Here is a 113,334-nt window from a genome sequence, read left to right as displayed (position 1 = left end):
GTATTGGCAACGTGCCGTTCCATCCGCAGAGGCAGCGTTTCGATGCCTTGCAGCAGCTGCCACGCGGCCTGCGGATGCAGGCAGGCGCCGAAGTCGCGCAGCCCTTCGCGGCGTGCTCGCAGAAGGAACGGTGCGACGGTGCTTTCCTCGCTGAACACCATGCCGTGAAAGCCGTCGTAAGGCTCGGTGAACTCGGGGAAGCGCCCGGAGGCTTCGAAGTCGAACGTGCCACCGTCCACCAGCACGCCGCCGATCGTCGTTCCGTGGCCACCGAGGAATTTGGTGGCCGAGTGATAGACGAAGTCCGCGCCGTGCTCGAACGGTTTGAGCAGATAAGGCGTGGTGAAGGTCGAGTCGACCAGCAGCGGCACGCGGTGCTCGTGCGCGATCTGCGCTACGGCGGCGATATCGAGCACGTCGAGGCCCGGATTGCCGAGCGTTTCGCCGAACAGCAGCCGTGTGTTCGGGCGCAGCGCGGCGCGCCACGCGTCGAGGTCGCCGGGTTTGACGAAGGTCGTCTCGATACCGAAGCGCCGCAAGGTGTAGTGCAGCAGATTGTGCGAGCCGCCGTACAGCGCACTGGAGGCGACGATATGCGAGCCCGCGCCCATCAGCGTGGCGATTGCAAGGTGCAAGGCCGCCTGGCCGCTTGCCGTGCCGATCGCGCCCGCGCCGTTTTCCAGCGCGGCGACGCGTTCCTCGAACACGGCGACGGTCGGGTTCGAGATGCGTGAATAGACGTGGCCGGCGCGCTCCATATTGAAGAGCGCCGCGGCGTGGTCCGAGTCGCGGAACGAAAACGAGGTAGTCTGGTAAATCGGCGTGGCGCGCGCGCCGGTTGTCGGGTCGGGAGCAGCGCCGGCGTGCAGCGCAAGCGTGTCGAAACGGTTGGCGGACATGCTGGGCGGCGAGGCCACGGACGGCCTCGCGAAAGGTGAAAGTGGCGGCCATCCTATCACCGGCATGCGGCGCATCAAGCGCGGTTTTCCCGATGCGCGTGCGCGCGCGAGCACGGCTTCGAACCTGCGAAAGCCCGCTGCGCCTTGGTGGGCGGGCCGCTTTCCTTTTATGGGTCTTTCCGCTAGGATCGAAAAACATCAATGCATTACCCTGCTTAGCGGGCATTACGGGAGACAGATCATGCGAGTCAGCGACATCCTCAAAGTCAAAGGCAATACCCTATTCACGGTCACGCCGGATACCACGCTGCACGACGCAGTCAACGCCATGGCCGAGCACGACATCGGCTCGCTGGTGGTGATGGAGTATGGCGACCTCGTCGGCATGCTCACGTTTCGCGAAATCATGCTGACGCTGAGCAAGAACGGCGGCAGCGTCGGCACGTCGACGATCCGCAAGGTGATGGACGACCATCCGCTCACCTGCACGCCGGAAACGGACGTCAACGAAGTCCGCCGCATGATGCTCGAGCATCACGTGCGTTATCTGCCGGTGCTCGAAAGCCGCACGCTGATGGGCGTGATCTCGTTCTACGACGTCGCCAAGGCGGTGGTCGAAGAGCAGGGCTTCGAAAACCGCATGCTGAAGGCCTATATCCGCGACTGGCCGGAAGAACAGCAGGAACAGCAGCCGGCGCGTTAATGCGCGGCGATTCACTGCGACGCGCTAGCCGTTGCCGTGAGCGCGAAAAGGCAGTCAAGGCGCGCGCGAAAGCGTGCGCTTTTTTTGTGTCCGGCGCTGGGTTCGGCGTCATGTGGAGTCTTGGGTCCGGTTCGGTAGCCGTCTCGACGCCACGACGGTGCGAGCCAATGGGTTTGCAATCCGGCACCGCGCGGCGCCCGGCGGCCCGTCCGCACACGACACCGCGCATGGCACTTTCTTCCCTGTCGTTCTTCTAGCCTGCTTCCGGAACTCCATGAGCGATCGTCCGTTACCTGCTGCCCGCCGCGCCGCGCGTCAACACGAGGCGCACGAATCCCAGTTCAGGCTGCTCAGCCAGCGCCGTTTCGCGCCGTTTTTCTGGACCCAGTTCCTCGGCGCGATGAACGACAACGTGTTCAAGATCGGCTTCACGTCGCTCGTCACGTATCAGGCGGCGCGCTTTTCCGGAGTCGATCCGAAAACGGCGGCGTTTCTGATCTCGGCCATCTTCATTCTGCCGTTCGTGCTGTTGTCGGCCACCTCTGGCCAGATCGCCGACAAGTACGACAAGGCGATGCTCACGCGCTTCGTCAAGAGCTTCGAAATCGTCGTGATGCTGATCGGCGGAGCGGGTTTCTGGCTGCATAGCGCGCCGCTTTTGTACCTGTGCACGTTTCTGATGGGCGTGCATTCCACCGTGTTCGGGCCGGTCAAATACTCCTATTTGCCGCAGCATCTGTCGAAGGCGGAACTGGTCGGCGGCAACGGCATGGTCGAAATGGGCACCTTCGTGGCGATCCTGATCGGCACGATCGTCGGCGGCGTGGGCGCGGGTTTCGTCGAGCATGGCGCGGTGGTGCTGGCCTGCGCGTGCGTCGCGATCGCGCTGGTGGGGCGCGTGGTGTCGAGCTTCGTTCCTGTGACGCCGGCGCCGCAGGCCGATCTGCGCATCAACTGGAATCCGGTTAGCGAGACGTGGCGCAACCTCAAACTGGCGCGCGAGAATCGCACTGTGTTTTTGAGCCTGCTCGGGATTTCCTGGCTGTGGTTCGTCGGCGCGATCTTCCTGTCGTCGTTTTTCAGCTTCGCGAAGAATGTGCTGTCCGCCGATCCGGACGTCGTGACCGTGCTGCTCGGCACCTTCTCGATCGGCATCGGGCTCGGCTCGCTGATGTGCGAAAAGCTCTCGAAGCGGCGCATCGAAATCGGCCTCGTGCCGCTCGGTTCGATCGGCATGAGCGTGTTCGCGATCGACCTGTTTTTCGCGAGCCATGCGTTGCCGCTGCCCGGACATCTGCTGAGCGTCGGTGAGTTCATTGTGCGGCCCGCGCATTGGCGCGTGCTGGCCGATCTGTTCCTGCTCGCCATGTTCGGCGGCTTCTACAGCGTGCCGTTGTATGCGCTGATCCAAAGCCGCAGCCAGCCGAGCCACCGCGCGCGCATCATCGCGGCGAACAATATTCTGAACTCGCTGTTCATGATCGTTTCGTCGCTGATGGCCGTCGCTCTGACCTCGGCGGGCTTCAGCATTCCGGCGATTTTCCTCGTCACCGCGTTGCTCAACATCGTGGTGGCGACTTACATCTACTCGCTGGTGCCGGAGTTTCTGCTGCGCTTCATCGCCTGGGTGCTGGTGCACACGTTCTACCGGATTCGCCTCGTGCATGCCGAACGGATTCCGGAAGAGGGCGCAGCCGTGCTGGTCTGCAATCACGTGAGTTTCGTCGACGCGATTGTCATCATGGCCGAGAGCCCGCGGCCGATCCGTTTCGTGATGGACCATCAGATCTTCAAAACGCCGTTTGCCGGCTGGGTGTTCCGTCACGCCAAGGCGATTCCGATCGCGCCCGCGCATCAGGACCCCCAGGTGCTGACGCGCGCCTATGAACGCTGCGCGCAGGCGCTTGCGGAGGGCGATCTGGTCTGCATCTTCCCGGAGGGCAAGCTGACCCGAACCGGCGACATGAATCCGTTCCGTCATGGCGTCACCGAGATCATCCGGCGCACGCCGGCGCCGGTCATTCCCATGGCGCTGCGCGGCCTGTGGGGCAGCGTGTTTTCGCGCGCGGGCGACGCGCGCTGGCCGCGGCCGATCCAGAAGGGCGTCATGAGCCGTCTGACGCTGGCGGTAGGCGAGCCGATCGAGCCGCAACTGGCGACGCCGGAGACGTTGCAGCAGCTCGTCACCGAGTTGCGCGGGGCGCGCAAGTAGCGCGGCCGCAGCGCTGAAGCCCGCGCGCGGCGTCACGGAAAACGAAAGATGCCCGCGCGGACGCGGGACCGGCGCAAGGTGCTGGAATGCCTGCGCCGCCCGAACGCCGATTGCTCGCGCAAGTAGCGCGCAATATCGGCGCAGAAATTCCTGACTTGCGATGTTTTGCGCGGCCGCGCCTGAGTGACCCAGGCAGAGGCGGCGATGCGAACAGTCCTACACGGCGCAGCGAACCTCCCGACAAGCCAGGTGATCCGGCGGGAAGCGCCTGCCCATGCACACCTTGGCCGATCGGCCAACGCGACTGCGCGGCGCAGTCCAGCCGCCACGGGGCTGGCATAATAGCGTCTTCCCCGCATTTCTTTGGACGACGCCCATGTCCGGCAACACGCTCGGTACGCTTTTCACTGTCACGACCTTCGGCGAATCGCACGGTCCCGCTATCGGCTGTGTGATCGACGGCTGCCCGCCGGGCATGGCGCTCAACGAAGCCGACATCCAGTTCGAACTCGACCGGCGCAAGCCCGGCACGTCGCGCCACGTCACGCAGCGTCAGGAAGAAGACAAGGTCGAGATCCTGTCGGGCGTGTTCGAAGGCCAGACCACCGGCGCGCCGATCGCGCTCCTGATCCGCAACACGGACCAGCGCAGCAAAGACTACGGCAACATCGCCGACACGTTCCGCCCGGGCCACGCCGACTACACCTACTGGCAGAAATACGGCATCCGCGACTATCGCGGCGGCGGCCGTTCGTCGGCTCGTCTCACGGCGCCGACGGTGGCCGCGGGCGCGGTTGCCAAGAAATGGCTGCGCGAGAAATTCGGCACCGAAATTCGCGGCTATATGGCCGCGCTCGGCGAGATCGACGTGCCGTTCGTCGATTGGGCGCACGTGCGCGAGAACCCGTTCTTCGCGCCCAACGCGGAGATCGTGCCGCAACTGGAAACGTACATGGACGCGCTGCGCAAAGACGGCGACTCGATCGGCGCGCGCATCAACGTCGTGGCGTCCGGCGTGCCGGTCGGCCTCGGCGAGCCGCTGTTCGATCGCCTCGACGCGGACATTGCGCACGCCATGATGGGCATCAACGCGGTGAAGGGTGTCGAGATCGGCGCGGGCTTTGCCAGCGTCGCGCAACGCGGCTCGGTCCATGGCGACGAATTGACGCCGGAGGGCTTCGTCGGCAATCACGCGGGCGGTGTGCTCGGCGGTATATCGACTGGACAGGACGTGACGGTGTCGATCGCGATCAAGCCGACGTCGAGCATTCGCACGCCGCGCCGCTCGATCGACAAGGCGGGGCAACCGGTCGTCGTCGAAACGTTCGGACGGCATGACCCGTGCGTCGGCATTCGCGCCACGCCGATCGCCGAATCCATGCTCGCGCTGGTGCTGATCGACCATGCGCTGCGCCATCGCGCGCAATGCGGCGACGTGGCTGTCAGCACGCCGAAGATCGCGGCGAGCGCGCCTTAACGGGCCTGCTTCACGCGCCTCTGTAGCCGTTCTGCGTGGGCAGTGCCGTCTCCATGACCGATCTAAATTCCGGGCCGTCCGCGAGCCCCCTCGCGGGCCTGCGTGCGCGCGCCGCCGCGCCCGATGCCGCCGCCGGCGACTGCCTGGCGTTCGGTCAAGCGCTGGTGCAACACGCCGGCCGCGACAAGGCAAGCCAGCGCGAGGCACTTGCTGCGCTCGTGCGCGCGTATCAACTCGATCCTTCCTGCGAACCCACACTGCTGCATACGATTGCGCAAACGGCGTTCGTGTTGCGCGACTGGGCGTTGGTCGACTCGGCCACCGGCCTGCTGCTCGCGCGCCATGCCGAAGACGCCAACGCGTTGATCTGGCGCGCGGCGGCCGTCCAGCAGCGCGACGACTTTGCCGCGGCGGAGGCGCTGTTGCGCGAAGCCGTGCGCGTCGTGCCGGGCAATCCGGTGGCGCTTCACAAGCTGGCGCTGTGTATCAAGGAGCAGGCGCGCTTCGCCGAGGCCGAGGGTTTGCTGCGGCAAGTGCTGACGCTTTCACCGGACAATGCCCATGCGTTGTTCGATCTGTCGGAACTCGAGATTCGCAGTGGACGTCTTGCCGGAGGCTGGGCGCATTACGAGTCGCGTATCGCGTTTGCCGCGGGCGAACTGAATAACGCGCAGCAAGCGCTCGCTGCGATCAGCGCGCATTGGCAGGGCGAATCGCTCGCCGGCAAAACGCTGGTGGTGTACGGCGAGCAAGGCAATGGCGATTGCCTCTGGGCGGTGCGTTTTTTGCCGCTGCTGGCCGAGCGGGCGCGGCACGAGGGCGGCCGGGTGATTTTCGGCCACGACGGACCTTTGCGGCACCTATTCGAACGAATGCTGCCGGCCGATTTGCCGCTCGAAACGAGTCTGGAGACGCAGCCGGATTTTCACTGCGGGCTGATGAGTCTGCCGCTGCGGCTCGGGATTATCGACGCAACGGGGTGGGGCGCGCCGTACTTGAGCGCTGATGCCGCGCTCGAGCAGACATGGCGTGAGCGAGTCGAAGCGCATACGGCCGGCAAGCGGGGCAATCGCAAAGTCGGTCTGGTGTGGAACGGCAATCCGGACCATATCCGCGACATGCGGCGTTCGGTGCCGGTCGAGCAAATCGAACCGCTGTTGACTGTAGCCGGTGTGACCTATTTCGCTGTGTCGCCGGGGCGCGGAGAGACGGTCGCGCAGTGGCGCGCCAAGGGTCTCGACGTCGTCGATCTGACGCATCATTTTCAGTCCGGCTTCGACGATGTCGCGGCATTGCTGGCGAATCTCGATCTGGTGGTCACGATCGACAGCGGGCCCGCGCATCTGGCGGGGGCGCTTGGCGTGCCGACCTGTTTGATGATCGACCACGTCTCCGCCTGGTTCTGGGGCGATGGGTCGCCGCAGACGGCCTGGTACGATTCGATTGAGCTGGTTCGACAGCCACGCGTCGGCGACTGGGCGCCGGTGGTGGCGAGGGTGCGGGAGCGGATTGAAGCGGTGGGACGGCGTTGAGTTGCCTGCCTTCGCAGCGCCGGCATTCAGAGGCAGGCGCTGCGAAGGCAAGTGAAGCATCGATTACATGTTCGGATAGTTTGGACCGCCGCCGCCTTCAGGCGTGACCCACACGATGTTCTGCGTCGGGTCCTTGATATCGCAGGTCTTGCAGTGCACGCAGTTCTGCGCGTTGATCACGAGGCGTTCGCTGCCGTCGTCGTTCTTCACGAACTCGTACACCGCTGCCGGGCAATAGCGTGACTCCGGACCGGCATACGTCTGCCAGTTCACGTTCACCGGCACCGATGGATCTTTAAGCGTCAGGTGAGCGGGCTGGTTTTCCTCATGGTTCGTGTTCGAGATGAACACGGAAGAGAGCCGGTCGAACGTGAGCTTGCCATCCGGCTTCGGATAGACGATCGGCTTGCATTGCGATGCAGGCTTGAGCATCTCGTGATCCGAATGCTGGTGATGCAGCGTCCACGGCACATTGCCGCCCAGCAGCTTCTGCTCGATGCCGACCATCAGCGTGCCGAGGTAGAGACCCTTGCTCATCCACTGCTTGAAGTTGCGCGCACGATGCAGTTCGGTGTGCAGCCACGAGGTCTTGAAGCTCTCCGGATACGCGGTGAGTTCGTCGTTTTGACGTCCAACCTGCACAGCGTCGAAAGCGGCTTCTGCGGCCAGCATGCCGGTCTTGATCGCCGCATGCGAGCCCTTGATCCGCGATGCGTTCAGGAAGCCCGCGTCATCACCCACCAGCGCACCGCCGGGGAACACCAGCTTCGGCAGCGACATCAAACCGCCGGCGGTAATCGCCCGCGCGCCATATGACACACGCTTGCCGCCTTCGAGCACAGCGCGAATCGCCGGATGCGTCTTGTAGCGCTGGAATTCCTCGAACGGCGACAGGTACGGGTTCGTGTAGCCGAGGCCCACCACGAAGCCCACCACCACCTGGTTGTTATCCATGTGATACAGGAACGAGCCGCCGTACGTATCGTTCTCCAGCGGCCAGCCGGCCGTGTGCATGACCAGGCCCGGCTTGTGCTTCGACGGATCGATTTCCCACAGTTCCTTGATGCCGATCCCGTAGACCTGCGGATCGGCGCCTTCGCGCAGCTTGAATTTGTCGTTCAGCTGACGGCCGAGGTGACCGCGCGCGCCTTCGCAGAACAGCGTGTACTTCGCGTGCAGCTCCATGCCGAGCTGGAAGTTCTCGGTCGGCTCGCCGTCCTTGCCGATGCCCAGGTTGCCAGTGGCGACGCCTTTAACCGAACCGTCGTCGTTGTACAGGATTTCAGCCGCCGGAAAGCCCGGGAAAATCTCGACACCCAGCGCCTCAGCCTGCTGACCTAGCCAGCGCGTAACGTTGGCAAGGCTGATCACGTAATTGCCGTGATTCTTGAAGTTATCCGGCAGCGCCCAGGTCGGCACGCTCTTCGAACCGGTTTCCGTGAGGAACAGGAACTTGTCCTCGGTCACATCCACCGTGAGCGGCGCGCCTTTTTCCTTCCAGTCAGGAATGAGTTCGGTGATCGCGCGCGGATCCATCACCGCGCCCGACAGGATATGAGCCCCGATCTCCGAGCCTTTTTCCAGTACGCACACGCCAATCTCGACGCCTTTTTCCGCTGCCAGCTGCTTCAGGCGGATCGCCGCGGACAGGCCAGCCGGGCCGCCGCCGACGATCACGACGTCGTATTCCATCGACTCGCGTGGACCGTATTGCTCAATGAGACTTGCGGGGGTCATTGATGCTCCTCTTACCGTTAGAATGCTTTTTTCGGGTTCGTATTGTGGGCGATGCACACCCGCACTGCAACCAGATGAGCAGAGATTAGCACGACCGTTCTATTTTTGTGATACGGTATGACCCGTAGTGACGGGCTTACCGCACCCGTCCACCGCAGCCGTAACAACAACCGAACAAGGAACGACAATGGGCCGTTCGATCAATCTGGAAGGCAAGGTCGCGCTGATTACCGGCGCCTCGAGCGGGTTGGGAAAGCGCTTTGCTCAAGTGTTGTCGCAGGCGGGCGCCAAGGTCGTGCTGGCGAGCCGGCGAACCGAGCGCCTGAAGGAGTTGCGCGCCGAGATCGAGGCCTCCGGCGGCGCGGCGCACGTCGTTTCGCTCGACGTGACCGACTACCAGAGCATCAAATCGGCGGTTGCCCATGCGGAAACCGAGGCCGGCACGATCGACATTCTGGTGAACAATTCGGGCGTGTCGACCACGCAGAAGCTGTCGGAAGTCACGCCGGCCGACTTCGAATATGTGTTCGATACGAACACGCGCGGTGCGTTCTTCGTCGCTCAGGAAGTCGCCAAGCGCATGATCATGCGCGGCAACAACGCGCAGAAGCCGTCGTACCGCATCATCAATATCGCGTCGATGGCCGGCTTGCGGGTGCTGCCGCAGATCGGCCTGTATTCGATCAGCAAGGCGGCTGTCGTGCATATGACGAAAGCCATGGCGCTCGAGTGGGGCAAGCACGGCATCAACGTGAACGCGATCTGTCCCGGCTATATCGACACAGAGATCAACCACCATCACTGGTCGACGGAGCAAGGGCAGAAGCTCGTGTCGATGCTGCCGCGTCACCGCGTCGGCAAACCGGACGATCTGGACGGACTCCTGCTGCTGCTGGCGGCGGACGAATCGCAGTTCATCAACGGCTCGGTGATCGCCGCCGACGACGGCTTCGGGCTCTCCTGAACGCAAGACGGCGCAGCCGGCGCTCGCGTTTTCAGGTCGCGAGAGCCCGGATTGGCGTCCATTCGAAGAAACTGTTTTACGCGCTCCGGCCTTTGCGCCGCCTGAGGGCGCGCGCTATGGTGCTGTCTGTCTCTACGCCGGTCCACGCGCCGGCTTCAACCTGATTTCAACCCGTTAAAGAAGTACGATGAGCGATTTTCACGCAGTTTTCGAGATGTCGATGCCGATCCGCTGGGGCGACATGGACGCCTTCGGCCATGTGAACAACACGGTCTATTTCCGCTACATGGAGCAGGTGCGGATTTCCTGGTTCGAACAGCTGGGCCTGGCCGGTAACAACGCCGACGGCCAGGGGCCGGTGATCGTCAATGCGTCGATGGAGTTTCTCAAGCAACTGCATTATCCCGGCGACGTGATCGGCCGGATGACGGTGGCCACGCCCGGCCGCAGCAGCTTCGACACGGGTTTCGAGCTGGTGCGCGCGGACGATCCGAATACCGTCTATGCACGCGGCGCCGCGCGCTGCGTCTGGATCGATTACGCGGCTGGCAAGTCGGTGCCGGTGCCGGACTTGCTGCGCGAAACCATCGAGCGGGCCGCGCTGGTCAAGATCGCGTAATAGGCGACACGCAGCCGACCTTCAGCCGATTTTCGTTGCGAACCGGCGGCGTTCGCTAACGTCGCCGCACATTGCCGCCTGCCTCTGAGGTGGCTTGCCGAAGGCGCGACTCAGCGTCGCGCGAACCAGCAACCCGACACGCGCGCCCGCTGCTTCAATGCCCGAGCAGGCGCTGCAACAACTCCGTCGCGTTGCCCGTATCGTATTTGCGCATCAGCCGCGCGCGGTAGACATCGACGGTGCGCGGGCTGATATCCAGCACCCGGCCGATCTGTTTGCTGGTTTTGCCCGTTACCAGTTGCGCGGCGATTTCGCGTTCGCGCGGTGTCAGTTCGACCGCCACGCGCCGCGTCGCGCTCAAGTCCTCGAAAGTCCAGACGCCCGCGGCGTGCGGGTCGGCGCGTTCCTGCGCGCGGCCTGTCACGTGGCACCAGAATAATTCGCCGTTGGCCCGCTTCATGATGCGGTCGTCCGCATAGCTGCCGTGTGCGGTCATGATCGGCGGAATCCGTGCGCCGATCCGCTCGAATTCGTCCGTCGACGGATACAACACCTGGAACGACTGGCCGAGCAGCGACTCGCGCGTGCAGCCGAATATCGACGCGAGCTCGTCATTACAGTCTTCGATAGTCCGTTCGCGCGACAGCACGAGTCCGATCGGAGCGAGGTGGAACGCGGTTTGATAATCCAGTGCGGGCATGAATTGGCGGCAAGTACTTATGTATTTTTGCGTATTGTGCCGCATGGTGCGCCCAGCGTACTCTTTCGAGCACATGACAACGCGGCGAAGCAGTTCGCGGCGGGCTTTGCACGGCGCGCAGGGAAACCTGGGCGCACAGCCCGCCGGGGATGACTAGAATGACGTGTCGGGCTCGGGCCCGCGCAACGTCATATCAGCCGCAACGATCCGGCGGCCCGCGTTCGGGATTCGGGTTTCCATAAAGGAAGGGACATACTGATGAACAAGGTCTATCCAGGCGCCGCCGAGGCGCTGAAAGACATCGTCAAGGACGGGCAGACGTTTGCCGTAGGCGGCTTCGGGCTGTGCGGCATTCCGGAGGCGCTGATCGGCGCACTGCGCGATTCGAAGGTGCAGGGCATCACCTGCATCAGCAACAATGCGGGCGTCGACGGTTTCGGCCTCGGCCTGCTGCTCGAAACGCGCCAGGTCAAGAAGATGATCTCGTCGTATGTCGGCGAGAACAAGGAGTTCGAACGCCAGTATCTGGCCGGCGAACTCGAACTCGAATTCACGCCGCAAGGCACGCTCGCCGAGAAGCTGCGCGCGGGCGGGTCGGGCATTCCGGCGTTCTTCACCAATACCGGCTACGGCACGCTGATCGCCGAAGGCAAGGAAACCCGCCAGTTCGGCGAAAACCATTACGTGCTCGAACACTCGCTGACCGCCGACGTCGCTTTGGTGAAGGCGTGGAAAGCCGACAAATCGGGCAATCTGATCTACCGCCGCACCGCGCGCAACTTCAACCCGATGTGCGCAATGGCCGGCAAGATCACCGTCGCGGAAGTCGAAGAGATCGTCGAAGTGGGCGAACTTGATCCGGACGCGATCCATACGCCTGGCATTTTCGTGCAGCGCATTGTGCTCAATGCGAATCCGGAAAAACGCATTGAACAACGCATTGTCCGCGCGAAAGGAGACTGATCATGGCATGGACTCGTGACGAAATGGCCGCACGCGCGGCGAAAGAATTGCAGGACGGTTTTTATGTGAACCTCGGCATCGGCCTGCCGACGCTGGTGGCCAATCACGTGCCGGCGGGCGTCGAAGTGTGGCTGCAGTCGGAAAACGGCCTGCTCGGGATCGGCCCGTCGCCGACCGAAGAAGAAGTGGATGCCGACCTGATCAACGCCGGCAAGCAGACGGTGACCACGCTGCCGGGTTCGTCGATTTTTTCGTCGGCGGATTCGTTCGCGATGATTCGCGGCGGGCACATCAATCTGGCGATTCTCGGCGCCATGCAGATCAGCAAAAAGGGCGATCTGGCCAACTGGATGATCCCGGGCAAGATGATCAAGGGCATGGGCGGCGCGATGGATCTGGTCGCGGGCGTCAAGCGCGTGGTCGTGCTGATGGAACACGTCGCGAAGGGCGACCAGCACAAGATCCTCGAAGAATGCACGCTGCCGCTCACGGGCGTGGGCGTGGTCGACCAGATCATCACCGACCTCGGAGTGATCGAAGTCACGGACAACGGGCTGAAGGTGACCGAACTGGCGCCGGGCGTGAGCGTCGATGAAATCAAGGCGAAGACCGGCGCACCGCTTGATGTCAGCGCGGTTAGCTGAATGGCGTGCGGTGAGGCCGTCTGAAGCGGTTTGAGGCTGTATGAGGGCCGCTGTGCGGCCGGATGCGGTTAAGTGTGAGCGGCAGGCGGCCGCGAGGCGGTTCCAAGGCGGGCGAGGCGTGAGTCTCGCCCGCTTTCTTTTTTGCGCAGGACATTCGTTCGGAGCCCTCCTATGCCATCTGGCCGACTCTTGCCGCGCGGCAAAGCGGTTTACAATCGTTTGAAGATTGAACGCACGTCGATCCCTGTTGTGCCCAGGCCGAACTCGCAGCGCTTTTGCAAGGAACCCAGATGACCGAAATCACGTCCGCTTCCCCCGCCGGGCGGCTCGCGCCGCGTCAACGGTACGTGCAGTGCGCGAGCGCTGGAGGCTTGCATCGCATCGCTTACACCGAGTGGGGCGACCCCGCCAATCCGCGTGTGCTGCTGTGCGTGCACGGTTTGACCCGTTCAGGGCGCGACTTCGACCGCCTCGCGGAGGAATTCGCCGGCACTTACCGCGTGGTGTGCCCGGATGTCGCGGGTCGGGGCTTGTCATCGTGGCTCGCCAACCCCAACTTCTACACGATCCCGCAGTACGTCGCCGACATGGTCACGCTGATCGCGCGCCTGAATGTCGAGACGGTCGACTGGTTCGGCACGTCGATGGGCGGCCTGATCGGGCTTGGACTCGCCGGCCTGCCCGAAACGCCGATCCGCAAGATGTTGCTGAACGATGTCGGTCCGCATCTGGAGCCGGCTGCGGTAAAGCGCATCGGCGATTATCTCGGCAAGCCCGTGCAGTTCGAAACGCTGCAGCAAGGTATCGACTACGCAGCCTTGCTCGCGCAGACTTTTGGCCCGCTCACGCCGGACGAGTGGCGCGAGATCAACACGCCGCTTCTGCACGAACAAAACGGCAAGTGGCTGTTCCGTTACGACCCGCGGATCGCGCAGCCTTTTACCGCGACCACCGAGCAAGCGGCCAAGCTCGGCGAGGCCGCGCTGTGGCATTCGCTGGCGTCGTTCCAGGGGCCGGTGCTGGTGGTGCGCGGCGAGCTGTCCGATCTGCTTTCGCGCGAAACCGTCGCGAAGATGGTCCAGACCGGGCGTGCGGTGTCGAGCGCGGAAATCGCCGGGGTCGGACACGCGCCGGCGTTTCTGTCGGCCGATCAGATCGACATCGCGAGGCAGTTCTTTATCGGACCGGCCGCCGACGCGTCATAATATGCAGTTCCGCGCGGCATCCTCGACGGGGCGCGATGCGGAACGCATCTCCGATCAATTTTCAAACCAACTCAGGATTCGCCATGGCAGTCATTCGTCACCACGTCGGCAAGCGCCTCTCGGAAATCGCCGTGCACAACGGCACCGTGTACCTCGCGGGCCAGATCGCTGAAGACGCGGATCAGGACATCACGGGTCAGACGCGCGAAGTGCTTGGCCACATCGACCGTCTGCTGGGCGAAGTGAACAGCGACAAGTCGCACTTGCTGTCGGTGCAGATCTACATCTCGGACATGGTGCATTTCGCCGGCATGAACGCGGTGTGGGACGAGTGGGTTGCACAAGGCGCCACGCCGCCGCGCGCTACGGTCGAAGCAAAGCTCGCCAATCCGAAGTGCCTGGTCGAAATCTGCGTGGTCGCTGCGCAGCGCGCTTAAGCCTGGCACGTGTAGTTGAATTTCCGTTGAATTGTCTGGCCCGGTGGGCCGTCGCACCATGAATACCGAAACCGTTACGAACGCGCCGAACCCCCTTCCTTCTTTCGATGAAGCGATGGCGTTCGTGCGCGAACATGCGGGAGAGGTGCGGCTGTCGTCGGGCGAAATGCTGGCGGATCACGCGGCGGGCACGGCGTCGATCATGCGCAAGCTCAATGTCGATCCGCCCGCCGTGCTGGCGGCGGCGTTGTTTGCATTGACGCCGCATCTGCAGGACCCGGAGCGCGTGATCGCCGATAACTTCGGCGAAGAAGTCGCGCAACTGGTCGGCGACGTGCGCAAGTTGTTGCGTCTAGGCACCGTGAGCTTGCGTGCCGCACAGAATGCCATGCCCGAAGCCGGGCGCGATGCGCAGGCCGCACGCCGCGCGCAGGTCGAGGCGCTACGCAAGATGCTGCTCGCCTTCGCGCAGGATATTCGGGTGGTGCTGATCCGGCTCGCGTCGCGTCTGCAGTCGCTGCGTTACTACGCGGCGGCGAAAATCACGCCTTCACCGGACGTGGCGCGCGAGACGCTCGATATCTATGCGCCGCTCGCCAACCGCCTGGGCATCTGGCAATTGAAGTGGGAACTCGAGGATCTCGCGTTACGCTTCGAAGAGCCGGTCACGTATAAGCGCATCGCCAAGTTGCTCGACGAGAAACGCGTCGAGCGTGAGAGCTATGTCGCGCAGGCTATCGAACGCCTGCAAAAGGAATTGGCCGCGGCGCATATTCGCGCGGAAGTGAGCGGTAGGCCGAAGCACATCTACAGCATCTGGCGCAAGATGCGCGGCAAGGAGCTGGATTTCGCCGAGCTCTACGACGTGCGAGCGTTTCGCGTGATCGTGCCGGACATCAAGGATTGCTACACGGTGCTCGGCATCGTGCACAACCTGTGGCAACCGGTACCGAAAGAGTTCGACGACTATATCTCGCGACCGAAACCGAATGGCTACAAGTCGCTGCACACGGTGGTGATCGGCGACGACGGCCGCGCGTTCGAAGTGCAGATCCGTACGCAGGAAATGCATCAGTTCGCCGAATACGGCGTGGCCGCGCATTGGCGTTACAAGGAAGCAGGCACGCGCGGCTACGGCGGCCAGTTCGTCGCCAACGAGAAGTACGACGAGAAGATCGCGTGGCTGCGTCAATTGCTCGCGTGGAAAGACGAAGTCTCCGAGGGCGAGCACGGTGAGAAGCGCGCGTCGCAGCCGTGGGAACAACTGCGCCAGGCCACGCTCGACGACGATCACATCTATGTGCTGACGCCGCAGGCGCGGGTGATTCCGTTGCCGCACGGCGCCACGCCTGTCGATTTCGCGTACCACTTGCATAGCGAGTTGGGGCACCGTTGCCGCGGCGCGCGCGTCGACGGCGCGATGGTGCCGTTGAACACGCCTTTGCAAAACGGTCAGACGGTGGAGATCGTCGCGGTGAAGGAGGGTGGTCCGTCGCGCGATTGGCTCAACCCGCAACTCGGCTATCTGCAAAGTCCGCGCGCGCGGCAGAAGGTGCGCGCGTGGTTCAATGCGGTCGAAGTGCAGGAACATATCGCGAGCGGCCGTGCGATGGTCGAAAAGACCTTGCAACGCGAGGGCAAGACGTCGGTCAATCTGGATCAGCTCGCGGCCAAGCTCGGCTTCAAGACCACTGACGACCTGTTCTCAGTGGTAGGCAAGGAAGAATTCAGTTTGCGGCTCGTCGAGCAGGCGCTGCACGATGCGCCGCCGCCGGAACCGGTGGTCGAAGCGCCGGAGCAGTTCGAAAAGCGTAGCAGCGGCGCGAGCGTGGCGCGTGGCGCGTCCACGGGCGTGCTGGTGGTCGGTGTCGATGCGTTGCTCACGCAACTAGCGCGTTGCTGCCGTCCCGCGCCGCCCGATGATATCTGCGGCTTCGTCACGCGCGGAAAAGGCATGTCAATTCATCGCAGCGATTGCCCGACGTTTCTGCGCATGGCAGACCGGGCGCCCGAGCGCGTGTTGCAAACGGCTTGGTCGGCCGAGGTGATGAGCGGCCGTGGCCAGTCGGTCTATCCGGTCGATCTCTCGATCGATGCAACGGATCGGCAGGGTCTGCTGCGCGATATATCCGAAGTGTTCGCGCGCGAGAAGATGAATGTGATCGGCGTGAAAACGCAGACGCGACGTAACGCTGCGTTCATGCAATTTACCGTCGAGGTGTCGAGCGCGGCGCAGATTCAGCGCGCGTGTACGTTGCTCGGCGAAGTCACGGGCGTGGTGCGCGCTTCGCGCAAGAGTTGATGAGTGTGCGGCGCATGCATAGCCAGTCGACGTATCTGCTGGGCATGCGTGAGCGCGTGAGTAGAAATTTAAAGTCGGTGCATAAAAGTACTTGCCAAGCAGTGTGGCGCTCCATATAATCTTGCTTCTTCAGGCTCGTAGCTCAGCTGGTTAGAGCACCACCTTGACATGGTGGGGGTCGTTGGTTCGAGTCCAATCGAGCCTACCAACGAAAGAGAAATTCCGGTTTTGCCGGGGTTTCGCAAGCTGCAGTAAGCGCCTTTGGCGCAAAAGGCGAATACGGTTATGACACCGCGAACGTTGACCGAAACTACTTCGGAGCGACGCTAGTCGAGGACCACTTTCGCCACTGTAGTTAGCAGGAAATGTGAATGCGGCCCCTCGAAAGCGGGGCCGCATTTTTTTTGTTTTTTTTGAACTGGTTGTATGTGCCACCGCCGGTCGGCACCACGGAGAACGCAATGGTTTCGATACGTCTGCCTGACGGTTCTGTTCGACAGTACGAGCATCCGGTGACCGTCGCCGAAGTGGCCGCCTCGATCGGCCCCGGCCTCGCGAAAGCCGCGCTCGGCGGCAAGATCGACGGTGAACTGGTCGATACGTCCGCGCTGATCGATCACGACGTGGCGTTGGCCATCGTCACCGAGAAAGACGCAGACGGTCTCGATATCATCCGTCACTCCACGGCGCACTTGCTCGCGTACGCGGTGAAGGATCTGTATCCGGAAGCGCAGGTCACGATCGGCCCGGTCATCGACAACGGCTTTTACTACGATTTCGCGTACAACCGTCCCTTCACGCCTGAAGATCTCGAAAAGATCGAAAAGCGCATGCAGGAACTCGCGAAGAAAGACGAGCCGGTTTCGCGCCGCGTGGTGTCGCGCGACGAAGCGGTGGATTACTTCAAGAGCATCGGCGAAAAGTACAAGGCCGAGATCATCGAATCGATTCCCGCTACCGACGACATCAAGCTGTACTCGCACGGCGGCTTCACCGATCTGTGCCGCGGTCCGCACGTGCCGTCCACCGGCAAGCTGAAAGTCTTCAAGCTGATGAAGGTCGCGGGTGCTTACTGGCGCGGCGATTCGAAGAACGAACAACTGCAGCGCATTTACGGTACGGCCTGGACGAAGAAGGAAGACCAGGAAGCGTATCTGCACATGCTCGAAGAGGCGGAAAAGCGCGATCACCGCAAGCTCGGCAAGCAACTCGATCTGTTTCACATGCAGGACGAGTCGCCGGGCATGGTGTTCTGGCATCCGCGCGGCTGGACACTGTGGCAGCAGGTCGAGCAGTACATGCGCCGTCGGGTGAACGACGCGGGCTACCTCGAAATCAAGACGCCGATGATCATGGACCGCTCGCTCTGGGAAGCGTCGGGCCACTGGCAGAACTATCGTGAAAACATGTTCACGACGGAATCGGAAAAGCGCGACTACGCAATCAAGCCGATGAACTGCCCGGGTCATGTGCAGGTGTTCAACCACGGTCTGCGCTCGTATCGCGATCTGCCGCTGCGTTACGCGGAATTCGGCTCGTGCCACCGCAATGAATCGTCGGGCGCGTTGCACGGCCTGATGCGCGTGCGCGGTTTCGTGCAGGACGACGCGCACATTTTCTGTACCGAAGAGCAGTTCATCAGCGAATCGATCGCGTTCAATACGCTGGCGATGAGCGTCTACAAGGATTTCGGCTTCGATAATGTCGAGATCAAGCTGTCGCTGCGTCCGGACGCGCGCGCCGGTACGGACGAAACGTGGGATCGCGCGGAGCAGGGCCTGCGCGAGGCGCTGACGGCCTGCGGCGTGACATGGGAAGAGTTGCCGGGCGAGGGCGCGTTCTACGGCCCGAAGGTCGAGTACCACATCAAGGATGCGCTTGGCCGCTCGTGGCAATGCGGCACGTTGCAGCTCGATATGGTGCTGCCGGAGCGTCTGGGCGCCGAGTACGTCGCCGAAGACAATAGTCGCCGCCGTCCGATCATGCTGCATCGGGCAATCGTCGGATCAATGGAGCGTTTCCTCGGCATTCTGATCGAGCACCATGCCGGTGCAATGCCTGCATGGCTCGCGCCGATGCAGGTCGTGGTGATGAATATCGCGGAAAGTCAGGCCGAATATGCGCAATCTTTAGCCCAATCGTTGCAAAAACAAGGGGTTAGAGTGGAGGCCGATTTGCGCAACGAGAAGATTAGCTATAAAATACGCGAGCACACGCTGGAAAAGGTGCCGTACCTGCTGGTGGTCGGCGACAAAGAGCGTGAAGCCCAAACGGTAGCCGTGCGTGCCCGTGGTGGTGTCGATCTGGGTGTGATGCCTCCCGACACTTTCATTGAGCGTCTGCGCCAGGATGTGCAGTCGTTCAACTGAGCCACTTGGCAGCCCGGCTCGTTTTTTTAAATTTTAGAGGAAACGTAACATCGCTACTGATAAGTCTGCGCACCGCATCAACGGTGAAATTACGGCACCCGAGGTGCGTCTGGTCGGCGTCGAGAACGAACCGCTCGGCATCGTGAAACTCGCTGATGCGTTCCGCATGTCGGAACAGCAAGACGTGGATCTGGTCGAAATCGCTCCGCAAGCGGTTCCGCCGGTTTGCCGCTTGATGGACTACGGCAAGTTCAAGTACTCGGAAGCGAAGAAGCAACACGAGGCCAAGCTGAAGCAGAAGATCGTCCAGGTCAAGGAAGTCAAATTCCGCCCGGGCACGGACGACGGCGACTACAACGTCAAGCTGCGCAACCTCATCCGCTTCCTCGACGACGGCGACAAGACGAAAATCACGTTGCGTTTCCGTGGCCGCGAAATGGCTCACCAGGAAATCGGTATGCGCATGCTCGAGCGCCTGCGCACGGACCTCGACGAAGTCGGTCAGGTCGAGCAGATGCCGAAAATGGAAGGGCGCCAGATGATCATGGTGCTCGCTCCGAAGAAAAAGAAGTAAGCAATCAGAGCGGCGGCGCGCCGTGTGGCGCGCGCTCTGGTCGTGAAAGTTTGAAAGGCGCGGCGCCGGGTGTCCGGTGCGGTGTCAGCAGGTTTCGGAACGACGTGTGTACAATGCGCGTCGCTTCCCGAAAAGCGGCTGCCGGCAGTTCGGGCGGTCTGCATACCAAGTGGAGTGGGTTTCGAAGGGCGGGTAATGGCCAATGGCCGACCGCACACCCATATCCATCAAATAATGGAGTTGTCATGCCGAAGATGAAGACCAAGAAGAGTGCTGCAAAGCGCTTCGTGGTGCGTCCGGGCGGTACCGTCAAGCGCGGTCAAGCCTTCAAGCGCCACATTCTTACCAAGAAAACCACCAAGAACAAACGCCATTTGCGCGGTTCGACGGCAGTTCATGATGCAGATATGAACTCCGTGCGCGCAATGCTGCCGTTCGCTTAACCCTTAACCGACACTCATAGGAGCAAGACATGCCTCGAGTAAAACGTGGGGTTACCGCACGGGCCCGTCACAAGAAGATCATCAAGCTGGCCAAGGGTTACCGCGGCCGCCGCAATAACGTCTATCGCATCGCCAAGCAGGCGGTCATGCGCGCAGGCCAATACGCCTACCGCGATCGCCGCAACAAGAAGCGTGTGTTCCGCGCATTGTGGATCACGCGTATCAACGCGGCGGTGCGTCAGCACGACATGACGTACAGTGTGTTCATCAACGGCCTGAAGAAGGCTTCGATCGAACTCGACCGCAAGGTGCTGGCCGACATGGCTGTGTTCGACAAGGCTGCTTTTGCTGCGATCGTTCAGCAGGTGAAAGCCGCCGTTGCAGCCTGATTGCGCTTCTGGCAATTAATACTGCGTGGTTCGTTGCAGCGAACATCCGGTAGTCTCGGTGACGCTGCAGCAAATACGGGGCTCCTCACCGAGCCCCGTTTTTGTTGGTAGAACCAGTTTTGCTTCGATTGAACACTGACGTTGAAATGATGGGATCAATGGATCTGGACCAGATTGTCGCCGACGCGCAAAAAGCCTTCGCAGAAGCCTCCGACGTCACCACCCTCGAGAACGAGAAAGCACGCTTTCTCGGCAAATCGGGTGCGCTGACCGAGCTATTGAAGGGCCTTGGCAAACTCGATCCCGAAACGCGCAAGTCGGAAGGCGCACGGATCAACCTCGTCAAGCAACAAGTGGAAGCCGCGCTGACGGCGCGCCGTCAGGCGTTGGCCGACGTGCTGCTGAATCAGCGCCTCGCCGCCGAAGCCATCGACGTCACGCTGCCGGGCCGCGGCACCGGCGCAGGCAGTCTGCACCCGGTGATGCGCACGTGGGAGCGCGTCGAACAGATTTTCCGTACGATCGGATTCGACGTGGCCGACGGCCCCGAAATCGAAACCGACTGGTACAACTTCACCTCGCTGAACAGCCCGGAAAATCATCCGGCGCGTTCCATGCAGGACACCTTCTACGTCGACGGCAAAGATGCCGACGGCCGCCAGCTGCTGCTGCGCACGCACACCAGCCCGATGCAGGTTCGCTACGCGCGCACCAACAAGCCGCCGATCAAGGTGATCGTGCCGGGCCGCACGTACCGTGTGGACAGCGACGCGACGCATTCGCCGATGTTCAATCAGGTCGAAGGCCTGTGGATCGACGAAAACATCAGCTTCGCGGATCTGAAGGGCGTCTACACCGACTTCCTCAAGAAATTCTTCGAGCGCGACGACATTCTCGTGCGCTTCCGTCCGTCGTATTTTCCGTTCACCGAACCGTCGGCTGAGATCGACATGTTGTTCGAAACGGGCAAGAACGCCGGCAAATGGCTCGAAATTTCGGGCTCGGGCCAGGTTCACCCCACGGTGATCCGCAACATGGGCCTCGACCCGGAGCGTTACATCGGCTTTGCTTTCGGCAGCGGCCTCGAGCGGCTCACCATGTTGCGTTATGGCGTGCAAGACCTGCGTCTGTTCTTCGAAAACGACCTGCGTTTCCTGCGTCAATTCGCCTGAACCGGCGCGTACGAGCGCGACAAGCATAGAGCGCGGCAAGGCAAGCAGTGCCTGCCGCCAGCAGCGTCCCCGGCAGTGTCCGATGATTTGCATCGCAGGAACATCGCGCCGAGTCAAAGCACTGCCGGACGTGGACCTAACCTGATCAGAACGTACACAGAACCATGCAATTCCCGGAATCCTGGCTGAGAACCTTTGTCGATCCGCAACTGACGACCGACGAACTGTCGCACGCGTTGACGATGGCGGGTCTCGAAGTCGAAGACCTGCGGCCGGCCGCGCCGCCGACCTCGAAGATCGTTGTCGGCCAGGTGCTGGAAGTCGTCAAGCACCCGGACGCGGACAAGCTCAACGTGTGTCAGGTCGACGCCGGCACGGGCGCGACGTTGAACGTCGTGTGCGGTGCGCCGAATGTGTCGCCCGGCATCAAGGTGCCGGTCGCGCTGGTCGGCGCGCAACTGCCGCCCGCCGAGGAAGGCGGCGCGCCGTTCGCGATCAAGCTCTCCAAGCTGCGCGGCGTGGAAAGCCAGGGCATGCTGTGCTCGGCACGCGAACTGAAGCTCTCCGAAGATCATAGCGGCTTGATGATCCTGCCGGAAGATACGCCGATTGGCCAGGATATCCGCGAAACGCTCAATCTCAACGACACCGTTTTCGAAATCAAGCTGACGCCGAACAAGGCAGACTGCCTGTCGGTGTTCGGCGTCGCGCGCGAGACCTCGGCAATTACCGGCGCGCCGTTGCGTCCGCTGGAAATCAAGCCGGTCGAAGTCAAACTCGACGAGACGCTGCCCGTCAAAATCTCGGCTCCTGATCTGTGCGGCCGGTTCTCGGGTCGCGTGATTCGCGGCGTGAATGCACGCGCCAAGTCGCCGCATTGGATGGTGGAGCGTCTGGAGCGCTCGGGTCAGCGGAGCATCTCCGCGCTCGTCGATATCTCGAACTATGTGATGCTCGAGTTGGGCCGTCCGTCGCACGTGTTCGATCTCGACAAGATCCACGGCGGCATGGACGTGCGCTGGGGCCGTAAGGGCGAGACGCTCAAGCTGCTGAACGGCAACACGGTCGAACTCGATGAAACCGTCGGCGTGATCGCCGATGAGCAACACATCGAAAGTCTCGCGGGCATCATGGGCGGCGACAGCACGGCCGTCACGCTCGACACCACCAACATCTATCTCGAAGCCGCCTTCTGGTGGCCCGACAGCATTCGCGGCCGCTCGCGCAAATACAACTTCTCGACCGACGCCGGCCATCGCTTCGAGCGCGGCGTCGACTACGCGACCACCGTCGAACATATCGAACGCATCACGCAACTGATCCTCGACATCTGCGGCGGCGAAGCCGGTCCGGTCGACGATCAGGTCGTCAACGTGCCGAAGCGCGAGCCTGTGAAGATGCGTGTCTCGCGTGCGAACCGCATCATCGGCATCAAGATCGACGCCGATGAAATCGCGCAAATTTTCACGCGCCTCGGCCTGTCGTTCGAGCGCAGTGAAGACTCGTTCTCGGTGATGCCGCCGTCGTATCGCTTCGATATCGAAATCGAAGAAGACCTGATCGAAGAAGTCGCGCGCATCTATGGCTTCGAGAAAATTCCGGCGCGTCCGCCGGTCGCGACCAGCGAAATGCGCGCGACCAACGAAACGCAGCGTTCGATCCACGTGCTGCGTCACGCGCTCGCCGCACGCGACTACGCGGAAACGGTCAACTTCAGTTTCGTCGATGCGGAGTGGGAGCAGGACTTCGCCGGCAACGACAAGCCGGTACGTCTGCTGAATCCGATTGCAAGCCAGTTGTCGGTGATGCGCACCACGCTGTTCGGCAGCCTGATCCACGTGCTGCGTACGAACCTGAACCGCCGCGCGGCGGATCGCGTGCGCGTGTTCGAAGCCGGCCGCGTGTTCCTGCACGATCCGTCGATCAAGGCCGGTGAGCTGACGGTCGAATGTTTCGCGCAGCCGAAGATGATCGGCGGCCTCGCGTACGGTCCCGCGCTCGAAGAGCAGTGGGGCGCGCCGACGCGCACGGTCGACTACTTCGACGTGAAGGGCGACCTGGAGGCTGTGCTGGCGCCGGCCGTCGCGCGCTTCGTTAAAACGGAACATCCGGCGTTGCATCCGGGACGCAGCGCGCGTATCGAACTGAATGGCCGCGCAGTCGGCTGGATTGGCGAATTGCATCCGCGCTGGATGCAAAAATATGATTTACCGCATGCGCCGATTCTGTTTGAAATCGAAGCCGAAGCATTAATGCAGCGCGTATTGCCCATTCCGTCTGAAGTGTCAAAGTTTCAGCCGGTGCGTCGTGATATTGCGGTGGTCGTCGATCAGAAAATCGAGGTCCAGGCACTGCTGGACGAGCTTCAGAAGGCCCAGTCCGAACCCGCCTGCAAGACTGTTCAGAAGGTTGCGCTTTTCGACGAATTCCGTCCAAAATCAAACACTTCCGGTGGTCTGGGCGCTCACGAGAAAAGCCTTGCGTTCCGTGTGACCTTGCAAGATACTGGCGGAACCCTTCAGGATGAAACGGTCGATCTGGCTATTCAAACTCTGGTGGAACGTCTGGCTCGAGTATATGGCGCACGGTTGCGCGGATAACCCGCATTTAACAATTGCACGGCTGTTTCCGCATCCATTGTTTTCTGCTTGGCGCGCCATTTGATAGATATGAATGAAATGAACTCGAGTGATTTCGAAGCCCTTCTTACGGCGCAACGCAGCGCCATGATTCGCGAAATTCCGACATCACCCGCCGTCGTTTCCACTGAAACGCCGACGCTTACCAAGGCGGAACTTGCTGAGTTGCTGTTCGACAATGTCGGACTCAACAAGCGGGAAGCGAAAGACATGGTCGAAGCGTTTTTCGAAGTGATCCGCGACGCGCTGGAGAGTGGCGACAGCGTGAAGCTGTCGGGGTTCGGCAACTTCCAGTTGCGCGACAAACCCCAGCGTCCCGGCAGAAACCCGAAGACCGGCGAGGCGATTCCGATCGCCGCGCGCCGCGTTGTGACGTTCCATGCAAGTCAAAAGCTGAAAGCACTGGTCGAGAACGGCGCTGAAGCGAGCTTCACGCGCTAACCGACTGGCGCGTTCCTGCGCAACCCACCACGACGGCTAACTGACGATGACAGCGACGATCGAAAAAGTCGTCTTGCCTCCGATTCCGGCGAAGCGCTACTTCACGATTGGTGAGGTCAGCGAACTATGCGGCGTGAAACCGCATGTCTTGCGCTACTGGGAACAGGAGTTCACGCAGTTGAGGCCGGTCAAGCGGCGCGGCAATCGTCGCTACTACCAGCATCACGAGGTGCTGTTGATCCGGCGGATTCGTGAGTTGTTGTATGAGCAGGGCTTCACGATCAACGGCGCACGCAACCGGCTCGATTCGCATGGCGGCGGGGCGCACGGTGCGCCGGGCGATGTGGTCGATGAAGGCGAGGGCGCAGTGGTGCCGACGGCAACCACAGCAGCCGCAACGGTGGACGTCGAGCAGTTGCGTAAAGAATTGCTGCACGTAATCGATCTGTTGGGGCACTAGTCGCCTTTGTTGGCAGAAGGCGGTTCTAATCGAATAAAGTGTCTGTTATAATTTTGTGCTGTTCGGGGCGTAGCGCAGCCTGGTAGCGTACCTGCATGGGGTGCAGGTGGTCGGAGGTTCAAATCCTCTCGCCCCGACCAAAGAAATCAAGGAGTTAGCGGCTAATCGCCACTAACTCCTTTTTCGTTTCCGAGCCCAGACCCCCGCAAAGACCCTCACACAAACCTTCGCGTCAAATCGGTTTCCAAGATCGAGGCGGTGCAATGACAGCAGAGCCACAGGAGCCGCCGCAGTCACCACTGACCGGCGCTGAGCTCTTCGATCGAGCAGCGCAAATCAATTGTTGACGCAGCGCATTCGCCGCTAGTGTTCTTCGTGCTGGCGTTGCTGTCCACGAATAAATATCAACCGCTTTTCCAAGAACCACAGCGTTCGCATAGATGGTTCACTACATTACGAATGCGTGGATCATCCTGCGGCATGACACGCTGGCGGAGCTACAGCCAAAGCTGACGTTCCTTATTTTCAAACATAACCGTATGTTGATCATGCCCGCGAAGAGTCCGGCGCAAGGGCGACGAGCGGTTCGATCGCAGCCGCTCGTTTTCGAATAAGCGCTCTATAGATTTGCCCATCACCCGCGTCCCGTATCCCATCCGCGCGTCTACCATGCACGTTTGCCCGCCGCGTGCGGCGCGCCATGATCAACGGGTTTCCGCACGAGTCTGCTACTTCGTTTGTTGCTTCTGATATTCACCAGCCGGCGCCGCAGCCGGCTGCATGTGCTCGATACGTGCGTCACGCCGTTTCGCGTCTGGTTGAATGACCTCGACGTGTTGCTTCACATGAACAACGGCCGCTATTTCACCATCCTCGATCTGGCGCGCGTCGATCTGATGATGCGCAGCGGCTTGTGGCGCCAGTTGAAGGCACAACGCTGGTATCCGGTCGTCACGCTGGAAACGATGCGTTTTCACCGCTCGCTCGAACTCGGCAATCGCTATGACGTCCGGACCCGCGTGATCGGCTGGGATGACAAGCATATCTTCATCGAGCAAGGGTTCGTGCGCGACGACGTACAGGTCGCGTTGGCCGTCGTGCGTGCGCGATTTCTGAAGCGAAGCGGTGGTGTCGTGACGACCGCCGAGTTGATGCAACTGTCCGGCGTGACGCAGTCATCGCCGGCGTTGCCGGAATGGGTCGCGCGCTGGAGCGAGGCCGAAGGAGGGATGGCGTTCCCATCTTCTTCGTCTATTCCAGGCCAACAGGATGCGAACACAGTCGCACGACGGTGAGCATTCTGTAGCGTGGCCCCAGGCGCCCCGCACGACACATCATTTCAAACCAGCGTCCTGATCGAATTACTGATGCCACGCGCGCAATCGATCACGGCGGGCGCCAGCCGCGCTTCCGCTTCCGCCAGCGTCCAGCGGCTCGTCGGCGCGACGACGTGCACCGCGCCGACTGGGCGGCGCTCGCCGTCGAGCACCGCCGCCGCGATGGTCATATCGCCGATAAACAACTCCTCGCGGTTCGACGCATAACCATTGCGCCGCCCAAGCACAAGACGCGTTCCGATCTCCTCGAGATCCGTGACGGTGTACTGCGTGTGCGTCACACGATCGCTGGCCACCAGCAGCGCGCGTGACTCCTCGTCCGGCAGCGCCGCGAGATAGGCCCGCCCCGACGCCGTGCAGTACATCGGAATACGGCTGCCTATCGGCATGTGGATCGGCACGAACTTCGTGCAGACGAAGCGCGCAACGTAGACCATGTCGACGCCGTCCGGCTCGGTCAGATTGGTGGTCTCTCCGGTGACATTGGTGAGTTCGGACAGAAACGGGTTGGCGACGTCGATCAGCGTGTCGGCGGCCAGATAGTTGAAACCGATTTGCATCACACGCGGTGCGAGCTGATACCGCTTCGTACGCGGATGCTTTCTCACGTAGCCGAGCTTCTCCAGCGTGTAGATCATGCGCTGCGCAGAGCTTTTGGTAATCGACGTCGCCTCCGCGACTTCAGGCAGCGTCATCGACCGGCGCTGCGCGCTGAACGCCCGTAGCACCGCGATTCCCTTCTCCAGCGACTGATTGAACAGCGCATCCGGCGTCTCATCCGGTTCCGGAGAGGCTTCCGGCCGCGCGTCGGGCGTCTTGCGTGTCATGGAATTACCCAATTGTTTAGGCATGACATCGAGACTAGCATATCGAATATCGATACGCAATTTACGTTAGTCGATATTTTTGATTCGAATATGATGATGTTATCGATGGTGGTCGATATTCCTGTCGGCCCTCGCCAACCCGTGGAGAGACTCATGTTCCAGTTCGCCAAACGCTTCGCTAGTGTCTTTGCAACAGGATTGCTGCTCGCCGGCGCGCCGGCCTGGTCGGTTGCCGCCACCACCTATGAGGTCGGTTCGACGGCCACCGGCGTGCCGTTCACCTTTCTCGACGTGAAGAGCAATTCGATCCAGGGGCTGCTGGTCGATGCGATCACGGCAACCGGCAAGGCGGCAGGCTTCGATGTAAAGATCGAGCAGACCACGTTCTCGTCGCTGATTCCGTCGCTGACCACCAAAAAGATCGACATCATTTCGGCTGCGATGCTGAAGACGCCTGCGCGCGAACAGGTCGTCGATTTCTCCGATACGGTCTATTCGTATGGCGAAGGCCTGATCGTGCGCGCCGACGACAAAGGCCAGTACACGTCCATGGACGATCTCAAGGGCGAGATCGTGGGCGCGCAGGTCGGCACTGCGTTCGTCGACGCGTTGAACAAGAAGGGCATCTTCAAGGAAGTGCGCACTTACGACTCGGTCGCCGACATCATGCGCGACGTAGCACTGGGCCGTATCAAGGCAGGCTTCGGCGATCACCCGATCATCGCCTATCAGCTTCAGCACAATCCGAATCCGCAACTGCGCCTCGTCAGCGGCTATCAACCTTCAGTAAAAGGCCAGTTGTGCTTCGTCGTGCGCAAGGGCGACACGGCCACGCTGGAGCAATTGAATGCCGGTATCAAGAAGATCAAGGCCGACGGCACGCTCACGCAGATCGTCAAGAAGTGGCAGGTTGAATGACGCCGTTTCCAGAATAAGGACTGCCCGCCATGTTCTTCCAGAACGCCGTCGAATTCCTGCCGATCCTGCTTAAAGGCGCGGTCGTCACGATCGAGATCACTTTCTGCTCGTTCATTCTGAGCACCGTGCTCGGGTTGCTGCTCGCGCTGATGCGCGTGTCCGACAACCGCATCGTGTCGAATGCGGCCGCTACTTTCATCAACGTGATTCGCGGACTGCCGATCATCGTTCAGCTCTTCTACATCTACTTTGTGCTGCCCGATCTCGGCGTGCAGTTGTCGGCCTTCCAGGCCGGCTTTATCGGCCTCGGCATCGCGTACTCGGTGTATCAGGCGGAGAACTTCCGCGCGGGCATTCAGGCGATCGATCACGGGCAGATCGAAGCGGCGCAGTCCATCGGTATGCGCGGCGCGATGATCATGCGGCGCGTGGTGCTGCCGCAAGCGTTCCGGATCGCGCTGCCACCATACGGTAATACGCTCGTGATGATGCTCAAGGATTCGTCGCTCGCCTCGACGATTACGGTTGCCGAAATGACGCGTGCCGGGCAGCTCATTGCATCGTCCACGTTTCAGAACATGACGGTTTTCACGCTGGTCGCACTGCTTTATCTCGGACTCAGCCTGCCGCTCGTCTATGGATTGCGGCGGCTCGAACGCCGCCTTGGACTGAAGGGAAAACGATGATCAAGGTCGACTCGATTCACAAGCGCTTTCACGATCAGCACGTGCTGAAGGGCGTCAGTCTGAATGTGGAACGCGGCCAGGTGGTATGTCTGATCGGGCCATCGGGCTCGGGCAAATCCACGCTATTACGCTGTATCAACGGGCTGGAACGGCATGACGCCGGAGAGATCACCGTCGAAGGTCATGCCGTCGATGCGAAATCGAAACAGATCCACGAACTGCGCGCGCAGGTCGGCATGGTGTTCCAGCGCTTCAATCTGTTTCCGCATCGCACGGCGCTCGAAAACGTGTTCGAGGGTCCCGTGTTCGTGAAGAAGGAGGCGCGCGCTCAGGCACGCGAGCGGGCGCGGCATCTGCTCGACAAGGTCGGGCTTGCGCATCGTATGAACGCGTATCCCGCGGAATTGTCGGGCGGACAGCAGCAGCGCGTGGCGATCGCACGAGCGCTGGCCATGGAGCCCAAAGCGATTCTCTTCGACGAACCCACCTCGGCGCTCGACCCGGAGCTGGTCGGTGAAGTGCTCGGCGTGATGCGCCAGTTGGCCGACGACGGCATGACGATGATCGTCGTCACGCATGAAATGGCGTTTGCGCGCGAAGTGGCCGACCGTGTGTGTTTTCTTCACGACGGCGCGATCCACGAAGAAGGCAGCGCGGCCGAGTTGTTCGACCGTCCGCGCCATGCCCGCACGCGCGAGTTTCTCGGCAAGATGCCCGCGCTAGCCGAAGCGCCCCGGAGTTGAAGACCATCATGAGCCTGGTTGAAGTTGAAGCTGAAGTTGCAAAGCCGTTGCCGCCCTCGCTGTGGGCAGCGACGGCAGAACCCGCAGTCGTAACGCCTCCACTCGATAACTCCACGATTGTGGACGTGGCGATCGTCGGCGCCGGCTATACAGGTTTGTCGACGGCCTTGCATCTGGCGGAGCAGGGCTTGCGCGTCTGCGTGATCGACGCCAACGAGCCCGGCTGGGGAGCGTCCGGCCGTAATGGAGGCCAGGTCATTCCAGGCCTGAAATACGATCCCGATGAACTCATCCGACGCTACGGTCCGCGCGACGGCGATGCGCTCGTGCAAATGGCGGGCGGCGCGGCGGATACGGTCTTCGACCTGGTCGCGCGCCACGGCATTCGCTGCGATGCGACGCGCGCGGGCTGGATTCAACCGACCCATTCGCACAAGTTACTGAATACGCTGCACGCCCGGGCGCGGCAGTGGGAAGCGCGTGGCGCGCCGGTCGAGTTTCTCGACCGTACGCAGGTGTCGAAACGGCTCGGCACTGAAGCGTTTGTCGGCGGCTGGGTCGATCGGCGCGCGGGTAGCGTGCAACCGCTGAGTTATGCACGCGGCCTCGCGCGCGCGGCGCAAGCTGCGGGCGCGGCGATTCATGGCGGGACTCGCGCCGCGAGCGTCGAGCACGGCGCGAACGGATGGCGCATTCGCACGGCGCATGGGCCGGTCATCGAGTCGAAACAGGTGCTGCTCGCCACCAACGGCTACACTGACGGACTCTGGCCGCGTCTTGCGCAATCGGTGATCGCGGCAAACAGCTTCATTGTTGCGACCAAGCCGCTGGCGCACGACGTCGGCGCAACGATTCTGCCCGGCGGCGAAGTGGCTTCCGATTCGCGGCGTCTGCTGCTGTACTTTCGAAAAGATGCGGACGGACGTTTGCTGGTGGGTGGACGCGGTCCGTTTCGCGAACCTCGCGACGCGGCGGATTGGGCACATCTTGAGCGAGCCGCCCAACTGATGTTTCCGCAGTTGAAGAACACCGAATACGAATTCCGCTGGGCTGGCCGTATCGCCATTACGCGCAACTTCTTGCCGCACGTGCATATGCCGGACAAAGGCATGACGATCGCGCTCGGTTACAACGGGCGCGGCATCGCGATGGCGACGACGTTAGGCAAGCACCTGGCTGCCTGTCTCGCAGGGGCGACGAAGGGCTTGCCGCTCCCGCCGACGTCGATCGAGCCGGTTCCGTTGCATGCGTTGCAGCGGTTTTATATCAGCGCGGGGGTGGCGTGGTATGCGTTGCTGGACGCACTTTCGTAAGCATGCCGTTCAATTCCGGTGCCCGGTTACCGGCAAAATAAGGGTGGAGAGCCGCGGCAAGTGCGTTCGATCCGTGGCGGCCGCATAGTGCAACAGTGGTGTGCGGACGACGGTCCCCCGGATCGTCTCCTGTGCACGCTCGATATCGGCGTGGGAAACGTCGCCGAGATAGCCCGAGCCGACACCATCCGCGAAAGACGTGCGCGCATGACGCAGGATGCTTGAAAAGCTCATGATGTCCTCGCTTTCGTAGTCGTTGAAGGGATCGACTAACCGCGTCGACGCAATTCGATGCGCAGGTTTCGCGGCACCATCGAAAACGCGAACACTTCCTCCACCTCGGGCGCGCCGTCGACCAGTAACAGATCGAAGTTGCGGCACAGCATGGCGACTGCCGATCTCACTTCCATCAAGGCGAGGCTGCGTCCCGGACACAGACGCGGTCCCGAGCCGAACGGCATGAACCCCGCTCGATGATGGCTGGCGGCACTCTCGCCGGTGAGCCAGCGGTCCGGATCGAATACGTCGGCCGCCGACTGGCCGCCTTGCTGCAGTCCTGCCTCGCGCGTCAATAGCGACAACACCGCGCCCTTCGGGATCGCAATGTCACCCACTTGCACGTCGTAATTCGGCTCGACTGCGAGAACGGGCGTAACCGATTTGAGCCGCATGGACTCGCTGATGACCGCGTTCAGATAGAGGAGCGCGTCGCCGGCGTCGAAATCTTCGAGCATGGCCGCGGATCCGATAACGGCATCGACTTCTTCCTGCATTTTTCGCTGGACGTCTGGCAGAGACGCCATGAAGTACGCCACCCAGGCGATCGTGTTCGCCGTCGTGTCCTGTCCGGCCAACAGGATGGTGAACACATTGGCCAGCACTTCGTCGTCTGTCAGCGGTGCTTCTCCTTCCTGTTGCGCCATGAGCAACGCCTCGAGCAGATTCGTGGGCATCGCGTCCGTTTCCGGGCGCTGCACGAGCCGCGCGCGGTTGGCGGCGATGAGGTCCTTCGTGAGCGCCTGAACTGCAATCAAGGCGCGATCCAGCGTCTTGTCGGCGGGTAGCTTGACGTAGTGCCAATAGGGGAAGGGCGCATTGATCCGCCGGTTGATCATCGGGAACACGACTTCGAGGTGCCGCTGGATCACGTCGCCCTCGCTTTCGATGGTGTCCATGTCATATCCGAACGCGAGATTGGTGGTGACGTCCACCGTGTATCGCATCAGGTCCCTCTGGATATCGATGGATTGCCGCTCGCGACTCGCTTTCTCCCAGCGCTGCAGCAATCGACGTGTCATTTCACAGAGCAACGGAAAGAAGGCACGCAGATGCAAAGGGTCCAGTGCCTTGGCGACGAGTTGCCGTTGCCGTCGCCAGGCCTCGCCTTCCATGGAGAAAACGCCGTTGATGCCCACCTCGCGCGCAACGGTTTCGATCACGTTCCAGCGCCGATAAGCCCCAGGGCGATCGCGCAACACTTGACTGATGAGAGCCGGATCGGCGATCGCAACGAATGGGCGGCCGATCAATCTGAACGTGTACACGGGGCCGAACTCCCTGGACCACTGTTCGAGTACGAGGTGCAGCTTCTCGGGACGTAGTTGCAACGTATTGCCGAGAAACGGAACGCGCTTGGGGCCAGGAAGCTGGGCAAGCGACCTCACGCGAGATTCGCGGCACGGCATTATCCCCGCCGGGGCAGGGCACTGCGCATTCCATTCGCGCACCTCGTTGCGATCGACTTTAACTTCGCCGCTCTCGACTATTGCATCGAATCGCTTCAGATTCGAACTACCCGGCGCTTGCTTGCAGCCTGACGCGCAGTCGAAATGCCAACCGTGCGCCCGGCAGGTGAGCACGCCATCTTTTACTGTTCCTTCTGATAGGAGCGTGCCTTGATGCGGGCAGCGGCCCTGAAAAATCGAAATGGCGTTGCCGTGGCGCAGAACGATCAATTCGATTCCGTCGATGCTCGCCGCCTTGATGCCGTCGTCCTCGAGTTCTTTCGTGCGCGCTATCACCACGGTGTCCGGGGAACCCGAACGCACTGCCTGAAGACTCGCGTTCATCTTGTCGCTCCTTCGCGCCGGACAGGCATCGTTTCATCGATCGCGCGACACAAGAGACGGTCTGGCGTCTTGTCGACGGCGAACGCTTTTGCGTTGCAACGTGCAAACAGGTTCTTACGCGGCGTGAGGGAGTGGGCGCATTCAAGTCATCACGCACCGCATTTAATTGGCGTCGTGAGCGGGCATCAGGGCGGAATCTTGTGCGGGTCTGTGCGACAGATGAGTCGCGATCCATGCTGTATTCCCCGAGGTCCGAGGAGGGCGCTCACCAAAACATACTAGTCGTTTATCGAAGCGAGCCAAGCACTCTATCTAGTGTCGTGCCGCCTTTTCGGCGGCTCAGCGCCTCCGCCGTCGATTGCCGGATTGCGGCGTTTGTCGGGGTCGGGAGTTTTCCTGCGCACTATCGAATCCGCAGCGCATTGCGCGCATCGCATCGACTGTCGGCGTGGTGGCAACGTGCGCGGCCTATGGCATAGCGCTTGCGGTGCGTCGTCCACACTGACGTAAGCTCGTCGTTAGCCATTGAGAACGATTATCATTTTTTGCCTTGCCGACTCGATGCGCTATGCTGGGATGACGGCTAAAAAATATAAACCGTGAGGCGGGTTCCGTGCTGGTGCAATGCCACCGGGGAGCCGGCCCGATCCATTATCCTTCGCTGGCGCCGGGGTCTACGCACGCGAAACAGGGAGGTAACATGCAAGGCGACCCAAAGGTCCTGGAATACCTGAACGCGCAACTGAAGAACGAACTCTCCGCGATCAATCAGTATTTCCTGCATGCCCGCATGTACAAGCACTGGGGGCTCGACAAGCTCGGCAAGCATGAATATGACGAATCCATCGGCGAGATGAAGCATGCCGATCTGCTGATCGAGCGCATCTTCCTGCTGAACGGCCTGCCGAATCTGCAAGACCTCCACAAGCTGCTGATCGGCGAAGAAACCAAAGAGATCATGGAGTGCGACCTGAAGCTGGAACAGATGTCGCAGGCCACCTGCAAGGAGGCCATCGTCTATTGCGAATCGGTTCGCGACTTCATCTCGCGGGAGATCCTGACCCATATTCTCGACGACACCGAGGAACATATAGACTGGCTCGAGACGAATCTTGAGTTGATCGACAAGGTCGGCATCCAGAACTATCTGCAATCGGGAATGGATGCGCCGGAGTGAGTTCGCTTTAGCGAATAGTCGACGGGACGGCGAACTGAACGCCGGCGCAGCGGCCTCGGCGTTAAAGACTCCATCATCGGGCTGTCAAGGTCAACGGCCCAGCGCGACAAACCGTTCGAGATGATGGTCCTCGTCGCCGAGTTGGTGATCGATCATCACGAGGCGCTTTGCGTAATGTGCGAGCGGCAATTCCCACGTCATGCCGATCCCGCCGTGCAACTGAATGCATTCTTCCGCGACTAGCGCGCCGATCCGTCCGATGCTGTACTTGGCCGCCGACAGCGCGCGCTCTCGCACCTTGCGTTCGGCGTCGAGCGCCGCCGCTGCGTTGATCACCGCCGAGCGGGCCTGTTCGATTTCCAGCAGCAGATCGGCCATGCGATGCTGCAACGCCTGGAAGCTGCCGATCGGCACGCCGAACTGTTTGCGCGTGCGCAGATACTCGAGGGTGTAGTCCCTGGCGACATCCATCGCGCCGACGGCTTCGGAACACAGCGCGAGCACGCCGCAGCCAATCGCGTATTCGAGCGTCGCGAAGCTCGCGTCGGGCGTGCCGAGCAATGCGCCGTCGCTGAGCGTGACGTTGTCGAATGTGACTTCAGCAGCGCGGCCGCCGTCGATCTTGCGATAGCCGCGCACGCTGACACCGGGAGCATCGCGCGGCACGAGAAAGAGCGTTATGCCAGCGTCGCTATCGTCCTCACCGCTGGTGCGCGCCGAGACCAGAAAAAGCGCAGCATGCTCGCCGTGCTGAACCACGGCCTTGGCTCCGTTGAGTTGCCACGTGGAGCCGCTTCGCTCCGCACGCGTCGTCACGCGGGACAGTTCATAGTGGCTGTCCGGCTCGCCGTGTGCGAGCGCGACGATCCGCGAGCCGTCGATCAATTCACCGAGCGCGGTTTTTTGCGCTTCGTTGCCACTGCGTGCAATGGCGCGTCCGACGATCAGCGTGTCGAGAAACGGCTCGACCACGAGACCGCGGCCCAAGCTCTCGAACACCACCGCGATATCGAAACCGCCGCCGCCGAAACCGCCGTCCGCTTCATCGAACAGTGCGCCGATAATGCCGAGCTCGGCGAAGCGGCCCCACAATTCGCTGCTATAGCCTTCATCAGACAGCGCGATCCGGTCGCGCGTCGCGAAGGCGTACTGCTCGCTGACAAAACGGTTCAGCGTATCCGCCAGCATGCGGCGGTCTTCGGTGTGCTGGAAATTCATGAGGTGCGCCCCTTACAGTCCCAGGATCATTTTGGAAACGATGTTCTTCTGGATTTCGTTCGAGCCGCCGAAGATCGACAGCTTGCGATTGTTGAAATACAGCGACGCGGCGCTCGCGGCTTCGTCGGGGCCGACCGGCGTGCCCTCGAAGCCGTCATGCAAGGCTTCCTCGATGAACGGCTGCGCGTACGGACCCATCGCGCGCCGCGTGAGCGACGAGATTTCCTGACGGATCTCGGTGCCGCGAATCTTCAGCATCGAACTTTCGGCGCCGGGCACGCCGCCGCCCGCCACCGCCGCGATTACGCGCAGGTTGGTGGTCTTCATGTTCTCCAGATCGATCTCGACGCGCGCCATGCGCGCCGCGAACGCCGGGTCTTCCGCGAGTGGACGGCCATTGCGCCGCTGTTGCGCGGCGATCTTGCGCAGGCGGTTGAGCGCGGCCACCGAGAAGCCGACGCCCGCGATATTGGTGCGCTCATACGTGAGCAGATACTTGGCGTAGGTCCAGCCTTTGTTCTCTTCGCCGACCAGGTTCTCGACCGGCACGCGCACGTCGGTGAAAAACACTTCGTTGACTTCGTGCTCGCCGTCGAGCGTGATGATCGGGCGCACTTCGACGCCCGGCGTCTTCATGTCGATCAGCAGGAAGCTAATGCCTTCCTGTTTGCGCACGTCGGTCGCGCTGCGCACGAGGCAGAAGATCATGTTCGCGAAGTGGCCGAGCGTGGTCCACGTCTTCTGTCCGTTGACGAGGTAATGCTCGCCCTGCGCATCCACGCCGCGCACGGCGGTGGTTTTGACCGACGCGAGATCGGAGCCGGCGCCCGGTTCCGAATAGCCCTGGCACCACCAGTCCGAGCCGTCGAGAATACGCGGCAGCCAATGGCGCTTTTGCGCTTCGCTGCCGTATTTGATTAGCACGGGCCCGAGCATGTTGACGCCGAACGGCACCACGCGCGGCGCACCGGCCAGCGCGCATTCGTTTTCGAAGATGAATTTCTGCACCGGGTTCCAACCCGGGCCGCCGTACTCTTTCGGCCAGTGATTGGCGAGCCAGCCTTGCGCGTTGAGAATCGCGTGCCACTCGGCCATGTCGTCGCGCGTGAGACGGCGGCCGCCGTGCACCTTGTCGGCGAGACGCTGGGGGAGCTTGTCGCGCAGAAAGGCCTGCACGTCGGCACGGAAGGCTTCTTCCTCGGGAGCGAAGTTCAGATCCATGGCGGGTGTTCCGGATAGGGTTGAGCGACTGGCGCGCACGGGGCGCGCGCCGGTCATCATGATGCACGTCGATGATGATGCGCCATTTCAGACGCTCTGGTTCAGGCTCGCGAAATCGGCGCCGCGTTCCACCAGTTCGACCAGCAGCGGCGAGGGCTTCCAGAAGAGCGGGTCTTCCTTGGCGAACTCGCGGATGTCGGCGAGGATCTTCGGCAGGCCGACCATGTCCGCATATTTCATCGGACCGCCGCGATAACGCGGAAAGCCGTAGCCGTACAGGAACGTCACGTCGACGTCCAACGGCCGCAACGCAATGCGTTCATGCACGACGTTGGCGCCTTCGTTGATCATCGCGGCCATGTAGCGGCGGATGATCTCGTCATCAGTGAAGCTGCGCGGCGTGATGCCGGCGCGCACGCGCTCGGCGTCGATGATCGCTTCGACTTCCGGATCGGGCGTGCCGCTGCGCGATCCTTCGGGGTACAGATAGAAGCCGCGTCCGGTCTTCTGGCCGAACCAGCCGCGCTCGCACAGGCGGTCGGCGATCTGCACATAACGCGCTGCCGGATTGCGTGTGGCCGCGCGCCGCTTGCGTGCCGCCCAGCCGATGTCGCCGCCCGCCAGATCCACCACCTGGAACGGTCCCATCGGAAAGCCGAACGCGCGCACGGCCGCGTCGATCTGATAGGGCGAGGCGCCGTCTTCCATCATGGCGTCGGCGGCGCTGCGATACACGGCCAGCACGCGGTTGCCGATAAAGCCGTCGCATACGCCGGCGCGCACCGGCGTCTTGCGCAATTTTTTGGCCAGCTCGAACGCGGTCGCGACCACGTCGGCGCTGACCTGCTTCGGCACCACCACTTCCAGCAGCTTCATGATGTTGGCGGGCGAGAAGAAGTGCAGGCCGATCACATCACCGGGACGCGAAATGCTCGACGCGATCGCGTCGATGTCGAGATACGAGGTGTTGGTCGCGAGCACCGCGCCCGCTTTGCAGACGCGATCGAGTTCGGCGAACACGGCCTGTTTGACCGTGAGGTCTTCGAATACGGCTTCGATCACGAGGTCGGCGCCGGCGAGCGCATCGTACGACGTGCTGCCGCTCCAGCGCGCCATGAGCGCCGCTTTCTTCTCCGCGCTCAGGCGGCCTTTGGCGATCAGGCCGTCGTAGACTTTTTCGATGTGCGCGCGGCCACGTGCGAGCGACGCGTCGTCGCGTTCGATCATCGTTACCGGCAAGCCCGCGTCGAGCACCGCGACGGCGATGCCCGCGCCCATCGTGCCGCCGCCCACCACGCCAATCGTATTCAAGGCGCGTGATTTGGCATCGCGCGTTTCCGGCGCCTTGAGCACTTCGCGCTCGGCAAAGAACGCGTGAATCAGGCCGGCGCGCTGCGGGCTGTCGATACATTCCAGGAACAGCTTGCGTTCGAGCCGCAGGCCTTCGTCGAAAGGCTGTTCGATGGCGGCCTCGACGGCATCGACGATTTTCAGCGGTGAAAAGAGGCCGCGCGATTTCTTCGCAGTTTCCGCGCGCGCCGCGGCGACGGCGGCGAGGCTCGCGGCGCGGTCGCTGAGTGCCGCGGCGTCGCGCGTGCGGCGCACCGGCGCGTGGGCGGCAATCAACTCGTGCACGTAGGCGAGCCCTTCGGCGAGGATGTCGTCGCTGCTGCCGAGGCGGTCGATCAGACCGAACGCCAGCGCTTCCTTCGCGCTGGTGTGACGGCCGCTCAGGATCAGATCGAGCGCGGCCTGCGCGCCGATCAAACGCGGCGTGCGCTGCGTGCCGCCCGCGCCCGGCAACAGGCCGAGTTGTACTTCAGGCAAACCGAGCTTCGCGCCGTCGACGGCAATCCGGTAATGCGCCGCGAGCGCGACTTCCAGACCGCCGCCGAGCGCCGCGCCGTGAATCGCGGCGACCACCGGCTTCGTGCACGCCTCGATGCGGTTGCACACGTCTGGCAGCGACGGCGGCACCGGTGGCTTGCCGAACTCGCGAATGTCCGCGCCGGCGATGAAATTGCGCCCCGCGCCGACGATCAGCACCGCTTCCACGGCACGGTCGGCATCCGCGGCTTCGACGGCTGCGAGCAGGCCGCGCCGCACGTCGGCGGATAGCGCGTTGACCGGCGCGTGGTCGATCGTCACCAGCAGCACCTTGCCGCGCAATTCGCGCGTGAGCACATCGGCCGAAGGATTGGGGGTCATGGCGTCTCCTGATTGTGATGGGTCGCATGGCAAAGCATGCCGGGTCTGGCAAACTGTCCTGATTGTGGGTCGGTCAAGGTTTATTGACAATCACATGGACGGTTGACAGACTGTCAAGGTTTCTTTGACAAAGGCGCCCCATGGACGTCAATTCCCTGACCCTGCTGGTGGACATTCTGGACGCGGGCAATCTCAGCGAAGCCGCGCGCCGGCTGAAAATGAGCCGCGCGAACGTGAGCTACCACCTGAATCAGCTGGAGCGTTCCATCGGGCTGCAACTGGTGAGGCGCACCACGCGCCGCGTCGAGCCGACCGAGATCGGCCTGCAACTTTACGAACATGGCCGCACGATCCAGAACGCGCTGCTCGCCGCGCGCGAATCCGTCACCACGCTCGGGCAGAGCCTGCAAGGGCGCGTGCGGCTGAGCGTGCCGAGCGGTTACGGGCAACTCGTCATGTCGGACTGGCTGATCGCGTTCAAGCGGCTTTATCCGGGCATCGTGCTGGATGTGATGTTCGAAAACCGCGTTGAAGACCTGATGCGCGATGAAGTCGATATCGCCGTACGCGTGATGTCCGAGCCGCCGCAAAACCTCGTCGCGCGAGACATGGGGCCGGTGCGGTATGTGGCGTGCGCGTCGCCGGATTTTGCGGACAGGCACGGCATGCCGCAGCAACTCGACGACCTGCGCACGGCGCCGCTGATTACCGCGGCAGTGGTCGGCCGGCAGTTGCGGGTGGCCGCTTATTTGCGCGACGAACGGCATGAAGTGCTGCTGGAGCCGGGCATCATCTCCGAGAACTTTCTGTTCTTACGCCAGGCGGTGCTCGCCGGACTCGGCGTGGGCCTCGTGCCGGACTACGTCGTGCAGGACGATCTGCGCCGTGGCGACATACTCACCACGCTCGATGAATGGCGCTTGAGCATCTTCGGCACGCACATGTACATGCTGTATATGCCGAACCGGCATCACACGCGCGCGGCGTCGACGTTCATCGATTTCATTTTGCAGCAGGCGCATGGCACGGGCAGAGGCTTGCCCGCGTAAACGACGAGATTCATCTTGCATCTCGCGCAGGTATGCTACGCAAAAAAGAGCGGAGACAAGAGATGAAATGGATCATCGGACTTCTAGCCGTGCTGGCACTCGCCGTAGTCGTTCTGTTGATCTCGCGCTTACCGAGCGAAGACGCGATTCGTCTCGCCGGTTACGTGGGGACTGCCGCGTTTGCTGCGCTCGTCAGCCTGGTGCTGCGCTGGCGTGCCAGCCGCGCGCAACAGCGCAAAAAGCAGGCAGGGTGAGCACACGTTTCGCTAGGCAGCCTGAACGCTCTCGCGCAACTCGTCGCCGAGAAAATCGATAAACGTCCTCAGCTTGGCCGACAAACGGTGCCGCTCCAGATAGATCGCGTGAATGTCCGCGTTCGGCAGCGTCCAGTCGGCGAGAAGCGGCACCAATTCGCCGCGCCGTAGATGGCCCGCGATTTCCCACGCCGAACGCACGGCGACACCACGGCCGTCGAGCGCCCACTTCAAAACGGCGCTGCCGTCGTTGCTGCTCAGCGGACCGTCCACTTTCACCGTCTCCGATTTCTTGCCGCGCGAAAAATGCCACGTGCCGTACGCCGATTCGTTTTCGCGTAACACGAGGCACGCATGGCGCGTGAGATCGTGCGGCATTTGCGGTGCGCCTTGCCGCTTCACATAAGCTGGAGATGCGCATACGACACGCTGGTTCTTCAGCAGCAAACGCGCGTTGATGCGCGCATCCGGCACTTCGCCGAAACGAATCCCGAGATCGAAGCCTTCTTCCTGCAAGCTGACCGGCCGGTCCGTCAGATGCAACTGAATCTTCATCGATGGGAACCGCTCGCTGAAACGCGAAATCGCCGGTGCGATGTGCGCGCGGCCGAAACCGAACGACGCATTCACGCGCAACAGTCCGGCCGGTTCGGCGCGGCTCTGCGTGACCAGTTGTTCGAGTTCCGCGAGGTCGTCGAGGATGCGCGAGCCATTCGCCAGATAAATCTCGCCCTCCGCCGTCAGGCTGACGCGCCGCGTGGTGCGGTTCACGAGGCGCACGCCGAGACGCTGTTCAAGTTGCGCGAGCCGCTTGCTGATGGACGGCGGCGTGACGCCGAGTTCGCGTGCGGCCGCGGCGAGATTGCGATGGCGCGCCACCAGCGCGAACAGATTCAGGTCGGAAAAGCCGTCCATCGATTCGTTCCCAAAAGTTAATTCCGGATTGCGCTATGAGAAACCATATCGCTGCAGGCATCAATTAGACTTCATTCAAACAGGGGAGGCAATGATGTTTGCAGGTTTCACAGACGCGTCGGCCGAGGTCGACGGTATTCGGATCAACGCGATTCGCGGCGGCAACGGGCCGGCTTTGCTGCTGTTGCATGGCCATCCCCAGACCCACGCGATCTGGCACAAGGTCGCGCCGACATTGGCGCGGCACTTCACGCTGATCGCCGCGGATTTGCGCGGCTACGGCGACAGCGGCAAACCGCAGGGCACGCAAGACCACGCCAACTATTCGAAGCGCCGTATGGCCGCCGATCAGGTCGCGCTGATGCGTGCGCAAGGTTTCGACCGCTTCGCCGTGATCGGCCACGATCGCGGCGGACGCGTGGCGGCCCGCATGGCGCTCGATCATCCGCAGGCCGTGACGCGGCTCGTGACGCTCGACGTCGCGCCGACCCTCGCGATGTACGAACAGACCTCGTTCGATTTCGCGCGCGCCTACTGGCACTGGTTCTTTCTCGTGCGTCCCGCGCCGTTTCCCGAGACGCTGATTCGCGCGGACCCCGACCTCTATCTGAAGCAGACCATCGGCGCGCGCAGCGCCGGCCTCGCGCCATTCACAGACGCGGCCTACGCCGAATATCTGCGCTGCCTGAGCGACCCCGGCACCGCGCACGGCATCTGCGAGGACTACCGCGCGAGCATCACCATCGACCTCGAACACGACCGCGCGTCGCTCGCTGAAGGGCGCAAGATCGAATGCGATTTCCTGGCGCTGTGGGGCGCGCAAGGCGTGATCGAGCAATGTTTCGAGCCGCTCTCCGAATGGCGGAAGTGGTCGGCCAATGTGAGCGGCGAAGCACTGCCGTGCGGTCACTACATTCCCGAGGAAGCGCCCGAGTTATTGCTCGAACGCGTCCTTCCGTTTCTGCAGTCCTAGTCGCGCGGGCCTTCATCATGTCAACACGAACCCTTTACCAGAAGCTGGTCGATTCGCATGTCGTGACGCGTGTCGATGAACAGAACGTGCTGCTGTACGTCGATCTTCATCTGATGAACGAATACACCAGCCCGCAAGCGTTCAGCGCGCTGGCTGAGAGAACGCGGCGCGTGCGCCGGCCGAAGCAGCAACTCGCTGTGGTCAGTCGGCGATGCCTTCATCAAACTCGTGCGAATGATCATCAGCCCGGTGATTTTCTGCACGGTCGTGACCGGCATTGCCAGCATGCACGACATGCGCAAAGTCGGGCGCGTCGGCGGCAAGGCCTTGCTGTATTTCGAGGTGGTGTCGACGCTCGCGCTGGCAATCGGCCTGCTCGCCGCGCATGTGCTGAAACCGGGCGTGGGCTTTAACGTCGATCCCGCCACGCTCGATGCCGGCGCGATCGCGGGTTATGCCGCGCAAGCCGCACACGGCGAGGGGCTCGCGGGCTTCTTCATGCACATCATTCCCGACACGTTCGCCGGTGCATTCACGCAGGGCGATATTCTGCCCGTGCTGCTGATTGCGATGTTGTTCGGCACCGCGCTCGCGGTGCTGGGCGAACCCGCTAAACCGCTGATCAGCCTGATCGACCTGCTGTCGAAAACGTTCTTCCGCATCGTGCGGATGATTACGAGCCTCGCACCGATCGGCGCGTTCGGCGCGATCGCGTTCACGATCGGCAAATACGGCATCGTCTCCTTGCTGCCGATGATGAAACTGATCGGCACGTTCTATCTGACCGCGTTTCTGTTCGTCTCGTGCGGCCTCGGTCTGATTGCGCGAGCATGCGGATTCAGCCTGTGGCGCTTCGTCGTGTACATCAAGGACGAGTTGCTGATCGTGCTCGGCACTTCCACGTCGGAAGCCGCGCTGCCGCAACTGATGGAGAAGCTGGAGCGGCTCGGCTGCTCGCGCGGCATTGTCGGGCTCGTGGTGCCGACCGGCTACTCGTTCAATCTCGACGGCACCAATATCTACATGACGCTCGCGGTGCTGTTTCTCGCGCAGGCCACCACCACGCATTTGACGATCGCTCAGGAAATCACGCTGCTGGCGGTCACGATGCTGACGTCGAAGGGTTCGACGGGCGTCACGGGGGCGGGATTCATCACGCTGGCCGCGAGTCTTTCCGTGGTGCCGACCGTACCGGTGACGGCGATGGTGCTGATACTCGGCATCGACAGGTTCATGTCCGAGTGCCGGGCGCTGACCAATACGATGGGCAACGGCGTGGCGTCGATTGTGATCGCGGCGTGGGAGAAGGAGCTGGATCGGGACAAGCTGAGGGCGGCGTTGGCGCGGCCACGTTCGCGGCCGGTTGCTGATCCGGCCGGCGCGCTCGATGAGCGCGTGACGATGGGTGCCGCACGGGAAGTCGAGTGGGCTGGAGTTGAGCCTGGCTCAAAAATTAATGAAATGCCTCGCAGGAAATAAGGCAAAGAAAGTTGCGGATGACAACAACGCGCTTTCAAAACTTGAGCTAAACTCAGAAAACATCGAAAGCGCAGCACCTGGAGGAGACACCCGCATGCCCGCAGCTTCGTCGAGTACCTCGCCGCTCTCCAGCGGCTATCGTTCAGTTTTCCGCGCAGGTCTTTTCGCCGGCAAGGTGGTCATCGTCACCGGCGCGGGCAGCGGGCTCGGCCGATGCACGGCTCACGAACTCGCGTCCCTGGGGGCGACCCTGGCGCTGGTCGGTCGAAGCGAAGACAAGCTGAAAGCGGTGCAAGCCGAACTGGCCGCGGATCATCCGTCTTCCGCCAGCGGCCACAAGATTTACTCCTGCGACATCCGCAACGAGCAGCAGGTCCGTGAAACGATCGCTTCGATCATCGCGGATCTGGGCCACGTGGACGGTCTTTTCAACTGCGCGGGCGGCCAATTCCCCGCAAGGCTCGAAAACATCTCCCTGAACGGCTGGGACGCGGTCGTGCGCAACAATCTGCACGGCACGTTTCTGATGTCCCGCGAGTGCTACATCCAATGGATGCAGCATCACGGCGGCGCGATCGTGAACATGCTGGCGGACATCTGGGGCGGCATGCCCGGCATGGGGCACTCGGGCGCGGCGCGCGCGGGCGTATGGAACTTCACCGAAACGGCTGCTTGCGAATGGGGCCACGCCGGCGTCAGAGTCAACGCGGTCGCGCCCGGCTGGATTGCGTCAGCAGGCATGGACAGCTACAACGAAGAGTACCAGGCGCTGCTGCGCACGCTGAAGCACAAGGTGCCATTGCAGCGTTTCGGCACGGAATCGGAACTCGCCAGCGCGGCGGTTTTTCTGTTGTCGGAGGCGTCGGCGTTCATCAACGGTACGGTGATCCGTGTCGACGGCGGCGTGCCGAACGCGCGCCATTCATGGCCGCTTGCTGAAGCGCAGCGTACGATCGAATATAACGGCTTTCCGCGCTATCAACCGCCGACGGGCTTGCAGGAGCAGACACGATGAATCTCGACGGCCAGACCTACGAATCGCTCGCGGCAAACTTCGTCTGGGACATCCCGGCGCGCTACAACATCGGCGTCGACGTATGCGACAAATGGGCCGACGGTTCGGGCCGCCTCGCGCTGATCTACGAGGACGCCGAGGGCAACGCCACCCGCTATACGTTCGACCAGTTGAAGGCGCTGTCCGACCGTTTCGCCAATGTGCTGCTCGCAGCGGGCGCACAACGTGGCGACCGCATCGGCATCTTCCTGTCGCAATCGATCGAAACGGCGGTCGCGCATCTCGCCGCCTATAAGGCCGGCATGGTGGCCGTGCCGCTCTTCGCGTTGTTCGGCGTCGACGCGATCGAACACCGGCTCGGCGACAGCGGCGCCGTCGCATTGATCACCGATCACGCTGGTGTGCGCAAGGTCGATGAAATCCGCGCGGCGTTGCCGGCATTGCGCAATGTCTTCAGCGTGGATATCGATCAGGACAACGGCGATCCGCAAGCGCCCGTGCGTTCATTCTGGCAGGCGCTGAACAGCGCGTCCGCCAGTTTCACGCCCGCCGACACCGGCGCCGACGATCCCGCCGTCATCATCTATACCTCGGGCACGACCGGCAAACCGAAGGGCGCGCTGCATGGGCATCGCGTGTTGCTCGGTCATCTGCCGGGCGTCGAGATGTCGCAACAGGGATTTCCCGCGCACGCCACGCTGATGTGGACGCCCGCGGACTGGGCGTGGATCGGCGGTCTGTTCGACGTGCTGCTGCCGTCGTGGCATCACGGTGTCGCGGTATTGGCGCGCCGCTTTGCAAAATTCGACGGCGAGGCCGCGTTCGATATGATGGCGCGTCACGCGGTCTCGCATACGTTTTTGCCGCCGACCGCGCTGAAGATGATGCGCGGCGTCGAGCATCCCGAACGCTGGAGCCTCGCGTTGCGCTCGGTGGCAAGCGGCGGCGAATCGCTCGGCGAGGAATTGATCGGCTGGGGCCGCACGGCGCTGGGCGTGACGATCAACGAGTTCTACGGGCAGACGGAGTGCAACGTGGTGGTGTCGTCGTGCGCGGCACTGTTCGAGCCGTGCTTCGGCGCGATCGGCCGCGCGGTGCCGGGGCATCATGTCGCGATCGTCGACATGGACGGCAACGAACTGCCGCAAGGCGCAATCGGCGATATCGCAGTGGCCGCGCCCGATCCGGTCATGTTCCTCGGCTACTGGGGCAACGAGGCGGCCACGCGCGAAAAATTCCGCGGCAAGTTTCTGCTGACCGGCGACCTCGGCACGCGCGACGCGGACGGTTTCATCCGCTTCGTCGGCCGTGGCGACGACGTGATCACGAGTGCCGGTTATCGAATCGGGCCGGCTTCGATTGAAGATTCACTGCTGCGTCATCCGGCTGTTTCGATGGCGGCCGTGATCGGCGCGCCGGATCCCGAGCGCACGGAGATCGTGATGGCGTTCGTGGTGCTCAAGGCCGGTTTTGTCGGCGACGAGGCGCTCGTGCGCGAGATCCAGCACCATGTCAAAACGCGCCTCGCCGCGCACGAATATCCGCGCGAGATCCGCTTTGTCGACCACCTGCCGTTGACCGCGACCGGCAAGGTGATCCGCAAAGCCTTGCGCGAGGGACTCGGACAAGCCGGAGACAATTCCGCGGTAAAGCCATGAGCACGGGTTCGCGCTCACCTTCCACCCGCAGCGGCAGGGCGCTCCGGGCAGCGGGCGCCCAACCGGGCGCGGCCTCGCTCGACGACACCGACCGCAAGCTGCTCGCGCTGCTCGCCGAAGACGCCACGCGCACTTATGCGGAACTCGGCAAGCTGCTGTTCCTGTCGGCGCCCGCGGTCCACGAACGCACCCGGCGTTTGAAGAAGGAAGGCGTGATCAAGGGCACCGTCGCCGCGCTCGACGGCGCGAGGCTGAACCGCCCGTTGCTCGCGTTCGTGCATGTCGATACGACGAGTTGGGCGGTGACGCGGCAACTGCTCGCGCTGCAGGAGCTACCCGATGTTGAGGAGATTCACACCGTGACGGGCGAGAGCGCGATGTTGCTCAAGGTCCGCACGCGCGATACGCAATCGCTCGAACAACTGCTCGCGCGTATTCACGCGATCGAAGGCTTTACCGGCACGCGCAGCTATATCGCGCTGACTACTTATCTGGAGCGCGGCCCGAGTCCTGAACTCTGAGCCTTGAGTTCGACCGGGGCGCTGCGTGTCACGCATGCAGTGAAAGACCTTTCACGGCTTTATCGACAGCCTTCTTCGGACCGCGCACCGCAATGCCGACGAGGTCGGGCGCATCGGCCGGTTCGGCGCGGAACACTTCGCGGTTCGCCTGATCGTGGCCGGTCGCGAACATTGCGCGCACATACACTGCGCGCGTCAATTCACGTTCGATGCCCTGGCGAAACGCGCGCAGCAAACCCGCATTGTCCGCCTGATACACCATCATCGGCTGGCCGAGCAGCGGTGCGTGCCGGCGGCCCGCCGCGTCCTCGTACGGCTCGCCCATCGCTTCCGGTGCGGCGCCCGCGATCCCCGTCGCGAGAAACGCGGTCACATTGAGTTTTTGCCAGACAGCGAGATCGTCGAGCACGACGATCGCGACTTTCGTATCGAATTCCATAACGCACTACGCTCCACAGCATTTAGAAAAACAGCCAAACCCGATCTTATGGAAACTCGGCGCGCGTGTGTACGGCAGTCGCGCAAAAACGAATGGGCTTCACCGGATGCGCGTGAGCACTACGTCGACGTGGGGTTTTGCCTAATGCCATTCGGCGCATGCTCGCTTGAACAGACTGGCGTGCTGCAATGCAACCTGACGCGGCGCCACGTCCCTCGCTGTTCGCGCCGTCGACGCGCGAGCGAAATCCCCGCAATCGACGCTGCTGCAACATAGGGCAAGTCCCTGGCGCGATTTAGCCGTGCATTACCACTCGCGTGTGCGGGCTCCTAAACTTGATTCAGACAGGAGGGGACACCGATGGCCAAACTCATCCACACGATGATCCGTGTGCAGGATCTGCCGCGCTCGCTCGCGTTCTATCAAAAGGCTTTCAATTTCGACGTATCGCACCGGCTCGATTTTCCGGACTTCACGCTCGCCTATTTGCGCAACGCCGAAGCCGACGCTGAAATAGAACTGACCTGGAACAAAGGCCGCGAGGAACCGTATTCGCACGGCGACGGCTACGGTCACGTTGCCTTCGTGGTCGACGATGCGAAACAGGAACGGCAGCGTCTGCTCGATCTCGGCATGACGCCCAACGATCTGCGCGAGTTTCACAACGACGACGGCGAGTTGCTGGCGCGTTATTTTTTCATTCAGGACCCTGACGGTTACAAGATTGAAGTGTTGGAACGCTACGGCCACTATCAATAGTAAAAATCATCCGGCGGCCGCCGCGCGCAGTTGCAATACCCCACAAGCAACCATCTTGGATGGGACCGGAATAAGGCGCAGAAGCGCCAACGCCGGTCGACAGGAGACAACCATGAAGACAACGGTCATCCCGATCGTCGCGTCCGATCACGCACGTCATGAGCATCCCCACGAACACGATCATGAACACGGCGGCGGGCATCGCGCGACGAAGGCTGCCGCGGCCGCGTTGCGCATACCGCTCACGCGCCGCGAGCTATTGAGAGGCACGGGTGTGCTGATGGGCACGCTGGCGTTCTCGTCGGTACTGTCGACGCTGGCGCCGAGCCGCGCGTGGGCGCTGGAGCTGCAAGGTCTCGACACGCACCAGGGCGAAGTGATTCTGGCCTTCACGCGGCAACTCTATCCGCACCCCACGCTCGACAACGCGGTCTACGCGCTGGTGGTCAAGGACCTCGACGCGAAAGCGAAAGCCGATCCGGCGGTACGCCAGCAACTTGCGGACGGCGTCAAACAACTCGACGCGCAAGCGGGTTCCGACTGGCTCAAGCGCCCGCCGGCGGACCAGGCGAAAGACGTCGCAGCGCTCGCGGGTACGCCGTTCTTCAACACGATACGCAGCACGGCGGTGGTGTCGCTGTACGCCAACACCATGGCGTATGCGCACTTTGGCTACGGCGCTTCGGAAGGCGACGGCGGCTACCTGACCAAAGGGTTCAACAGCCTCTCGTGGCTGCCCAATCCGCCCGCTGCAGCCAGCGGCCCGATCCCGACGGATAGCTAATCGCGACGACTGACAGTGGAGAAAAAAATGGATCAGGACAACAACAAAGTGCGTTTTTCGCACAACGACGACAAGGTCGTCGTGATCATCGGCTCGGGCGCGGGCGGCGGCACGCTCGCCAACGAGCTGGCGCAGAAGGGCATCAACGTCGTCGTACTGGAAGCGGGCAAGCTGCATACGCAGGGCGATTTCACGACCGACGAATGGGGCGCGTTCCAGATGCTGTCGTGGCTCGACAAACGCACTACGTCGGGCAGCTGGCGCATCGCCAAAGACTTCCCGAATCTGCCCGCGTGGATCTGCAAGACGGTGGGCGGCACGACCACACACTGGGCCGGCGCGAGTCTGCGCATCCAGCCGTACGAGTTCAAGGCGAAGACGACCTACGGCGATATCAAGGACGCCAATCTGCTCGACTGGCCGCTCACGCGTGAAGAACTCGATCCGTACTACGACCGCGCTTCGCAGAAAATGGGCGTGACGCGCACCAACGGTTTGCCGGGCCTGCCGGGCAATAACAACTTCAAGGTGATGTCGGCCGGCGCGATGAAAGTCGGCTACAAGGATTGCAATACCGGCCACATGGCGATCAATAGCGTGGTGCGCGACGATCGCGCGCATTGCTTCCAGCGCGGCTTCTGTTTTCAGGGTTGCCGCACGGGCGCGAAGTGGTCGACGCTCTACACCGAATTGCCGCGCGCTCAGGCAACCGGCCATATGGAGTTGCGCACGCAGGCCCACGTGGTGCGTATCGAAACCGATGCGCGCGGCAAGGCGAAGGAGGTGCTCTACTACGACGGCAACGGCAAATTGCAGCGGCAGAAGGCGCGCGTCGTCGCGGTTGCCGGCAACTCGATCGAGACGCCGCGGCTCCTGCTGAACTCGCATTCGAGCAAATTCCCGCAGGGGCTCGCGAACGGCTCGGGCCAGGTGGGCCGCAACTACATGCGTCACACCACGGGCTCGGTGTATGCGGTGTTCAACGACAAGGTGGAGATGTTCAAGGGCACCACGATGGCCGGCATCATCGAGGACGAAGCGGTGTTCAATCCGCAGCGCGGCTTCGCGGGCGGCTATCACATGGAGACCGTGTCGCTCGGCCTGCCGTTTTACGCGGCTTTTCTGAATCCGGGCGCGTGGGGGCCCACCTTCAGCCAGGCGATGGATCAATACGCGTACACGGCGGGCATGTGGATCGTCGGTGAGGATATGCCGCGCGAGAGCAATCGTGTGACCTTGAACACGGACGTGAAGGATCAGTACGGCCAGCCGGTCGCCAACGTGCATTTCGACGATCATCCGAACGACGAAGCGATGCGCGAGCACGCTTACAAGCAGGGTACGGCAGTGTACGAAGCGGCGGGCGCGAAGACGGTGTATCGCGTGCCGCCGTATCCGTCCACGCACAATCTCGGCACCGCGCGCATGAGTGCGCGAGCCGAAGACGGCGTGTGCAACCGCTTCGGCCAGACGCATGAAGTGTCGAACCTGTTTATTTCGGACGGCAGCCAGTTCACCACCGGCGCGGCGGAAAATCCGACCTTGACGATCGTCACACTGGCGATCCGTCAGGCGGATCACATCGCGGGGCAGATGAATAAACGCGCGGTGTAAAGCGGTTCGACGGGGCAGGCGCGGCGTTCGGGTTCGATGCGATTGTCGGGCGGCGGATGCCGGCGTATGTTGATGAAGGCGGGCGGTGCGCCGTGGCTGCATGAAAAGCGCCACGGCGCGCGTGCCTGTAAACAAGGAGCAAACGTTATGTGTGGGATATACATCAACGCCGATCCGATCCTGTATGAGTCGCGCACGCGCTCGTTGCGCATTCACGGCGTGATCACCACGGTGCGGCTGGAGAATCTATTCTGGGACGTGCTGCACGAAATCGCCGCGCGCGAGAGCATGACGACCAGCCAGTTCGCCGTGAAGCTCTACGACGAACTGATCGCGTTGCGCGGCGAGATGCCGACCAACTTCGCATCGTTTTTGCGGGTGTGCTGTTTGCGCTATCTGTCCATGCGCGCGGAGAAGGGCGCCAGCGCGCCCGATGCGGCGCCTGAACTGGCGGCTGCGGTGAGCGAAGCGAAGCCGCGGATTCTGAAGACGGTTTGAGGCGGGAGGGCAACGCGGGGCCGCCGCTGCGGTTGGGAGTGACCGCGTGGCAGACATGCGGTGACGTAACAGGTGCACGCCTACCCGCATGCTACGATGTCCAGCTCATCACGCATAAGCTGGAGAACTGGATGCGTCCCGAGAGTGCCGCCCGTTTCGATGAAGAGTTCGCGCCTCGCATCGCCGAGGCTATTGCCGCCTGTTTCGCGACAACCGTGCAGACCAAAGTGCTGCCGTACGGCGGCCATGGGCATCCCACTCGCGTACGGATTCACGCAGCGCCCATCGAAGACATGGGGCAGTACCCGTATCCGCTGAATCTGTATCTGACCTGGGACAGCGACGAAATCGAGCGACTGATGGGCGCGGAGGGGCCGTTGCGTTTTGCCGGCTATCTGGCCGCATTGCCGCGCAAGCTCGCAGCCTGGAATCATGCGCGCGAACTGGATTTTCTCTCGCATACGCAGGCCGATCCTCTGGTGTTGATCGGCGGACTCGATTTCGAGTCGTAAGCGGCGGCGCATTGCGCGCCGCTTCACCCGCGCGTAACAACGGGCGCGGCCCGGCGCCAACCCGTCAAGCCGCGGCGCCCAGCCGGAAGAAACTCACGCTTTGCACGAGCCCCGATGCCTTGCTTTGCACCGCATCGGCCGCGGCAGCCGCCTGCTCGACGAGCGCCGCGTTGCTCTGCGTCACCTGATCCATCTGCGTGACGGCATCGTTTACTTCCGCGATACCCGCTGCCTGATCGACGCTTGCCGTCGCGATCGATTCGACGATGCGCGTCACGCTGCCCGCGCTGGCCACCACACCGTCCATCGTATTGCTCGCGTGATTGATCAGTTGCGTGCCGGCGTCGATCGTGGCGACCGACTCGCGAATCAGCGCCTTGATCTCCTGCGCGGCATCGGCGGAACGTTGCGCGAGACTGCGCACTTCGCTCGCCACGACCGCAAAGCCGCGCCCTTGCGTGCCGGCACGCGCCGCTTCGACCGCGGCGTTGAGCGCGAGAATATTGGTCTGCGCCGCGATCGCTTCCACCACCGCGATGATATCGACGATGCGCTTGGACGCCGCATCGATCTGGCCCATCGTGCGTACCGCGTCGTTCATCACGGCGCCGCCGTCGCGTGCCGCTTGCGCGGCGGTTTGCGCGAGCGTGGTGGCCTCGCGCGCATTGGCGGCGTTGCGCTGAACCGAGCTGGTGAAATGCTGCATCGACGCAGCGGTCTCTTCGAGCGAGGCCGCTTGTTGTTCGGTGCGCGCCGACAGGTCCAGGTTGCCCGCGGCGATCTCCTGCGTGGCCGACGAAATCGTCGTCGCGCCTTCACGAATCTCGCTGACGATATGCCGCAAGCGCTGGTTCATATCGTTGAGCGCGATGAGCAACTGGCCGGTTTCATCGCGGCTCACCACGGCCACGTCCGCGCGCAGATCGCCTGCCGCCACCGCTTGCGCGACACCGACGGCCTGCCTGACCGGCAGCGTGATGCTGCGGCTGAGAAACCACACCGCGAATGCGCCGACGCCGAGCGAACCGATCACGACCGACAGCAACAGCGCCGTGGCGATCGTGTAGGAACGTTCCGCCGCTTCGCTCGTGCGCACGCTGGAATCTTGCGCCTGTTGCATGACGGAAGCGACGATGTCGTCGATCGCGGCGGTCGGCGCGCGGTCGATGCCCTTCACGAGACCGTCGACCACGTGCGCGGTATTCGGATCGGCGGCATCGTAATGCTTGAGCGCATCGAGGTAACTGTCCTGTAACGAAGCGTGCGTGGCGAGCGCCTTGTCGACACCGTCCACGTTCGCGCCCAATGCGCTCAACTGATCCTTCAGGCGCAGCAGGGCGGCGTGCGTCGTACCGCTTTCCTTGCTGAAGGCATCGCGGTATTTGGCGAACGCGGCCGGATCGGCGCCGCGCAACAACAGGTCTTTCCATTCCTGCACCTGCTTCTTGAACTCGACCTGTGCGACGCGCGCCGTGTCGGCGGCTTGCGCATATTGACTGAGCGATTGCGCCGACTCGATTTGCAGCGCGTGCGTTTTCGACAATGCGTGCCAGCCTTCCAGGCCCACGATCATCGTCGCGGCCAGCAACACCGCGCCGAGCAAGGCCAGCTTAACGGCGATCTTCAGATTTCTATAGAACGTCACAACGGTGTCCCTGCGAAGGCGTTTAATCGAGTTTGAATTGCGTTACCGCGCTGGCGAGGCTCACGGCCTGGCTCTGCAGCGCGGCGGCCGCCGCCGTGGATTCCTCGACCAGCGCGGCGTTCTGCTGAACCATCTCGTCGAGCTGGCTGACCGCGCGGTTCACTTCCTGAATGCCGCGCGTCTGCTCGTTGGCCGCCTGGGTGATTTCGGAAATGATGGTCGTCACGTTGGCAACGTTGCTGACGATCTCCGTCATCGTTTCGCCGGCCTGGCGTACCTGGCCCGAACCCGACGTCACGCTCGCCACAGTCGATTCGATCAGCGCCTTGATTTCCTTCGCCGCCTGCGCGCTGCGCTGCGCGAGGCTGCGCACTTCACCGGCCACGACCGCGAAACCGCGGCCCTGTTCGCCCGCGCGCGCGGCTTCCACCGCGGCGTTCAAGGCGAGGATGTTGGTCTGGAACGCAATGCCGTCGATCACGCCGATGATGTCGGAAATCTTCACCGACGCATGCTGGATCTCGCCCATCGTCGCAATCACTTCGGAGATCACGACGCCGCCGCGCGAGGCGACCTGCGAGGCGGACACGGCGGTGTTGTCGGCCTGCTTCGCGGCGCTTGCCGATTGCGTGACGGTCGAGGTGATTTCCTCCATCGACGCGGCGGTTTGCTGCAAGCTCGCCGCCGCGGACTCCGTGCGGCCCGACAGATCGACGTTGCCCGCGGCGATTTCATTCGCCGCCACGCGCACCGATTCGCTGGCGTCGCGAATCTGGCGCATCACGTGGCTGAGTTTGTCGATGAAGGTGTTGAACGAACGCGCGATCTGCGCGACTTCGTCGTTGCCGGCGGCCGGCAGGCGTTGGGTGAGGTCGCCTTCGCCGGAGCCGATGGCATCCATCGCATCGCGCACTTTCGACAGACGCAGGAACGACACGGCAGTGACCGCCGCCACGACCGCGGCGGCGATGCCGGCGATCACGATCAACGCGATCACCGAAACGGTCAGCAGCGAACGCATGCCGGCGGTCGCTTCGGCTTTATCGAGCGCGACGACCGCGTACCAATCCGTGCCGGGAATCGCCTGTGCGCGCAGCAGCTTCGTGCTGCCGTTCACGTCCATTTCGAGCGGACGCTCGGCGCTGAAGAGGGCAGCGAGCTTGTCGCTCGTCAGGCCCGGCGCCAAATCGGAGACCGGCTTCAAGGTCAGCTTCGCATCCGGATGCGCGACGATATGGCCGCTCGCATCGATCAACATGCCGAAGCTCGCCGGCGTCGGATGAATCGCCTTGACGTTGGCGATCACGCTGTCCATCGCCACGTCGCCGGAGACCACGCCTTTCACCGCGCCGTCGCGCACCACGGGCGCGGCGAACGCCACCACCAGCTTGCCCGTGCCCACGTCCACGTAAGGCGGCGTGACCACCGGCTTGCCCGCTTCCGCCGCCTGTTTGTACCAGGGACGGCCGGTCGGATCGTAGTCGGGCGGAATGCCGGTTGGATCTGAGAACTTCGCCGTCTTGTCCGCATAGCCCACGTACACGTTGGTGAACTTGCCGGCCGCGGCGATCTGCTTCAGCGCGGCGGACGGATCCGCTTGCAGCACCGCGTCCTGCAGCGAATTGATCATCTGGCTGTTGGCGGCGACCCAGTCGCCGATGCCGCCCGCGTGACCGCTTTCGACCGCGGTCAGACTGCTGTCGATGGCATCGGCGTTATACGAGTTGGCGACGACATAGTTGAGAACCGCGTTGGCGGCGAGCGCGACCACAACGATAGCGACGCACAGGGCGACGATGCGCGCGCGAATGGAGGTGAACATGTCGGGAGTCTTTCGGAGTGAGCGGTGAACCGGAGTCGGAGTCGGAGTCGGTGAGGCGGGGGCCTCACACGTTGTATACGGCTCCAATTAGTGGGACTTGAGCGGGGAATGCTTTCAATTGCTCACCAACGGCGGGTGAGCGGTGCGGGACGGCGTGTCGAATGCGCGCGAAATTTTTCTTGCGCGTTGGCTTTTTCAATGCGCACGGAAACGGCGCTTTATCGCGCGCTTATCGACCGCTGGCGACACGCTGTATTCGTATGACAATAACGCTGGCTAGCGGCGTTTAAGGATCGCTTTACATCACCGGAGAGTGCAGATGATGTGGATGATCGAGTGTCTCCGCGACGATGCGCAGCGCCTCTTCGCATTCGTCGCGCGTTTTCGATCCGCCGAGACAGACGCGCATGGCGTTGGGCGGATTGCCGTCGGTCGAAAACGCGGCGCCCGCCACGGCGGCGATGCCTTGATTGCGCAACTGCAACGCGAGCTCGGATGCGCTCCAGCCGCTTTCCACCGGCACCGGCAACCACAAATGAAAGCCATCCGGATGCGCTTCGTAAGGCCACGCTGCGAGCATGCGCGAAGCGATGATCTGGCGGGCGCGCGACTCGTTGCGAATCGCGTTGAGCATGTCAGCCGCGGTGCCGTCCACAATCCATTGCGTCGCGAGCGTGACCGTGAACGGACTCGCCATCACGGTGGTGGCGCGCAATGCGCCGGCTAGCCGCTGCGTTTGTCGCGGCGTCGGCGCATGCAGATGCGCGACGCGCAAACCGGCGCCGAAGCTCTTCGACAAGCCGGTGACGTAATAGGTCAGTTCGGGCGCGAAACTCGCGAGCGCGTCGGGCGCGTTCTGCGGCAGCATCGCGTACGCATCGTCTTCGATAATCGGTACGCTGTAGCGCAGCGCCACGTCGGCGAGCGCCTCGCGCCGTTTGTGCGTGAGCGTAAGCGTGCTCGGATTCTGCAGCGTCGGATTGCAATAGAACGCGCTCGGCTTGTCGGTCTTGCAGAGCGCCTCGAAGGCGTGCGCGAGCGGCCCTTCGTCATCGCGCGGCAACGCTTGCAGACGCACGCCGAGTTGCGCGGCGATTGCCTTGATGCCGGGGTAGGCGAGTGAATCGAGACAAATGGTGCCGCCCGGCCGCGCGAGCTGCGAGACGAGCGCCACCAGCGCGCTATGGATGCCGGGGCAAACCAGCACGTTCTGCGCGTCGCAATGCGGCACGCGGCGCCTCAACCATTCGGCGCCCGCGTCCTTGTCAGCCGCCGAGCCGCCGAAGTCCTGATAACGCAGCAACTGATAGGGATCGCTTTCGGCCATCTGGCGCGCAGCGGATTCGCGCAGACGTATCGCGTAGTCGGGCGGCTCGGGCGGCGTGTTCATCGACATCTCGATGCTGCTGCCGCCCGCGAGCGGCAAAGTGGCGGTACGTCCGCGCACGAACGTGCCGCTGCCCGCGCGCGAATCGAGCAAGCCGCGTTTGCGAGCTTCGGCGTAAGCGCGCGCCACCGTCGTGTAGTTCAGCGCGAGTTCCTGGGCGAGATCGCGCAGCCCCGGCAAGCGGTCGCGTGGGCGCAGCCGCCCGGTGGCGAGATCCTCTTCGATCAGATCGGGAATCGCCAGATAGGCGGGTTTGCGAATGTCGGCGAGACGTTTGATCCAGTGATGTGTCGGGCTGCTCATTGGCTTCGGGTCTCTATTCACGTTGAAAGCACTTGATCGCATCCGTATGCGATCAATGATCGGATTGATCGACTGTGGTGAATGACTGCACCACGCCGACACGTCGTTATGCGCGAATCGCACATGGCTGGTGCGATAAAGCCGCGCCAGCAGCGTTCGCGCCGAGTGCCCGAGTCGTATGCAACCTTCGCGCCTAAAATTTTTTCGAGTCGCACTTCGAATCGAGACGGAATTGATTGCTGATTGATCGCATTCGCGTGGCCGATCAATGGCACGGCCGTTGCATTGGAAGAAGCGCGCACAGCTTGAACGCGCGCCCTCTTTTACTTAGCAAACCTGATCGGAGAGTGTCATGCCAGCCGTCAACAAACCGCTGCATCAGAAAGGCGATTACCTTGTCGACTACGAGGAGAAAGTCTTCGAAGACGTAAAAGCCGAGCCGGGCGAGAAGGCGCTCGTCACGTTTCATACGGTCGCGTTCGAAGGTTCGATCGGTTTCGTCAATATGCTGCAGGCCACCCGCCTGCAACGTAAGGGCTTCGAAACGTCGGTGCTGCTGTATGGGCCGGGCGTTACGCTCGGCTTGCAACGCGGCTTTCCGACGCTCGGCGACGAAGCGTTTCCCGGCCATCTGAACTTCAACAAACAGTTGACGAAGTTCATGGAAGAGGGCGGCAAGGTCTACGCGTGCCGCTTCGCACTGCAAGCGCTGTATGGCCACGGCGAAGCCTCGCTGATCGAAGGCATCCGGCCGATCAGTCCGCTCGACGTGCTCGACATTCAGTTGCTTCACCGCAAGGACAATGCGTTGGTCATCCACACATGGACGGTCTGACGGCTGTTTGACGAGAGGCAAGTGACCACCATGTCCGACAAACGTATCGTGCGCGCCGCAGCGGTTCAGATCGCACCCGACTTCGAGCGCAGCGGCGGCACGCTCGAGAAGGTTTGCGAGGCCATCGGGAAAGCCGCACGCGAGGGCGTGCAGCTGATCGTGTTCCCCGAAACCTTCGTGCCGTATTACCCGTACTTTTCTTTCGTGCGGCCGCCGGTCGTGTCCGGCGCCGATCACATGAAACTCTACGAAGAGGCCGTGATCGTGCCGGGGCCGGTGACGCAGGCGGTGGCCGAGCAGGCGCGTTTGCACCGGATGGTGGTGGTGCTCGGCGTCAACGAACGCGATCACGGCAGCCTCTACAACACGCAGTTGATCTTCGACGTGGATGGCCGGATCGTCCTCAAGCGCCGCAAGATCACCCCGACGTTTCATGAACGGATGATCTGGGGGCAGGGCGACGCCGCAGGTTTGACGGTAGCGAATACGGCGGTGGGGCGTGTCGGCGCGCTGGCCTGTTGGGAGCATTACAACCCGCTAGCGCGCTATGCGTTGATGACGCAGCACGAGGAGATTCATTGCAGCCAGTTCCCCGGTTCTCTCGTGGGGCCGATCTTCGCCGAGCAGATCGAGGTGACGATCCGGCATCACGCGCTGGAGTCGGGGTGCTTCGTCGTCAATGCAACGGGATGGCTCACCGAAGCGCAGATCGCCTCCGTGACGCCGGATACGAATTTGCAGAAGGCGCTGCGCGGCGGCTGCAATACCGCGATCGTGTCGCCGGAAGGACAGCATCTCGCCGAACCGCTGCGCGAGGGCGAAGGCATGGTGATCGCCGATCTCGACATGGCCTTGATCACCAAGCGCAAACGCATGATGGATTCGGTCGGCCATTACGCGCGGCCCGAATTGCTGAGTCTCGCGATCAACCGGCGGCCCGCGGAAACTGTCGCGCCGATGCCGGCGTGGCCGGCCGCATCGAGCGTCGATTTCAATTCAACCGAAGGAGGATGCGATGAACGCCAGCGAGTCGCTGTCGGCGCAGAGCCGGCAATTGATGACTGAATTGCAGTCGACCGGTTTGCGCCTCGTGTCGCCGGATGCGGGCGCGGCGAGCCGGCGCGGCGGCGCGGGTCCGTCGGATCACAAGGCGGTGACGGTGGACGGCGTGACGATCATGGTGCCCGTGCATACGAGCACCGCGTGGCACTCGCCCTTCGTCGCACAGACGCCGGATGCGAGCGGTTCGAGCGCGCTGTTGCGCGGCACGATTCCAATCGCCAACATCAGCTTCCCGAAGGCGCCGCGTTTTTACGGCATGCAGACGCTCGACGGCGTGCCGTACTCGCATATCGCCGCATTGCATAGCGCGGACGTGCTCGCGACGACCGTATTGCAAACCTGCATTCGCTACGAGAGCCGGCGCAAGAGTTGCAAGTTCTGCGCGATCGGGCAGTCGCTCGCGGCGGGCCGCACGATTGCGCGCAAGACGCCGGAGCAGCTCGCGGAAGTGGCGCGCGCGGCAGTGTTGCTCGACGGCGTCAAGCATATGGTGCTGACCACCGGCACGCCGCCCACGCCGGATCGCGGCGCGCAGATTCTGTGCGAGAGCGCATTTGCGATCAAGGCCGCGGTCGATCTGCCGATCCAGGCGCAATGCGAGCCACCCGACGACGACCGCTGGTTCGACCGCATGAAAGCGAGCGGCATCGACACGCTCGGCATGCATCTCGAAGTGGTGACGCCCGCTTTGCGCGAACGCATCATGCCGGGCAAGGCGAGCGTGCCGCTGTCGCGCTACATGGAAGCGTTCAAGGCCGCCGTAGCCGTATTCGGACGCGGCCAGGTCAGTACCTACATTCTCGCGGGGCTCGGCGATAGCGCGGCAGCGATTCTGGCGATGTCGCGCGAACTGATCGAGCTGGGCGTCTATCCGTTCGTCGTGCCCTTCGTGCCGATTAGCGGCACGCCGCTCGAAGATCATCCGGCGCCCACGCCCGAGTTCATGAAGTCGGTGTTGCAGCCGCTTGGCGGCATGCTCAATGCCGCGGCCATGCGTTCGAGCGATATCAAGGCGGGCTGCGGTAAATGCGGCGCGTGTTCGTCGCTGTCGTCGTACGAGGAGTGATCATGTTCGGTGAAGCGATTGCAGGCGAGGCGCTGGACGGTGACATCGATTCCGCACCGTATGCGCCGAGTGAATTCCGCATCAAGTGGACCACGTTGGATTGGGAAGCCGAAGAGGCATTCAAATTGCGGCGCGCCGTATTCTGCATCGAGCAAGGCATTTTCGTGGCGGACGATCGCGACGACATCGATCGGCACGCGCAGCAACTGGTGGCCGTCAGTTGCCTTGGCGGCATGCCGGAGCAGGTGGTCGGCACCGTGCGGATTCACCGTGATCACGACAACGTGTGGTTCGGTTCGCGCCTTGCCGTGCACGCCGCGTTTCGTCGGCATGGCAAGATCGGCGCGACGTTGATTCGTCTCGCGGTGAGCAGCGCGCATGCGTTGGGCTGTGAGACGTTTTTGGCCCATGTGCAGAGCCAGAATGTGCCGCTCTTTCGCGCGATGCATTGGGACGTGCTCGCCGAGGAAACGCTGCTCGGCAGGCCGCACCATTTGATGCAGGCGCAATTGGACCGCTATCCGCCGTGTGTGACGCCCTTTGTCGGCTTCGTCACGCGCGCGCAAGCACAAGTGTATTCGCGTCGTATCGAACCCGCGCGGAGTGCGGCATGACCGTTGCCGATCTCGTCGCCAGCTTGCGCGAAAGCCGCGGGTTCCGCCACAAGACCGATATCGTCGACGTGGTCGGCGCGCTGGCGAAGCGTTTGCCTCACGGCACGCACGATCTCGCGCAAGCCGTGGCGCTCGGCGACGACTGCGCCGCGCTCGCCGATGGCGACGGATATCTGCTCTTTGCCATCGAAGGCATGGTCAACGATTTTGTCAGCGCCATGCCATGGTTTGCCGGCTACAGCAGCGTGATGGTCAACGTCAGCGATATCTATGCGATGGGCGGACGGCCGCTGGCGGTGGTGGATGCGCTGTGGAGTCCGGGCATCGGCGCGGCCGACGAGGTGCTGGCGGGCATGGCGGCGGCGTCGGTCGCGTATGGCGTGCCGATTGTCGGCGGCCACACGAATACGCGCAGCGACGCGGCGCAACTGGCGGTGTCGATTATCGGCCGCGCCAAGGCGTTGCTGTCGAGCTTCAACGCGAAACCGGGCGACAGTCTGATGATGGCAGTCGATCTGCGCGGCCGCTTTGAAGAACCGTATCCGTTCTGGAATGCGTCGGTGTATGCGCCGGCCGAGCGTTTGCGCGGCGATCTCGAACTGCTACCGCAGCTTGCGGAAAACGGCCTATGCGACGCCGCGAAAGATATCAGCATGGCGGGCACGCTCGGCACGGCGTTGATGTTGCTCGAGTGCTCGCGAGTGGGGGCGCGGATCGATCTCGCTCGCATTCCCAAACCCGACGACGTGGCACTGGAACGCTGGGTGACCGCGTTTCCGAGTTTCGGCTATTTGCTATCCGTGCGGGCTGAGCATGTGGATGCCGTGCAGGCGCTATTCGACGCCCGAGCGCTTTCGTGTGCGGTGATCGGATCCGTCGATGCGACGAGTCAGGTGGTCGTGCAGCAGGAAGATGACGCTGCGATGCTGTGGGACTTTCAGCGCGAGCCGTTCATTGTCGGGAAGGATGGCGTGACATGAGCGCGCCTTTGACGATACATGCGCACGACGCGACCTGTGTTCGTGCTCACTAAATGATTAGAGGATCAGCGATGCCTGTCATGCACTTTCGCATTCAATGGCCCGATGGCGACGAAGCGAACTGTTACTCGCCCTCGCATGTGATCGGCGATTTTTTCATCCCGGGCGAGGCCTACGCGTTGGACGATTTTGTGGCGCGCTCGCGGCAGGCGCTGGGCATCGCGTCCGAGCGGGTGCGCGAGAAATACGGCTTCGCCTGCTCGGCGGCGATGGACCAGCTTGCGCAGATCGAGCGCGACGCGGCGCGCTTTCGCGAGCGGCCGGACGCAACCGTCAAGGTTATCGAATTCAGCTAGGCGCTTATTCTTTCAGAGGACGCATCATGTCGAATCCAGCACATCACGCGCGCGCCGAGGGCCATTACAGCGTGCTCGTCATCGGCGGCGGGCAGGCGGGTCTGTCGGTCAGCTATTACCTCAAAGAGGCCGGCATCGACCATCTGGTCGTCGAAAAGAATACCGTGACGCACACATGGCGCGAGCAGCGCTGGGACGCGTTCTGTCTGGTCACGCCGAACTGGCAATGCGCGCTGCCCGGTTATCCGTATCGCGGCGACGATCCGCACGGCTTCATGAAGAAGGACGAGATCGTGGCGTACCTCGACGGCTTCATTGCACATGTCGATGCGCCGCTGATGGAGCGCACTGAAGTCAAACGCGTCAAGCAACGCGACGACGGCGTCTACGCGATCACGACGACGCAGGGCGATTTCAGCGCGGATCAGGTGGTGGTGGCCTCGGGCGGCTACCACACGCCGATCGTGCCGCGCCTCGCCGAGCGCTTGCCCGCGCGAATCGTGCAACTGCAGTCGTCGGCGTATCGCAACCCGCAGGCGCTGCCTGATGGCGCGGTGATGGTGGTGGGCACTGGGCAATCCGGCGCGCAGATCGCGGAAGACCTGCATCTGGCCGGCCGCAAAGTGGTGCTGGCGGTTGGCGAGGCGCCGCGTTGCGCGCGCTTCTATCGTGGCCGCGACGTGGTCGACTGGCTAGCCGACATGCAGTACTACGACATGCCGGTCGAAAAGCATCCGTTGCGTGAAGGCGTGCGCGACAACACCAATCACTACGTGACGGGCCGCGACGGTGGCCGCGATATCGATCTGCGCAAGTTCGCAGCCGAAGGCATGGAGTTGTACGGCCGCCTCGACGATCTGCGCGACGGCCAATTCCATTTCTCACCCACGCTCGCGGCCAATCTCGATGCGGCGGACGATACGTATAACCGGATCAACGTGAGCATCGACAACTTCATCGAGAAGCGCGGTATCGATGCGCCGGAAGGCGGCGCGTACGAACCTGTCTGGCGTCCGGCACAGGAACGCACCACCCTTGACCTGGAAACGAGCGGCATTGCCGCGATCATCTGGTGCATCGGTTTTACGCCGGACTTCAGCTGGCTCGACGCACCCGTGTTCAACGGTCGCGGTTATCCGGCGCATACGCGCGGCATTACGCCGATCGATGGCTTGTATTTCGTCGGCTTGCCGTGGCTGCATACGTGGGGCTCGGGGCGTTTCTCCGGCGTCGCACGCGATGCGGAGTTCATCGTGCAGGCGATTCGCGAGAAGGCGCGCGAGCGCGCGTCGTTATCGGCCGCAGTCGCTGCGTGACGGTGCTCGATGCGATTGTGAGGGATTGTGCAAGAAGAAACGGCCGCTGCGTTTTTCATCGCAGCGGCCGCTGTATTTCACGGAGACGTTCGGCTAAGGCTTAGCTACCCAGAGCCGGATCGCTCATGCTGCTCTTGCCGGTTTCCACGTGTCCGGCAAAACGCCGCGCGAACAGCGGATCCGTATTGACCGTAATCGCCAGGTCGTACCAGCCGTGAGCATTGCGCAGATCGAGGTAGATCTGGTCGGTATCGCCGCCGCGCACCGTATGCCGGATCACGTTGTTCGGGTCGTACGCGTTGATGATCTTGAACTGGGTGGGCGCGCTGCCCACGTTTTCAAGACGCAACTGCAGATTGCCGTTCGCGACGTCGTAACCTTCCTCGACTTCAGGCCGCGCGATATCGGAGCCGTTCCACCAGCTGCGCGCGACCGGCTTGCCCGCGAAGCGGCGCAGAAAGCCATTCGGACCGTACACGGTGAAATCGTAGCTGCCGTCGGCATTAAGCGGCAATGCATCCTGCAAGCGCTTGCCGGCCTCGACCGTATAGGTGCGCGGCGCGTCCAGACTGTGCGCGGCATAGACGAGAAACACCGCGCCGGTGCGGCCCGTGTTGACGAAGCGCATCGTAAGCTGGTTGGCCGAACCTTCGCCATGCACACGCACGAACAACTCGTACGGCAACGCGCGAGCGGGGCGCACGCCGGGTTCCTGCTTCGGCACGGCCTGCAAGGCGGGCGGCAGCGGCACGTAATCCGGATGGCGGTTCTGATCCGGCGGCACGTAGCCGCTCGTGCCCGGCAGTGTCGGGAAGGCGTCGTTCGGATTGCTGAAGTTGAACGCCGACATCAGATCGCCGCACACGGCGCGGCGCCACGGCGTGATGTTCGACTCGCCGAGATTGTGCTCGTGGCCGAAGCGCTTTTCGATGAAGCGGATCACCGACGTGTGGTCGAACAGTTCCGAACACACATAGCCGCCTTTCGACCACGGCGACACCACCAGCATCGGCACACGCGGTCCGAGTCCGTACGGGGCCGCGGGAATCTTCGCGTCGCCCGGATAGATTTCGTTGCTGGTGTCGACGGTGGACAACCCGTTCGCGTTCGACGACGGTGCGAACGGCGGCACCATGTGATCGAAGAAACCGTCGTTCTCGTCGTAGTTGATCAGCAGCACCGTCTTGCTCCACACCTCGGGATTCGACGTGAGAATCTGCAAGACCTGGTCGATGTACCACGCGCCGTAGTTGGTCGGCCAGTTCGGATGTTCGGAGTAGGCTTCGGGCGCGACGATCCACGACACTTGCGGCAATGCGTTGTTCTGCACGTCGCGCTTGAGGATGTCGAAGTAGCCGTCGCCCTTCGCCGCGTTCGTTCCGGTGCGCGCGTTGTCGTAAAGCGGATTGCCGGGCTGCGCGTTGCGGTACTGGTTGAAGTAGAGCAGCGAGTTGTCGCCGTAGTTGCCGATGTACGGGTTCTGCGTCCAGCCCCACGAACCGTTCGCGTCGAGACCGGTGCCGATGTCCTGATAGATCTTCCACGAAATGCCCGCGTTCTGCAGCACTTCGGGGTACGTGGACCAGCCGTAGCCGAGTTCGGAGTTGTCGATCACCGGGCCGCCGCCGCTGCCGTCGTTGCCGACCCAGCCGCTCCACATGTAATAGCGGTTCGGGTCCGTCGGTCCCATCAGCGAGCAGTGGTACGCGTCGCAGATCGTGAACGCGTCGGCGAGTTGATAGTGAAACGGAATGTCCTCGCGCGTGAAATAGGCCATTGTCGTGGCGCCCTTGGCGGGCACCCATTGATCGTAGCGGCCGCCGTTCCAAGCTGCGTGCGTGCTGGTCCAGTCGTGCGCGAGATCCTGCAGGAATTGCAGACCAAGGTTTGGCGCACTTGGGCGGAACGGCAACACGTAGCCGGCATCCGCCGCGAGCGGCTGATACCACACGGGCTTGCCGTTCGGCAGATTGGTCGCGCGCGTGTCGCCAAAACCGCGCACGCCCTTGAGCGTGCCGAAGTAGTGGTCGAACGAACGGTTTTCCTGCATCAGCACGACGATGTGCTCGACGTCGCGAATGGTGCCGGTCTTGTTGTTGGCGGGAATGGCGAGTGCGTTGCGAATGCCCAGCGGCAGCATGCTCAACGCGGTGGCGGAACCGGCTGCATGCGCGGCGGAGCGCAGAAAATCACGGCGATTTTTTGAGGTCATGGTATTGGCTTTCGATCTTCGGTGAAGGAACGATGCACGCAACACGCGAGACGCGCCCGCGCGTCGCGTGACGCGCGAAACTCAGTCGACGGTGTGGATAACGGGTGTGGCGAGCGGCGTCGACGCGGCGGCGGACAATGCCGGGTCGGCGCTTGATGCGGGTAGTGCGGGGGTTTGAATCGTAACGGCAGCGGGCGCGGGTGACGCGGAGGACGGATTCGCCGACAGCACGGCGGCGGCGTTGCTGTCGCCCGCGGGACTCACGGTAGAACTAACCGCGCGCGTGTCCGGGGTTTTGCCGTCGTCGTTACCGCATGCGCCGAGCAGCATGCACAGCGACACGGCGGCCAGCGCGGCCGCCAAAAACGTTTGCGATGCAAGGCAATCGACGGGTTCGACACAACAGACATGGCAATGTCTCCGGCACGGGGAAGTTGCGCCAGGGCATCCATGTGCCCAGGTCAGCGATGCGCAAGAATAGTCGCTTACCTGTGTAACTTTTGTGAAGATGTGGAAATTTGGGTATTTGTTGAGAACTGCGCGACCGTCAATCCTGGATCGCGACGATGGCCTCGATCTCGACGGTAATATTGCCCGGCAGCGAGCCCACGCCGACCGCGGAGCGCGAGTGGCGACCGGCGTCGCCGAATACATCGACGAAGAGATCCGAGCAGCCGTTGATCACGCGTGGATGCTCAGTGAAATCCGGCGCCGCGTTGACCATGCCGAGCAGTTTGAGGATGCGCTTCACGCGGCGCAGATCGCCGAGTTCGTTGTGCAGCACCGCCAGCAGATTGAGGCCGACCATCTGCGCATGCCGGTAGGCTTCGTCCGCGCTGACAGTTGCGCCGACCTTGCCGGTCATCAGCGAGCCGGTTTCGTCGAGCGGACCCTGGCCGGACAGAAACAGCAGATTGCCCTCGCGAGTGCAGTGCGTGAAATTGCCGATCGGCGTCGGCACTTGCGGGAGCTTGAGGCCGCGCGTGTGCAGCCGGTCGTAGCAGTTCATCGATAAAGACGTGAGGGTGAGCGGTCGTTGAGAATTGAGCTGGGCGGCGGCGCTTACGCGGCCGGCTCCTGTTCGCGATGCCGCCAGCCGAGGCGCGCTTCGATCCGCGCCGCCACCGACTGCACGGCTTGCGCGAAACGTTCGGTGCCGAGCGCGGCCTTCGCCTCGGGCATCACGATCGAAATGGTGAAGACGCACGCGCCGCTGTTGTCGAGCACGGGCGCCGCGAGGCATGCCACGGACGCATCCGATTCGCCGATCTGAATGGACAGTCGCGCCTCCAGTGCTTCGCGCGCGATTTGCGCGAGCACTTCCGGCCGCGTTTCCGCGCGCCCGGTGGGCGAGCTTTGCGCGTGCTGTGCGAAAAACGCGACCCGTTCGGCGTCCGGCAAGTGGCCCACCAGCAATCGGCCCGAAGCCGTCCAGTTGAGCGGCACGCGGCTGCCGACTCGCGACGTGACGCGAAAATGTCCGGGCCCTTCGGCCATTTGCTGAACCACCATCATGCCGTCTTCGAGACCGCAGACTTGCACGGTCTCTTCGACCTCGGCCGAGAGCCGCTGCATTTCCTCATGCGCGACCGCGAGATAGTCGAGCGAACTCGCGTAAGTGAGGCCGTAGCCGTACAGGCGCGAGCCGAGCCAGATCGTGCCGTCGACACGCCGCGCCAGCAGACTCTTCTCGACCATGTCGTTGATGATCGAATACACGGTGGACAACGGCGCGCCCACGATGCGCGCGACTTCATACGCGGTGGCGGGGCGGTTCGCCTGCTGGAGCGCGTCGAGAATCTGCACGGCCCGGTCGAGCGCGCTGGTGCGCGTGCGCGGAGCCGCGGTTTCAGCCTGCGATTGCTCTGCGGACGGATGTGCCGCTGCCGCCGAGGATTCGCCGGCGGACGCGGAAGGTCGGAACGTGCGAGCCATCGTGCTCCTCTGTCGCTATGTTTTTGGCCAGTTGACGCAGGGTGATTGTATGCTAGACTGATCCGTAATTACAACATATATTCCATAATTAAGAAATACCCGGTTGGAGGCGCTTCATGGACATTCGCTCTCGTTTTGGCTTACGCCCCGTCATCAATGCTTCGGGCACGATGACTAGCCTGGGCGCGTCCAGCGTCGGCGCGCCGGTGATCGACACGGTGGCGCAGATGCTGCCGCAATTCGTCGAAATCGACGATCTGCAACGCAAGGCATCCGCCGCGATCAGCGCCGCGTGCGGCAGCGAAGCCGGCTATGTCACCGCGTCGTGTTCGGCGGCTATCACGCTCGCCATTGCCGCCACCATGACGGGCGACGACCACGGCTTGATCGAACGCTTGCCGGATACGAGCAGCTTGCCGGGGCTGCGCAATGAAGTTGTGATCCAGACCGGCCATCTCGTCAATTATGGCGCACCGGTGGATCAGGCGATCCGTTTGTCGGGCGCGCGCGTCGTGCAGGTCGGCGCGGCCACCGAGGCACACGGTTATCAACTGAACACCGCCATCACCGAACGCACGGCTGCGGCACTGTACGTGGTGTCGCATCACACCGTGCAATTCGGCATGATCCCGCTCGAAGAATTCATAGCGATCGCGCGTGAGAAGGGCGTGCCGGTGATCGTCGACGCGGCTTCCGAATACGACCTCAAGCGTTTTATCGCGGCCGGCGCGGACCTCGTGCTGTATTCGGCGCACAAGTTTCTCGGTGGACTGACTGCCGGCATCGTCGCGGGTAAGAAAGCGCTGGTACGTGCCGCTTATTTCCAGAATGGCGGCATCGGCCGCGGCATGAAAGTCGGTAAGGAAGGCGTCGTCGGCGCGATCGCCGCGCTCGAGCAGTGGCAGCAACGCGACCACGTCGCGATCCGCGCCCGCGAGCGCGGCTACCTGACGCTGTGGCGCGAAACGCTGAACCGCTGCGACGGTGTGTGGGCCGAGATCGACGCCGATCCGACCGGCAATCCGCTCGACCGTCTGAAGTTGCACATCGATCCGAAGCAGGCGCGCATCAGCGCATGGGACCTCGCCGATGCACTGGCGCGTCCCTCTGCGGGAGAAGCGCCGGTGATCGTGCGCGATCACGAAGCCGAATTGCATTTCTTCTTTATCGACCCGTGCAATCTGCATCCGGGTGAAGAGCAGATCGTGCTGGCCAGACTGACCGCCGAACTCGAGCGGGCGCGTCTGTCGCCCGAACCTATCGTCACACCGTTTTACCAGCGCGACGCTCGCCGCATCGCCGCGCGCCGCAACTGGCCCGACTGATTTCGCTTTACCGATGACCTGGCTTGACCGCAGCACCGGACGTCGTTCCGGTGCGGCTTTGACTCGCCCGATTAGTACTACTTATATCGCCGGAACACGCTCGATGTCACCGGCGTTCGTTTTTCTTTCGACTTGAGGAAACCATGAAGCACAAGCAGATTCTCCGTACGGCTATCGCCTTCGCAGCGGCCGGACTTGCCGCACAAGCCGCGCAGGCGCAAAGCAGCGTGACGCTCTACGGTATCGTCGACGCGGGCTTTACGTTCACGAACAATCAGAAAGGCGAAAAGGCCTATCAGGCGACGCAAGGCAATGTGCAGGGCTCGCGCTGGGGCCTGCTCGGCACGGAAGATCTGGGCGGCGGCAACAAGGTGATGTTCAAGCTGGAAAACGGCTTTAGCCTGGAGACCGGCGCATCGGGCCAGGGCGGCCGCATCTTCGGCCGTAGCGCATGGGTCGCGCTGTCCAACAACACGGCCGGCACGATCACGCTGGGCCGTCAGTATAACAGCGTGCAGGACTATCTGTCGAATCTGCAGATCAACGGCGTCGGCGCCATGAGCCAGTACGGCAACGCGGTTTACGACAACGACGACATCAACAACACGTACCGCACCAACAACGCGGTCAAGTACACCACGCCGACGTTTGCGGGCTTCACGGCCAATGCGATGTACGCGTTCTCGAACGCTGCCGGCGACTTCGCCAACAACCGCGCATGGAGCGTCGGCGCTGATTACGTGAACGGCCCCCTGCGCCTGGACGCGGCGTACTCGCTGGTCAATCAGCCGGCCACCAGCACCGCGGGCGCGGCGCCTTCGGACAACTACTACAACACCGGCTCGTCGATCATCAGCGGTGTGAAGCGCAATCAGGTGTGGGGCGCGGGCGGTGCGTACGTGTTCGGCCCGGCCACCGTCGCGTTGCTCTACACGAACTCGCAATTCCAGTTGCTGACGGGCGGCAGCCTGCGGTTCGCCAACTACGAAGCCAGCCTGAAGTACCAGCTCACGCCGGCCACGCTGCTCGCGCTCGGCTACATCTACACGACGCAGAACACCAGCGGCACCACGGCGACCAACGCGCACTACAACCAGTTGAGCCTGGGCGGCGAGTACTTCCTGTCGAAGACGACCGACCTGTACCTGAACGGCATCTACCAGCGCTCGTCCGGTTCGAAAGCGTGGGTTGAAGGCATTTCCAATCCGTCGAGCAACAACGGCCAACTCGTGACCGTCGCCGGCATTCGCCACAAGTTCTAAGCACGCCGCCCGCGTCGCCGCATTCGAGACATGCCGCGTGACATACGTGGCAGAGGGAGCGCTGGAAAGCGCTCAAAAGCGGCGGCGCGGTTCTTTCCCTTCAGGAGCACCTATGGCGACCGTTCAAGGAAGTCTGTTACTCGTCTATGCATTGATCGCCATCATCGCGCTCGTCGTGCTGATCGCGCGCTTCAAGATGAATCCGTTCATCACCTTGATGGTGGTGTCGGTGGCGTTGGCGCTGGCCGTCGGCATGCCGGCGACCTCGATTCTCAAGTCGTTCGAAACCGGCGTGGGCGGCACGCTCGGCCACATCGCGATCGTGGTCGGTCTGGGCACCATGCTCGGCAAGATGATGGCCGAATCGGGCGGCGCGGAGCGCATCGCGCGCACGTTGATCGACCTGTTCGGTCCGAAGAACGTGCATTGGGCGATGATGTGCATCGCGTTCCTCGTCGGCTTGCCGGTGTTTTTCGAAGTCGGCTTCGTGCTGCTGATTCCGATTGCGTTCAACGTGGCGCAGCGTACCGGCACTTCGATGATTCGCGTCGGCATTCCGATGGTGGCGGGTCTCTCGGTTGTGCACGGGCTGATTCCGCCGCATCCGGCCGCGTTGCTCGCGGTGACCGCGTATAACGCGGATATCGGCCACACGATTTTCTACGCGCTGATCGTCGGCATTCCGACCGCCGCGATTGCCGGTCCGTTGTTCTCGAAGCTGATCGCGCGCTTTGTCGTGCTCGACGGCGTCAATCCGATGGCGCAGCAATTCATCGAACAGGACGCAAAGCGTTCGCACCAGGAATTGCCGGGCTTCGGCATCACGCTGTTGACGGTGTTGCTGCCGGTGCTGCTGATGCTGGTCGGCAGTTGGGCCGATCTGATCGTGCCGGCCAAATCGACGGCGAATAACGTGCTGCGCCTGATCGGCCACCCGGACATGGCGCTGCTGCTGGCTGTGCTGTTGAGCTTCATCACGTTCGGCAAGGCGCGCGGCTTCAACCGCGACCAGATCCTCAAGTTCACCAACGAATGTCTCGCGCCGACCGCGAGCATTACGCTGGTGGTGGGAGCGGGCGCGGGTTTCGGGCGCATTCTGATCGACAGCGGCGCGTCGAAAGCGATTGTCGATGTCGCGACCGGCGCGCACGTGCCGCTGCTGATTCTCGCGTGGCTGGTGGCGGCGCTGATTCGCGTGGCGACCGGTTCGGCGACGGTGGCGATGGCAACGGCTGCCGGCATCATCGCGCCGATCGCGGCCGCGGCAGCCGGTACGGTGGGCGGTGTGCGCCCCGAGTTGCTGGTGCTGGCCACCGGTGCGGGTTCGCTGATCCTCTCGCACGTGAACGACGGTGGTTTCTGGCTGGTGAAGGAGTACTTCGGTATGACGGTGCCGCAAACCTTCAAGACGTGGACCGTTTGCGAAACGATCATCTCGGTGACAGCGTTGTTGTTGACGCTGGGTTTGTCGACGGTGATCTGAGCGGTTGGACAGCAAAAGCGCTGCAACGCGGCGCGTCGGAAAGACGTGCCGCGCTCATGACCTCAATGGCCCAAACGCACCGCGCTCGAAACGAATGCCGCAATAGCTTCGTTCAGCGGTTGCGGCGCGTCGCGATGCGGCGAGTGCCCGCAAGCGTCGAGCTTGACCAGTTGCGCATGCGGCACCTGTATGGCGATCGTATCGATCTGGGCCATCGTGCCGTAGTTGTCGTCGTGGCCTTGCACCGCGAGCAGCGGCTTGCGGATCGACGCCAGTTCTCCTGCAATCGACCACTGCCTGAAGGCCGGATTCAACCAGATGTCGTTCCAGCCATAAAACGCGGAATCGACGTCCGCGTGATAGCGGCCGAGCTTGCTGCGCAGGTCCGTCGTTTCGTAGAGTTGTTTGGTCTGCGCGATACTCTCGACTGAAATATCTTCGACGAAGACATGCGGCGCAATTGCCACCGCGCCGGCCAACTCTTCCGGATGTAGCGCTGCATACAGCAGCGTGATCGAGCCGCCGTCGCTGTGGCCGATCACCCACATGCGCCGGCGTTCGCGCTTATCGATATCGAGTGCGTCGAGCAGAGCGGGCAGAATGTCGCGAGCCTGCGCCGTCATGAAATCGACCGGCCACTTCTCTGCATGCGGACGCGGCGTGGAAAGTCCGTAGCCGGGCCGCGAATAAACCAGCCCGCGCATGCCGAGCCGTTCGCACAGCGCTTGCGGCCAGTCGCGCCACATCGCGATCGAGCCGAGACCTTCGTGCAGGAAGACGGCAATCGGCGCATCGCCTGCCGCTTCATTGACCCAACGATACTCGATGCGCAACGGCCCATGCGACGCAGTAGCAGGCAAGTCAGCGAATTCGCTGGCGGTCGTCGCTGCAACGTTGCCAATGGCGGGGTTCTGCATAAATCACCTTATGACTGCTCGCGCAGTTTGAAACGTTGAATTTTGCCGGTGGCGGTTTTCGGCAAATCGTCGACGAACACGATATCGCGCGGATATTTATGCGGCGCGAGCCGGTCCTTGACGAAAGCCTTCAACTCATCCGCGAGTATCTCAGAGGCCGCGAATTCACGCTTCAACACCACGAATGCACGAGTCTTGACGAGGCCGCCGTGATCGACGCCGACCACCGCTGCTTCGAGCACCGCGCCGTGCTGCACCAGCACCATTTCCACTTCGACGGGCGACACATACTGGCCGCTCACTTTGAGCATGTCGTCGCTGCGGCCCGCGTAGACATAGCAGCCGTTCGCCAGCCGGCAGTACTTGTCGCCGCTGCGGATCCACTCGCCGAGAAAGGTGGCGCGCGTTTTCTCGCGGTTGTTCCAGTACATCACGGCTGCGCTCGGCCCTTTGATATACAGATCGCCGACTTCGCCATCCGCCACCGCATGACCGGCGTCGTCGCGCAACTCGACTTCGTATCCCGGCACGGGGCGGCCCGTCGTCCCATACTCGACCGCGCCCGCGCGATTGGACAGGAAGATGTGCAGCATTTCAGTCGAGCCGATGCCGTCGAGAATCTCGCAGCCGAAATGCGCGGTGAAACGCTCGCCGATTTCACGCGGCAACGCTTCGCCCGCCGACGTGCAGATGCGCATTGCGACATCGGTGCGTGCGGGCAAGTTGGGTGAGACCAGCATGTTCGCGTAGAGCGTCGGGACGCCGTAGAACACCGTCGGGCGATGTTTGACGAGGCGCGTGAAAATCGCGTCGGCAGTGGGACGTTCCGCCATCAAAATCGCCGTGGCGCCGACCGACAGCGGGAACGTCAAACCGTTACCAAGACCGTACGCAAAGAACAGCTTGGCCGCGGAGAACACCACGTCGCTCTCGGCGATACCGAGGATCGGCTTCGCATACAACTCGGCGGTCCAGTACAGGTTCGCATGCGTGTGGACCGTGCCCTTCGGCTTGCCGGTCGAGCCTGACGAATACAGCCAGAAGGCGATGTCGTCGCCACCGGTTGCCGCGGCTTTGGCGGCGGGCGCGGCGGCGTCGATCAGTTCTTCGAGCAAAGGCGCAAGAAGCGGCTCGCCTTCACGCGGCTGTGAGACGATCAACTGACAACCGTCATGTTCGGCGGAATCCAGCGCCTGTGTCACGTTCTGCAGCAGCGCACCCGAGGCGACCACCGCGCGCGCATGGCTATGCGTGAGCATATACACATAGTCGGCGGGCGTGAGCAGCGTGTTCGCAACGACCGGCACGACGCCCGCGTAGAGCGCGCCGAGAAAGGCAACCGGCAGGGCGATGGTGTCGAGCATCACCAGCAGCACGCGCTCTTCGGGGTGCACGCCGAGCGTGCGCAGCGCGCTCGCAAAGCGCCGCGCGCGCTCTTCGAGTTCACCGTAGGTGGTGCTGCCGGTGTCGTCGATATAGGCGGTCTTGGCGGCGCGTGTTTCGTTCAGCCGAAACAGGTAGGCCGCGAAATTGAATAGCGCGGGCGGCGCTTCGACTGTCGCGGCGGGCTGATTCGCTGCCTTTTCCAACAGGGCTTCCATGTGTCTCCTCCATCGGGTGGGCGCGGTCCGGCTGTTCTGTGCTCATGATCCGCTCGATGCTGTCAGGCTAATGTGCTTGCCCGGTCCTTATCGTTAGACTCGTGCGCCGTCACGCCGCGGGCAAATGAGTCGCTTGCGTCAGCGAGCCGATTGCCGCGCTCGCTGCCTGGATGGCCGAACGCCGGTGATAGAAACCCAGCGCGCGCAAGCCGCCGAGTTCCTCGCCGCCGCCCGCGCGGCCCGGGCCGCCGTGCAGCGACATCGGCATCACGTTGCCGTGACCGGTTTGACTCTGCTGCACCGAAGGCGAAATGGCATGCACGCGGCCGTGCGAATCCGCGAGTTCGAGCGCAAGGCGGCCGAGATGCGCTTCGTCGTTCGAATAGATCGAGGCGACGAGCGATCCCTGGCCGCGTCGCGCGAGAGCGACGGCGTGCGCTTCGGGCAACGCAGTCCCGTTAGTGGCGACGCGATAGGGTGCCACGCTCGCTACCGGTCCGAACACTTCGACGTCGTGCAGCAGCGTCGCGTTATCCGGATCGTTGACCACGAACAGATGCGGCGCGATACAAGCGGCGATATTCGAATCTGCGTCGATGAGCGGCACAGCGGAGCCGTCGAAAGCGAGCACGGCTTCTTCGCGCAGCGCCGCGATGCCGGCCAGCACGTTCTCGTATTGCTCGCGGCTCACGAGCGAACCCATGCGCACGGCGTCGTTGCGCGGATTGCCGACGGTGATTTTCGCGAGCTTCGCGTTGAGCGCTTCGAGCACGGCTTCGAGCGCGGCCTCGGGGACGAACGCGCGCCGGATCGCCGTGCATTTCTGCCCGGATTTCAGGGTCATTTCCCGCACCACTTCCTTGATGAAGAGATCGAACGCCGGTGTGTCGGGCGTGGCGTCGGCGCACAGAATCGCGCTATTCAGGCTGTCCGCTTCGACGTTCAAACGCGCGCCGCGCTGCACGAAGGCCGGATGCGCGCGCAACGTGGCTGCTGTCTCCGCCGAGCCTGTGAACGACACGACATCGAAAGACTGAATCTGATCGAGCAGGCCCGCCGAACTGCCGCAAATCACCGAGAGCGCGCCAGGCGGCAGAATGCCCGCATCGACCACATCGGCGACCATGCGTTGGGTGAGCCACGCCGTTGCCGTAGCGGGCTTGACGATGACGGGCACGCCGGATAGCAACGCCGGCGCCGCTTTTTCCCACAAGCCCCAGGACGGAAAATTAAAGGCGTTGATAAAGAGCGCGACGCCGCGTGTCGGCGTGAGCACGTGCTGCACGCTGAACGATTGATCCTTGCTCAGCGAGACGCAGTCGCCGTCACGCAGCGCATGCACCTCGCCGAGCGACGCACCGAGTTTCGCGTAGTACGAGAGCGTGAAAATGCCGCCGTCGATATCGACGGCCGAGTCGTTGCGTGTGGTGCCCGAGTTCGCGGTGGCGATCGCGTAGTAGTCGTCGCGTTTCGCTTGCAGCAGCTTGACGATATCGGCGAGGCGGGCGGCGCGCTGCGCGTAGGTCAATGCGCGCAACGCGGTGCCGCCGGTATCGCGCGCAAAGCCGAACGCGTGTGCGAGATCGAGACCTTCGCTCGACACACGCACGAGCGCAACGCCCGTCACGGGATCGGTGAGCGTGACGCCCACGCCGCCGCCGGTGATCCACTGGCCGGCTACATGGTTCTTCAGGAGTTCGGTCATGGCGGTGCTCAGGCAGGAGTGAATTCGATGGCGCCTTGCGGCAGGAGATACAGCACCAGCGCCTCGCCGTTCGCTACCGTCGGACGATGCGCGGAGCCGGGGCCGTACACGCACCAACCGGCCGGGTGGCCGTCGAAGGTGGCGCCTTCGGTGAGCGGCATGCTCAGATCGATCTCGCCGTTTGGATGAACATGATGCGGACCGGCAATATCCTTCATATCGACGACGTCGACGGAAAAGCCGTGGGTTTCGGGCAGCGCCTTGAAGATGCGGCCGTAGCGAATGCCGCCGCCTTCGCGGTTGCACAGCCAGCCTTCGGCGACGCCGGTTCGGCACGCCTGTGCAAACTCGCGGAACGCGTCGCCGCCTGCGGGATAGGTGTCGTTCAGCCAGTCCGCCAGCTTGCCGTCGAGCGGCCGGCCGTCGAGTTGCTCCGTGATGCCCGCGATCAGGCGCTGGAATTCATGTGGGGACATGCGAGCCTCCAGATCGACGCCTTCGACCGCACACGCACGTTAATGCATGCGAGTCGTCGCGCCATCTCCGTGACGCTGCCGAAAGTTCTCGACAGCGTTTGTTATTGGATCAATATTTGGCGAAAATTAACCGTTCACCCGGTGCCTGTCAAGCACTATAGTACATGTATCGCAGTTAAGAGGCAGCAAAACATGAACCAGAATTACTCTTCCGCACCGCTGGACGACTCAGCCGACGAGGACGCAGGCCGTGCCGAACGGGCGCCGGAGCGTGCCGCCGAGCGCGATCCGTTTCTCACGGCGATGGGTGACCGCGTGCGCCTGCTGCGCGCGCGCCGAGGCATGACGCGCAAGACACTGGCGACAGAAACGGGCCTGTCGGAGCGCCATCTGGCGAATCTGGAATCGGGGGTGGGCAATGCGTCGGTGCTGGTGCTGCGGCAAATCGCGGCCACCTTGAACTGTTCGCTGGCCGAGGTGATCGGCGACGAAACCACGGCCTCCGCCGAATGGCTGCTGATCCGCGAGTTGCTGCAGGGACGCGATCAGGCGGCCTTGCAGCGCGCCCGCGTGGCGCTCGCCGAGATGTTCGCGCAGGCGCCGCGCGACCCGCATCGCAAGGACCGGATTGCATTGATCGGCCTGCGCGGCGCGGGCAAATCGACGCTTGGGCGGATGCTCGCGCAGGAGCGCAAAGTGCCGTTCGTCGAGCTCACACGCGTGATCGAGCAACTGGCCGGCTGCCCGCCGTCGGAGATTCATTCGCTTTACGGGGCGGCCGCTTACCGGCGTTACGAACACCGCGCGCTGGAGGCCGTGATTGAGGAGCACGAGCGCGCGGTGATCGCGTCGCCGGGCGGACTGGTGTCGGAGTCGGGCACCTTCAATACGCTGCTGTCGCATTGCTATACGGTGTGGCTGCAGGCGGCGCCGGAGGAGCATATGCGCCGCGTCGTCGCGCAGGGCGACCTGCGGCCGATGTCGGGCAACAAGGAGGCGATGGACGACCTGAAGCGCATCCTGGCGGGGCGCAGCGAACTGTACGCCCGCGCCGACATGACCTTCGACACCAGCGAAAAAACTCTGGCCGACGCCTACCTGCAACTGCGCGACCGCCTTGCCGCAAGGCTCGCCGCGGAATCTCCCGACGAAGCGCGACTCAGCTGAAGTGCACTTCGGTGCCAGGGTTTACTAGCAAACATGCACTAAAGTGCTTTACATGGGTATGACGATGCACTATTGTTCAAAAGACAAGTTTTGCATCGTCCAGTCAGGAGACGCCCCATGTCCACAGCAGAAACCGTCGTCGCGCCAGTCGACTACCGCACCGATCCTTCGCAGTACAAGCACTGGAAGCTGAGCTTCAATGGTCCCGTCGCGACGCTCGGCATCGATATTGCCGAGGACGGCGGCATTCGTGACGGCTACAAGCTGAAGCTGAATTCGTACGACCTCGGCGTCGATATCGAACTGCATGACGCAATACAGCGCATCCGCTTCGAACATCCCGAAGTGAAAACCGTGGTGCTGACGAGTTTGAAAGACCGCGTGTTCTGCTCGGGCGCCAACATTTTTATGCTGGGTCTCTCGACGCACGCGTGGAAGGTCAACTTCTGCAAATTCACCAACGAAACGCGCAACGGTCTGGAAGACTCGTCGCGGCATTCGGGACTGAAGTTTCTGGCTGCCGTGAACGGTGCGTGCGCCGGCGGCGGTTATGAACTCGCTCTGGCCTGCGACGAAATCTATCTGGTGGATGACCGTTCGTCGTCGGTGTCGCTGCCGGAAGTGCCGCTGCTTGGCGTGCTGCCGGGCACCGGCGGCCTGACGCGCGTCACCGACAAACGCAAGGTGCGGCACGATCGCGCCGATATCTTCTGCACGGTGGTCGAGGGCGTACGCGGCGAGCGCGCGAAAGCATGGCGTCTCGTAGATGAAGTCGTGAAGCCGAACCAGTTCGATCAGGCGATCCAGGCACGCGCGCTCGAACTCGCCGAGCAGAGCGATCGTCCCGCTGACGCACAAGGCGTTGTGCTCGCGCGTATCGAACGCACGGATCGCGAAGACGGCCTCACTTATAAAACGCTCGACGTCACGATCGATCGTGCAAAACGTATCGCGACGTTCACCGCCAAGGCGCCGCAAAGCGCACCGCCCACGAATATCGATGAGATCGTCGCAGCCGGCGTGAACTGGTGGCCGTTGCAATTCGCCCGCGAACTCGACGACGCGATTCTGTGCATGCGTACCAACGAACTGGCGGTCGGCACGTGGGTCTTCAAGACCGAAGGCGACGCCCGCAATCTGCTCGCCGCGGATGCCTCGCTCATGCAACACAAGGAACACTGGTTCGTGCGCGAGACCATCGGCCTTTTGCGCCGCACGCTGGCGCGCATCGACGTCTCGTCGCGTTCGCTGTTCGCGCTGATCGAGCCGGGCTCGTGCTTTGCCGGCACTTTCGCGGAATTGGCGTTCGCCGCCGACCGCACGTATATGGCGGCGCTGCCGAGCAATGAAGAGGAGGAGCCGGTCATCACGCTTTCAGAAGTCAACTTCGGCCTCTATCCGATGGTTACCCATCAATCGCGTCTCGGCCGGCGTTTCTATGAAGAAACCGAGCCGCTCGATGCCGTGCGCTCTCTGATCGGACAGCCGATCAAACCCGTCGAAGCCGAACGCCTCGGTCTCGTCACCGCATCGCCCGACGACATCGACTGGGCCGACGAAATCCGCATTGCGCTCGAAGAACGCGCCGCGATGTCGCCGGACGCATTGACCGGACTCGAAGCGAATCTGCGCTTTAACGGTCCGGAAACGATGGAGACGCGTATCTTCGGCCGTCTCACCGCGTGGCAGAACTGGATTTTCAACCGGCCGAACGCAGTGGGCGAGAAGGGCGCGCTCAAGGTGTACGGCAAAGGCAGCAAGGCGCAATTCGACGTCTCGCGTGTGTGATACGCATTTGATACGCAATTGATGCGCGCGTGATGGGCGTCTGAACGCCACCGACGCCACTCGCCCGATACGAGCCTCTTACCGTCACTGCAGTTTCCGAATCAGGAACCGACCATGTCAACGATCAACTACAGCGAAAAGATTCCGAACAACGTCAACCTCGCCGACGACCGCGCGCTGCAGCGCGCGCTCGAACAATGGCAGCCGAATTTCCTCGCGTGGTGGGGCGATATGGGCCCGGAAGGCTCGCATGGCTACGACGTATATCTGCGGACCGCGGTGAGCGTCGACGCGGGCGGCTGGGCGCATTTCGATCACGTGAAGATGCCGGACTACCGCTGGGGCATTTTCCTCACGCCCGGCGAGCAGGACCGCAAGATTCACTTCGGCGAACACAAGGGCGAAGCGGCCTGGCAGGACGTGCCCGGCGAACATCGCGCGAACCTGCGCCGTATCATCGTGACCCAGGGCGATACTGAGCCGGCGTCGGTCGAGCAGCAGCGTCACCTTGGTTTGACGGCGCCCTCCATGTACGACTTGCGCAACCTGTTCCAGGTGAACGTCGAAGAAGGCCGCCACCTGTGGGCGATGGTGTATCTGCTGCATCGCTACTTCGGCCGTGATGGCCGTGAGGAAGCCGAAGCGTTGCTCGGCCGCCGTTCGGGCGACGAAGACAATCCCCGCATTCTCGGCGCGTTCAACGAAAAAACGCCGGACTGGCTCGCGTTTTTCATGTTCACGTACTTCACCGATCGCGACGGCAAGTTCCAGTTGTCGGCCCTCGCGGAGTCCGGCTTCGATCCGCTCGCGCGCACCACCAAGTTCATGCTGACCGAAGAAGCGCACCACATGTTCGTCGGCGAGTCGGGTGTATCTCGCGTGATCCAGCGCACAGCTCAGGTGATGAACGAACTGGGCACGGACGACGTCGCGAAGCTTCGCGCGGCCGGCGTGATCGATCTGCCGACCATTCAGCGCTATCTGAACTTCCACTACTCGGTCACGATCGACCTGTTTGGCGCCGATCATTCGTCCAACGCGGCCACGTTCTATAGCTCGGGCCTCAAAGGCCGCTACGAAGAAAACAAGCGCGACGACGATCATCAGTTGAACGGCCAGAGCTACAAGCTGCTCGACGTACAGGACGGCAAGCTGGTCGAGCGCGAAGTGCCGATGCTCAACGCGATGAACGAAGTGCTGCGCGACGATTACATCAAGGATTCGGTGGCGGGCGTGGGGCGCTGGAACAAGGTGCTCGAAAAGGCCGGCATCGATTTCCGCATGACGGTGCCGCATAAAGCGTTCAATCGGCAGATCGGCACGTTCGCGGGTACGCGCGTGTCGCCCGATGGCCGCGTGGTCAGCGAAACCGAATGGGCCGCCAATGAAGCGAAATGGCTCGCTACGCCGGAAGACCGCGCTTACGTTGCGTCGTTGATGGGCCGCGTCACGGAAGCCGGCAAGTTCGCCAACTGGATCGCGCCGCCCGCGATGGGCGTGAACCGTCAGCCAGTGGATTTCGAATACGTGCGCTTTAACTGAGCGCGCGAGCGGCGAACGGCGCCATGCACGCGTGCGCCGCATCTCAAGGTGGAGGAAGTCATGAACGGCCCAGTATCGATCGAAGTTCTCAGGCAGCATCTGATCGATCCGGAAATCTGCATTCGCTGCAATACCTGCGAAGAGACATGCCCGGTCGATGCGATCACGCACGACGACAACAACTATGTGGTCAAGGCGGAGATCTGCAACGGCTGCATGGCGTGCGTGCCGCCGTGTCCGACCGGCGCGATCGACAACTGGCGCACGGTGCTGAAGGCCGACGCGTATCCGATTGAAGACCAATTCACGTGGGACGTGTTGCCGGAACAGAACACGATGGCCGTGCCCGCCGCGGACGAATCGCCGGGCGCGGGCGCGTCGGGTGATACGCCGACGGAGGCGAGCGGCATCGAAGTGGATACGGTGCGCGGCTCGGTCGTGCCGCCCTGGTCCGCCGCGAAGCCTTACGTGAATCTCTACACGCACAAGGAGCCGACTAGCGCGACGGTGGTCGGCAACTACCGGCTCACGGACGGATCGACCGATAGCGACATTCATCATATCGTGCTGGATTTTGGGTCGATGCCGTTTCCGGTGCTGGAAGGCCAGTCGATTGGCATTCTGCCACCCGGCGCGACCGCCGACGGTCGCGCGCATCACGCACGGCAGTATTCGATTGCGAGCCCGCGCGATGGCGAGCGGCCCGGTTATAACAACGTCTCGTTGACGGTCAAGCGCGTTTCGCAGCAACACGGCGATTCGTTGGACGGCGTGTGTTCGAACTACCTGTGCGATCTGAAGAAGGGCGATGTGGTCAAAGTGATCGGCCCGTTCGGCGGCACGTTCCTGATGCCGAACCATCCGAACTCGCATCTGCTGATGATCTGCACCGGCACGGGCTCAGCGCCGATGCGCGCGATGACCGAGTATCGCCGCCGGCGTCGGCTGAAGGGCGCGACCGGGAAGCTGATGTTGTTCTTCGGCGCGCGGACCAAAGAAGAGTTGCCGTACTTCGGGCCGCTCACGAATCTGCCGAAGGATTTCATCGATACGAATCTGGCGTTTTCGCGTACGCCCGGTCAACCGAAGCGCTATGTTCAGGACGCCATGCGCGAGCGCGCCGTCGATGTGGCGCAAATGCTCAAGGACGACAACACGCATATTTACGTGTGCGGGTTGAAGGGAATGGAGGATGGTGTGCTGCAGGCGCTCAAGGAGATTGGTGAGCAGCATCAGCTGGATTGGGAAGCGCTGTGGGTGAAGTTGAAGAAGGAGGGGAGGCTGCATCTGGAGACATACTGACCGGATGGTGTCCAATCGAGAATCGGCATGGGCACTGTGTGCCCGTGCCATAAGTCACCAGATGGTTTTGACGTGCGGATAGGCGCGGATCTTTTCGTCTTTCGTGACGAGAGGGACGGCAAACTTGCGCGCCGTCGCGACGATCATGCGGTCGGCGGGATCTTTATGGAACTCGCCTGGAAGGTCGACCGACTTCGTCGCGATTTCAACATCGACCGGCACAAAGCGTACGGCTTCGATCTCGGAAACTTTGGCAAGCCAGCTGCTGACATCCATCGACAGCGCGAGCCTTTCTCGTTCCACGAGCATGGCGATCTCCCACGCGGAGATGGCCGAAACGACGATCTCGCCGTCGGTCACGCCGAATCCGCCTTCCCCGGCGACATCGCCCCGCAAGCCCGAATCACCAACTGCACCACTTCCTCCGTCGTCGCATCGAACGCCTTCTGCGTCAACGCGCGCTTGCCTTTAAGCGCGCGAATCTGCGCATCAAAGTCGGCATAGTGCTGCGTCGTCGCCCAGATCATATACATCAGCGTCTGCGCATTCACCGGCGCGAGCAGCCCGCGTGCGATCCAGTCGTCGATCACCTTCACGCGACTCTCGAGCCACGGCTTCACCCGCTCCGTGAGAATGTCCTCCATATGCTCCGCGCCGTGAATGATCTCGCTCGCCCACACCTTCGAACCAAGCGGCCGACGCCGCGACAATTCCATTTTCGCGCGCACGTACCCGCCGATCGCTTCGACCGGGTCGTCGCTGCACTCGAACGTATCCGCCGCGCGATGCCAGTCTTCGAACAGGTCTTCCAGCACGCGCCGATACAGCGCGAGCTTTGTCGGGAAGTAGTAATGCACGTTGGCTTTTGGTAAACCCGCACGTTCCGCGATCATCGCAGTGCTCGTGCCGTCGAGTCCGCGCTCGGCGAAAACCGCCTCGGCGCACGCCAGAAGATGCGCTTCGTTCGACTCGCGAATGTGCGCCTTGCGCCGCCGCAAAGGTGCGCGTGTTTCCTCGTTTTCCGTGATGTCAGCCGCCACGTCGTCGTCTCTCATGTTTGCCTTCGCCGGCATGGGTGCCGCGTCGCGCTTCATTCTAGTCGTTTGGCGCGCTGCCCACACGCGCATTCGTCGCACGCGTCGAAGGCGTGCTGCGGTGCAATGGCACGCTTCTCGCTATGTTTCTCACCGCACGAAAGGTGTTGATTTGGCGAGTTTAATCGGCTACAACCTGTCCAACTGGACAGGATTGGAAGATCGGCCTATGCCCAGGGTTTGCCCTTTATACAAGTGGCGATCCAAGGCATCAGATGTGCACCGCCGCCGTGCGGGCACGCCCCAAAATCCGCCGCCAATGCACCAGTTTCATGTCGGTTCACCGAAAGGAGCGAGACGAATGAATGCGGTATCCGAAGCGCTGAAGGGCGCACAACCCACGACGTCGATCAAGGTCGATGGCAAACGGTTGTGGGACAGCCTGATGACGATGGCAAAGATCGGCGCGACGCCCAAGGGCGGCGTCTGCCGCCTGGCGCTCACCGACCTCGACAAGGAAGGACGTGACCTGATCGTTAGCTGGGCGAAAGAAGCCGGCTGCACGGTCAGTGTCGATCAGATGGGCAACGTATTCATGCGTCGCGCCGGCCGCAATCCGGACGCGCTACCGGTCATGACCGGCTCGCACGCCGACTCGCAGCCGACCGGCGGCCGCTTCGACGGCATCTACGGCGTGCTGGGCGGTCTCGAAGTGATTCGGAGTCTGAACGATCACGGCATCGAGACGGAGCATCCGGTCGAAGTGGTGATCTGGACCAACGAGGAAGGCTCGCGTTTCGCGCCCGCGATGGTGGCGTCGGGCGTGTTCGCCGGCGTCTTCACGCTCGACTACGGGCTGTCGCGCAAGGACGTGGACGGCAAGACCATCGGCGAAGAACTCCAACGCATCGGCTACGCGGGCGATATTCCGTGCGGCGGACGGCCGCTGCATGCGGCGTTCGAACTGCATATCGAACAAGGCCCGATTCTCGAGGCCGAGCAGAAAATCATCGGCGTCGTGACCGACGCGCAAGGTCAGCGCTGGTACGAAATCACGCTGACGGGACAGGAGGCGCACGCGGGTCCGACACCCATGCCGCGCCGTCGCGACGCGTTGCTCGGCGCCGCGCGCGTGGTCGATCTGGTCAATCGTATCGGTCTGGACAACGCGCCGTTCGGCTGCGCGACGGTCGGCATGATGCAGGTCTATCCGAACTCGCGCAACGTGATTCCGGGCCGCGTGTTCTTCACCGTCGATTTCCGTCATCCGGACGATGCGGTGCTCGCGAAAATGGACGCCGCCTTGCGCAAGGGCGTGGCCGAGATAGCGAACGGTATCGGCCTCGAAACCGAACTCGAGCAGATCTTTTACTACGCGCCGGTCGCCTTCGACGAAGCCTGCGTGAAGTCCGTGCGCGCCGCGGCGGAACGCTTCGGTTATCCGCATCGCAACATGGTGTCCGGTGCCGGACATGATGCCTGCTATCTGTCGCAAGTCGCGCCGACCTCGATGGTGTTCGTGCCGTGCGTGGACGGGATCAGTCACAACGAAATCGAGGACGCCACCTTCGAATGGATCGAGGCCGGCGCGAACGTGTTGCTGCACGCCATGCTCGAGCGTGCGTGCGAGCCGGTTTCATAACGCTTTAGCGGTTGCGGTTCTTATCAACCCGTTTGACCCGCTTTACCGTAGTGCCCATAAAACATGCCGTCCCGGCTCCGCTCGAAGCGCGGCCGGCAGGAGCGGCTACGTCCTCACATCGAAGAAGGAACGAGTATGGCCATCAAGCAAACCGGCGACATTGCCGCTCAGCGGCTATCGCCCGAGCAGCTCTCGTGCGAGTTCTCCGACATCGCGCCCTTGCTCGACGCAAGCGCCGCAGCCGCGGCGGCGAGCCGCTGCCACTATTGTTACGACGCGCCGTGCGTGAACGCCTGCCCGACGCAGATCGACATTCCCAGCTTCATTCGCAAGATCAGCAACGGCAATCTGAAGGGCGCGGCAGTGGATATTCTGTCGGCCAACCCGCTGGGCGGCATGTGCTCGCGCGTCTGCCCGACGGAGATTCTGTGCGAAGGCGCGTGCGTGCGGAACCATCAGGATGCGAAGCCGGTGGCCATCGGCGCGCTGCAACGTCATGCGACGGATTGGGCAATGGCGCGCGGCGAGGTGCTCTTCAAACGCGCGGCCGAAACCGGACGGCATGTCGCGGTGGTCGGCGCAGGTCCGGCGGGACTTGCCTGTGCGCATCGGCTCGCTCTGGCGGGCCACAATGTGACGATTTACGACGCTCACGAAAAAGCCGGTGGCCTGAACGAATACGGTATCGCCGCCTATAAAACCGTCGACGACTTTGCGCAGCGTGAAGTGGAGTGGCTGTGTTCGGTCGGCGGCATCGAGATCAAACACGGCGTGGCGCTCGGACGTGACGTCGACCTCGACACGCTGCGCAAGCAAAACGACGCCGTGTTTCTCGCGATCGGCCTCACCGGCGTGCGGGCGCTTGCGATGGACGACGAAGACTTGGGCGGCGTGATGAACGCGGTGGACTTCATCGAGCAGGTGCGCAGCGCGAGCGATCTCGGCACGGTGCCGGTGGGCCGTCGCGTGGTTGTAATCGGCGGCGGCAATACGGCGGTGGACGCTGCCGTGCAAAGCCGCAAGCTCGGCGCGACCTCGGTGACGATGGTGTACCGGCGCGGCGTCGAAGCGATGAGCGCGACCTGGGCGGAGCGCGACTTCGCGCAGACCAGCGGCGTCACGCTCGTCACGCATGCCACGCCGATGCGTCTGATCGGCGACGGCGGCGTGGTGACAGGTGTCGAATTCGCGCGTACGTCGAGAGAGGGTGGAGAGGAGCGCTTCGTGGTCGAAGCCGACATGGTGCTCAAGGCGATCGGGCAAACGCTGGTGGCGGTCGGCATCGAGCGTGAGTTGCTGACGTTGGACGGCAGCCGTATCGCGGTCGATGCGAATGGCCAGACCTCGCTGGCGAACGTGTGGGCCGGCGGCGATTGCGCGGCCACTGGCGGCATCGACCTCACGGTGCAAGCGGTGCAGGACGGCAAGATCGCCGCTGCCGCGATCGATGCGCAATTCGCCCGCACAGCGGTGAAGGCCGCCTGAAGCGAAGCGAATCGAGCCAAGCCAAACCAAGCGTCATACCAGACAAAAAACAGCAGTCCCCAAGGAGCCGAACATGGCCGATCTGCGCTGTACGATTGCCGGCATCACTTCGCCGAATCCTTTCTGGCTTGCCTCCGCGCCGCCGACCGACAAAGCCTATAACGTCAACCGCGCCTTCGAGGCGGGCTGGGGCGGCGTGGTGTGGAAAACGCTCGGCCTCGACCCGCACGTGGTGAACGTCAGCTCGCGCTATGGCGCGGTGCAATGGAACGGCCAGCGCATGGCCGGCCTGAACAACATCGAACTGATCACCGATCGTCCGCTCGACGTGAATCTGAAAGAGATCACGCAAGTCAAACGCGACTGGCCGGACCGCGCGATGATCGTCTCGCTGATGGTGCCGTGCAACGAACGCGACTGGAAGTGGATTCTGCCGCTCGTCGAAGACACCGGTGCGGATGCGGTCGAATTGAATTTCGGCTGCCCGCACGGCATGAGCGAACGCGGCATGGGCGCGGCGGTTGGCCAGGTGCCCGAGTATGTCGAGATGGTCACGCGTTGGGTCAAGGAAGGCACCAAGTTGCCGTGCCTCGTCAAGCTCACGCCGAACATCAGTGACATTCGAACGGGTTCGCGCGCGGCCTACAAGGGCGGCGCGGACGGCGTGTCGCTGATCAACACGATCAACTCGATCGTCGCCGTCGATCTCGATGCGATGTCGCCGTTGCCGATGGTCGACGGCAAGGGCACGCACGGCGGCTATTGCGGCCCGGCCGTGAAGCCGATCGCGCTGAACATGGTCGCGGAAATCGCGCGCGATGTGGAAACGCCGAATCTACCGATCTCCGGCATCGGCGGGATTTCGACATGGCGCGACGCCGCGGAATTCATGGTGCTCGGCGCAGGCAGCGTGCAGGTCTGCACGGCGGCGATGCACTACGGATTCCGTATCGTTTCCGACCTGACCGACGGCCTCTCCAACTGGATGGACGAAAAAGGCTACGCGACACTCGACGATATTCGCGGGCGCGCCGTGCAGAACGTCACCGACTGGAAGTACCTCAACCTCAAATACGATATCAAGGCGCGCATCGACCAGGACAAGTGCATCCAGTGCGGCCTGTGCCATATCGCCTGCGAGGACACGGCTCACCAGGCCATCATGAAAGAAAAAGATGGCGTCCGGCATTTTGAAGTGATGGACTCCGAATGTGTCGGCTGCAATCTGTGCATGCACGTGTGTCCGGTCGAGCAGTGCATCTCGATGGAGCGCGTGGACAACGGCGAATACGCGAACTGGACCACGCATCCGAACAATCCGGCGCGCGTGGACGCAGGCGCGAGCGCATCGGCGGACGCGCCTGAAACCGCCGAGCACGCCCACGCTCACGCGGCAAAAACCGCCTGAAACAGGACGTGGTTGAAGCAAACTGAAACAAACGCAGCGCTAGTACTGAACCTGTCATTCCCCAAAGGCCCGACGCGCCGATAGAAGCCGCGCGGGCCTCAACGATCGAGTGGAGAGCTCTAGATGAAGCAGACAGCGCAACCCGCCGACCCGCAGTTCGCGGCCGGCGTGCAGGGCAGCAGTCTTTACAACGACGATCTTGCGCCGACCGGCGTCGCGCAGCGCACGTGGAAGTGGTATCACTTCGCCGCGCTGTGGGTGGGCATGGTGATGAACATCGCGTCGTACATGCTCGCCGCCGGCTTGACGGAAGAGGGCATGTCGCCGTGGCAAGCCGTGGCGACCGTGCTGCTCGGCAACCTGATCGTGCTGGTGCCGATGCTGCTGATCGGCCACGCGGGCGCGAAGCACGGCATTCCGTACGCGGTGCTGGTGCGCTCTTCGTTCGGCACGCAAGGCGCCAAATTACCGGCGATGTTGCGCGCCATTGTTGCGTGCGGCTGGTATGGGATTCAGACGTGGCTTGGCGGCAGCGCGATCTATACGCTGCTCAACATTCTCACCGGCAACGCGCTGCACGGCGCGGCTTTGCCGTTTCTCGACATCTCGCTCGCGCAACTCGCGTGTTTCCTGGTGTTCTGGGCGTTGCAGATTTACTTCATCGTGCACGGCACCGATTCGATCCGCTGGCTCGAAAGCTGGTCCGCGCCGATCAAGATCGTGATGTGCATTGCGCTGGTGTGGTGGGCGACTTCGAAAGCGGGCGGTCTGGGTTCGATGTTGTCGGCGCCGTCGCAATTCGTGCCGGGCGGCAAGAAAGAAGGCCTGTTCTGGGCCACGTTCTGGCCGGGACTCACGGCCATGGTCGGTTTCTGGGCCACGCTTGCGCTGAATATCCCCGACTTCACGCGCTTTGCAAGAACGCAGCGCGATCAGATCATCGGCCAGTCGGTCGGCTTGCCGGTGCCGATGGCCTTGCTCTCGGTGATCTCGGTGGTGGTCACGTCGGCGACCGTGGTGATCTACGGCAAGGCAATCTGGGATCCGATCGATCTGACGAGCCGCATGACCGGCATCGGCGTGGGCGTCGCGCTGATCATCCTGACGCTCGACACCATGTGCTGCAATCTCGCGGCAAATCTCGTCGGCCCCGCTTATGATTTTTCGAGCCTGTGGCCCAAGGGCATTTCGTATCGCGTGGGCGGCATGATTACCGCGACCATCGCGATCGTGATGATGCCGTGGAAGATTCTCGCCACCACGCAAGGTTATATTTTTACGTGGCTGGTCGGTTACTCGGCGCTGCTCGGTCCTGTAGCGGGCATTCTGATGGTCGACTATTTCCTGATCCGCGGCACACGGCTCGATACGCGTGAACTGTTCGACGAACACGGCGAATACAGCTACACCGGCGGCTGGAATATCGGCGCGGTGGTCGCGCTCGTGATCGGCGTGCTGCCGAATCTGCCGGGCTTTTTGCACACCGCATTTCCGGCCTCGTTCCCGAACGTGCCGGCGATCTTCAATACGCTCTATACGTATGCGTGGTTCGTCGGACTCGCGTTGGCGTCGATCGTATATAGCGCGTGGATGAAGCTGAGTAAAGGACCGAGTGCGCGCGTCGCCAGTGCATAGAGGCACGCGCACGAGCACCAATGAATTACGTAGCACCGAAACCAGCAGTTCATAAGGAGGCGGCAACATGACGACCCTGATTCGCGGCGGCACGATTATCGACGCGGAGAACACGTATCGTGCGGACGTGTTGTGTGCGGACCCGCAGGACGGCGGCACGATCCTGCAGATCGGAGCGGACCTGGAGGCGCCCGCCGGCGCCACGATCGTCGATGCGGGCGGGCAGTACGTAATGCCCGGCGGCATCGATCCGCACACGCATATGGAATTGCCGTTCATGGGCACCACGGCGAGCGACGATTTCTACACGGGCACGGCGGCGGGTTTGTCGGGCGGCACCACGAGCATCATCGACTTCGTGATTCCGAGCCCGAAGCAGCCGCTGATGGACGCCTTCAAGGAATGGCGCGGCTGGGCCGAGAAAGCGTCTTCGGATTATGGCTTTCACGTCGCGGTGACGTGGTGGGACGACTCGGTCTATCGCGACATGGGCACGCTGGTGCACGAACACGGCGTGTCGAGCTTCAAGCACTTCATGGCCTACAAGAACGCCATCATGGCCGACGACGAAGTGCTGGTGAACAGTTTCTCGCGCTCGCTCGAACTCGGCGCGCTGCCGACCGTGCATGCGGAAAACGGCGAGCTGGTGTTTCAATTGCAGCGTCAATTGCTGGCGAAAGGCTTTACCGGTCCGGAGGCGCATCCGTTGTCGCGGCCGCCCGAAGTGGAGGGCGAGGCCGCCAATCGCGCGATTCGGATCGCGCAGGTGCTGGGCGTGCCGGTGTATATCGTGCACGTATCCTCGAAAGACGCGGTCGATGCGATCGCACGAGCCCGCAGCGAAGGTCTGCGCGTGTTCGGCGAGGTGTTGCCGGGCCATCTGGTGATCGACGAAGCGGTGTATCGCGATCCCGACTGGACCCGCGCGGCGGCCCACGTGATGAGCCCGCCGTTCCGCTCGGCGGAGCATCGCGAGGCATTGTGGCGCGGTTTGCAAGCCGGCCAGTTGCACACCACGGCCACCGATCACTGCGTGTTCTGCGCGTCGCAGAAAGCCATGGGACGCGACGACTTCACGAAGATCCCGAACGGCTGCGGCGGCGTGGAAGACCGCATGGCGGTGCTCTGGCATCACGGTGTGAATTCGGGGCGTCTCACGCCGAACGAGTTCGTGCGCATTACGTCGACCAATGCCGCGCAGATCTTCAACCTGTATCCACGCAAGGGCGCGGTGCGGGTCGGCGCGGACGCCGACCTCGTGGTGTGGGATCCGAACGCGAGCAAAACGATTTCGGTGAAGACGCATCATCAGAAGGGCGACTTCAACGTGTTCGAAGGCATGACGGTGCAAGGCGTGGCGATGCATACGCTCACGCGCGGCGCGCTCGCCTGGACCGACGGCGAGTTGCGGGCGGAGCGCGGCGCCGGCCGCTATCTGAAACGTCCGCCGAACGGCGCCTACTTCGACGCGATTCGCGTGGCCAACAAGCGCAAGGAACCGCATCCGGTGGAGCGGTAAGCCTTTCGCAAACCGACGGGCGGCGCCGTTTTCAAACGCGGCGCCGCCCGTCTTTTTCCTGCCGCGCGTTCGCCGCGGCGAGACCTCTCGCGTTTTCCCCGATGGCGCGCGGCATAGGTTCCGTGTTGCGATGCATCCCGCGTCTGTCCTATCTGCTGTAGAGTTGGAATCCACGTCATACCAGAGGCCACGGCTGTTCACTTAGCACGCAAGCGCATATCGATCGAAAACCTGATCCTTTGTAAAAACGCAGGCCGTTTGCTACAGTCCGCCCACTCTGCCCGGCGCAAACGCCGGCGGGGACTGTCCAACACAAGACTCAGCCACCGACGTGGCACATTTGACGGAGCCGCCTGATGAAATCGATTCGTTCCATTCTGCTGATCGCGTTGTTCCAGGCCGTGGCCGCGAGCTCCGCATTCGCCGCCGACGAACTCGCGCAGATCAAATCCGCCGGCGTGTTCAAGATCGGCACCGAAGGCACCTATGCGCCGTTCACGTACCACGACGAATCAGGCAAGCTGACCGGTTTCGACGTGGAGATCGGCACGGAGATCGCCAAGCGTCTCGGCGTCAAGCCGCAATTCGTCGAAGGCAAATGGGACGGTCTGATTGCCGGCCTCGATGTGAACCGTTACGACGCGGTGATCAACGAAGTGGCCGTGACCGACGCGCGCAAGGCCAAATACGATTTCTCCGACCCGTACATCACGTCGCACGCGGCGCTGATCGTGGCGTCGAACAACACCACGATCAAGAACTTCGACGACCTGAAGGGCAAGAAGTCGGCCAATACGCTGACCAGCAACTTCGGCAAGATCGCGGCCGCGCACGGCGCGGAAGTGATCCCCGTGCAGGGCTTCAATGAGTCGATCGATCTGCTGACCTCGGGCCGCGTCGACGCCACCGTCAACGACTCGCTGTCGTTTCTCGACTTCAAGAAGCACAAGCCGGACGCGAAAGTGAAGATCGCCGCGCTCGATACGTCGGCCGACAGCAGCGACAAGTCCGCAGTGCTGATTCGCAAAGGCAGCCCGGAATTGCAGGCCGCGATCAACAAGGCGCTCGCCGACATCAAGAAAGACGGCACCTACGCGAAGATCTCGCAGAAGTATTTCGGCAAAGACGTCTCCCAGTAAACGCCTTCCGCGAGTCTGAATCATGCCGGCATGGTTGCATCTGATGGCGCAGTCGCTGTGGCCCCTGCTGTATGCGGGGCTCGTGTTTACCGTGCCGCTCACGCTGATCTCGTTCGCGATCGGGCTCGCGCTGGCGTTTCTCGTCGCGCTGGTCCGCCTGTTCGGACCGAAGTGGGCGGTGGCGGTCGTGCGCTTCTATGTGTGGCTGTTTCGCGGCTCGCCGTTGCTCGTGCAACTGTTCGTGATCTTCTACGGCTTGCCGAACGTGGGCATCGTGCTCGATCCGTTGACGGCGGCGATCATCGGCTTTTCGCTGAACGTCGGCGCGTATAACTCCGAAGTGATACGCGGCGTGATCGAGTCGATCCCGAAAGGGCAGTGGGAAGCGGCGTATTCGATGGGGATGACGCGCGAGCAGGCCCTGCGTCGCGCGATCCTGCCGCAAGCCGCGCGCGTGGCATTGCCGCCGTTGTCCAATTCGTTTATCGCGCTGGTGAAGGACACCTCGCTCGCCGCGGTGCTGACCGTGCCCGAGGTGTTCCAGGCGGCGCAGCGGATCGCGTCGGTGACTTACGAGCCGCTGATTCTGTACACGGAAGCCGCGCTGGTTTATCTGGTGTTCAGTTCGGTGTTGTCGTCGGCGCAAGTCAGACTCGAGCGCAAGTTCGGGCGCCACGCACTTTTCCAGGCAGGCAACTGATGATCCGACTGGAAAAAATCGACAAGTATTTCGGCGGCCAGAAGGTGCTCAACTCGGTCGATCTGCAACTCGCCTCGGGTAATGTCACTGCGTTGATCGGTCCGTCGGGCAGCGGCAAGAGCACGCTGTTGCGTTGCGTGAATCTGCTCGAGATTCCCGAGTCCGGTTCGCTCGAACTCGGCGATCAGCGGCTGGAGTTCAGCCGCGACCACCGGCCTTCGCGCGAAGCGGTGCTGACGATCCGCCGCCGCACCGGCATGGTGTTTCAGAATTTCCAGCTGTTCCCGCATCTGACGGTGCGGCAGAACGTGATGGAAGGCTTGCTGACCGTACAGAAGTGGGACAAGGACAAGGCACGGATTCGCGCCGACGAATTGCTGGAGAAGGTCGGCATCGCGCACAAAGCGGATGCGTGGCCTTCCACACTGTCCGGCGGCCAGCAGCAGCGTGTGGCGATTGCGCGGGCATTGGCGCCGTCGCCGGAAGTGCTGTTGTGCGATGAGCCGACCTCGGCGCTCGACCCCGGTCTCGCCGCCGAAGTGGTGGAGGTGCTCAAGCAACTCGCCGTTGAAGGCATGACCATGCTGATGGCCACGCACGACTTGCGGCTCGCCGCGACGATCGCGCGTGATGTGGTGTTTCTGAATAACGGCGTGGTGGTGGAAGCCGGGCCGTCGCGCGAGATATTTATGCAGCCGCGAGCGCCGGAAACCGAGCGTTTCGTTTCGACGTTGACGCATAGTCTGCCGGATGAGTGGACTCAATGACGCGGGCCTGAAAGGCAGTTACGCGACACTGCGGCCGTGCGGCGGGATAAAAAAAGGGGGCGTCGTCAGAACGCCCCCTTCGCACATAACCGCTACACATTTCTCACTGACTGCAGAGACCCTTAAACGCCCACGCTCTCCGTGGCATCGTTCATCGCGGCGTCGAAGAAACTCTCCTGCGCCTGCGCATTGACTCGTGCATAAGCGCGATTCACCCCGCTGATCACCGCGCGAATCGACGCCGTCACCAGATTGGCGTCGATGCCGACGCCGAACGCGCTGCCGGTCACATCGGCGCCGGCCATTTCGGCCACCGCCACCGCGCGGGCATCCGCACCCTGCGTCAACGCGCGTTCTTCATAGTGCTGAATCCGCACCGGCACGCCGATCGCGTGCATCAACGCGTCGAGCGGGCCATTGCCTTCGCCGGTCAACACGCGCCGCGTGCCGTTGATCTCGACCGTCAGTTTGATGCGCTCGCGTCCTTCACGCTCGGACAGGCTGTGGCCCACGTAATGAATCGGCGCCGTGGTCTGCACGTATTCCTGCTGGAACAATTCCCAGATCTGCGCGGACGTGACTTCCTGGCCGCTGTCGTCGGTGAAGCGCTGCACGGCCGAGCTGAAGTCCACTTGCAAGCGGCGCGGCAACACGACGCCGTAGCCCTGTTCGAGCAGATACGCGATGCCGCCCTTGCCCGACTGGCTGTTCACGCGAATCACCGAATCGTAGGTGCGGCCGAGATCGGCCGGATCGATCGGCATGTAGGGCACTTCCCAGACCGCGTCCGGTTTCTGCACCGCGAAACCCTTCTTGATCGCGTCCTGATGCGAGCCCGAGAATGCCGTGAACACCAGATCGCCGACATACGGATGACGCGGATGGATCGGCAACTGCGTGCATTCTTCAGCGGTACGCGCGACTTCGTTGATGTTCGAGAAGTCGAGGCCCGGATCGACGCCCTGCGTGTACAGGTTCAATGCAAGCGTCACGAGGTCCACGTTGCCGGTGCGCTCGCCGTTGCCGAACAAACAGCCTTCGATACGATCCGCGCCGGCCATCACGGCGAGTTCAGCCGCGGCCACGGCGGTGCCGCGATCGTTATGCGGATGCACGGAGATGATCAGCGAATCGCGGCGCGCGAGATTGCGGTGCATCCACTCGATCTGGTCCGCGTAGATGTTCGGCGTGGACATTTCGACGGTGGCCGGCAAGTTGACGATGGCTTTGTGTTCCGGCGTCGGTTGCCAGACGTCGAACACGGCGTCGCAGACTTCCTTTGCGAATTCGATTTCAGTGCCGCTGAACACTTCCGGGCTGTACTGGAACGTGAACTGCGTTTCCGGCATGGTGGCGGCGATGCGCTTCATTGTGCGTGCTGCGTTTTGCGCCAGTTCCTTCACGCCGCTCTTTTCCAGATTGAAGACGATCTTGCGGAATTCCGGCGCGGTCGCGTTGTACAGGTGGACGATGGCGCGCGGTACGCCACGCAAGGATTCGAAGGTGCGCTCGATCAGGTCGTCGCGCGCCTGGGTCAGGACTTCGATGGTGACGTCGTCGGGGATGTGGCCGCCTTCGATCAACTCACGCACGAAATTGAAGTCGGTCTGCGAAGCGGACGGAAACGCGACTTCGATTTCCTTGAAGCCGATCTGCACCAGCGTCTTGAACATGCGCATTTTGCGCTGCGCGTCCATCGGTTCGAACAGCGACTGATTGCCGTCGCGCAGGTCGGTGCTCATCCAGATCGGCGGGTGCGTGATGGTGCGCGACGGCCACTGGCGATCCGTCAAGGTGACGGGCTTGAACGAGCGATACTTGGTAGCGGGGTTCTTCAACATTTTCATCATCCGTGGGTGAGACCAGGTAGCTGGGAGTCGACCGGACGACGAAAGACATGACGAGGCGCCGGTCGAAAACCGGGGCTGGGTCAGTTACTGGGGAATTTTGCGGTGCTTCGGGTAATTCAGATGGAAGCGCGCGGCAGCAGACCTAGCCCGGTAGAGGGGGCTAGTAGTAGCGATAGGATGGTCTGGGCGCGGTACATAGTGCGCAATAGGACCATATTATTGGGACGGCGTCAAGCGCCGTCCCTGCCGTTTCCTGATGGCGCCAGATCAGTGCGCCGCTTTAACGAAGCGCAAGGTCATGCGGTCCGATTCGCCGATCGCCGCATATTTCGCCCGGTCGACGTCGCCGCCCTGGAAGGTAGGCGGCAGTGACCAGACGCCGTTTGGATAATTCTTGGTGTCGCGCGGGTTAGCGTTCACTTCGCTCTTGCCGGCCAGTTCGAAGCCGGCCGCGCGCGCGTGTTCGATCACGTAGTCCTCCGTCACGTAGCCGGTGTCGATGGTCTGTTGCAGCGAGGTGCCCGGCGCCGCGCGATGTTCCTCGACACCGAGCACACCGCCCGGCTTGAGCGCCGCGTAGAACGCGCGCAGGTTGGCGTCGATCTGGCCGTCCTTGATCCAGTTATGGATGTTGCGGAAGGTCAGCACCTCGTCGATGCTGGCATCGGCCGGAAAACCGCTGAACTGGCCGGCGTGCAGCGTGCCGACCACGACATGGCCGTACACGGTGGGCGTGGCCGCCAGCTTGCGCGCAAATGCGGCCCGATTGGCCTGCGCCTCCGCCGATGGCGCATTCTGCGGGCCGTCGTACTGCGCCTCGTAGAGCTTGCCGTGGTCGCGCAGATACGGCGCGAGGATATCCGTGTACCAGCCGCCGCCCGGTTCGATCTCCAGCACGCTTTGCGAGGGCGCAAGTTCGAAGAATTGCAGCGTTTCTTTCGGATGGCGGTAGATGTCGCGGGCGCGGGCCTTCTCGCCGCGTTGCGGTCCGGAAATCGCGGCATCGAGCAGCGCCGGACTGGACGATGCGGAAGTCGAAGTGGAAGTCGAGGCCGATGGGCCGGCGCAGGCCGCCAGCAGCAGCGTTGCGGTGAGCGTCGCGAGCGTGGCGCGCAGCGTGCGAGCCTGAAGTTTGGGTCGTGGGTTCATGACGTCCATTATCGGGCGCGATCGCGCGGGAAGGAAATCGGTAATCGGCATAAGGATAGGCGCTTGCCGGGTTTTGCGCGGCGGTCGCCGCAACCGCAGCCGCAGCCGGAATAAAAGACCGTGCCCAACGGTTTGCCTATTGACGCGGCACGTCCTGAAGGTCGCCGAATCCGAAGCGCGGCGTGGCGCGTATAAATGGTGTGGTCAGCGTTAGCCGTCGCGTGCCGGCTTGTTGTGTGCCGGGCGTGACTTGATCCCTTTCATTTCATTTTGCCGGAGGCAGGTATGAAACGAACATCGACGATGTTGCAGGTAGGGCGGGTTTTACTGTGCGCGGCCGCATGCGCGATCGCCGCGCAGGCGGGCGCGCAGGGTCTGAGCCCGCAGGACGACATGAACGCGCCGCAAAACAGCACGCGGTTGATGCCGAACGCGGCGCGAGGCAGCGAATATCCGACGCACGGCAACCAGCAGGCAGGGGAAATGAACCTGAATCCGACCGACCCGCGCGCGCAACTGGTCAACGGTTTGCCGAATCACACCAATTCCGGCGGTTATGGTTCGCCGCTCGCCGGTGTGCGCACCTACGTGCAACCGCCAACGCCGTCGAATTGAGCGGACGCGCGGACGACGGTCGTGCCGCATCGCGCGCTGAACAGCAGCGCATCCCTGCACGGACTGTTTTGTTCAATTCAATTGAGCTTCTTTCAGGCGATGGGCCGCGCGTGGCCTGAATGCGGGCACGGGCAAAGTCCGAACGCGATTCGCAGCGTACCGCTCTGCGCGATCACAGAGACGCCGATGATCACCAGGATCAGCAAAAGCAGCGCGGTGCCGTAGCGCCGGATCGATGCGCCCAGCCGGCGCCCAATCCGCTGCCGGTGAAGCAGGCCGTAAGCTACAATTGCCGACGGCTTGAAAAACGGAACATCAATGAAGATTCGGATTCTCCCTCTCGTCTGCGTCACGACCGCTGCAGCGCTGCTGGCGGGCTGCACGGCCGTCTACAAGAACACGGACGCGTGCGAACAGTTGATGCGAAGCAAGCTGGCGGAAACGTCGCCCGATAAGCTCAAGATTACCCATGCCGCCACCGGTATTCACGGCTCGCGCGTGGTGGTCGAAGGATCGATCGAACATGCGGTCACACCGGCATCCGAGGCCGCGGCGGCGAGTGCGCCGCTCGCAGCTTCGGCGGTGGCTGCAGGTGCGGCGGGTGCGTCGGGCGCATCAGATGCGTCGGCAACCAAAGCGTTCTGGTTCAAATCTGCCAGGACGCAGAAGACCGTCACGCCGGCGGCCGCGGAGTGCACGTTCAACGGCCCGACGTTGAATGTATTCAACTGGCTCGCGCCGGCCAATCTGGTGACGCCGGCCACCAGCGCGACCGAATAGCGCAGCGCGCGGCGCTGAAACTCAAGCCATTGCCTCGTCTTGCCGGCGTTGCTTCGCCCGCAACCGTTCCAGCACGCATTCCGAGAACGCCTGCGGACGCCCTTCAAAGCAACGCTCCACTGCCCGCGTATCGATCAGACGCTGCCGCAAGGCCGTGCGCTCGTCGTGGGCGTCGATCATTCGCACGGCGGCGGCGATGTAATCCTCGACGCTCTCCGCCGTGGTCCACGACGGCATGCCCACGCGCTCGAACAGCGCGCCGTCGATCCGCTCGAACACTTCCGGCCCGCGCTTGCAGATGCCGGGCAAACCCAGCGTAAGCGCGTCGACGATACCGTTGGTATTGCCGAACGGAAACGGGCTGAGAAACAGATCGGAACGATTGACGCGCGCCAGATAGCCCGAGTATTCGTGAAAGCTATGTACGAAGGCGCGTGGCAGCGTCTGGCGGATCACATTGCGCATGCGTTCGAGGGGCAAACCAAAGGGCACGCCGCTCATGAAGTGAAACTGGACCGGCGTTGCCGCGCGCTCGCCGATTTCACGGCACGCTTCGAGAAAGCCGGGATTGAGCTTCATTGCGCTGGCCGTGATGACGATCTCAAGCGTTTCGCGTGACGGCGGAATCTCGGCGACGATGTCCGGCAGCGCCACCGACGGCCGGTACGGTTGGCCGTCTTTCGGCAGCTTCAACAGAGCTTCGCTGAAACAGGCTGGGTTGCCGACGTAGTCTTCCTCCACGCTGACGTAATCGATCTTGTCGGAGTGCGTTGTGGCCGGGTGGCCGAGGCCGGCGATCTGCAGCGGCGCAATGCGCAGGTTCGACATGAACACCGTGAGCGCGAACATGCCGACGCTCGGCATATAGAGCACGTCGGGCTGTTCCGCCTCGGCGAAATCGCGAATCGTTTTCAGACACTCGCCGATATATTCCGGCTCTTCCAGTTCGATGAAACGGTCGAACACCGCGCGCCCGATATCGTCGACAGCGTAGCCGAAGCCGAACGCCACCACTTCGAAATGCTCGCGCGCGGCTTCGAGCGTGAGCGAATGCGTGCGGTAGATGGAATGGGCGCCGCTGAACCACTCGAGCACGACCACCATGAGCGGTTTTTTGCCACGTTGCTTGCGGCTTTTCGCGCGCGCCAGTTTCGCCGCGGGAATATCGGTCAGTCCCAACTGGTCCAGCTTGCGGCGCACCAGCGCGTTAATGTCCCGCTTGATTTCGTGCCGCCGCGGCGTGTCCGCGTAGCTGCAGAACATATAGGCGTTATGCAGCAGGGCGGTGGGCAGGTCGTCGAGATCATCGATCTGCCGCAGTTTGCCGGGCAGCCATTCCATTAGCGCTTCGCGTTTGATATGCGCGCTCGCCGAGCCCTTGAAGACCGGCGCCAGCAGAACGAGTGCAAGACAGGCCGCGAGCGATTTGTCATAGGCCCACAGCGCGGCGAAGTCGAGTTCCAGTTCGGACTCGGTCGAATAGAGCACGCAGAGTTTCTCGATGAAGCTGTCGCCGGGCAGAAACTGCGTGTTGTCCGGACCACGCGGATTCAGGTGACGGCTTACGTGGTCCGCATTGCCGAACGGCGTGCAGGCAAACACCAGTCCGACCCATTCGTGCAGTGTCAGAAGCAATCTGAAGCACTCGGGCGGCAACTGGAATGTCGGGTCCGCGAACAGGGTCGAAGCCGCGCTCGCGAGGCGTGTGCAGAAGCGCTTGCGTTGCTCGGCGGGTGGCAGATCGGCCATGCCCGAGGCGCGAAAGCTGCCGTCCAGTTCGCCGCGCTTCTGTTGCAGCAGCGCCAGCGCGGCAATGAACTGGATCGCGGCTTTCACATGCTGCCGCGTGTAGACGAGCTGCTCGAAATGATCGAGCGAAAAAGTGGGTTCTTCCATCTGCCGACAAGTCCAGAATTTGCATGACTAACTAATTGAAATGGAGTTAGCCGAAGCGTGGAATTATCTCAGCCGATGTATCCCAAATCTGTTCGCCAGATGAGTTTGCGAAATTTCAGCGTCGAAAGAAGCCGTCGGTTCAGAACGCGTAGTAAGGACCCGGGCCCGCCGACGTCTCGCGCGACGCGATGGCGGTATAGACGCGTCGTCCGAAGAAGAACGGCAAGCCCCAGCCGAAGCCGCTGCTGGCCACGCCGGCCAGATTGTTGAACGCATTGTTCGACGACGCGAACAGCGCGCTCGAATTGCCGATCGCAAACGACACGGTGTTCGACGCGCCATCCGTACCGGTGATCGCGGCGTTACCGGCTTGAGTCGAAGCGGGGCAGTACCAGAAGCCGCACTGCGGGAACTGGCTCGTGCGGAAGAACAGCCCATTCGAACCGCTGTCGACATAGCTCTGCGAATAAGTCTGCCCGCCGCTCGTGGTGACGACGTAGCCCGTCACCGGATTCGCCTTGAGGACGCTGGCGCCGTTCAGCGTGTTGTTGGCCTGCGTGCCGATGCCGAAGATCATCGAACCCGATACGCTGGCCGCGCCGGCATCGGCGATGGCCGGCAGGTCGATCACCACGCCGTTGTTGTCGAGTGCAAAGCGGCTGACCGGATTGGTCACCTGCTGCGCGAGGGCTTGCGTGCTGGCAAGGCAGGCGCCGCCGGCGTCGCAACTGTAGTACCAGCGCGGCAGTGCGGCGCTCACGCAGCCGCCGCCGCAGTCGGCCGCGAACAGGCCCACGCCGAGAATGCCGTTCGAGCGCAGGCCGGCCACCGTCTGCATGGCACGGCCGGATCCCGCGCAGTCGGCGGGCACGGTGGGCAGCGCAGGATCGGCGATCGTCTGGATCGGGATCGAGGCGGCCAACTGGCCGGCCATGCGGACGTCCGCGCTGCGCACCGCGCCCCAGGTGTAGCCGCCGCCGAACACGGCGCATTCTCCCGCAATCCCGCTGCCCGACGCGATCGCCGCGAGCGGCATGTCCGCCGGCAATGCGGACGCGAGAATCCTGAGTCCGTGCGAGCCGGTGTCGACCTGGATATTGTCGATCGTCGCGCAATGGCTGGTGCCGGGCTGGCAGACGGTCACGCTCGTCGTCAGCATGTTGCGCGTCAGACCCGGCGCGGCGCTGACGGCGATCGGCTGGACGTTGGGCGTGTTCGACTGCGGCACCGAGGCGCCTGGACCGCTTGAAGCGGCGGGCGGCGCGGCGGCTACCGGCGCGCTGGAAGCGTCTGGGTTGCCGCCCGGTGCGGCCGAGCTGGTCTGGGACGTGGCGGCCGGTGCGCCGCCACCGCCGCCACCGCATCCCGCGAAGGCGGCGCAGACCAGCAGCAAGGCATAAAAGGAAAGGGCGGATTTCATGGCGTGGCGCATGGTCGTCGAGGCGTAGTGCTGAAGCCGGGTGCTTGTGCGGGGCGCATCACTGGAAATCGTCGGCCGTCACGCCGGGCGGCAGCGCCGTCGGCAGCCATGCGCGGCCCGCGTAGCCGCGCATTGGGCCGCCGGATTCCACGATTACGTCCGGCCGCGCCACCCGTGAGACATGCAGATTGCCGTCCGCTGTCGCCGCGGCCGCGCCGGTGCGATACGAGTCGGCGTACTTGCCGAGCAGCGCGCGCAAGTCCGGCATGGTTGGGCCTTGCCACGCGTAGGCGACGATCTGGCCGGTGTTCGTCGCGTACTCGGTGATGGTGGTGTTGCCCGCGTCGGTGAGCGTGCGCATGCGCAGCGCTCCGTTCAACATGGCGCGCGGCGCGCTGGCGCTCGCATCCGCCCTGGACGGCATGACGCCGCCCAGTTCGGCGCGCGCATCGAGGCTCGAGCACAACGCGGCAAAGGCAATCGCCGAGGCTGCGAAAGCCGGCGTAAGAGTAGGCAATGGCATGACGGTCGGTCCCGTGGCTGAAGCACTCGAAGGCTTCTGGTGATGTCCATTTCAAGATATCACTCGGGTTTTTGAACCGTTACTGGAAGCCGTATCCGGCTAATTTGGATATATCAAAATTGACCGTGGCGGGAAGTCGGAAAGTGCTGTCGAATCAATGATCTGACAATGGCGTAGGGCGCATCTGACAATGCGTTGGGAAATGTGGGCAATTGTTAAATATGCCGTGCGTGAGGTCGTTTTCAGGCGCGAAAATGAGGCTCTCGCGACTCACGGAAAGGTCGACAAAAGTGGACGCTTCGGTGTCCTTCTCGCGCGTCAATTCCGCGTCGTTTGCACGCGCCTCGCGCTGCTCAATTCGCGGGCAAACCCGGGTTTTTGCACATGACTCGCCGGGATCGGTAAAATGTTGGGTTGATCCACGGAAACTTGCCGTGGCGTAGCGGAAGGATTCCCCGAACATGACTGATCTTCGTCTTACCAAGCGGTTTGCAGTAATGCTGATGGCAGGCGGTCTGGTCGCCGGCTGCGGCACGTCGTCGCCGACCAAAGTCGACTACAAGAGCGACTCGAAATCGAAGCAGGTGTCACTTGCCGTACCGCCGAACATGATCGATGAGACGGCCGATCAGCGTTCGTTGCCCCCGCAGGGCGGCGAAACCTCGTTGTCCACCCTCAAGCAGGTTCAGGCGCAAGCGCCGTCGGCCAATTCCGTGGTGGTGGCGCCGGCGGTCAACGGCATGCATATCCAGCGCGACGGCACGGAAAGCTGGCTCGTCATCGACAACAAGGCGCCCGAACAGGCATGGCCGCAGATTCGCCGCTTCTGGCAGGAACAGGGTTTCCTGCTGGTGGTCGACCAGCGCGACAAGGGCGTGATGGAAACCGACTGGAACGAAACGCACGCGCAGATCAACGACGGCCTGATCCGTAGCACGCTCTCCAAGGCCATGGGCAACAGCTACGTGACCTCGGAGCGCAACAAGTACCGCACGCGTCTGGAAGCGGCGCCGAACGGCGGCACGTACGTGTTCGTCAGCCAGAAGGGCATGCGCGAGGCGCTGACCGGCACGAACAACGATTCGAGCACGTGGGTGGCCAAGCCGAACGATCCGGGCCTCGAGCAGGAATATCTGAAGCGGCTGATGGCGGCGCTGGCGCTGGCCGATTCGCGCTCGAAATCGGCTGACGCGCAAAACGCCGACCTGTCGGCCGGCGCGCAAACGGCGCCGAACGCGGCAACCGCGGGCGCCAAGTCGGCGGCTGCGGCCACGGCGGCGCAAAACGTCTCGCTGTCCGCCCAGCAACCCTTGCCGGATGCGGACGCGAACGGCACCGAAGCGCAGCTTTCGTCGACGGAACTCACGCTCGGCGAGCCGTACGACCGCGCCTGGTTGCGCGTGGGCCTCGCGCTCGACCGCAGCAACTTCACCGTCGACGACCGCGACCTGACCCGCGGCCTGTACTTCGTGCGCTATGTCGATCCGAAGGACATGTCGTCGGCGGAACAGGGCTTCTGGAGCCAGGTTTTCCACGGCAAGAAGGAAAAAGTTGCCAAGCAGTATCTGGTGAACGTGCGCGCGGTGACGCCTAATCAGACGCGCGTGGCCGTGGTCGACGACAAGGGCACGATCGACCAGAGCCCGCAGGCCAAGCAGATCATGAGTCTGATGGCCGACCAGTTGCACTGAGCAAGGCCGCCGCAGGCAGCGACGCTATCTGAAACCCGCCCGGAAAGACTCCGGGCGGGTTTTTTTATGCCTTTAGATTCCGGCAATACCTGGCCGACAAGCGATCGGCCGACGCATGCGCACGTCTTTTGCTTGATTCCCCGAATACCGGTCCGAGCCGGCGTTCAACGGGAGATGGCCATGTTCGACGTGATTCCTTACTGGATGTGGGCGGCGAGCTTGCTCGTCCTGGCGCTGGTATGCGGTGCAGCCTTGAGCCCGCGCGAATCGCGGAGGCCAACCGGCCTGCGGTTTCGCCATGGTGCGGTTCAGCGCACGAAGTGGCCGACGCTTTGAGCCAGCCTGTTGATGCGGTCGCCTCGTGCGGCCGCATGTAACGTGACGTTACCCCGGTGACGTTACTTTCCAAGCCTTCGTGAATACGTCCCTTCGTATCTTGCAGTCGCATAAAAAATCAATATAAATCAATAGGTTGACGCTAGTTTTTAACAATATGTGAAAACTGGCACACAAGCTGCTTTTACAGACTCAGGGGGCCGGATTGCATAACCCGGCGTGAGTTGGCGGCGAGTCTCGAGCGACGATCCCAAGCCATTCCAGACCCATTCCAGCATCGGCCGACGAACCGATGCTTCGCCCGATGACGGCCTGCGCGCGCAGCGCGCGGCCTCGGTGGCCCCGTCGCCTATCCTCGTAGGGCGACGGTTTCGCCCGCACTCCGACATGGAGTGCGGGCTATTTTTTTTGTGTTCGGGATTCGTTGCGGCCGGCTGGCGGCGGGAGAGATGAGAAGTCGGCGACGCCGGGGAAGCGTCGCGCGAAATGACGCGAGTTTTCAGGTATCGGCGCGGCGCGTGCCGACCCACGGCAGACGCTTGATCACGCCGGTGGCGAGCGCGGTGCCGACCAGGATCACGCCGCAGCCTTCCAGCATGCCGGGCGAGACGCCTTCGCCGAGAAACAGCGCGCCCCACAGAATGCCGAAGATCGGAATGACGAAGGTCACCGTAATCGCGCGCGCCGGTCCGGCCACCGCGATCAGATGGAAGAACAGCATATACGCGACGCCGGTACAGGCGACGCCGAGCGCGATCACCGCGCCCCATGCGTGCAGCGAGATCGGCGCCGCCGGCCAGTAGATCACGGCGAGCGGCAGCAGCACGATGGTGGCGCCGGTCATCGTGCCGGTGGCGACGGTCAGGGCGTCGACGCCGGTCAGATGGCGCTTGGTGTAGTTGGCCGCCATGCCGTACAGCAAGGTGGCGCCGAGCGCGGCGCCGGCTGCGAGCGCGGTGGTGAGCGGCGTGGCCGGCGTGCCGTTGGGCGCGGCGATCTGATCCCACACCAGCATCAGCACGCCGAGAAAGCCGATCACCAGACCGAGCGTGCGCAGCGCGCTCAATCTGTCGCGCAGCCACAGAAAACCGACCAGCGCGCCCCACAGCGGCGTGCTCGCATTGATCACGGACGTGACGCCCGCCGACAGCGTCAACTCGGCATAGGCGAACAGGCAGAAGGGCGCCGCCGAATTCAGGATGCCGACCACTAGCAGCGGGAAGGCGCGCGTGCGCAGGATCGTCGCGGACTGGCGCAGCGGACGCCGCGCGATCAGCACGATCGCGAGAAAGGCCGCGCCGATGCCGACGCGCAGCGCCATCAAAGGCGCGACGCCGAAATCGGTGACGCCAACCCGGATGAACAGGAACGAGGCGCCCCACAAGGCGGCGAGGATCAGCAACTGAAGCAGGCTTTTAGCATTCATCGAGGTGGCGCCACGCGCGGTTGAGTCGCGACGCCTGTGCATCGTAGCAGCGCAGTCGTGCGAAACGTTTCAGGCTGGAATGAAACGGCAAGATCCGGGAGACGGAGGCGTTTGATAATCGGTCATCGTAAGCGCAGCGGCGGCTCGCGCAAAACGAGCAATTCTCACGCTGATGTGAGAAATATTGCGATCAGGATGATGGAGCGCGGCTGAGATGCAGAGGTGGAGGAAAAAGCCTGGGCGCGCAACGTGAATTATTCTACGGCAGCGAGGCAGCGAGGCAGCGCATCGGCCGCGGATAGCCGGAGAACTCACTCGCGCCTGTTCCACCTGAAGCTGCGCGCTAGTGTTCAGGCGGCCGCTGCCCGCTACTCGAAGTGCATCGCGTGAGTCGAGCAAACGGGTTGTGCGGGCCGGACAGCCCGCACAACCCAACCCACCTCAATGCGGAATCATCCACTGCAAGAAGTTCTGCTGCAGCCACACCAGCACGCCGAGCAGCACCGTCAACAGAATCGAATGCTTGAAGGTTTTGGCGAACACCACGCCTTCCTTGCCTTTGAGTTCGGTGGTCGCCACCCCGGTCGAAATGTTCTGCGGCGAAATCATTTTGCCCATCACGCCGCCCGACGAGTTCGTGGCCGCCATCAGAATCGGGTTGAGATTCAGCTGATTGGCCGCCACCACCTGCAGGTTGCCGAACAGCGCGTTGCCCGACGTGTCGCTGCCCGACAGGAACACCGCGACCCAGCCGAGGAAGGCCGACACCAGCGGAAAGAACGGTCCCACCGACGACACGCCGAGGCCGAGTGTATACGTGAGCCCCGAGTAGTTCATCAGATACGCGAGCCCGACGATGGTCGCCACCGTCAGGATGGCGATGCGCGTCTGCACCCACGTGTCGGCGATGGCCGCGCCGAACTCGCGCGGGCTCAGCTTGACCACGGCCGCGGTAATGAGCGCGGCGACCAGGATCGCGGTGCCGGTGGCGAGCGGCTGGAAGTCCCACACCGCGCCGTACGGCGTGTTGTACAGCGTGATGAAGACGGCCTTGTCGAGCCCCGGCCACGGCACCTTGACGTCGCCGATCAGGAAGATTTTCGCCACGGTCCAGATGATCACCACCACCGACACGATGATCCACGGATACCAGCCCTGGCCGCCGCCGATCTTGCCGCGCACTTCGCCCACTCGGTCGATGTTGACCGCGAACTTCGGATCCGCCGCGGGCTTCCAGACGCGCAGGAAAGCGATCGTCACGATCAGCGAGACCATCGACGACAACACGTCGGTCAGGCTGTAGTTCACATAGTTCGACGCGACGAACTGCGTGAGTGCGAAGCTCGCGCCCGACACCAGCAGCACCGGCCAGACCCGCAGCATATTGCGAAAGCCCGCATAGACGCCGATCACATAGAAGGGCAGCAGGAAAGCGAAGAACGGCAACTGGCGGCCGACCATCTTGGCGAGCGAATCGGCCGGCAAATGGGTGACCGCGCCGAGCACGGTGATCGGCACGCCGAGCGCGCCGAAAGCGACCGGCGCGGTATTGAAGATCAGCGTGAAGGTGAGCGCTTCGAGCGTGGGAAAGCCGAGCAGAATCAGCAGCGAACTGGTGATGGCGACCGGCGTGCCGAAGCCCGAAATCCCTTCGAGCAGCGCGCCGAACGAAAACCCGATCACCACCAGCACCACGCGCCGGTCGTTCGGCAAATTGTCGATCATCCACATGCGAAAGGCCGCGAAGCGGCCCGAGCGTTGCGAGATGTTGTAAAGCAGGATCGCCGCGAACACGATCCACATGACCGGCCAGCAGGCGAACACCGCGCCCGCGACCACCGAATCGACCGCGAGTCCCACCGGAAATTGCCAGACAAAGATCGCCACGATCAAGCCGACGATCAACCCCGCGAGCGACGCCTGCCAGGCGGGCCGGCGTGCCCAGCCGAGCAGAAGCAGCACCACGATGATCGGCAACGCCGCGACGAGGAACGATGGCAATAGCGAGTTGCCGACAGGAGTGAGTAGTTGGTGAAACATCACGTCTCCTTCATTGTTGTTCGGACTCGACGCGGCACCACGCACTCCGGAGCGCGTCGCTATGGCATGACGGATGGGCGTCGCCGGCACGCGGGAGCGGCCGGGAGCGCTTTTTTAAACGGATACTGCATGTGGCTTACCAAGGATAGAACCCAGTCCGGCTGCGTCAAGAAGGGAAACTACGGGCGACGCCGATGGGCGCTGGGAGCGCGGCTTGCGCGGGCCGGACGATGCGGCACGCAGGCGCGCGATGTCGCGCAGGCACCGCACGGCACCGCGGGAATCTGCCGTGCAAGCGCATCGCGTGAAGATCAGTAGGTTGAACGGCGCAGGTTGGCGTCAGTGCCAATGGCCATGGCCGCCCCATCCGCCGCCGTGGCCACCCCAATAACCACCGAATCCGACGCCGATCGACACCGACGGTCCATACCAACCCGGATACCCGTAGTAGGCCGGGTAGACCGGTGGCGGATAGTAAACGGGAGCGGGTGCGACGTATACGGGCGGGGCGGCGACCGCGTATGTCGGCGGCGGGACTGGCTGACCTGTCTGCGCCTGTTGCAACTGCTGTGGTTGTTGTTGCTGTTGAGCCGCCGAGTAGTCGTCTTGCCCGACCGGGACTGCCTGTTGCGTTCCCGCTGCGGGAACCGCCGTCGCGTAATACGGCGAATAGCCCGCCGGATAGTAACCGTACGGGTAATAGCAGCCGGACAGCGTGAGCAAACAGACCGCGCCACCGAGCGCGATGCCTGTTTGCGAAAGACGTGGAAAAGACGGGGAAAAGCGCAGCGGCAACCGCTGGCCGATCGCACACACCGTGTTGATGAGGCGGGACTTCATGACGCGCTCCTGGTTGAATCGAACGCCGCAATCAGGGGCGTCATGTCATGAGCTTACGCCGCCTCTGGGCCAACAGGATTGCAAAACCGTAACGGCTTATTTCACCTCATTGCAGAGCGCGTCGCGACCTGTTGCCGTACCTTCATCGGCCCGCTTCAGTTGCCTTTACTTGCCCACCTCATGCCCGATCACACCGCCCGCCGCCGCGCCGCCGAGCGTCGACAGTGCATTGCCGCCGACCGCCGCGCCCGCCGCGCCGCCCAGACCCGCGCCGATTGCCGTGTCGCGCCCCTGGCGGCTCATGCCGTCACATGCGGAAAGGCTCACCAGGACGGCCGCGATGGCCGCAAACGTACCGATTTGACGTATCGATTTCATGATGTTGACTCCAGTGGTTATCGTCGGCAGTAAGCACCGCCCCTTGCATTTGATGGTATCGCCGCATTCTGTATCCGGATGTGTGCGCTTGTCAGCGAAACGACGGTTTCGTAATCAAATGTTGTCCTTCTTTTAGCACGTGGCGTGCCCGGGTCCCGCAAACGCAAAAGCCCGCCAGTGGCGGGCTTCGTTGCTGCAATGCAGGGGCCTGGCGGATCGGGTGGCGTAATAACGACGCCCGACCCGCGAGCCCAACCTTACTGCCGCTGATAAATCTCAGCGCCTTTCTTCATGAACTCGATCGACTTCACTTCCATGCCTTTCTTCAGCGCTTCGTCGTCGGTGACGCCTTGCTGCGCGGCGAACTCGCGCACGTCTTGCGTGATCTTCATCGAACAGAAGTGCGGGCCGCACATCGAGCAGAAATGCGCGACCTTGGCCGAATCCTTCGGCAGCGTTTCGTCGTGGAATTCGCGCGCCTTGTCCGGATCGAGACCGAGGTTGAACTGGTCTTCCCAACGGAATTCGAAGCGTGCCTTGCTCAAAGCGTTGTCGCGCACCTGCGCGCCCGGATGGCCCTTCGCCAGATCGGCGGCGTGCGCGGCGAGCTTGTAGGTGATGATGCCGGTCTTGACGTCGTCCTTGTTCGGCAAGCCGAGGTGTTCCTTCGGCGTCACGTAGCAGAGCATCGCCGTGCCGAACCAGCCGATCATCGCCGCGCCGATGCCCGACGTGATGTGGTCGTAGCCCGGCGCGATGTCGGTCGTCAACGGTCCCAGCGTGTAGAACGGCGCTTCGTCGCACCATTCCAGTTGCAGGTCCATGTTCTCCTTGATCAACTGCATCGGCACGTGGCCGGGGCCTTCGATCATGGTCTGCACGTCGTGCTTCCACGCGATCTGCGTGAGTTCGCCGAGGGTTTTCAGTTCGCCGAGCTGCGCTTCGTCGTTGGCGTCGTAGATCGAGCCGGGACGCAGGCCGTCGCCGAGCGAGAAGGCCACGTCATACGCCTTCATGATTTCGCAGATGTCTTCGAAATGCTCGTACAGGAAGCTTTCCTTGTGATGCGCGAGACACCACTTCGCCATGATCGAGCCGCCGCGCGAGACGATGCCCGTCATGCGCTTGGCCGTGAGCGGCACGTATTGCAGACGCACGCCCGCGTGGATCGTGAAGTAATCGACGCCTTGCTCGGCCTGTTCGATCAGCGTGTCGCGGAAGATTTCCCACGTCAGATCTTCGGCCTTGCCGTTGACCTTTTCGAGCGCCTGGTAGATCGGCACCGTGCCGATCGGCACCGGCGAATTGCGGATGATCCATTCGCGCGTTTCGTGGATGTGCTTGCCAGTCGACAGATCCATCACCGTATCGCCGCCCCAGCGGATCGCCCACGTCATCTTGTCGACTTCTTCGCCGATGGAGGAGGTCACCGCCGAATTGCCGATGTTCGCATTCACCTTCACGAGGAAGTTGCGGCCGATGATCATCGGTTCGCTTTCCGGGTGATTGATGTTGTTCGGGATGATCGCGCGGCCGCGCGCCACTTCCTCGCGCACGAATTCCGGCGTGATCGCCGTGAGACCGTTCGGGCCGAACGCACTCGCGCCGAACGCCTGGCCCGGGTGCTGGCGGCCCATCATCGCCGCGAGCTTTTCACCGTTCGGGCCGCTCGTCTTGAGACTTTCCAGATACTCGGCGCGGCGCTGGTTCTCGCGAATCGCGATGTATTCCATTTCCGGCGTGATGATGCCTTGACGCGCGTAATGCATCTGCGAGACGTTCTTGCCGGCGATCGCGCGGCGCGGTGTGCGATGCAGGCCCTTGAAGCGCAGATCGGCGGTGGCCGTGTCGGCGGCGCGCTCGCGGCTGAAGTCGCTGGAGAGACCCGTCAGCGCTTCGGTGTCGCCGCGCTCTTCGATCCAGGCCTGGCGCAGCGCGGGCAGACCGGCGCGGATGTCGATCTTCGCTTCCGGATCGGAGTAGGGACCCGACGTGTCGTAGACATAGACCGGCGGATTCTTTTCGCCGCCGAAGCTGTCGGGCGTATCGGCCTGCGAGATTTCGCGCATCGGCACGCGGATGTCGGCGCGCGAGCCGGTCACGTAGACCTTGCGCGAATTGGGCAGCGGCGCGACAGCGGCTTCGTCGACGTGGGCGTCGGCGGAAAGGAACTTCGGATTGGCGTTCATCATATCTCCTGTGTCGACCGGAGTTGGCGCTTTAGCGCCTTATTCCGGTCCCATGCAGAGCACGACCAGAGTTGGCGCTTTAGCGCCTTACTCCGGTCCCATGCAGAGCATGGCGTTGTGTGGGGCGGCTAAGCAGGAGACGAGACGGAAGTAGTCGGAATTCGCGAGAGATGAGGCGATAAGGCTTGGGTGCGAAATCCGTACGCTTCCCTGCGCTGGCATTATCCAGATCAGGTTCAAAGGGTATTTCTCACCCACGCAGCACGGACCTCCAACCTCCGTGCGACGCAGGACCCCCGCGTTAGCAGCGCACACGATACACCGGCCGGCCGCTGCTTGGCAACCCATCTTGAAAATTCGAATGACGGAAATTGCAGCGGGCCGCTACGCGCTTCTGATGAATCGACGGGGCAGCCGGAGATGATGCGGCAGAACTTTTGCGTGACGTGCGGGGCGTTGCTTACAGCGTGAAATCGTCGGCGGCTTCGGGTTGAAACAGGATCTTTTCCAGCTTCAACACTTTCTCCGTGCCGCTCGGCGGCGTGAAGCGGATGCGCTCGCCGCGTTTGGCGCCGAGCAAGGCGATGCCGGCAGGCGAGAACACATTCAGGCGGCCGTGCGCGAAGTCCGCATTGGGCGGATAGACCACGGTCCAGGTCATCTGCTCGCCACTGGTTTCGTCGACCAGCGTGGCTTGTGAGTTCATCGTAACGACGTTGGCCGGAATCTCGCGTGAATCGACGATCACCGCGCGCTCCAGCACGTCGTCGAGCATGTCTTGCAAGTGCGCTTCCGCGCCGGGTTTGGCTGCGTGTTTCTCGAGACGGGCGACGTCGAGTTCGGTGAGATAACAGGTTTTCGTCTTTTTCACGACGGGTACTCCAATTCGATCTGCATTTGAGGGAACAGCGTGCGGATGAGATCGGCCCGGAGCCCGACAACGCGGCTCAGGCAATGGAGCGAGCAGCGTTAGATCGGGCGCCGGGCGGCGTGGAGCGGGAGCGTTCGGGACGGCTCGCCGACGTGGCGCGGCATGAATTCCGCGCGCGCGCAGCCGGTTGCGCGGCGGGGGCGCAAGCGGAAGAAGGCACGGGAAGTCGGAAAGTGCATCGAGGTAGCCGGCAGGTAGCGAAAGAGAGTCAAGAGGGCGCCGCCATTCATCTGACCGAATGCGCGCAATAGAAAGGCTAATGTTAGCACGCGAGTCGTGCATCGCCCGGCGCGTTCGCGCTGCAGGAAAAAAGTTGGAAACGGGCTGTCATAACCGGCCGTGCGGTTCGACAAACGTGCAGATCCTGATTGGAGCACGTCATGCAAACCGCCGGACCCCGCCGAGACGCTCGGCGTTTCACTCGAAGCATCGCGCTCGCAGTCGCGCTGACCACGTTTGCGACCAGCGGTCTCGCGGACGCGGCCAGCGCCATCTGCAGCGCGCATAGCCCGGCGCATCGCGTGGCGCTGGTCGAGCTGTACAGCAGCGAAGGCTGCAATAGCTGCCCGCCCGCCGACAACTGGCTGAGCCAATGGAAGAACAGCGGCGCGACGCAAAGCATCGTGCCGTTGGCGCTGCACGTCGACTATTGGAACAGTCTCGGCTGGACTGACCGCTTCTCGCAACATCGTTTCACCGAACGCCAGCAGACGCTCACCGATCTCGCCGGCGGCCACACCATCTACACGCCGGAAATCTTCGTCTCGGGACGCGAGCTGCGTAGCTGGTCGCAACGCGACAGTTTCGAGAGCCGCATCGGCCGGGTCGTCGCCGAGCCGGCGCAAGCGAACGTCGCGCTGGAACTCAAAGCGCAGCAGGCGTCGGGTGCGTTCAACGTGGCGGCGCAATTCACCAGCAAGCTGGCGGACACGGCGGGCCAACTCGAGGCCTATGTCGCCGTCTATGAAAACTCGCTGAGCTCGCAAGTCGGCGCCGGCGAAAACAGCGGCGTCACCTTGCATCACGAACGCGTCGTGCGGCAATGGATCGGGCCGGTGCCGCTCGTCGCGGGCAACGCACAGATTCGCCGCGATATCCGCATTCAGGACGCCGCCGCGGATGCCAACCTCAACGCGCCCGCCGACCGCTTCGGCGTGGTCGCCTTCGTCGAAAACAAGGCGACCGGCGATGTTCTGCAAGTGGCCGAGCTGGCCGCGTGCCATTGATCGCCGCGTCCGCGCTCACAGGAGAATTTCATGGCAACCCATCATGCACTTCGCGACACTGTGCCCTCGGCCGAGCCGAAAAAAAGCGGTGCTATTCATCCGCTGTGGGTGCGTCTCACACATTGGCTCAATGCGCTCGCGGCCATCTTGATGATGCTGTCGGGCTGGCGCATCTACGATGCCTCGCCGATCTTCCCGGCGTTCCGTTTTCCGCCCGGCATTACGCTCGGCGGCTGGCTCGGCGGCGCTCTGCAATGGCATTTTGCGGCGATGTGGCTGCTGGTCTTTAACGGCTTGCTGTATCTCGCATTGAACTTTGCGAGCGGGCGCTTCGTGCGCAAGTTTCTGCCGGTGTCGCCGCGCGCCGTGCTGCACGATTTCGTCGCCGCGTTGACCGGCAAGCTCTCGCACGCCGACTTGCGCGTCTATAACGCGGTGCAGAAATTCGCCTACCTGTTCGTGGTCTGCGATCTGATCGTGCTGGTGCTCTCGGGTCTCGCGATCTGGAGGTCGGTGCAGTTTCCGCTGCTGCGCGAACTGATGGGCGGCTACGACAACGCGCGCATCGTCCACTTCTGCGCGATGTCGCTGATGGCTGCGTTCATCGCCGTGCATCTGGTGATGGTGGCGCTCGTGCCGCGCTCGCTGCTCGCCATGTTGCGCGGACGCTGAGCCGAGCATCCGCCACAGCAAACGTTACGGATACCGAATCATGAACAAACCCGATCGAAACCCCACTCGTTCCGCCGGCCAGAAGCTCGACCGCGAATCGATCCTGATCGACGCCCGCCGCGAACTCGCGATGCCGTCGCGGCGTCTGTTCGGCAAACGTCTTCTGACGCTGGGCGGATTGTCGATGCTGACCGGTTGCTCGCTCACCGACGACGACTCGGTCAACACATTCCTCACCGCCGTCTCGCGCCTGAACGACCGCGCGCAAGCGGCGCTGTTCGACCCGAAGCAACTTGCGCCGACCTACACCGAAGCGCAGATCACGCGGCCGTTTCCATTCAACGCGTTCTACGGCATCGACGACGTACCCGAAGTGAACGGCGTCGACTACAAGCTGCAGATCAGCGGGCTCGTGACCGGTCAGCGCGTCTGGACATTGCCTGAGTTGTACGCGCTGCCGCACGCCGAGCAGATCACACGGCATATCTGCGTGGAAGGATGGAGCGCGATCGGCCGCTGGGGCGGCACGCCGTTTAGCGACTTTCTGCGGCGCATCGGCGCGGACACGAGCGCGAAGTACGTCGGCTTCAAATGCGCCGACGACTACTACGAAAGCATCGACATGCCGACCGCGTTGCATCCGCAAACGCTGCTCACGTTCTCGTACGACGGCGAGCGCCTACCCGCGAAATACGGCTTCCCGATGAAGCTGCGCATGCCGACCAAGCTCGGCTACAAGAATCCGAAGCACATCGTCGAGATGTTCGTCACCAACACGTATCCCGGCGGCTATTGGGTCGACCAGGGCTACAACTGGTTCGGAGGCTCCTGACGCGCGCGGGTCGGGGCCCCCGGGGGCGCCGCCCCCCCCCCC

General features: G+C 62.8%; 100 protein-coding genes, 2 tRNA genes, 3 pseudogenes and 1 riboswitch (1 of these 106 only partly in view). Of the genes and pseudogenes, 69 read left to right on the top strand and 36 right to left on the bottom strand.

What is annotated here, in order from left to right; all coding sequences use genetic code 11:
• Window positions 1-899: the 5' portion of an O-acetylhomoserine aminocarboxypropyltransferase gene (locus PQR54_RS34865; protein WP_408253760.1), read on the bottom strand. Its footprint begins 454 nt before the window's first position; the window shows 899 of its 1,353 coding nt (coding positions 1-899); it begins with the start codon at window positions 897-899; its stop codon lies off the left edge, out of view.
• A gap of 241 nt (window positions 900-1,140) precedes the next feature.
• Between PQR54_RS34865 and PQR54_RS34860 the strand changes: the two genes are divergently transcribed.
• The 4 genes from PQR54_RS34860 (at window position 1,141) to PQR54_RS34845 (ending at window position 6,823) form a co-directional block, all read left to right on the top strand.
• Window positions 1,141-1,602, top strand: a complete 462-nt coding sequence (locus PQR54_RS34860; protein WP_012433753.1) for a CBS domain-containing protein — start codon at window positions 1,141-1,143, stop codon at window positions 1,600-1,602.
• Between the two features lie 274 nt (window positions 1,603-1,876).
• Window positions 1,877-3,814: an MFS transporter gene (locus tag PQR54_RS34855; protein WP_408253757.1), complete on the top strand. Its 1,938-nt coding sequence runs from the start codon at window positions 1,877-1,879 to the stop codon at window positions 3,812-3,814.
• A gap of 376 nt (window positions 3,815-4,190) precedes the next feature.
• Entirely contained in the window at window positions 4,191-5,291 is a 1,101-nt protein-coding gene (gene aroC, locus PQR54_RS34850; RefSeq protein ID WP_408253754.1) for a chorismate synthase, read from the top strand.
• Between the two features lie 53 nt (window positions 5,292-5,344).
• On the top strand, window positions 5,345-6,823 hold the full coding sequence (locus PQR54_RS34845; RefSeq protein ID WP_408253751.1) for a tetratricopeptide repeat-containing glycosyltransferase family protein: 1,479 nt from the start codon (window positions 5,345-5,347) through the stop codon (window positions 6,821-6,823).
• Between the two features lie 63 nt (window positions 6,824-6,886).
• Here PQR54_RS34845 and PQR54_RS34840 read toward each other — a convergent pair whose 3' ends face one another.
• Window positions 6,887-8,560: an electron transfer flavoprotein-ubiquinone oxidoreductase gene (locus tag PQR54_RS34840; RefSeq protein ID WP_408253748.1), complete on the bottom strand. Its 1,674-nt coding sequence runs from the start codon at window positions 8,558-8,560 to the stop codon at window positions 6,887-6,889.
• Between the two features lie 187 nt (window positions 8,561-8,747).
• Between PQR54_RS34840 and PQR54_RS34835 the strand changes: the two genes are divergently transcribed.
• The gene (locus tag PQR54_RS34835) at window positions 8,748-9,524 is read left to right on the top strand and encodes an SDR family oxidoreductase (protein ID WP_408253746.1); all 777 of its coding nucleotides are present in this window, start codon (window positions 8,748-8,750) and stop codon (window positions 9,522-9,524) included.
• Window positions 9,525-9,711: 187 nt separating this feature from the next.
• The gene (locus PQR54_RS34830) at window positions 9,712-10,143 is read left to right on the top strand and encodes an acyl-CoA thioesterase (RefSeq protein WP_408253744.1); all 432 of its coding nucleotides are present in this window, start codon (window positions 9,712-9,714) and stop codon (window positions 10,141-10,143) included.
• A 154-nt stretch (window positions 10,144-10,297) separates the two neighbouring features.
• Here PQR54_RS34830 and PQR54_RS34825 read toward each other — a convergent pair whose 3' ends face one another.
• Window positions 10,298-10,843, bottom strand: coding sequence for a LuxR C-terminal-related transcriptional regulator (locus PQR54_RS34825; RefSeq protein WP_106309572.1), 546 nt, complete (start codon window positions 10,841-10,843; stop codon window positions 10,298-10,300).
• A gap of 258 nt (window positions 10,844-11,101) precedes the next feature.
• Between PQR54_RS34825 and PQR54_RS34820 the strand changes: the two genes are divergently transcribed.
• The 16 genes from PQR54_RS34820 (at window position 11,102) to PQR54_RS34745 (ending at window position 26,176) form a co-directional block, all read left to right on the top strand.
• Window positions 11,102-11,806, top strand: a complete 705-nt coding sequence (locus PQR54_RS34820) for a CoA transferase subunit A (protein WP_106279196.1) — start codon at window positions 11,102-11,104, stop codon at window positions 11,804-11,806.
• Between the two features lie 2 nt (window positions 11,807-11,808).
• Window positions 11,809-12,450, top strand: a complete 642-nt coding sequence (locus PQR54_RS34815) for a CoA transferase subunit B (RefSeq protein WP_408253741.1) — start codon at window positions 11,809-11,811, stop codon at window positions 12,448-12,450.
• A gap of 290 nt (window positions 12,451-12,740) precedes the next feature.
• Window positions 12,741-13,655 carry an alpha/beta fold hydrolase gene (locus PQR54_RS34810; protein WP_408253738.1) on the top strand — a complete coding sequence of 305 codons (915 nt, stop codon included), beginning with the start codon at window positions 12,741-12,743 and terminating at the stop codon, window positions 13,653-13,655.
• Between the two features lie 83 nt (window positions 13,656-13,738).
• Entirely contained in the window at window positions 13,739-14,092 is a 354-nt protein-coding gene (locus tag PQR54_RS34805; protein ID WP_106279733.1) for a RidA family protein, read from the top strand.
• A gap of 58 nt (window positions 14,093-14,150) precedes the next feature.
• Complete coding sequence (locus PQR54_RS34800; protein ID WP_408253735.1) at window positions 14,151-16,394, top strand: RelA/SpoT family protein; 2,244 nt, start codon at window positions 14,151-14,153, stop codon at window positions 16,392-16,394.
• A 131-nt stretch (window positions 16,395-16,525) separates the two neighbouring features.
• A tRNA-Val gene (locus PQR54_RS34795) sits at window positions 16,526-16,602 on the top strand.
• Between the two features lie 253 nt (window positions 16,603-16,855).
• Window positions 16,856-18,763: a threonine--tRNA ligase gene (gene thrS, locus PQR54_RS34790; RefSeq protein WP_408253732.1), complete on the top strand. Its 1,908-nt coding sequence runs from the start codon at window positions 16,856-16,858 to the stop codon at window positions 18,761-18,763.
• A 49-nt stretch (window positions 18,764-18,812) separates the two neighbouring features.
• Entirely contained in the window at window positions 18,813-19,337 is a 525-nt protein-coding gene (gene infC / locus PQR54_RS34785) for a translation initiation factor IF-3 (RefSeq protein WP_074263967.1), read from the top strand.
• Between the two features lie 245 nt (window positions 19,338-19,582).
• Window positions 19,583-19,780 carry a 50S ribosomal protein L35 gene (gene rpmI / locus PQR54_RS34780; RefSeq protein WP_012433738.1) on the top strand — a complete coding sequence of 66 codons (198 nt, stop codon included), beginning with the start codon at window positions 19,583-19,585 and terminating at the stop codon, window positions 19,778-19,780.
• Between the two features lie 29 nt (window positions 19,781-19,809).
• Complete coding sequence (rplT, locus tag PQR54_RS34775) at window positions 19,810-20,169, top strand: 50S ribosomal protein L20 (RefSeq protein ID WP_006052502.1); 360 nt, start codon at window positions 19,810-19,812, stop codon at window positions 20,167-20,169.
• A 158-nt stretch (window positions 20,170-20,327) separates the two neighbouring features.
• Window positions 20,328-21,341 (top strand): phenylalanine--tRNA ligase subunit alpha, encoded by a 1,014-nt coding sequence (pheS, locus tag PQR54_RS34770; protein WP_408253729.1) that lies wholly within the window; start codon window positions 20,328-20,330, stop codon window positions 21,339-21,341.
• Window positions 21,342-21,505: 164 nt separating this feature from the next.
• Window positions 21,506-23,941 carry a phenylalanine--tRNA ligase subunit beta gene (gene pheT, locus PQR54_RS34765; protein WP_408253727.1) on the top strand — a complete coding sequence of 812 codons (2,436 nt, stop codon included), beginning with the start codon at window positions 21,506-21,508 and terminating at the stop codon, window positions 23,939-23,941.
• 69 nt (window positions 23,942-24,010) lie between these two features.
• Window positions 24,011-24,421, top strand: coding sequence for an integration host factor subunit alpha (locus PQR54_RS34760; protein ID WP_012433735.1), 411 nt, complete (start codon window positions 24,011-24,013; stop codon window positions 24,419-24,421).
• A gap of 46 nt (window positions 24,422-24,467) precedes the next feature.
• Window positions 24,468-24,881 carry a MerR family transcriptional regulator gene (locus tag PQR54_RS34755; protein WP_408253724.1) on the top strand — a complete coding sequence of 138 codons (414 nt, stop codon included), beginning with the start codon at window positions 24,468-24,470 and terminating at the stop codon, window positions 24,879-24,881.
• A gap of 63 nt (window positions 24,882-24,944) precedes the next feature.
• Window positions 24,945-25,021 (top strand) — tRNA-Pro (locus tag PQR54_RS34750).
• A gap of 597 nt (window positions 25,022-25,618) precedes the next feature.
• On the top strand, window positions 25,619-26,176 hold the full coding sequence (locus PQR54_RS34745; protein WP_408253722.1) for a thioesterase family protein: 558 nt from the start codon (window positions 25,619-25,621) through the stop codon (window positions 26,174-26,176).
• Window positions 26,177-26,220: 44 nt separating this feature from the next.
• Here the strand turns inward: PQR54_RS34745 and PQR54_RS34740 are convergent, their stop codons facing one another.
• Window positions 26,221-27,045: an IclR family transcriptional regulator gene (locus PQR54_RS34740; RefSeq protein WP_408253720.1), complete on the bottom strand. Its 825-nt coding sequence runs from the start codon at window positions 27,043-27,045 to the stop codon at window positions 26,221-26,223.
• Window positions 27,046-27,198: 153 nt separating this feature from the next.
• Between PQR54_RS34740 and PQR54_RS34735 the strand changes: the two genes are divergently transcribed.
• Genes PQR54_RS34735 through PQR54_RS34720 form a run of 4 tightly spaced genes read left to right on the top strand, consistent with a single transcriptional unit; the run spans window position 27,199 to window position 30,705 of the window.
• The gene (locus tag PQR54_RS34735; RefSeq protein WP_012433730.1) at window positions 27,199-27,963 is read left to right on the top strand and encodes an ABC transporter substrate-binding protein; all 765 of its coding nucleotides are present in this window, start codon (window positions 27,199-27,201) and stop codon (window positions 27,961-27,963) included.
• Window positions 27,964-27,992: 29 nt separating this feature from the next.
• Window positions 27,993-28,649, top strand: coding sequence for an amino acid ABC transporter permease (locus PQR54_RS34730; protein WP_408253716.1), 657 nt, complete (start codon window positions 27,993-27,995; stop codon window positions 28,647-28,649).
• Complete coding sequence (locus tag PQR54_RS34725) at window positions 28,646-29,392, top strand: amino acid ABC transporter ATP-binding protein (RefSeq protein WP_408253713.1); 747 nt, start codon at window positions 28,646-28,648, stop codon at window positions 29,390-29,392. Before PQR54_RS34730 ends, PQR54_RS34725 begins: the two co-directional genes overlap by 4 nt.
• An 8-nt stretch (window positions 29,393-29,400) precedes the next feature.
• Window positions 29,401-30,705, top strand: a complete 1,305-nt coding sequence (locus PQR54_RS34720; protein ID WP_408253710.1) for an NAD(P)/FAD-dependent oxidoreductase — start codon at window positions 29,401-29,403, stop codon at window positions 30,703-30,705.
• A 9-nt stretch (window positions 30,706-30,714) separates the two neighbouring features.
• On the opposite strand, the gene PQR54_RS34715 is transcribed toward PQR54_RS34720, so the two are convergent.
• Together PQR54_RS34715 and PQR54_RS34710 are read right to left on the bottom strand one after the other, a co-directional pair.
• Complete coding sequence (locus PQR54_RS34715) at window positions 30,715-30,939, bottom strand: hypothetical protein (RefSeq protein ID WP_408253707.1); 225 nt, start codon at window positions 30,937-30,939, stop codon at window positions 30,715-30,717.
• 35 nt (window positions 30,940-30,974) lie between these two features.
• Window positions 30,975-32,774: a cytochrome P450 gene (locus PQR54_RS34710; RefSeq protein WP_408253704.1), complete on the bottom strand. Its 1,800-nt coding sequence runs from the start codon at window positions 32,772-32,774 to the stop codon at window positions 30,975-30,977.
• Between the two features lie 700 nt (window positions 32,775-33,474).
• Here PQR54_RS34710 and bfr point away from each other — a divergent pair.
• Window positions 33,475-33,951: a bacterioferritin gene (gene bfr, locus PQR54_RS34705; RefSeq protein ID WP_012433725.1), complete on the top strand. Its 477-nt coding sequence runs from the start codon at window positions 33,475-33,477 to the stop codon at window positions 33,949-33,951.
• 90 nt (window positions 33,952-34,041) lie between these two features.
• Here bfr and PQR54_RS34700 read toward each other — a convergent pair whose 3' ends face one another.
• The 3 genes from PQR54_RS34700 to PQR54_RS34690 form a co-directional block, all read right to left on the bottom strand.
• Window positions 34,042-35,169: an acyl-CoA dehydrogenase family protein gene (locus tag PQR54_RS34700; protein ID WP_408253701.1), complete on the bottom strand. Its 1,128-nt coding sequence runs from the start codon at window positions 35,167-35,169 to the stop codon at window positions 34,042-34,044.
• A gap of 12 nt (window positions 35,170-35,181) precedes the next feature.
• A complete protein-coding gene (locus PQR54_RS34695) occupies window positions 35,182-36,390 on the bottom strand; it encodes an acyl-CoA dehydrogenase family protein (protein ID WP_408253698.1) in 1,209 nt (402 codons plus the stop codon).
• A gap of 87 nt (window positions 36,391-36,477) precedes the next feature.
• A complete protein-coding gene (locus PQR54_RS34690) occupies window positions 36,478-38,598 on the bottom strand; it encodes a 3-hydroxyacyl-CoA dehydrogenase NAD-binding domain-containing protein (protein WP_408253696.1) in 2,121 nt (706 codons plus the stop codon).
• A gap of 140 nt (window positions 38,599-38,738) precedes the next feature.
• Here PQR54_RS34690 and PQR54_RS34685 point away from each other — a divergent pair, with 140 nt between their 5' ends.
• Window positions 38,739-39,647, top strand: coding sequence for a LysR family transcriptional regulator (locus PQR54_RS34685; protein WP_408253694.1), 909 nt, complete (start codon window positions 38,739-38,741; stop codon window positions 39,645-39,647).
• 62 nt (window positions 39,648-39,709) lie between these two features.
• Window positions 39,710-39,901 (top strand): hypothetical protein, encoded by a 192-nt coding sequence (locus PQR54_RS34680; RefSeq protein WP_408253692.1) that lies wholly within the window; start codon window positions 39,710-39,712, stop codon window positions 39,899-39,901.
• 12 nt (window positions 39,902-39,913) lie between these two features.
• Here PQR54_RS34680 and PQR54_RS34675 read toward each other — a convergent pair whose 3' ends face one another.
• On the bottom strand, window positions 39,914-40,816 hold the full coding sequence (locus tag PQR54_RS34675) for a LysR family transcriptional regulator (protein WP_408253689.1): 903 nt from the start codon (window positions 40,814-40,816) through the stop codon (window positions 39,914-39,916).
• 94 nt (window positions 40,817-40,910) lie between these two features.
• Between PQR54_RS34675 and PQR54_RS34670 the strand changes: the two genes are divergently transcribed.
• The 6 genes and pseudogenes from PQR54_RS34670 (at window position 40,911) to PQR54_RS34645 (ending at window position 46,462) form a co-directional block, all read left to right on the top strand.
• Window positions 40,911-41,789, top strand: coding sequence for an alpha/beta fold hydrolase (locus PQR54_RS34670; protein WP_408253802.1), 879 nt, complete (start codon window positions 40,911-40,913; stop codon window positions 41,787-41,789).
• A gap of 17 nt (window positions 41,790-41,806) precedes the next feature.
• Window positions 41,807-41,995, top strand: a pseudogene (locus tag PQR54_RS34665) (aconitase family protein); the annotation flags it as partial.
• Window positions 41,994-43,268, top strand: a pseudogene (gene dctA / locus PQR54_RS34660) (C4-dicarboxylate transporter DctA); the annotation flags it as partial. The pseudogenes PQR54_RS34665 and dctA, both read left to right, overlap by 2 nt.
• 94 nt (window positions 43,269-43,362) lie before the next feature.
• Window positions 43,363-44,283, top strand: coding sequence for an SDR family oxidoreductase (locus PQR54_RS34655; RefSeq protein WP_408253687.1), 921 nt, complete (start codon window positions 43,363-43,365; stop codon window positions 44,281-44,283).
• Complete coding sequence (locus PQR54_RS34650; RefSeq protein ID WP_408253685.1) at window positions 44,280-45,941, top strand: acyl-CoA synthetase; 1,662 nt, start codon at window positions 44,280-44,282, stop codon at window positions 45,939-45,941. Before PQR54_RS34655 ends, PQR54_RS34650 begins: the two co-directional genes overlap by 4 nt.
• Entirely contained in the window at window positions 45,938-46,462 is a 525-nt protein-coding gene (locus PQR54_RS34645; protein WP_408253682.1) for an Lrp/AsnC family transcriptional regulator, read from the top strand. The genes PQR54_RS34650 and PQR54_RS34645 overlap by 4 nt, the downstream gene beginning before the upstream one ends.
• Before the next feature lie 28 nt (window positions 46,463-46,490).
• On the opposite strand, the gene PQR54_RS34640 is transcribed toward PQR54_RS34645, so the two are convergent.
• Window positions 46,491-46,901: a DUF2000 family protein gene (locus PQR54_RS34640; RefSeq protein WP_408253679.1), complete on the bottom strand. Its 411-nt coding sequence runs from the start codon at window positions 46,899-46,901 to the stop codon at window positions 46,491-46,493.
• Between the two features lie 360 nt (window positions 46,902-47,261).
• Between PQR54_RS34640 and PQR54_RS34635 the strand changes: the two genes are divergently transcribed.
• The 5 genes from PQR54_RS34635 to PQR54_RS34615 all read left to right on the top strand — a co-directional run bounded on the left by PQR54_RS34635 (window position 47,262) and on the right by PQR54_RS34615 (window position 51,068).
• The gene (locus PQR54_RS34635; RefSeq protein ID WP_408253677.1) at window positions 47,262-47,660 is read left to right on the top strand and encodes a VOC family protein; all 399 of its coding nucleotides are present in this window, start codon (window positions 47,262-47,264) and stop codon (window positions 47,658-47,660) included.
• Window positions 47,661-47,772: 112 nt separating this feature from the next.
• The gene (locus PQR54_RS34630; RefSeq protein WP_408253674.1) at window positions 47,773-48,444 is read left to right on the top strand and encodes a tat (twin-arginine translocation) pathway signal sequence; all 672 of its coding nucleotides are present in this window, start codon (window positions 47,773-47,775) and stop codon (window positions 48,442-48,444) included.
• A gap of 27 nt (window positions 48,445-48,471) precedes the next feature.
• The gene (locus PQR54_RS34625) at window positions 48,472-50,058 is read left to right on the top strand and encodes a GMC family oxidoreductase (RefSeq protein WP_408253672.1); all 1,587 of its coding nucleotides are present in this window, start codon (window positions 48,472-48,474) and stop codon (window positions 50,056-50,058) included.
• 147 nt (window positions 50,059-50,205) lie between these two features.
• A complete protein-coding gene (locus PQR54_RS34620) occupies window positions 50,206-50,556 on the top strand; it encodes a ribbon-helix-helix domain-containing protein (RefSeq protein WP_408253670.1) in 351 nt (116 codons plus the stop codon).
• A 131-nt stretch (window positions 50,557-50,687) separates the two neighbouring features.
• A complete protein-coding gene (locus tag PQR54_RS34615) occupies window positions 50,688-51,068 on the top strand; it encodes a DUF5594 family protein (protein ID WP_168794645.1) in 381 nt (126 codons plus the stop codon).
• Window positions 51,069-51,132: 64 nt separating this feature from the next.
• On the opposite strand, the gene PQR54_RS34610 is transcribed toward PQR54_RS34615, so the two are convergent.
• From PQR54_RS34610 to PQR54_RS34600, 3 genes are all read right to left on the bottom strand, one after another.
• A complete protein-coding gene (locus PQR54_RS34610) occupies window positions 51,133-52,713 on the bottom strand; it encodes a methyl-accepting chemotaxis protein (RefSeq protein WP_408253668.1) in 1,581 nt (526 codons plus the stop codon).
• A gap of 22 nt (window positions 52,714-52,735) precedes the next feature.
• A complete protein-coding gene (locus PQR54_RS34605) occupies window positions 52,736-54,535 on the bottom strand; it encodes a methyl-accepting chemotaxis protein (RefSeq protein WP_408253666.1) in 1,800 nt (599 codons plus the stop codon).
• A gap of 298 nt (window positions 54,536-54,833) precedes the next feature.
• The gene (locus PQR54_RS34600; RefSeq protein WP_408253663.1) at window positions 54,834-56,225 is read right to left on the bottom strand and encodes an aminotransferase-like domain-containing protein; all 1,392 of its coding nucleotides are present in this window, start codon (window positions 56,223-56,225) and stop codon (window positions 54,834-54,836) included.
• 352 nt (window positions 56,226-56,577) lie between these two features.
• On the opposite strand from PQR54_RS34600, the gene PQR54_RS34595 reads away from it, so the two are divergent.
• The 7 genes from PQR54_RS34595 to PQR54_RS34565 all read left to right on the top strand — a co-directional run bounded on the left by PQR54_RS34595 (window position 56,578) and on the right by PQR54_RS34565 (window position 62,454).
• Window positions 56,578-57,060 (top strand): MSMEG_0572/Sll0783 family nitrogen starvation response protein, encoded by a 483-nt coding sequence (locus tag PQR54_RS34595; protein ID WP_012433701.1) that lies wholly within the window; start codon window positions 56,578-56,580, stop codon window positions 57,058-57,060.
• A gap of 30 nt (window positions 57,061-57,090) precedes the next feature.
• On the top strand, window positions 57,091-58,125 hold the full coding sequence (locus tag PQR54_RS34590; RefSeq protein ID WP_408253659.1) for a Nit6803 family nitrilase: 1,035 nt from the start codon (window positions 57,091-57,093) through the stop codon (window positions 58,123-58,125).
• On the top strand, window positions 58,118-59,188 hold the full coding sequence (locus PQR54_RS34585) for an MSMEG_0568 family radical SAM protein (protein WP_408253800.1): 1,071 nt from the start codon (window positions 58,118-58,120) through the stop codon (window positions 59,186-59,188). Before PQR54_RS34590 ends, PQR54_RS34585 begins: the two co-directional genes overlap by 8 nt.
• Window positions 59,189-59,190: 2 nt before the next feature.
• Entirely contained in the window at window positions 59,191-59,802 is a 612-nt protein-coding gene (locus PQR54_RS34580) for an MSMEG_0567/Sll0786 family nitrogen starvation N-acetyltransferase (protein WP_408253656.1), read from the top strand.
• Window positions 59,799-60,782 (top strand): sll0787 family AIR synthase-like protein, encoded by a 984-nt coding sequence (locus PQR54_RS34575; RefSeq protein WP_408253653.1) that lies wholly within the window; start codon window positions 59,799-59,801, stop codon window positions 60,780-60,782. Before PQR54_RS34580 ends, PQR54_RS34575 begins: the two co-directional genes overlap by 4 nt.
• Before the next feature lie 71 nt (window positions 60,783-60,853).
• Window positions 60,854-61,138: an MSMEG_0570 family nitrogen starvation response protein gene (locus PQR54_RS34570; RefSeq protein ID WP_408253650.1), complete on the top strand. Its 285-nt coding sequence runs from the start codon at window positions 60,854-60,856 to the stop codon at window positions 61,136-61,138.
• Between the two features lie 26 nt (window positions 61,139-61,164).
• Window positions 61,165-62,454, top strand: coding sequence for an MSMEG_0569 family flavin-dependent oxidoreductase (locus PQR54_RS34565; protein ID WP_408253647.1), 1,290 nt, complete (start codon window positions 61,165-61,167; stop codon window positions 62,452-62,454).
• Window positions 62,455-62,554: 100 nt separating this feature from the next.
• Here PQR54_RS34565 and PQR54_RS34560 read toward each other — a convergent pair whose 3' ends face one another.
• From PQR54_RS34560 to PQR54_RS34545, 4 genes and pseudogenes are all read right to left on the bottom strand, one after another.
• A complete protein-coding gene (locus tag PQR54_RS34560; protein WP_408253644.1) occupies window positions 62,555-64,666 on the bottom strand; it encodes a phosphocholine-specific phospholipase C in 2,112 nt (703 codons plus the stop codon).
• A gap of 81 nt (window positions 64,667-64,747) precedes the next feature.
• Window positions 64,748-65,076, bottom strand: a pseudogene (locus PQR54_RS34555) (hypothetical protein).
• 137 nt (window positions 65,077-65,213) lie between these two features.
• On the bottom strand, window positions 65,214-65,675 hold the full coding sequence (locus PQR54_RS34550; RefSeq protein ID WP_408253641.1) for a RidA family protein: 462 nt from the start codon (window positions 65,673-65,675) through the stop codon (window positions 65,214-65,216).
• 53 nt (window positions 65,676-65,728) lie between these two features.
• A complete protein-coding gene (locus PQR54_RS34545) occupies window positions 65,729-66,601 on the bottom strand; it encodes an IclR family transcriptional regulator (protein WP_408253638.1) in 873 nt (290 codons plus the stop codon).
• A gap of 116 nt (window positions 66,602-66,717) precedes the next feature.
• Here PQR54_RS34545 and PQR54_RS34540 point away from each other — a divergent pair, with 116 nt between their 5' ends.
• The 3 genes from PQR54_RS34540 (at window position 66,718) to PQR54_RS34530 (ending at window position 70,671) form a co-directional block, all read left to right on the top strand.
• On the top strand, window positions 66,718-67,926 hold the full coding sequence (locus PQR54_RS34540; protein WP_408253635.1) for an aminotransferase class V-fold PLP-dependent enzyme: 1,209 nt from the start codon (window positions 66,718-66,720) through the stop codon (window positions 67,924-67,926).
• A gap of 143 nt (window positions 67,927-68,069) precedes the next feature.
• Window positions 68,070-69,188 (top strand): porin, encoded by a 1,119-nt coding sequence (locus PQR54_RS34535; RefSeq protein ID WP_408253632.1) that lies wholly within the window; start codon window positions 68,070-68,072, stop codon window positions 69,186-69,188.
• Window positions 69,189-69,300: 112 nt separating this feature from the next.
• Complete coding sequence (locus PQR54_RS34530; RefSeq protein ID WP_408253629.1) at window positions 69,301-70,671, top strand: GntT/GntP/DsdX family permease; 1,371 nt, start codon at window positions 69,301-69,303, stop codon at window positions 70,669-70,671.
• Window positions 70,672-70,733: 62 nt separating this feature from the next.
• Here the strand turns inward: PQR54_RS34530 and PQR54_RS34525 are convergent, their stop codons facing one another.
• From PQR54_RS34525 to PQR54_RS34510, 4 genes are all read right to left on the bottom strand, one after another.
• Window positions 70,734-71,588: an alpha/beta fold hydrolase gene (locus PQR54_RS34525; protein WP_408253626.1), complete on the bottom strand. Its 855-nt coding sequence runs from the start codon at window positions 71,586-71,588 to the stop codon at window positions 70,734-70,736.
• Window positions 71,589-71,596: 8 nt separating this feature from the next.
• A complete protein-coding gene (locus PQR54_RS34520; RefSeq protein WP_408253623.1) occupies window positions 71,597-73,189 on the bottom strand; it encodes a benzoate-CoA ligase family protein in 1,593 nt (530 codons plus the stop codon).
• 109 nt (window positions 73,190-73,298) lie between these two features.
• Window positions 73,299-74,894, bottom strand: a complete 1,596-nt coding sequence (locus tag PQR54_RS34515; protein WP_408253620.1) for a 3,4-dehydroadipyl-CoA semialdehyde dehydrogenase — start codon at window positions 74,892-74,894, stop codon at window positions 73,299-73,301.
• Window positions 74,895-74,902: 8 nt separating this feature from the next.
• Complete coding sequence (locus tag PQR54_RS34510) at window positions 74,903-75,370, bottom strand: DUF4863 family protein (protein ID WP_408253618.1); 468 nt, start codon at window positions 75,368-75,370, stop codon at window positions 74,903-74,905.
• Between the two features lie 192 nt (window positions 75,371-75,562).
• On the opposite strand from PQR54_RS34510, the gene PQR54_RS34505 reads away from it, so the two are divergent.
• The 4 genes from PQR54_RS34505 to boxA all read left to right on the top strand — a co-directional run bounded on the left by PQR54_RS34505 (window position 75,563) and on the right by boxA (window position 81,169).
• Window positions 75,563-76,537 carry a helix-turn-helix transcriptional regulator gene (locus PQR54_RS34505; RefSeq protein WP_408253616.1) on the top strand — a complete coding sequence of 325 codons (975 nt, stop codon included), beginning with the start codon at window positions 75,563-75,565 and terminating at the stop codon, window positions 76,535-76,537.
• Between the two features lie 117 nt (window positions 76,538-76,654).
• Window positions 76,655-78,325, top strand: a complete 1,671-nt coding sequence (gene boxC / locus PQR54_RS34500) for a 2,3-epoxybenzoyl-CoA dihydrolase (RefSeq protein ID WP_408253614.1) — start codon at window positions 76,655-76,657, stop codon at window positions 78,323-78,325.
• A 114-nt stretch (window positions 78,326-78,439) separates the two neighbouring features.
• Window positions 78,440-79,867: a benzoyl-CoA 2,3-epoxidase subunit BoxB gene (boxB, locus tag PQR54_RS34495; protein ID WP_408253611.1), complete on the top strand. Its 1,428-nt coding sequence runs from the start codon at window positions 78,440-78,442 to the stop codon at window positions 79,865-79,867.
• Between the two features lie 60 nt (window positions 79,868-79,927).
• The gene (boxA, locus tag PQR54_RS34490) at window positions 79,928-81,169 is read left to right on the top strand and encodes a benzoyl-CoA 2,3-epoxidase subunit BoxA (protein ID WP_408253609.1); all 1,242 of its coding nucleotides are present in this window, start codon (window positions 79,928-79,930) and stop codon (window positions 81,167-81,169) included.
• A gap of 54 nt (window positions 81,170-81,223) precedes the next feature.
• Here boxA and PQR54_RS34485 read toward each other — a convergent pair whose 3' ends face one another.
• Entirely contained in the window at window positions 81,224-81,529 is a 306-nt protein-coding gene (locus PQR54_RS34485; protein ID WP_408253607.1) for a type II toxin-antitoxin system VapC family toxin, read from the bottom strand.
• Entirely contained in the window at window positions 81,526-82,263 is a 738-nt protein-coding gene (locus PQR54_RS34480) for a TetR/AcrR family transcriptional regulator (RefSeq protein ID WP_408253606.1), read from the bottom strand. Before PQR54_RS34480 ends, PQR54_RS34485 begins: the two co-directional genes overlap by 4 nt.
• Before the next feature lie 301 nt (window positions 82,264-82,564).
• Between PQR54_RS34480 and PQR54_RS34475 the strand changes: the two genes are divergently transcribed.
• From PQR54_RS34475 to PQR54_RS34440, 8 genes are all read left to right on the top strand, one after another.
• Window positions 82,565-83,845: a Zn-dependent hydrolase gene (locus PQR54_RS34475; protein WP_408253605.1), complete on the top strand. Its 1,281-nt coding sequence runs from the start codon at window positions 82,565-82,567 to the stop codon at window positions 83,843-83,845.
• A gap of 135 nt (window positions 83,846-83,980) precedes the next feature.
• The gene (locus PQR54_RS34470) at window positions 83,981-85,330 is read left to right on the top strand and encodes an NAD(P)-dependent oxidoreductase (protein ID WP_408253602.1); all 1,350 of its coding nucleotides are present in this window, start codon (window positions 83,981-83,983) and stop codon (window positions 85,328-85,330) included.
• Between the two features lie 73 nt (window positions 85,331-85,403).
• Window positions 85,404-86,738 (top strand): NAD-dependent dihydropyrimidine dehydrogenase subunit PreA, encoded by a 1,335-nt coding sequence (gene preA, locus PQR54_RS34465; protein ID WP_408253599.1) that lies wholly within the window; start codon window positions 85,404-85,406, stop codon window positions 86,736-86,738.
• 123 nt (window positions 86,739-86,861) lie between these two features.
• Window positions 86,862-88,373 (top strand): NCS1 family nucleobase:cation symporter-1, encoded by a 1,512-nt coding sequence (locus PQR54_RS34460; RefSeq protein ID WP_106279294.1) that lies wholly within the window; start codon window positions 86,862-86,864, stop codon window positions 88,371-88,373.
• A 67-nt stretch (window positions 88,374-88,440) separates the two neighbouring features.
• A complete protein-coding gene (hydA, locus tag PQR54_RS34455) occupies window positions 88,441-89,892 on the top strand; it encodes a dihydropyrimidinase (protein WP_408253596.1) in 1,452 nt (483 codons plus the stop codon).
• A 356-nt stretch (window positions 89,893-90,248) separates the two neighbouring features.
• Complete coding sequence (locus tag PQR54_RS34450) at window positions 90,249-91,031, top strand: amino acid ABC transporter substrate-binding protein (RefSeq protein ID WP_408253594.1); 783 nt, start codon at window positions 90,249-90,251, stop codon at window positions 91,029-91,031.
• 22 nt (window positions 91,032-91,053) lie between these two features.
• Window positions 91,054-91,731: an amino acid ABC transporter permease gene (locus PQR54_RS34445; protein WP_106279299.1), complete on the top strand. Its 678-nt coding sequence runs from the start codon at window positions 91,054-91,056 to the stop codon at window positions 91,729-91,731.
• Complete coding sequence (locus PQR54_RS34440) at window positions 91,731-92,498, top strand: amino acid ABC transporter ATP-binding protein (RefSeq protein ID WP_408253591.1); 768 nt, start codon at window positions 91,731-91,733, stop codon at window positions 92,496-92,498. Before PQR54_RS34445 ends, PQR54_RS34440 begins: the two co-directional genes overlap by 1 nt.
• A 122-nt stretch (window positions 92,499-92,620) precedes the next feature.
• On the opposite strand, the gene leuA is transcribed toward PQR54_RS34440, so the two are convergent.
• Both leuA and PQR54_RS34430 read right to left on the bottom strand, forming a co-directional pair.
• Window positions 92,621-94,339: a 2-isopropylmalate synthase gene (leuA, locus tag PQR54_RS34435; RefSeq protein ID WP_408253589.1), complete on the bottom strand. Its 1,719-nt coding sequence runs from the start codon at window positions 94,337-94,339 to the stop codon at window positions 92,621-92,623.
• 276 nt (window positions 94,340-94,615) lie between these two features.
• On the bottom strand, window positions 94,616-95,506 hold the full coding sequence (locus PQR54_RS34430) for a class I SAM-dependent methyltransferase (protein ID WP_408253586.1): 891 nt from the start codon (window positions 95,504-95,506) through the stop codon (window positions 94,616-94,618).
• 276 nt (window positions 95,507-95,782) lie between these two features.
• On the opposite strand from PQR54_RS34430, the gene PQR54_RS34425 reads away from it, so the two are divergent.
• Together PQR54_RS34425 and PQR54_RS34420 are read left to right on the top strand one after the other, a co-directional pair.
• Complete coding sequence (locus PQR54_RS34425; RefSeq protein WP_408253584.1) at window positions 95,783-96,112, top strand: hypothetical protein; 330 nt, start codon at window positions 95,783-95,785, stop codon at window positions 96,110-96,112.
• 318 nt (window positions 96,113-96,430) lie between these two features.
• Window positions 96,431-96,892: a hypothetical protein gene (locus PQR54_RS34420; protein WP_408253582.1), complete on the top strand. Its 462-nt coding sequence runs from the start codon at window positions 96,431-96,433 to the stop codon at window positions 96,890-96,892.
• Between the two features lie 21 nt (window positions 96,893-96,913).
• Here PQR54_RS34420 and PQR54_RS34415 read toward each other — a convergent pair whose 3' ends face one another.
• The 4 genes from PQR54_RS34415 to PQR54_RS34400 all read right to left on the bottom strand — a co-directional run bounded on the left by PQR54_RS34415 (window position 96,914) and on the right by PQR54_RS34400 (window position 101,194).
• A complete protein-coding gene (locus PQR54_RS34415) occupies window positions 96,914-98,788 on the bottom strand; it encodes a glycosyl transferase family 1 (RefSeq protein ID WP_408253580.1) in 1,875 nt (624 codons plus the stop codon).
• A gap of 139 nt (window positions 98,789-98,927) precedes the next feature.
• Window positions 98,928-100,208, bottom strand: coding sequence for a DUF3443 domain-containing protein (locus PQR54_RS34410; protein WP_408253577.1), 1,281 nt, complete (start codon window positions 100,206-100,208; stop codon window positions 98,928-98,930).
• Window positions 100,209-100,266: 58 nt separating this feature from the next.
• Entirely contained in the window at window positions 100,267-100,731 is a 465-nt protein-coding gene (locus PQR54_RS34405; RefSeq protein WP_408253575.1) for a DUF2844 domain-containing protein, read from the bottom strand.
• 154 nt (window positions 100,732-100,885) lie between these two features.
• Complete coding sequence (locus PQR54_RS34400; RefSeq protein ID WP_408253573.1) at window positions 100,886-101,194, bottom strand: hypothetical protein; 309 nt, start codon at window positions 101,192-101,194, stop codon at window positions 100,886-100,888.
• Here PQR54_RS34400 and bamC point away from each other — a divergent pair.
• The gene (bamC, locus tag PQR54_RS34395) at window positions 101,193-102,422 is read left to right on the top strand and encodes an NlpB/DapX family lipoprotein (protein ID WP_408253571.1); all 1,230 of its coding nucleotides are present in this window, start codon (window positions 101,193-101,195) and stop codon (window positions 102,420-102,422) included. The genes PQR54_RS34400 and bamC overlap by 2 nt on opposite strands.
• Before the next feature lie 180 nt (window positions 102,423-102,602).
• Window positions 102,603-102,758, top strand: a complete 156-nt coding sequence (locus PQR54_RS34390; protein WP_408253568.1) for a hypothetical protein — start codon at window positions 102,603-102,605, stop codon at window positions 102,756-102,758.
• Window positions 102,759-103,257: 499 nt separating this feature from the next.
• Here the strand turns inward: PQR54_RS34390 and PQR54_RS34385 are convergent, their stop codons facing one another.
• The 6 genes from PQR54_RS34385 to PQR54_RS34360 form a co-directional block, all read right to left on the bottom strand.
• On the bottom strand, window positions 103,258-104,184 hold the full coding sequence (locus tag PQR54_RS34385) for a DMT family transporter (RefSeq protein ID WP_408253566.1): 927 nt from the start codon (window positions 104,182-104,184) through the stop codon (window positions 103,258-103,260).
• A gap of 441 nt (window positions 104,185-104,625) precedes the next feature.
• Window positions 104,626-106,224, bottom strand: coding sequence for an L-lactate permease (locus PQR54_RS34380; RefSeq protein WP_408253564.1), 1,599 nt, complete (start codon window positions 106,222-106,224; stop codon window positions 104,626-104,628).
• A gap of 339 nt (window positions 106,225-106,563) precedes the next feature.
• Window positions 106,564-107,064 carry a hypothetical protein gene (locus PQR54_RS34375; RefSeq protein WP_408253563.1) on the bottom strand — a complete coding sequence of 167 codons (501 nt, stop codon included), beginning with the start codon at window positions 107,062-107,064 and terminating at the stop codon, window positions 106,564-106,566.
• Window positions 107,065-107,229: 165 nt separating this feature from the next.
• Window positions 107,230-107,442, bottom strand: a complete 213-nt coding sequence (locus tag PQR54_RS34370) for a YMGG-like glycine zipper-containing protein (RefSeq protein WP_408253561.1) — start codon at window positions 107,440-107,442, stop codon at window positions 107,230-107,232.
• A gap of 257 nt (window positions 107,443-107,699) precedes the next feature.
• Window positions 107,700-109,631: a phosphomethylpyrimidine synthase ThiC gene (thiC, locus tag PQR54_RS34365; RefSeq protein WP_116117759.1), complete on the bottom strand. Its 1,932-nt coding sequence runs from the start codon at window positions 109,629-109,631 to the stop codon at window positions 107,700-107,702.
• Window positions 109,632-109,820: 189 nt separating this feature from the next.
• Window positions 109,821-109,939, bottom strand: a riboswitch (TPP riboswitch).
• Between the two features lie 152 nt (window positions 109,940-110,091).
• Complete coding sequence (locus PQR54_RS34360) at window positions 110,092-110,502, bottom strand: GreA/GreB family elongation factor (RefSeq protein ID WP_408253558.1); 411 nt, start codon at window positions 110,500-110,502, stop codon at window positions 110,092-110,094.
• Window positions 110,503-110,942: 440 nt separating this feature from the next.
• On the opposite strand from PQR54_RS34360, the gene PQR54_RS34355 reads away from it, so the two are divergent.
• Genes PQR54_RS34355 through PQR54_RS34345 form a run of 3 tightly spaced genes read left to right on the top strand, consistent with a single transcriptional unit; the run spans window position 110,943 to window position 113,292 of the window.
• Window positions 110,943-111,788 (top strand): DUF1223 domain-containing protein, encoded by an 846-nt coding sequence (locus PQR54_RS34355; RefSeq protein ID WP_408253555.1) that lies wholly within the window; start codon window positions 110,943-110,945, stop codon window positions 111,786-111,788.
• A 30-nt stretch (window positions 111,789-111,818) separates the two neighbouring features.
• Window positions 111,819-112,460, top strand: a complete 642-nt coding sequence (locus PQR54_RS34350) for a cytochrome b/b6 domain-containing protein (RefSeq protein WP_408253552.1) — start codon at window positions 111,819-111,821, stop codon at window positions 112,458-112,460.
• 40 nt (window positions 112,461-112,500) lie between these two features.
• Entirely contained in the window at window positions 112,501-113,292 is a 792-nt protein-coding gene (locus PQR54_RS34345; RefSeq protein WP_408253549.1) for a molybdopterin-dependent oxidoreductase, read from the top strand.
• The last annotated feature ends 42 nt before the right edge of the window (window positions 113,293-113,334 follow it).

Origin of the sequence: Paraburkholderia phytofirmans (assembly GCF_046028095.1) — a bacterium.
GTDB classification, from domain to species: Bacteria; Pseudomonadota; Gammaproteobacteria; order Burkholderiales; family Burkholderiaceae; genus Paraburkholderia; species Paraburkholderia phytofirmans_A.
The sequence above is the reverse complement of the archived record's forward strand: the minus strand, read 5'-3'. Positions and strand labels throughout refer to the sequence as shown.

Excerpts from the sequence above, each read along its gene's own strand:
- PQR54_RS34860 (WP_012433753.1), top strand. The coding sequence starts at position 1,141 with ATGCGAGTCAGCGACATCCTCAAAGTCAAAGGCAATACCCTATTCACG.
- PQR54_RS34855 (WP_408253757.1), top strand. The coding sequence starts at position 1,877 with ATGAGCGATCGTCCGTTACCTGCTGCCCGCCGCGCCGCGCGTCAACAC.
- aroC (WP_408253754.1), top strand. The coding sequence starts at position 4,191 with ATGTCCGGCAACACGCTCGGTACGCTTTTCACTGTCACGACCTTCGGC.
- PQR54_RS34845 (WP_408253751.1), top strand. The coding sequence starts at position 5,345 with ATGACCGATCTAAATTCCGGGCCGTCCGCGAGCCCCCTCGCGGGCCTG.
- PQR54_RS34840 (WP_408253748.1), bottom strand. The coding sequence starts at position 8,560 with ATGACCCCCGCAAGTCTCATTGAGCAATACGGTCCACGCGAGTCGATG.
- PQR54_RS34835 (WP_408253746.1), top strand. The coding sequence starts at position 8,748 with ATGGGCCGTTCGATCAATCTGGAAGGCAAGGTCGCGCTGATTACCGGC.
- PQR54_RS34830 (WP_408253744.1), top strand. The coding sequence starts at position 9,712 with ATGAGCGATTTTCACGCAGTTTTCGAGATGTCGATGCCGATCCGCTGG.
- PQR54_RS34825 (WP_106309572.1), bottom strand. The coding sequence starts at position 10,843 with ATGCCCGCACTGGATTATCAAACCGCGTTCCACCTCGCTCCGATCGGA.
- PQR54_RS34820 (WP_106279196.1), top strand. The coding sequence starts at position 11,102 with ATGAACAAGGTCTATCCAGGCGCCGCCGAGGCGCTGAAAGACATCGTC.
- PQR54_RS34815 (WP_408253741.1), top strand. The coding sequence starts at position 11,809 with ATGGCATGGACTCGTGACGAAATGGCCGCACGCGCGGCGAAAGAATTG.
- PQR54_RS34810 (WP_408253738.1), top strand. The coding sequence starts at position 12,741 with ATGACCGAAATCACGTCCGCTTCCCCCGCCGGGCGGCTCGCGCCGCGT.
- PQR54_RS34805 (WP_106279733.1), top strand. The coding sequence starts at position 13,739 with ATGGCAGTCATTCGTCACCACGTCGGCAAGCGCCTCTCGGAAATCGCC.
- PQR54_RS34800 (WP_408253735.1), top strand. The coding sequence starts at position 14,151 with ATGAATACCGAAACCGTTACGAACGCGCCGAACCCCCTTCCTTCTTTC.
- thrS (WP_408253732.1), top strand. The coding sequence starts at position 16,856 with ATGGTTTCGATACGTCTGCCTGACGGTTCTGTTCGACAGTACGAGCAT.
- rpmI (WP_012433738.1), top strand. The coding sequence starts at position 19,583 with ATGCCGAAGATGAAGACCAAGAAGAGTGCTGCAAAGCGCTTCGTGGTG.
- rplT (WP_006052502.1), top strand. The coding sequence starts at position 19,810 with ATGCCTCGAGTAAAACGTGGGGTTACCGCACGGGCCCGTCACAAGAAG.
- pheS (WP_408253729.1), top strand. The coding sequence starts at position 20,328 with ATGGATCTGGACCAGATTGTCGCCGACGCGCAAAAAGCCTTCGCAGAA.
- pheT (WP_408253727.1), top strand. The coding sequence starts at position 21,506 with ATGCAATTCCCGGAATCCTGGCTGAGAACCTTTGTCGATCCGCAACTG.
- PQR54_RS34760 (WP_012433735.1), top strand. The coding sequence starts at position 24,011 with ATGAATGAAATGAACTCGAGTGATTTCGAAGCCCTTCTTACGGCGCAA.
- PQR54_RS34755 (WP_408253724.1), top strand. The coding sequence starts at position 24,468 with ATGACAGCGACGATCGAAAAAGTCGTCTTGCCTCCGATTCCGGCGAAG.
- PQR54_RS34740 (WP_408253720.1), bottom strand. The coding sequence starts at position 27,045 with ATGACACGCAAGACGCCCGACGCGCGGCCGGAAGCCTCTCCGGAACCG.
- PQR54_RS34735 (WP_012433730.1), top strand. The coding sequence starts at position 27,199 with ATGTTCCAGTTCGCCAAACGCTTCGCTAGTGTCTTTGCAACAGGATTG.
- PQR54_RS34730 (WP_408253716.1), top strand. The coding sequence starts at position 27,993 with ATGTTCTTCCAGAACGCCGTCGAATTCCTGCCGATCCTGCTTAAAGGC.
- PQR54_RS34725 (WP_408253713.1), top strand. The coding sequence starts at position 28,646 with ATGATCAAGGTCGACTCGATTCACAAGCGCTTTCACGATCAGCACGTG.
- PQR54_RS34720 (WP_408253710.1), top strand. The coding sequence starts at position 29,401 with ATGAGCCTGGTTGAAGTTGAAGCTGAAGTTGCAAAGCCGTTGCCGCCC.
- PQR54_RS34715 (WP_408253707.1), bottom strand. The coding sequence starts at position 30,939 with ATGAGCTTTTCAAGCATCCTGCGTCATGCGCGCACGTCTTTCGCGGAT.
- PQR54_RS34710 (WP_408253704.1), bottom strand. The coding sequence starts at position 32,774 with ATGAACGCGAGTCTTCAGGCAGTGCGTTCGGGTTCCCCGGACACCGTG.
- bfr (WP_012433725.1), top strand. The coding sequence starts at position 33,475 with ATGCAAGGCGACCCAAAGGTCCTGGAATACCTGAACGCGCAACTGAAG.
- PQR54_RS34700 (WP_408253701.1), bottom strand. The coding sequence starts at position 35,169 with ATGAATTTCCAGCACACCGAAGACCGCCGCATGCTGGCGGATACGCTG.
- PQR54_RS34695 (WP_408253698.1), bottom strand. The coding sequence starts at position 36,390 with ATGGATCTGAACTTCGCTCCCGAGGAAGAAGCCTTCCGTGCCGACGTG.
- PQR54_RS34690 (WP_408253696.1), bottom strand. The coding sequence starts at position 38,598 with ATGACCCCCAATCCTTCGGCCGATGTGCTCACGCGCGAATTGCGCGGC.
- PQR54_RS34685 (WP_408253694.1), top strand. The coding sequence starts at position 38,739 with ATGGACGTCAATTCCCTGACCCTGCTGGTGGACATTCTGGACGCGGGC.
- PQR54_RS34680 (WP_408253692.1), top strand. The coding sequence starts at position 39,710 with ATGAAATGGATCATCGGACTTCTAGCCGTGCTGGCACTCGCCGTAGTC.
- PQR54_RS34675 (WP_408253689.1), bottom strand. The coding sequence starts at position 40,816 with ATGGACGGCTTTTCCGACCTGAATCTGTTCGCGCTGGTGGCGCGCCAT.
- PQR54_RS34670 (WP_408253802.1), top strand. The coding sequence starts at position 40,911 with ATGTTTGCAGGTTTCACAGACGCGTCGGCCGAGGTCGACGGTATTCGG.
- PQR54_RS34655 (WP_408253687.1), top strand. The coding sequence starts at position 43,363 with ATGCCCGCAGCTTCGTCGAGTACCTCGCCGCTCTCCAGCGGCTATCGT.
- PQR54_RS34650 (WP_408253685.1), top strand. The coding sequence starts at position 44,280 with ATGAATCTCGACGGCCAGACCTACGAATCGCTCGCGGCAAACTTCGTC.
- PQR54_RS34645 (WP_408253682.1), top strand. The coding sequence starts at position 45,938 with ATGAGCACGGGTTCGCGCTCACCTTCCACCCGCAGCGGCAGGGCGCTC.
- PQR54_RS34640 (WP_408253679.1), bottom strand. The coding sequence starts at position 46,901 with ATGGAATTCGATACGAAAGTCGCGATCGTCGTGCTCGACGATCTCGCT.
- PQR54_RS34635 (WP_408253677.1), top strand. The coding sequence starts at position 47,262 with ATGGCCAAACTCATCCACACGATGATCCGTGTGCAGGATCTGCCGCGC.
- PQR54_RS34630 (WP_408253674.1), top strand. The coding sequence starts at position 47,773 with ATGAAGACAACGGTCATCCCGATCGTCGCGTCCGATCACGCACGTCAT.
- PQR54_RS34625 (WP_408253672.1), top strand. The coding sequence starts at position 48,472 with ATGGATCAGGACAACAACAAAGTGCGTTTTTCGCACAACGACGACAAG.
- PQR54_RS34620 (WP_408253670.1), top strand. The coding sequence starts at position 50,206 with ATGTGTGGGATATACATCAACGCCGATCCGATCCTGTATGAGTCGCGC.
- PQR54_RS34615 (WP_168794645.1), top strand. The coding sequence starts at position 50,688 with ATGCGTCCCGAGAGTGCCGCCCGTTTCGATGAAGAGTTCGCGCCTCGC.
- PQR54_RS34605 (WP_408253666.1), bottom strand. The coding sequence starts at position 54,535 with ATGTTCACCTCCATTCGCGCGCGCATCGTCGCCCTGTGCGTCGCTATC.
- PQR54_RS34600 (WP_408253663.1), bottom strand. The coding sequence starts at position 56,225 with ATGAGCAGCCCGACACATCACTGGATCAAACGTCTCGCCGACATTCGC.
- PQR54_RS34595 (WP_012433701.1), top strand. The coding sequence starts at position 56,578 with ATGCCAGCCGTCAACAAACCGCTGCATCAGAAAGGCGATTACCTTGTC.
- PQR54_RS34590 (WP_408253659.1), top strand. The coding sequence starts at position 57,091 with ATGTCCGACAAACGTATCGTGCGCGCCGCAGCGGTTCAGATCGCACCC.
- PQR54_RS34585 (WP_408253800.1), top strand. The coding sequence starts at position 58,118 with ATGACTGAATTGCAGTCGACCGGTTTGCGCCTCGTGTCGCCGGATGCG.
- PQR54_RS34580 (WP_408253656.1), top strand. The coding sequence starts at position 59,191 with ATGTTCGGTGAAGCGATTGCAGGCGAGGCGCTGGACGGTGACATCGAT.
- PQR54_RS34575 (WP_408253653.1), top strand. The coding sequence starts at position 59,799 with ATGACCGTTGCCGATCTCGTCGCCAGCTTGCGCGAAAGCCGCGGGTTC.
- PQR54_RS34570 (WP_408253650.1), top strand. The coding sequence starts at position 60,854 with ATGCCTGTCATGCACTTTCGCATTCAATGGCCCGATGGCGACGAAGCG.
- PQR54_RS34565 (WP_408253647.1), top strand. The coding sequence starts at position 61,165 with ATGTCGAATCCAGCACATCACGCGCGCGCCGAGGGCCATTACAGCGTG.
- PQR54_RS34560 (WP_408253644.1), bottom strand. The coding sequence starts at position 64,666 with ATGACCTCAAAAAATCGCCGTGATTTTCTGCGCTCCGCCGCGCATGCA.
- PQR54_RS34550 (WP_408253641.1), bottom strand. The coding sequence starts at position 65,675 with ATGAACTGCTACGACCGGCTGCACACGCGCGGCCTCAAGCTCCCGCAA.
- PQR54_RS34545 (WP_408253638.1), bottom strand. The coding sequence starts at position 66,601 with ATGGCTCGCACGTTCCGACCTTCCGCGTCCGCCGGCGAATCCTCGGCG.
- PQR54_RS34540 (WP_408253635.1), top strand. The coding sequence starts at position 66,718 with ATGGACATTCGCTCTCGTTTTGGCTTACGCCCCGTCATCAATGCTTCG.
- PQR54_RS34535 (WP_408253632.1), top strand. The coding sequence starts at position 68,070 with ATGAAGCACAAGCAGATTCTCCGTACGGCTATCGCCTTCGCAGCGGCC.
- PQR54_RS34530 (WP_408253629.1), top strand. The coding sequence starts at position 69,301 with ATGGCGACCGTTCAAGGAAGTCTGTTACTCGTCTATGCATTGATCGCC.
- PQR54_RS34525 (WP_408253626.1), bottom strand. The coding sequence starts at position 71,588 with ATGCAGAACCCCGCCATTGGCAACGTTGCAGCGACGACCGCCAGCGAA.
- PQR54_RS34520 (WP_408253623.1), bottom strand. The coding sequence starts at position 73,189 with ATGGAAGCCCTGTTGGAAAAGGCAGCGAATCAGCCCGCCGCGACAGTC.
- PQR54_RS34515 (WP_408253620.1), bottom strand. The coding sequence starts at position 74,894 with ATGACCGAACTCCTGAAGAACCATGTAGCCGGCCAGTGGATCACCGGC.
- PQR54_RS34510 (WP_408253618.1), bottom strand. The coding sequence starts at position 75,370 with ATGTCCCCACATGAATTCCAGCGCCTGATCGCGGGCATCACGGAGCAA.
- PQR54_RS34505 (WP_408253616.1), top strand. The coding sequence starts at position 75,563 with ATGAACCAGAATTACTCTTCCGCACCGCTGGACGACTCAGCCGACGAG.
- boxC (WP_408253614.1), top strand. The coding sequence starts at position 76,655 with ATGTCCACAGCAGAAACCGTCGTCGCGCCAGTCGACTACCGCACCGAT.
- boxB (WP_408253611.1), top strand. The coding sequence starts at position 78,440 with ATGTCAACGATCAACTACAGCGAAAAGATTCCGAACAACGTCAACCTC.
- boxA (WP_408253609.1), top strand. The coding sequence starts at position 79,928 with ATGAACGGCCCAGTATCGATCGAAGTTCTCAGGCAGCATCTGATCGAT.
- PQR54_RS34480 (WP_408253606.1), bottom strand. The coding sequence starts at position 82,263 with ATGAAGCGCGACGCGGCACCCATGCCGGCGAAGGCAAACATGAGAGAC.
- PQR54_RS34475 (WP_408253605.1), top strand. The coding sequence starts at position 82,565 with ATGAATGCGGTATCCGAAGCGCTGAAGGGCGCACAACCCACGACGTCG.
- PQR54_RS34470 (WP_408253602.1), top strand. The coding sequence starts at position 83,981 with ATGGCCATCAAGCAAACCGGCGACATTGCCGCTCAGCGGCTATCGCCC.
- preA (WP_408253599.1), top strand. The coding sequence starts at position 85,404 with ATGGCCGATCTGCGCTGTACGATTGCCGGCATCACTTCGCCGAATCCT.
- PQR54_RS34460 (WP_106279294.1), top strand. The coding sequence starts at position 86,862 with ATGAAGCAGACAGCGCAACCCGCCGACCCGCAGTTCGCGGCCGGCGTG.
- hydA (WP_408253596.1), top strand. The coding sequence starts at position 88,441 with ATGACGACCCTGATTCGCGGCGGCACGATTATCGACGCGGAGAACACG.
- PQR54_RS34450 (WP_408253594.1), top strand. The coding sequence starts at position 90,249 with ATGAAATCGATTCGTTCCATTCTGCTGATCGCGTTGTTCCAGGCCGTG.
- PQR54_RS34445 (WP_106279299.1), top strand. The coding sequence starts at position 91,054 with ATGCCGGCATGGTTGCATCTGATGGCGCAGTCGCTGTGGCCCCTGCTG.
- PQR54_RS34440 (WP_408253591.1), top strand. The coding sequence starts at position 91,731 with ATGATCCGACTGGAAAAAATCGACAAGTATTTCGGCGGCCAGAAGGTG.
- leuA (WP_408253589.1), bottom strand. The coding sequence starts at position 94,339 with ATGTTGAAGAACCCCGCTACCAAGTATCGCTCGTTCAAGCCCGTCACC.
- PQR54_RS34430 (WP_408253586.1), bottom strand. The coding sequence starts at position 95,506 with ATGGACGTCATGAACCCACGACCCAAACTTCAGGCTCGCACGCTGCGC.
- PQR54_RS34425 (WP_408253584.1), top strand. The coding sequence starts at position 95,783 with ATGAAACGAACATCGACGATGTTGCAGGTAGGGCGGGTTTTACTGTGC.
- PQR54_RS34420 (WP_408253582.1), top strand. The coding sequence starts at position 96,431 with ATGAAGATTCGGATTCTCCCTCTCGTCTGCGTCACGACCGCTGCAGCG.
- PQR54_RS34415 (WP_408253580.1), bottom strand. The coding sequence starts at position 98,788 with ATGGAAGAACCCACTTTTTCGCTCGATCATTTCGAGCAGCTCGTCTAC.
- PQR54_RS34410 (WP_408253577.1), bottom strand. The coding sequence starts at position 100,208 with ATGAAATCCGCCCTTTCCTTTTATGCCTTGCTGCTGGTCTGCGCCGCC.
- PQR54_RS34405 (WP_408253575.1), bottom strand. The coding sequence starts at position 100,731 with ATGCCATTGCCTACTCTTACGCCGGCTTTCGCAGCCTCGGCGATTGCC.
- bamC (WP_408253571.1), top strand. The coding sequence starts at position 101,193 with ATGACTGATCTTCGTCTTACCAAGCGGTTTGCAGTAATGCTGATGGCA.
- PQR54_RS34400 (WP_408253573.1), bottom strand. The coding sequence starts at position 101,194 with ATGTTCGGGGAATCCTTCCGCTACGCCACGGCAAGTTTCCGTGGATCA.
- PQR54_RS34390 (WP_408253568.1), top strand. The coding sequence starts at position 102,603 with ATGTTCGACGTGATTCCTTACTGGATGTGGGCGGCGAGCTTGCTCGTC.
- PQR54_RS34385 (WP_408253566.1), bottom strand. The coding sequence starts at position 104,184 with ATGAATGCTAAAAGCCTGCTTCAGTTGCTGATCCTCGCCGCCTTGTGG.
- PQR54_RS34380 (WP_408253564.1), bottom strand. The coding sequence starts at position 106,224 with ATGTTTCACCAACTACTCACTCCTGTCGGCAACTCGCTATTGCCATCG.
- PQR54_RS34375 (WP_408253563.1), bottom strand. The coding sequence starts at position 107,064 with ATGAAGTCCCGCCTCATCAACACGGTGTGTGCGATCGGCCAGCGGTTG.
- PQR54_RS34370 (WP_408253561.1), bottom strand. The coding sequence starts at position 107,442 with ATGAAATCGATACGTCAAATCGGTACGTTTGCGGCCATCGCGGCCGTC.
- thiC (WP_116117759.1), bottom strand. The coding sequence starts at position 109,631 with ATGAACGCCAATCCGAAGTTCCTTTCCGCCGACGCCCACGTCGACGAA.
- PQR54_RS34355 (WP_408253555.1), top strand. The coding sequence starts at position 110,943 with ATGCAAACCGCCGGACCCCGCCGAGACGCTCGGCGTTTCACTCGAAGC.
- PQR54_RS34350 (WP_408253552.1), top strand. The coding sequence starts at position 111,819 with ATGGCAACCCATCATGCACTTCGCGACACTGTGCCCTCGGCCGAGCCG.
- PQR54_RS34345 (WP_408253549.1), top strand. The coding sequence starts at position 112,501 with ATGAACAAACCCGATCGAAACCCCACTCGTTCCGCCGGCCAGAAGCTC.